The 111,474-nt window shown below is 62.5% G+C and carries 114 protein-coding genes and 4 tRNA genes (2 of these 118 running past the window's edge); 61 read left to right on the plus strand and 57 right to left on the minus strand.

Translation table 11 applies throughout. The features are described 5' to 3' along the window. The 6 genes in view from KTJ77_RS08860 to KTJ77_RS08885 are tightly spaced (each overlapping or abutting the next) and all read left to right on the plus strand, a layout consistent with a single transcriptional unit that may run on beyond the window. On the plus strand, positions 1-97 hold the 3' portion of the coding sequence (locus KTJ77_RS08860) for a polyprenyl synthetase family protein (protein WP_217338029.1). The gene continues 1,019 nt to the left of window position 1, outside the view; the window shows 97 of its 1,116 coding nt (coding positions 1,020-1,116); its start codon lies off the left edge, out of view; it ends in the stop codon at positions 95-97. Continuing rightward, positions 94-1,065, plus strand: a complete 972-nt coding sequence (locus KTJ77_RS08865) for a squalene/phytoene synthase family protein (protein ID WP_217338030.1) — start codon at positions 94-96, stop codon at positions 1,063-1,065. Before KTJ77_RS08860 ends, KTJ77_RS08865 begins: the two co-directional genes overlap by 4 nt. Further along, the gene (crtI, locus tag KTJ77_RS08870) at positions 1,062-2,675 is read left to right on the plus strand and encodes a phytoene desaturase family protein (protein ID WP_217338031.1); all 1,614 of its coding nucleotides are present in this window, start codon (positions 1,062-1,064) and stop codon (positions 2,673-2,675) included. Before KTJ77_RS08865 ends, crtI begins: the two co-directional genes overlap by 4 nt. Further along, positions 2,662-3,030 (plus strand): lycopene cyclase domain-containing protein, encoded by a 369-nt coding sequence (locus KTJ77_RS08875; protein WP_217338032.1) that lies wholly within the window; start codon positions 2,662-2,664, stop codon positions 3,028-3,030. Before crtI ends, KTJ77_RS08875 begins: the two co-directional genes overlap by 14 nt. After that, complete coding sequence (locus tag KTJ77_RS08880; RefSeq protein WP_217338033.1) at positions 3,027-3,365, plus strand: lycopene cyclase domain-containing protein; 339 nt, start codon at positions 3,027-3,029, stop codon at positions 3,363-3,365. The genes KTJ77_RS08875 and KTJ77_RS08880 overlap by 4 nt, the downstream gene beginning before the upstream one ends. Next, a complete protein-coding gene (locus KTJ77_RS08885) occupies positions 3,358-4,932 on the plus strand; it encodes an FAD-dependent oxidoreductase (protein WP_217338034.1) in 1,575 nt (524 codons plus the stop codon). The genes KTJ77_RS08880 and KTJ77_RS08885 overlap by 8 nt, the downstream gene beginning before the upstream one ends. On the opposite strand, the gene KTJ77_RS08890 is transcribed toward KTJ77_RS08885, so the two are convergent. Together KTJ77_RS08890 and KTJ77_RS08895 are read right to left on the minus strand one after the other, a co-directional pair. Then, on the minus strand, positions 4,898-5,989 hold the full coding sequence (locus tag KTJ77_RS08890) for a cytochrome P450 (RefSeq protein WP_217338035.1): 1,092 nt from the start codon (positions 5,987-5,989) through the stop codon (positions 4,898-4,900). The two genes, KTJ77_RS08885 and KTJ77_RS08890, sit on opposite strands and share 35 nt — an antisense overlap. 63 nt (positions 5,990-6,052) lie before the next feature. After that, positions 6,053-6,493, minus strand: a complete 441-nt coding sequence (locus KTJ77_RS08895) for a BLUF domain-containing protein (RefSeq protein ID WP_217338036.1) — start codon at positions 6,491-6,493, stop codon at positions 6,053-6,055. 372 nt (positions 6,494-6,865) lie between these two features. On the opposite strand from KTJ77_RS08895, the gene KTJ77_RS08900 reads away from it, so the two are divergent. Together KTJ77_RS08900 and KTJ77_RS08905 are read left to right on the plus strand one after the other, a co-directional pair. Then, entirely contained in the window at positions 6,866-7,102 is a 237-nt protein-coding gene (locus KTJ77_RS08900; RefSeq protein ID WP_217338037.1) for a hypothetical protein, read from the plus strand. 292 nt (positions 7,103-7,394) lie between these two features. Next, entirely contained in the window at positions 7,395-7,979 is a 585-nt protein-coding gene (locus KTJ77_RS08905; RefSeq protein WP_217338038.1) for a hypothetical protein, read from the plus strand. Positions 7,980-7,982: 3 nt separating this feature from the next. Here KTJ77_RS08905 and nrdF read toward each other — a convergent pair whose 3' ends face one another. The 5 genes from nrdF to nrdH form a co-directional block, all read right to left on the minus strand. Further along, the gene (gene nrdF / locus KTJ77_RS08910) at positions 7,983-8,960 is read right to left on the minus strand and encodes a class 1b ribonucleoside-diphosphate reductase subunit beta (RefSeq protein WP_217338039.1); all 978 of its coding nucleotides are present in this window, start codon (positions 8,958-8,960) and stop codon (positions 7,983-7,985) included. A 141-nt stretch (positions 8,961-9,101) separates the two neighbouring features. Then, positions 9,102-9,623 (minus strand): hypothetical protein, encoded by a 522-nt coding sequence (locus tag KTJ77_RS08915; protein ID WP_217338040.1) that lies wholly within the window; start codon positions 9,621-9,623, stop codon positions 9,102-9,104. 226 nt (positions 9,624-9,849) lie between these two features. After that, positions 9,850-12,009 (minus strand): class 1b ribonucleoside-diphosphate reductase subunit alpha, encoded by a 2,160-nt coding sequence (gene nrdE / locus KTJ77_RS08920; RefSeq protein ID WP_217338041.1) that lies wholly within the window; start codon positions 12,007-12,009, stop codon positions 9,850-9,852. Next, complete coding sequence (nrdI, locus tag KTJ77_RS08925; RefSeq protein ID WP_217338042.1) at positions 11,991-12,401, minus strand: class Ib ribonucleoside-diphosphate reductase assembly flavoprotein NrdI; 411 nt, start codon at positions 12,399-12,401, stop codon at positions 11,991-11,993. The genes nrdE and nrdI overlap by 19 nt, the downstream gene beginning before the upstream one ends. A gap of 48 nt (positions 12,402-12,449) precedes the next feature. Beyond that, positions 12,450-12,683, minus strand: a complete 234-nt coding sequence (gene nrdH, locus KTJ77_RS08930) for a glutaredoxin-like protein NrdH (RefSeq protein WP_217338043.1) — start codon at positions 12,681-12,683, stop codon at positions 12,450-12,452. A gap of 442 nt (positions 12,684-13,125) precedes the next feature. On the opposite strand from nrdH, the gene KTJ77_RS08935 reads away from it, so the two are divergent. From KTJ77_RS08935 to KTJ77_RS08945, 3 genes are read left to right on the plus strand one after another with little or no spacing between them, the layout of a single operon-like run. Next, positions 13,126-14,376 (plus strand): MFS transporter, encoded by a 1,251-nt coding sequence (locus tag KTJ77_RS08935; protein ID WP_367948876.1) that lies wholly within the window; start codon positions 13,126-13,128, stop codon positions 14,374-14,376. A gap of 56 nt (positions 14,377-14,432) precedes the next feature. After that, on the plus strand, positions 14,433-15,188 hold the full coding sequence (locus KTJ77_RS08940) for an alpha/beta fold hydrolase (RefSeq protein ID WP_217338045.1): 756 nt from the start codon (positions 14,433-14,435) through the stop codon (positions 15,186-15,188). Positions 15,189-15,228: 40 nt separating this feature from the next. Beyond that, entirely contained in the window at positions 15,229-16,383 is a 1,155-nt protein-coding gene (locus tag KTJ77_RS08945; protein ID WP_217338046.1) for an acyl-CoA dehydrogenase family protein, read from the plus strand. Positions 16,384-16,428: 45 nt separating this feature from the next. On the opposite strand, the gene KTJ77_RS08950 is transcribed toward KTJ77_RS08945, so the two are convergent. Further along, a complete protein-coding gene (locus KTJ77_RS08950) occupies positions 16,429-16,701 on the minus strand; it encodes a metal-sensitive transcriptional regulator (protein ID WP_217338047.1) in 273 nt (90 codons plus the stop codon). A gap of 34 nt (positions 16,702-16,735) precedes the next feature. Between KTJ77_RS08950 and KTJ77_RS08955 the strand changes: the two genes are divergently transcribed. The 3 genes from KTJ77_RS08955 to KTJ77_RS08965 are packed head-to-tail and all read left to right on the plus strand — an operon-like array spanning position 16,736 to position 19,489. Then, entirely contained in the window at positions 16,736-18,010 is a 1,275-nt protein-coding gene (locus tag KTJ77_RS08955) for a DUF445 domain-containing protein (protein ID WP_217338048.1), read from the plus strand. Between the two features lie 56 nt (positions 18,011-18,066). Then, positions 18,067-19,152, plus strand: a complete 1,086-nt coding sequence (locus tag KTJ77_RS08960; RefSeq protein ID WP_217338049.1) for a M4 family metallopeptidase — start codon at positions 18,067-18,069, stop codon at positions 19,150-19,152. After that, complete coding sequence (locus KTJ77_RS08965) at positions 19,130-19,489, plus strand: protealysin inhibitor emfourin (protein WP_217338050.1); 360 nt, start codon at positions 19,130-19,132, stop codon at positions 19,487-19,489. Before KTJ77_RS08960 ends, KTJ77_RS08965 begins: the two co-directional genes overlap by 23 nt. On the opposite strand, the gene KTJ77_RS08970 is transcribed toward KTJ77_RS08965, so the two are convergent. From KTJ77_RS08970 to KTJ77_RS08980, 3 genes are all read right to left on the minus strand, one after another. Next, entirely contained in the window at positions 19,486-20,040 is a 555-nt protein-coding gene (locus tag KTJ77_RS08970; protein ID WP_217338051.1) for a dihydrofolate reductase, read from the minus strand. The genes KTJ77_RS08965 and KTJ77_RS08970 overlap by 4 nt on opposite strands. Before the next feature lie 2 nt (positions 20,041-20,042). Continuing rightward, complete coding sequence (locus tag KTJ77_RS08975; RefSeq protein ID WP_217338052.1) at positions 20,043-20,849, minus strand: thymidylate synthase; 807 nt, start codon at positions 20,847-20,849, stop codon at positions 20,043-20,045. A gap of 222 nt (positions 20,850-21,071) precedes the next feature. Then, positions 21,072-22,520, minus strand: coding sequence for an HNH endonuclease signature motif containing protein (locus KTJ77_RS08980; RefSeq protein WP_217338053.1), 1,449 nt, complete (start codon positions 22,518-22,520; stop codon positions 21,072-21,074). Between the two features lie 293 nt (positions 22,521-22,813). Here KTJ77_RS08980 and KTJ77_RS08985 point away from each other — a divergent pair, with 293 nt between their 5' ends. Together KTJ77_RS08985 and KTJ77_RS08990 are read left to right on the plus strand one after the other, a co-directional pair. Beyond that, positions 22,814-23,692 carry an agmatinase family protein gene (locus KTJ77_RS08985; protein ID WP_217338054.1) on the plus strand — a complete coding sequence of 293 codons (879 nt, stop codon included), beginning with the start codon at positions 22,814-22,816 and terminating at the stop codon, positions 23,690-23,692. Further along, positions 23,692-24,162: a histidine phosphatase family protein gene (locus KTJ77_RS08990; protein WP_254367722.1), complete on the plus strand. Its 471-nt coding sequence runs from the start codon at positions 23,692-23,694 to the stop codon at positions 24,160-24,162. Before KTJ77_RS08985 ends, KTJ77_RS08990 begins: the two co-directional genes overlap by 1 nt. On the opposite strand, the gene hutI is transcribed toward KTJ77_RS08990, so the two are convergent. The 3 genes from hutI to hutH are packed head-to-tail and all read right to left on the minus strand — an operon-like array spanning position 24,159 to position 28,532. Next, positions 24,159-25,307: an imidazolonepropionase gene (hutI, locus tag KTJ77_RS08995; protein WP_217338056.1), complete on the minus strand. Its 1,149-nt coding sequence runs from the start codon at positions 25,305-25,307 to the stop codon at positions 24,159-24,161. The two genes, KTJ77_RS08990 and hutI, sit on opposite strands and share 4 nt — an antisense overlap. After that, on the minus strand, positions 25,307-26,965 hold the full coding sequence (hutU, locus tag KTJ77_RS09000; RefSeq protein WP_217338057.1) for a urocanate hydratase: 1,659 nt from the start codon (positions 26,963-26,965) through the stop codon (positions 25,307-25,309). Before hutU ends, hutI begins: the two co-directional genes overlap by 1 nt. A gap of 31 nt (positions 26,966-26,996) precedes the next feature. After that, positions 26,997-28,532 carry a histidine ammonia-lyase gene (gene hutH, locus KTJ77_RS09005; RefSeq protein WP_217338058.1) on the minus strand — a complete coding sequence of 512 codons (1,536 nt, stop codon included), beginning with the start codon at positions 28,530-28,532 and terminating at the stop codon, positions 26,997-26,999. 61 nt (positions 28,533-28,593) lie between these two features. On the opposite strand from hutH, the gene KTJ77_RS09010 reads away from it, so the two are divergent. After that, positions 28,594-29,355, plus strand: coding sequence for an IclR family transcriptional regulator (locus tag KTJ77_RS09010; protein ID WP_217338059.1), 762 nt, complete (start codon positions 28,594-28,596; stop codon positions 29,353-29,355). Between the two features lie 149 nt (positions 29,356-29,504). Here KTJ77_RS09010 and KTJ77_RS09015 read toward each other — a convergent pair whose 3' ends face one another. The 3 genes from KTJ77_RS09015 to KTJ77_RS09025 form a co-directional block, all read right to left on the minus strand. Further along, positions 29,505-29,978 carry a YbaK/EbsC family protein gene (locus KTJ77_RS09015; RefSeq protein ID WP_217338060.1) on the minus strand — a complete coding sequence of 158 codons (474 nt, stop codon included), beginning with the start codon at positions 29,976-29,978 and terminating at the stop codon, positions 29,505-29,507. Between the two features lie 101 nt (positions 29,979-30,079). Continuing rightward, positions 30,080-30,706 carry a CueP family metal-binding protein gene (locus KTJ77_RS09020; RefSeq protein WP_217338061.1) on the minus strand — a complete coding sequence of 209 codons (627 nt, stop codon included), beginning with the start codon at positions 30,704-30,706 and terminating at the stop codon, positions 30,080-30,082. 48 nt (positions 30,707-30,754) lie between these two features. Beyond that, positions 30,755-31,741: an LLM class F420-dependent oxidoreductase gene (locus tag KTJ77_RS09025; protein WP_217338062.1), complete on the minus strand. Its 987-nt coding sequence runs from the start codon at positions 31,739-31,741 to the stop codon at positions 30,755-30,757. Positions 31,742-31,967: 226 nt separating this feature from the next. Here KTJ77_RS09025 and KTJ77_RS09030 point away from each other — a divergent pair, with 226 nt between their 5' ends. The 3 genes from KTJ77_RS09030 (at position 31,968) to KTJ77_RS09040 (ending at position 33,376) form a co-directional block, all read left to right on the plus strand. Beyond that, on the plus strand, positions 31,968-32,600 hold the full coding sequence (locus KTJ77_RS09030; RefSeq protein ID WP_217338063.1) for a hypothetical protein: 633 nt from the start codon (positions 31,968-31,970) through the stop codon (positions 32,598-32,600). 77 nt (positions 32,601-32,677) lie between these two features. Next, the gene (locus KTJ77_RS09035) at positions 32,678-32,971 is read left to right on the plus strand and encodes a DUF4287 domain-containing protein (RefSeq protein WP_217338064.1); all 294 of its coding nucleotides are present in this window, start codon (positions 32,678-32,680) and stop codon (positions 32,969-32,971) included. A 12-nt stretch (positions 32,972-32,983) separates the two neighbouring features. Next, positions 32,984-33,376: a DUF1304 domain-containing protein gene (locus KTJ77_RS09040; RefSeq protein ID WP_217338065.1), complete on the plus strand. Its 393-nt coding sequence runs from the start codon at positions 32,984-32,986 to the stop codon at positions 33,374-33,376. Between the two features lie 36 nt (positions 33,377-33,412). Here KTJ77_RS09040 and KTJ77_RS09045 read toward each other — a convergent pair. The 4 genes from KTJ77_RS09045 to galU all read right to left on the minus strand — a co-directional run bounded on the left by KTJ77_RS09045 (position 33,413) and on the right by galU (position 36,279). Then, positions 33,413-33,485 (minus strand) — tRNA-Ala (locus KTJ77_RS09045). 96 nt (positions 33,486-33,581) lie between these two features. Then, positions 33,582-34,601, minus strand: coding sequence for a large exoprotein (locus KTJ77_RS09050; RefSeq protein ID WP_217338066.1), 1,020 nt, complete (start codon positions 34,599-34,601; stop codon positions 33,582-33,584). 171 nt (positions 34,602-34,772) lie between these two features. Further along, positions 34,773-35,384 (minus strand): GNAT family N-acetyltransferase, encoded by a 612-nt coding sequence (locus KTJ77_RS09055; RefSeq protein ID WP_367948877.1) that lies wholly within the window; start codon positions 35,382-35,384, stop codon positions 34,773-34,775. Positions 35,385-35,391: 7 nt separating this feature from the next. Continuing rightward, entirely contained in the window at positions 35,392-36,279 is an 888-nt protein-coding gene (gene galU, locus KTJ77_RS09060) for a UTP--glucose-1-phosphate uridylyltransferase GalU (protein WP_217338068.1), read from the minus strand. A gap of 49 nt (positions 36,280-36,328) precedes the next feature. Here galU and KTJ77_RS09065 point away from each other — a divergent pair, with 49 nt between their 5' ends. Genes KTJ77_RS09065 through mscL form a run of 3 tightly spaced genes read left to right on the plus strand, consistent with a single transcriptional unit; the run spans position 36,329 to position 37,644 of the window. After that, positions 36,329-36,925 carry a 5-formyltetrahydrofolate cyclo-ligase gene (locus KTJ77_RS09065; RefSeq protein WP_217338069.1) on the plus strand — a complete coding sequence of 199 codons (597 nt, stop codon included), beginning with the start codon at positions 36,329-36,331 and terminating at the stop codon, positions 36,923-36,925. An 18-nt stretch (positions 36,926-36,943) separates the two neighbouring features. Then, positions 36,944-37,228 carry an FmdB family zinc ribbon protein gene (locus KTJ77_RS09070; protein WP_217338070.1) on the plus strand — a complete coding sequence of 95 codons (285 nt, stop codon included), beginning with the start codon at positions 36,944-36,946 and terminating at the stop codon, positions 37,226-37,228. A 23-nt stretch (positions 37,229-37,251) separates the two neighbouring features. Next, positions 37,252-37,644, plus strand: coding sequence for a large conductance mechanosensitive channel protein MscL (mscL, locus tag KTJ77_RS09075; protein WP_217338071.1), 393 nt, complete (start codon positions 37,252-37,254; stop codon positions 37,642-37,644). Between the two features lie 102 nt (positions 37,645-37,746). Here mscL and KTJ77_RS09080 read toward each other — a convergent pair whose 3' ends face one another. Together KTJ77_RS09080 and KTJ77_RS09085 are read right to left on the minus strand one after the other, a co-directional pair. After that, positions 37,747-37,932 (minus strand): hypothetical protein, encoded by a 186-nt coding sequence (locus KTJ77_RS09080; protein ID WP_217338072.1) that lies wholly within the window; start codon positions 37,930-37,932, stop codon positions 37,747-37,749. After that, positions 37,929-41,600 carry an AAA family ATPase gene (locus KTJ77_RS09085; protein ID WP_254367404.1) on the minus strand — a complete coding sequence of 1,224 codons (3,672 nt, stop codon included), beginning with the start codon at positions 41,598-41,600 and terminating at the stop codon, positions 37,929-37,931. Before KTJ77_RS09085 ends, KTJ77_RS09080 begins: the two co-directional genes overlap by 4 nt. A 192-nt stretch (positions 41,601-41,792) precedes the next feature. On the opposite strand from KTJ77_RS09085, the gene KTJ77_RS09090 reads away from it, so the two are divergent. Together KTJ77_RS09090 and KTJ77_RS09095 are read left to right on the plus strand one after the other, a co-directional pair. Beyond that, positions 41,793-42,314 (plus strand): methylated-DNA--[protein]-cysteine S-methyltransferase, encoded by a 522-nt coding sequence (locus KTJ77_RS09090; RefSeq protein WP_217338073.1) that lies wholly within the window; start codon positions 41,793-41,795, stop codon positions 42,312-42,314. Positions 42,315-42,360: 46 nt separating this feature from the next. Beyond that, positions 42,361-42,433: transfer RNA gene (locus tag KTJ77_RS09095), tRNA-Arg, on the plus strand. A 114-nt stretch (positions 42,434-42,547) separates the two neighbouring features. Here KTJ77_RS09095 and KTJ77_RS09100 read toward each other — a convergent pair. The 3 genes from KTJ77_RS09100 to KTJ77_RS09110 are packed head-to-tail and all read right to left on the minus strand — an operon-like array spanning position 42,548 to position 46,640. Then, positions 42,548-44,254 carry a SulP family inorganic anion transporter gene (locus tag KTJ77_RS09100; RefSeq protein WP_254367405.1) on the minus strand — a complete coding sequence of 569 codons (1,707 nt, stop codon included), beginning with the start codon at positions 44,252-44,254 and terminating at the stop codon, positions 42,548-42,550. Further along, positions 44,251-44,970 (minus strand): GAP family protein, encoded by a 720-nt coding sequence (locus KTJ77_RS09105; protein ID WP_217338074.1) that lies wholly within the window; start codon positions 44,968-44,970, stop codon positions 44,251-44,253. Before KTJ77_RS09105 ends, KTJ77_RS09100 begins: the two co-directional genes overlap by 4 nt. Then, on the minus strand, positions 44,967-46,640 hold the full coding sequence (locus KTJ77_RS09110; protein ID WP_217338075.1) for a SulP family inorganic anion transporter: 1,674 nt from the start codon (positions 46,638-46,640) through the stop codon (positions 44,967-44,969). The genes KTJ77_RS09105 and KTJ77_RS09110 overlap by 4 nt, the downstream gene beginning before the upstream one ends. Before the next feature lie 199 nt (positions 46,641-46,839). On the opposite strand from KTJ77_RS09110, the gene KTJ77_RS09115 reads away from it, so the two are divergent. Further along, positions 46,840-49,449: a LuxR C-terminal-related transcriptional regulator gene (locus KTJ77_RS09115; RefSeq protein WP_217338076.1), complete on the plus strand. Its 2,610-nt coding sequence runs from the start codon at positions 46,840-46,842 to the stop codon at positions 49,447-49,449. Positions 49,450-49,467: 18 nt separating this feature from the next. On the opposite strand, the gene KTJ77_RS09120 is transcribed toward KTJ77_RS09115, so the two are convergent. Both KTJ77_RS09120 and KTJ77_RS09125 read right to left on the minus strand, forming a co-directional pair. Continuing rightward, complete coding sequence (locus KTJ77_RS09120) at positions 49,468-50,553, minus strand: ATP-binding protein (protein WP_217338077.1); 1,086 nt, start codon at positions 50,551-50,553, stop codon at positions 49,468-49,470. Continuing rightward, entirely contained in the window at positions 50,547-51,893 is a 1,347-nt protein-coding gene (locus KTJ77_RS09125; protein WP_217338078.1) for a DUF1254 domain-containing protein, read from the minus strand. Before KTJ77_RS09125 ends, KTJ77_RS09120 begins: the two co-directional genes overlap by 7 nt. A gap of 180 nt (positions 51,894-52,073) precedes the next feature. Here KTJ77_RS09125 and KTJ77_RS09130 point away from each other — a divergent pair, with 180 nt between their 5' ends. From KTJ77_RS09130 to KTJ77_RS09150, 5 genes are read left to right on the plus strand one after another with little or no spacing between them, the layout of a single operon-like run. After that, on the plus strand, positions 52,074-53,027 hold the full coding sequence (locus tag KTJ77_RS09130; protein ID WP_254367406.1) for a DUF1214 domain-containing protein: 954 nt from the start codon (positions 52,074-52,076) through the stop codon (positions 53,025-53,027). Beyond that, a complete protein-coding gene (locus KTJ77_RS09135) occupies positions 53,024-53,446 on the plus strand; it encodes a DUF6325 family protein (RefSeq protein ID WP_217338079.1) in 423 nt (140 codons plus the stop codon). Before KTJ77_RS09130 ends, KTJ77_RS09135 begins: the two co-directional genes overlap by 4 nt. Positions 53,447-53,468: 22 nt before the next feature. Then, the gene (locus KTJ77_RS09140) at positions 53,469-53,825 is read left to right on the plus strand and encodes an SHOCT domain-containing protein (protein ID WP_217338080.1); all 357 of its coding nucleotides are present in this window, start codon (positions 53,469-53,471) and stop codon (positions 53,823-53,825) included. 18 nt (positions 53,826-53,843) lie between these two features. After that, positions 53,844-54,515 carry a GAP family protein gene (locus tag KTJ77_RS09145; protein WP_217338081.1) on the plus strand — a complete coding sequence of 224 codons (672 nt, stop codon included), beginning with the start codon at positions 53,844-53,846 and terminating at the stop codon, positions 54,513-54,515. A 38-nt stretch (positions 54,516-54,553) separates the two neighbouring features. Beyond that, on the plus strand, positions 54,554-54,946 hold the full coding sequence (locus KTJ77_RS09150; protein ID WP_217338082.1) for a phage holin family protein: 393 nt from the start codon (positions 54,554-54,556) through the stop codon (positions 54,944-54,946). Positions 54,947-54,965: 19 nt separating this feature from the next. On the opposite strand, the gene KTJ77_RS09155 is transcribed toward KTJ77_RS09150, so the two are convergent. The 3 genes from KTJ77_RS09155 to KTJ77_RS09165 all read right to left on the minus strand — a co-directional run bounded on the left by KTJ77_RS09155 (position 54,966) and on the right by KTJ77_RS09165 (position 57,686). Next, the gene (locus KTJ77_RS09155; RefSeq protein WP_217338083.1) at positions 54,966-55,463 is read right to left on the minus strand and encodes an HNH endonuclease; all 498 of its coding nucleotides are present in this window, start codon (positions 55,461-55,463) and stop codon (positions 54,966-54,968) included. A gap of 309 nt (positions 55,464-55,772) precedes the next feature. Further along, positions 55,773-56,663: a M23 family metallopeptidase gene (locus KTJ77_RS09160; RefSeq protein WP_254367407.1), complete on the minus strand. Its 891-nt coding sequence runs from the start codon at positions 56,661-56,663 to the stop codon at positions 55,773-55,775. Between the two features lie 321 nt (positions 56,664-56,984). Beyond that, a complete protein-coding gene (locus KTJ77_RS09165) occupies positions 56,985-57,686 on the minus strand; it encodes a metal-dependent transcriptional regulator (protein WP_217338084.1) in 702 nt (233 codons plus the stop codon). A gap of 96 nt (positions 57,687-57,782) precedes the next feature. Between KTJ77_RS09165 and serC the strand changes: the two genes are divergently transcribed. Continuing rightward, positions 57,783-58,895, plus strand: a complete 1,113-nt coding sequence (gene serC / locus KTJ77_RS09170) for a phosphoserine transaminase (protein ID WP_217338085.1) — start codon at positions 57,783-57,785, stop codon at positions 58,893-58,895. A 64-nt stretch (positions 58,896-58,959) separates the two neighbouring features. On the opposite strand, the gene KTJ77_RS09175 is transcribed toward serC, so the two are convergent. Beyond that, on the minus strand, positions 58,960-59,829 hold the full coding sequence (locus tag KTJ77_RS09175) for a DUF3027 domain-containing protein (RefSeq protein ID WP_254367408.1): 870 nt from the start codon (positions 59,827-59,829) through the stop codon (positions 58,960-58,962). After that, complete coding sequence (locus tag KTJ77_RS09180; RefSeq protein ID WP_217338086.1) at positions 59,819-60,202, minus strand: cold-shock protein; 384 nt, start codon at positions 60,200-60,202, stop codon at positions 59,819-59,821. Before KTJ77_RS09180 ends, KTJ77_RS09175 begins: the two co-directional genes overlap by 11 nt. Before the next feature lie 101 nt (positions 60,203-60,303). Between KTJ77_RS09180 and KTJ77_RS09185 the strand changes: the two genes are divergently transcribed. From KTJ77_RS09185 to KTJ77_RS09210, 6 genes are all read left to right on the plus strand, one after another. Beyond that, complete coding sequence (locus KTJ77_RS09185) at positions 60,304-60,588, plus strand: multidrug ABC transporter ATPase (RefSeq protein WP_217338087.1); 285 nt, start codon at positions 60,304-60,306, stop codon at positions 60,586-60,588. A gap of 9 nt (positions 60,589-60,597) precedes the next feature. Next, entirely contained in the window at positions 60,598-62,301 is a 1,704-nt protein-coding gene (locus KTJ77_RS09190; protein WP_217338088.1) for a helicase-associated domain-containing protein, read from the plus strand. Positions 62,302-62,348: 47 nt separating this feature from the next. Beyond that, positions 62,349-63,992: a DNA repair helicase XPB gene (locus tag KTJ77_RS09195; RefSeq protein ID WP_217338089.1), complete on the plus strand. Its 1,644-nt coding sequence runs from the start codon at positions 62,349-62,351 to the stop codon at positions 63,990-63,992. Between the two features lie 55 nt (positions 63,993-64,047). Then, positions 64,048-64,734 carry a response regulator transcription factor gene (locus KTJ77_RS09200; protein ID WP_147825590.1) on the plus strand — a complete coding sequence of 229 codons (687 nt, stop codon included), beginning with the start codon at positions 64,048-64,050 and terminating at the stop codon, positions 64,732-64,734. A 62-nt stretch (positions 64,735-64,796) separates the two neighbouring features. After that, the gene (locus KTJ77_RS09205; RefSeq protein ID WP_367948878.1) at positions 64,797-66,530 is read left to right on the plus strand and encodes a sensor histidine kinase; all 1,734 of its coding nucleotides are present in this window, start codon (positions 64,797-64,799) and stop codon (positions 66,528-66,530) included. A gap of 113 nt (positions 66,531-66,643) precedes the next feature. After that, positions 66,644-66,934 carry a WXG100 family type VII secretion target gene (locus tag KTJ77_RS09210; protein WP_217338090.1) on the plus strand — a complete coding sequence of 97 codons (291 nt, stop codon included), beginning with the start codon at positions 66,644-66,646 and terminating at the stop codon, positions 66,932-66,934. A 56-nt stretch (positions 66,935-66,990) separates the two neighbouring features. Here KTJ77_RS09210 and KTJ77_RS09215 read toward each other — a convergent pair whose 3' ends face one another. The 5 genes from KTJ77_RS09215 to KTJ77_RS09235 form a co-directional block, all read right to left on the minus strand. Further along, a complete protein-coding gene (locus tag KTJ77_RS09215; RefSeq protein ID WP_217338091.1) occupies positions 66,991-67,959 on the minus strand; it encodes a squalene cyclase in 969 nt (322 codons plus the stop codon). 126 nt (positions 67,960-68,085) lie between these two features. Then, entirely contained in the window at positions 68,086-69,702 is a 1,617-nt protein-coding gene (gene groL, locus KTJ77_RS09220; RefSeq protein WP_217338092.1) for a chaperonin GroEL, read from the minus strand. A gap of 142 nt (positions 69,703-69,844) precedes the next feature. Further along, a complete protein-coding gene (locus KTJ77_RS09225; protein WP_217338093.1) occupies positions 69,845-70,396 on the minus strand; it encodes a LytR C-terminal domain-containing protein in 552 nt (183 codons plus the stop codon). Next, positions 70,374-70,670, minus strand: coding sequence for a DUF3263 domain-containing protein (locus tag KTJ77_RS09230; RefSeq protein WP_217338094.1), 297 nt, complete (start codon positions 70,668-70,670; stop codon positions 70,374-70,376). Before KTJ77_RS09230 ends, KTJ77_RS09225 begins: the two co-directional genes overlap by 23 nt. A gap of 20 nt (positions 70,671-70,690) precedes the next feature. Continuing rightward, positions 70,691-71,689 carry a DUF2332 domain-containing protein gene (locus KTJ77_RS09235; RefSeq protein WP_217338095.1) on the minus strand — a complete coding sequence of 333 codons (999 nt, stop codon included), beginning with the start codon at positions 71,687-71,689 and terminating at the stop codon, positions 70,691-70,693. 71 nt (positions 71,690-71,760) lie between these two features. Here KTJ77_RS09235 and msrB point away from each other — a divergent pair, with 71 nt between their 5' ends. Then, positions 71,761-72,165 carry a peptide-methionine (R)-S-oxide reductase MsrB gene (gene msrB / locus KTJ77_RS09240; protein WP_217338096.1) on the plus strand — a complete coding sequence of 135 codons (405 nt, stop codon included), beginning with the start codon at positions 71,761-71,763 and terminating at the stop codon, positions 72,163-72,165. Beyond that, positions 72,162-72,692, plus strand: a complete 531-nt coding sequence (locus KTJ77_RS09245) for a nitroreductase family protein (protein ID WP_217338097.1) — start codon at positions 72,162-72,164, stop codon at positions 72,690-72,692. The genes msrB and KTJ77_RS09245 overlap by 4 nt, the downstream gene beginning before the upstream one ends. Before the next feature lie 80 nt (positions 72,693-72,772). Here KTJ77_RS09245 and KTJ77_RS09250 read toward each other — a convergent pair whose 3' ends face one another. From KTJ77_RS09250 to KTJ77_RS09260, 3 genes are all read right to left on the minus strand, one after another. Further along, complete coding sequence (locus KTJ77_RS09250) at positions 72,773-73,723, minus strand: DMT family transporter (RefSeq protein ID WP_367948879.1); 951 nt, start codon at positions 73,721-73,723, stop codon at positions 72,773-72,775. A 296-nt stretch (positions 73,724-74,019) separates the two neighbouring features. Further along, positions 74,020-74,092: transfer RNA gene (locus KTJ77_RS09255), tRNA-Thr, on the minus strand. Between the two features lie 32 nt (positions 74,093-74,124). After that, positions 74,125-75,216, minus strand: coding sequence for a protein-disulfide isomerase (locus KTJ77_RS09260; RefSeq protein ID WP_217338098.1), 1,092 nt, complete (start codon positions 75,214-75,216; stop codon positions 74,125-74,127). Between the two features lie 274 nt (positions 75,217-75,490). Here KTJ77_RS09260 and KTJ77_RS09265 point away from each other — a divergent pair, with 274 nt between their 5' ends. The 6 genes from KTJ77_RS09265 to KTJ77_RS09290 all read left to right on the plus strand — a co-directional run bounded on the left by KTJ77_RS09265 (position 75,491) and on the right by KTJ77_RS09290 (position 81,495). Then, positions 75,491-76,597 carry an ABC transporter ATP-binding protein gene (locus tag KTJ77_RS09265; RefSeq protein ID WP_217338099.1) on the plus strand — a complete coding sequence of 369 codons (1,107 nt, stop codon included), beginning with the start codon at positions 75,491-75,493 and terminating at the stop codon, positions 76,595-76,597. 65 nt (positions 76,598-76,662) lie between these two features. Continuing rightward, on the plus strand, positions 76,663-77,973 hold the full coding sequence (locus KTJ77_RS09270; protein ID WP_217338100.1) for a DUF4032 domain-containing protein: 1,311 nt from the start codon (positions 76,663-76,665) through the stop codon (positions 77,971-77,973). Between the two features lie 86 nt (positions 77,974-78,059). Beyond that, positions 78,060-79,019 carry an ABC transporter ATP-binding protein gene (locus KTJ77_RS09275; RefSeq protein ID WP_217338101.1) on the plus strand — a complete coding sequence of 320 codons (960 nt, stop codon included), beginning with the start codon at positions 78,060-78,062 and terminating at the stop codon, positions 79,017-79,019. Further along, positions 79,019-79,777, plus strand: a complete 759-nt coding sequence (locus tag KTJ77_RS09280; protein WP_217338102.1) for an ABC transporter permease — start codon at positions 79,019-79,021, stop codon at positions 79,775-79,777. The genes KTJ77_RS09275 and KTJ77_RS09280 overlap by 1 nt, the downstream gene beginning before the upstream one ends. An 18-nt stretch (positions 79,778-79,795) precedes the next feature. Further along, positions 79,796-80,890 carry a sensor histidine kinase gene (locus tag KTJ77_RS09285; protein WP_217338103.1) on the plus strand — a complete coding sequence of 365 codons (1,095 nt, stop codon included), beginning with the start codon at positions 79,796-79,798 and terminating at the stop codon, positions 80,888-80,890. Further along, entirely contained in the window at positions 80,887-81,495 is a 609-nt protein-coding gene (locus tag KTJ77_RS09290; protein WP_217338104.1) for a response regulator transcription factor, read from the plus strand. Before KTJ77_RS09285 ends, KTJ77_RS09290 begins: the two co-directional genes overlap by 4 nt. Before the next feature lies 1 nt (position 81,496). On the opposite strand, the gene KTJ77_RS09295 is transcribed toward KTJ77_RS09290, so the two are convergent. The 5 genes from KTJ77_RS09295 to KTJ77_RS09315 all read right to left on the minus strand — a co-directional run bounded on the left by KTJ77_RS09295 (position 81,497) and on the right by KTJ77_RS09315 (position 86,421). Next, positions 81,497-82,135, minus strand: a complete 639-nt coding sequence (locus tag KTJ77_RS09295; protein WP_217338105.1) for an NAD(P)-dependent oxidoreductase — start codon at positions 82,133-82,135, stop codon at positions 81,497-81,499. A gap of 87 nt (positions 82,136-82,222) precedes the next feature. After that, positions 82,223-83,224 carry a 23S rRNA (guanosine(2251)-2'-O)-methyltransferase RlmB gene (rlmB, locus tag KTJ77_RS09300; RefSeq protein ID WP_217338106.1) on the minus strand — a complete coding sequence of 334 codons (1,002 nt, stop codon included), beginning with the start codon at positions 83,222-83,224 and terminating at the stop codon, positions 82,223-82,225. After that, positions 83,217-84,599 (minus strand): cysteine--tRNA ligase, encoded by a 1,383-nt coding sequence (gene cysS / locus KTJ77_RS09305; protein WP_217338107.1) that lies wholly within the window; start codon positions 84,597-84,599, stop codon positions 83,217-83,219. Before cysS ends, rlmB begins: the two co-directional genes overlap by 8 nt. 101 nt (positions 84,600-84,700) lie before the next feature. Then, complete coding sequence (ispD, locus tag KTJ77_RS09310) at positions 84,701-85,864, minus strand: 2-C-methyl-D-erythritol 4-phosphate cytidylyltransferase (protein WP_217338108.1); 1,164 nt, start codon at positions 85,862-85,864, stop codon at positions 84,701-84,703. A gap of 74 nt (positions 85,865-85,938) precedes the next feature. Further along, positions 85,939-86,421, minus strand: coding sequence for a CarD family transcriptional regulator (locus KTJ77_RS09315; protein WP_217338109.1), 483 nt, complete (start codon positions 86,419-86,421; stop codon positions 85,939-85,941). Positions 86,422-86,569: 148 nt separating this feature from the next. Here KTJ77_RS09315 and KTJ77_RS09320 point away from each other — a divergent pair, with 148 nt between their 5' ends. Then, positions 86,570-87,058 carry a DNA modification methylase gene (locus tag KTJ77_RS09320; RefSeq protein ID WP_217338110.1) on the plus strand — a complete coding sequence of 163 codons (489 nt, stop codon included), beginning with the start codon at positions 86,570-86,572 and terminating at the stop codon, positions 87,056-87,058. Between the two features lie 60 nt (positions 87,059-87,118). Here KTJ77_RS09320 and KTJ77_RS09325 read toward each other — a convergent pair whose 3' ends face one another. Both KTJ77_RS09325 and KTJ77_RS09330 read right to left on the minus strand, forming a co-directional pair. Continuing rightward, entirely contained in the window at positions 87,119-87,805 is a 687-nt protein-coding gene (locus tag KTJ77_RS09325; protein ID WP_217338111.1) for a response regulator transcription factor, read from the minus strand. Next, positions 87,802-89,184, minus strand: a complete 1,383-nt coding sequence (locus KTJ77_RS09330) for a cell wall metabolism sensor histidine kinase WalK (RefSeq protein ID WP_217338112.1) — start codon at positions 89,182-89,184, stop codon at positions 87,802-87,804. Before KTJ77_RS09330 ends, KTJ77_RS09325 begins: the two co-directional genes overlap by 4 nt. A gap of 177 nt (positions 89,185-89,361) precedes the next feature. Here KTJ77_RS09330 and phoU point away from each other — a divergent pair, with 177 nt between their 5' ends. Beyond that, positions 89,362-90,033 carry a phosphate signaling complex protein PhoU gene (gene phoU, locus KTJ77_RS09335; protein WP_217338113.1) on the plus strand — a complete coding sequence of 224 codons (672 nt, stop codon included), beginning with the start codon at positions 89,362-89,364 and terminating at the stop codon, positions 90,031-90,033. A 78-nt stretch (positions 90,034-90,111) separates the two neighbouring features. On the opposite strand, the gene KTJ77_RS09340 is transcribed toward phoU, so the two are convergent. Next, entirely contained in the window at positions 90,112-90,864 is a 753-nt protein-coding gene (locus KTJ77_RS09340; RefSeq protein WP_217338114.1) for a phosphoglyceromutase, read from the minus strand. A gap of 75 nt (positions 90,865-90,939) precedes the next feature. Here KTJ77_RS09340 and KTJ77_RS09345 point away from each other — a divergent pair, with 75 nt between their 5' ends. Beyond that, positions 90,940-91,758 carry a class I SAM-dependent methyltransferase gene (locus tag KTJ77_RS09345; RefSeq protein ID WP_217338115.1) on the plus strand — a complete coding sequence of 273 codons (819 nt, stop codon included), beginning with the start codon at positions 90,940-90,942 and terminating at the stop codon, positions 91,756-91,758. After that, complete coding sequence (locus KTJ77_RS09350) at positions 91,755-93,164, plus strand: NAD(P)/FAD-dependent oxidoreductase (RefSeq protein WP_217338116.1); 1,410 nt, start codon at positions 91,755-91,757, stop codon at positions 93,162-93,164. Before KTJ77_RS09345 ends, KTJ77_RS09350 begins: the two co-directional genes overlap by 4 nt. A 101-nt stretch (positions 93,165-93,265) precedes the next feature. Here the strand turns inward: KTJ77_RS09350 and KTJ77_RS09355 are convergent, their stop codons facing one another. The 4 genes from KTJ77_RS09355 to KTJ77_RS09370 form a co-directional block, all read right to left on the minus strand. After that, positions 93,266-94,675, minus strand: a complete 1,410-nt coding sequence (locus KTJ77_RS09355; RefSeq protein WP_217338117.1) for an HNH endonuclease signature motif containing protein — start codon at positions 94,673-94,675, stop codon at positions 93,266-93,268. A 343-nt stretch (positions 94,676-95,018) separates the two neighbouring features. Beyond that, the gene (locus tag KTJ77_RS09360; RefSeq protein WP_217338118.1) at positions 95,019-96,119 is read right to left on the minus strand and encodes a folate-binding protein YgfZ; all 1,101 of its coding nucleotides are present in this window, start codon (positions 96,117-96,119) and stop codon (positions 95,019-95,021) included. Next, complete coding sequence (locus KTJ77_RS09365; RefSeq protein ID WP_217338119.1) at positions 96,119-96,712, minus strand: FABP family protein; 594 nt, start codon at positions 96,710-96,712, stop codon at positions 96,119-96,121. The genes KTJ77_RS09360 and KTJ77_RS09365 overlap by 1 nt, the downstream gene beginning before the upstream one ends. Positions 96,713-96,867: 155 nt before the next feature. Then, positions 96,868-97,161 carry a hypothetical protein gene (locus KTJ77_RS09370; RefSeq protein WP_217338120.1) on the minus strand — a complete coding sequence of 98 codons (294 nt, stop codon included), beginning with the start codon at positions 97,159-97,161 and terminating at the stop codon, positions 96,868-96,870. A gap of 106 nt (positions 97,162-97,267) precedes the next feature. Between KTJ77_RS09370 and KTJ77_RS09375 the strand changes: the two genes are divergently transcribed. The 7 genes from KTJ77_RS09375 (at position 97,268) to pstB (ending at position 105,308) form a co-directional block, all read left to right on the plus strand. Next, positions 97,268-97,954, plus strand: a complete 687-nt coding sequence (locus KTJ77_RS09375) for a winged helix-turn-helix domain-containing protein (RefSeq protein ID WP_217338121.1) — start codon at positions 97,268-97,270, stop codon at positions 97,952-97,954. A 42-nt stretch (positions 97,955-97,996) separates the two neighbouring features. Beyond that, positions 97,997-100,162: an RNA degradosome polyphosphate kinase gene (locus tag KTJ77_RS09380; RefSeq protein ID WP_217338122.1), complete on the plus strand. Its 2,166-nt coding sequence runs from the start codon at positions 97,997-97,999 to the stop codon at positions 100,160-100,162. Continuing rightward, entirely contained in the window at positions 100,159-101,097 is a 939-nt protein-coding gene (locus tag KTJ77_RS09385; protein ID WP_217338123.1) for an NUDIX domain-containing protein, read from the plus strand. Before KTJ77_RS09380 ends, KTJ77_RS09385 begins: the two co-directional genes overlap by 4 nt. A 119-nt stretch (positions 101,098-101,216) precedes the next feature. Further along, the gene (gene pstS / locus KTJ77_RS09390; RefSeq protein ID WP_217338124.1) at positions 101,217-102,347 is read left to right on the plus strand and encodes a phosphate ABC transporter substrate-binding protein PstS; all 1,131 of its coding nucleotides are present in this window, start codon (positions 101,217-101,219) and stop codon (positions 102,345-102,347) included. Between the two features lie 66 nt (positions 102,348-102,413). Further along, positions 102,414-103,367, plus strand: coding sequence for a phosphate ABC transporter permease subunit PstC (pstC, locus tag KTJ77_RS09395; protein WP_217338125.1), 954 nt, complete (start codon positions 102,414-102,416; stop codon positions 103,365-103,367). Beyond that, a complete protein-coding gene (gene pstA / locus KTJ77_RS09400; protein WP_217338126.1) occupies positions 103,367-104,491 on the plus strand; it encodes a phosphate ABC transporter permease PstA in 1,125 nt (374 codons plus the stop codon). The genes pstC and pstA overlap by 1 nt, the downstream gene beginning before the upstream one ends. A gap of 37 nt (positions 104,492-104,528) precedes the next feature. Next, positions 104,529-105,308, plus strand: a complete 780-nt coding sequence (gene pstB / locus KTJ77_RS09405; protein WP_217338127.1) for a phosphate ABC transporter ATP-binding protein PstB — start codon at positions 104,529-104,531, stop codon at positions 105,306-105,308. 450 nt (positions 105,309-105,758) lie between these two features. On the opposite strand, the gene KTJ77_RS09410 is transcribed toward pstB, so the two are convergent. Together KTJ77_RS09410 and KTJ77_RS09415 are read right to left on the minus strand one after the other, a co-directional pair. Beyond that, a complete protein-coding gene (locus KTJ77_RS09410) occupies positions 105,759-106,643 on the minus strand; it encodes an aminotransferase class IV (RefSeq protein ID WP_217338128.1) in 885 nt (294 codons plus the stop codon). A 125-nt stretch (positions 106,644-106,768) separates the two neighbouring features. Beyond that, positions 106,769-107,443: a fasciclin domain-containing protein gene (locus KTJ77_RS09415; protein WP_217338129.1), complete on the minus strand. Its 675-nt coding sequence runs from the start codon at positions 107,441-107,443 to the stop codon at positions 106,769-106,771. A 176-nt stretch (positions 107,444-107,619) separates the two neighbouring features. Here KTJ77_RS09415 and KTJ77_RS09420 point away from each other — a divergent pair, with 176 nt between their 5' ends. The 3 genes from KTJ77_RS09420 to KTJ77_RS09430 are packed head-to-tail and all read left to right on the plus strand — an operon-like array spanning position 107,620 to position 110,719. Then, positions 107,620-109,338: a cytochrome c biogenesis protein DipZ gene (locus KTJ77_RS09420; protein WP_217338130.1), complete on the plus strand. Its 1,719-nt coding sequence runs from the start codon at positions 107,620-107,622 to the stop codon at positions 109,336-109,338. 32 nt (positions 109,339-109,370) lie between these two features. After that, the gene (gene sigK, locus KTJ77_RS09425; protein WP_217338427.1) at positions 109,371-109,970 is read left to right on the plus strand and encodes an ECF RNA polymerase sigma factor SigK; all 600 of its coding nucleotides are present in this window, start codon (positions 109,371-109,373) and stop codon (positions 109,968-109,970) included. Continuing rightward, positions 109,967-110,719, plus strand: coding sequence for an anti-sigma factor (locus KTJ77_RS09430; RefSeq protein ID WP_217338131.1), 753 nt, complete (start codon positions 109,967-109,969; stop codon positions 110,717-110,719). The genes sigK and KTJ77_RS09430 overlap by 4 nt, the downstream gene beginning before the upstream one ends. Before the next feature lie 58 nt (positions 110,720-110,777). Here the strand turns inward: KTJ77_RS09430 and KTJ77_RS09435 are convergent. Then, positions 110,778-110,850: transfer RNA gene (locus KTJ77_RS09435), tRNA-Lys, on the minus strand. Next, complete coding sequence (locus KTJ77_RS09440) at positions 110,841-111,002, minus strand: hypothetical protein (protein ID WP_217338132.1); 162 nt, start codon at positions 111,000-111,002, stop codon at positions 110,841-110,843. Before KTJ77_RS09440 ends, KTJ77_RS09435 begins: the two co-directional genes overlap by 10 nt. A gap of 171 nt (positions 111,003-111,173) precedes the next feature. On the opposite strand from KTJ77_RS09440, the gene KTJ77_RS09445 reads away from it, so the two are divergent. After that, positions 111,174-111,474 carry the 5' portion of a DNA-directed RNA polymerase subunit beta gene (locus tag KTJ77_RS09445; RefSeq protein ID WP_217338133.1) on the plus strand. Its footprint extends 329 nt past the window's final position, so 301 of the gene's 630 nt are visible here — the first part of the coding sequence; the start codon lies at positions 111,174-111,176; the stop codon falls past the right edge of the window.

Genomic DNA, 111,474 nt, shown 5'->3' on the forward strand with positions numbered 1-111,474 from the left:
CGAAAATATCCTGACCCGCGATGATCATGTCATAGCGCCAGAGGTGTGCCAGTTTCTGCTCGCGCTCATGGCTCGAATGGTGGGGCGTCAATCATGAGCCGCGACCTCGATGGACTGGCCCCCCTGGAACGATATTCGGCAGCTTCAGAACGTGCTGCTGATCAAGTGATCCGCGCATACTCGACCTCTTTTGGCGCAGCGACCCGTCTGCTGGGCCGGCGGCATCGGCGGCATGTGCGCAATATTTACGCTCTCGTGCGCGTCGCCGACGAACTCGTCGATGGTGTCGCCGCTGAAGCCCACTTGGCACCCATCGAGCAGTTGGCCCGTTTGAATGCGTTCGAAGCCGAAACCAATAGCGCGATGCACACTGGGTACAGCAGCAACCCCATCGTGCACGCGTTTGCGTGCACGGCTCGGGCGTCGGGGATCGACTCGACACTTACCGCTCCATTCTTCGCCTCCATGCGCACCGACCTCGAGCCGTTCTCGATCACGGGAAATGGGCCGGAACCAGCACTCACATCAGCAGGCGTGGCCCCGGTGAGCCGCCGTGCCGGTGTCGCCGTCGCCGCCGGCCATCGTTTCGACGACGAGGCGCATGCGAGCTACGTATATGGCTCTGCTGAGGTGGTCGGGCTCATGTGCCTACGGGTTTTTCTGCGTGCGGAGCAGGTGACCGAGCAACAGCGTGCGCAACTCGAACAGGGCGCGCGGAGCCTCGGCGCTGCCTTCCAAAATGTCAACTTTCTGCGCGATCTGGCGGATGATACCGAGAGACTTGATCGCAGCTACCTGAGCGTGGAAGACACAATTACCGATGAGTGCAAGGCCCAGTGGGTTGCCACAATACGCTCTCAGCTCGCCGATGCCCGACGCGTAATGCCGCTCCTGCCTCGTGATGCTCGCATCGCCGTCGATGCCGCCCGCAGGCTATTTTCGAAACTCACGGATAACATCGACCGACGCACCGTCTCACAACTTATGGGCCAGCGCGTGCGGATTCCGCTCCCGGTAAAACTAACGCTGATCGCGAAGTCAATAAGCTCCAGAGGCGTCGCATGACTCGCACTATTATCATCGGAGCCGGAATCGCCGGTTTGGCAACGGCAGCGCTCCTCGCGCAGGAGGGGCACGATGTCACCGTATTGGAGCGCGGCGATCGCGTGGGAGGTCGCTCGGGAACAATAGAGCGTGACGGATTTTGCTTTGATACCGGCCCGTCCTGGTACCTCATGCCGCGGGTATTTGACCATTTCTTTGAGTTGATGGGCACCTCGGCGGCTGAACAACTCGATCTGCACACACTCGACCCGGGCTATCGCCTGATTACTGAGCCTCTCGAGGGTGAGGCTTCGACTAACCTCACGATCCCTTACGGCACGAATGCCATTGTCCAGGTGTTCGAAAGCTTGGAACCGTCAAGTGGGCACCGACTTCGCCGCTATCTGAAATCTGCACGACGCGCTTCAGACCTGGCGGAACGGTTCTTCCTTTACAACCCGTTCACCTCCGCCCGTTCGCTCATGCACCGCGATATTCTTGTCGCGCTGCCCCAACTCACCACGCTCCTCCTTACGCGGCTACAGGACTTCGTTAAGCGACGCTTTAAGCACCCGGCGCTGCGTCAGGTACTCGGGTATCCTGCGGTTTTTCTGGGAACGGATCCCCGCCGTGCACCCGCGATTTACCACCTCATGAGCGCGCTCGATCTGGATGACGGCGTGCACTACCCGATCGGCGGGTTCTCCGCTGTCGTGCAGGCCATCGCCGCACTGGCTCGCGAGGCCGGGGTAACGATTATCACGGGCGCGGAGGCGACCGAAATTATGACCGAACAATACGGTCGTCATCGCCGCCGCGCCGTGGGTGTGCGTTGGCACGATTCGTCGAGCATCGAGCACACCGAGCAAGCCGACATCGTGGTGTCTGCCGCCGACCTGCACCACACGGAGACCACACTTCTACCGTCTGATGCTCGCAGCTACCCGGAATCCTGGTGGCAGAAACGCGAAAGCGGCCCCGGCGGCATTCTCATCATGCTCGGCGTCGCGGGGAGCCTGCCGCAACTGGAACACCATTCGTTGCTTTTCACCGCCGACTGGGACGCGAATTTCGACGCAATCTTCGGTTCTTCACCACGCGTTCCGGATCCGGCCTCCGTCTACGTGTGCAAACCGAGCGCGACCGACCCCGGCGTCGCGCCACGCGGACACGAGAATCTCTTCGTTCTGATTCCGGTCCCTGCCGACGTCAACCTCGGATCAGGAGGTGCCGATGGTGCCGGCGATCCGCTGATCGAAGCAGTAGCGGATCGCGTTATCGCACAGATCTCGCAGTGGGCGGGAATCCCTGATCTACAAGAACGCATTGTCACGCGGCACACGATCGGCCCAGCAGACTTTGCTCGCGACTACAACTCATGGCGAGGAGGCATGCTGGGGCCGTCACACATCCTGCGTCAGAGTGCGATGTTCCGCCCTCAAAACGCCTCGAAGCGCGTCGACGGGTTGTATTACGCCGGTGCCACGACTGCACCCGGCGTCGGGGTACCCATGTGCCTGATCAGCGCTGAACTTGTGCTTAAGCGCATTCGCAATGACAATTCTGCCGGGCCGACAACGCCCACCCGCGCCGCGGTTCAAACGGAGGGTCGACTTCATGACACTGCCTGACTCCCTGCAATACATCGCGCTCATGGCCGGTTGTTTGTTGATCACTTTGCCCCTGGAATTTGTTTTTGGCGCGCGCGTGTACCGGCGACCGTTGCGTCTTGCCCAGGCTGTACTTGTGACCCTTTTGGTGTTTTCCGTTTGGGATGCCATCGCGATTGCCGCAGGATTGTGGACTTACAGCCCGCGGTTCACGAGCGGCATCATTGTCGCGTTCGGCCTGCCGCTGGAGGAAATCATCTTCTTCATCGTCATTCCGATCTGCGGAATCCTCACGTACGAGGCTGTCGGACGCGTATTCCACCTGGTTCGAACGTGGGCACGTCGCCATCAGCGGACTCAGGGAGAGGCGCGATGAACGCATTTGGGGCGTACCCGGTAGCGACCATTGTCACGATTATCGCGGTGGTGTTGATTGAATTGTTGTGGCTGCGCACCGGCGTATTCCGCTCAGTCCAGTATTGGGTGGCGATGACGATCATGCTGTCATTCCAGGTGGCGGTTGACGGCTGGCTTACGAAGCTCTCCGACCCCATCGTGATCTATAACCCGAATACATCGTTGGGGCTGCGCTTTCCGTGGGATATTCCGGTTGAAGACTTCGGGTTTGGGTTTGCAATGCTAACTATCACGATCGTCGTGTGGAAGGCCCTGGGACGCCGAGCGGAACCACAAGAGGCGAACGATGACTAGGGCGCCATTTGGGGGACGCGATCGCCGCGCAGTGGCCTTTCCGGGCCCTCCCGGCGTGGAACGGGTAAAACAGCCGCGCACCGTGGCCGTTGTCGGCGGAGGAATTGCCGGGATGGCGGCCGCGTGCGGACTCGCTGAACGGGGTGTCGATGTCGAATTGATAGAACCACACGCCGAGCTGGGGGGTCGGGTGCGAGCCTGGCAGACAAATTCGCCTGCCGGCGCGGTGACGATGAGCCGCGGCTTCCATGCATTTTTTCGGCAGTACTACAACCTGCGCGCGCTACTCTCGCGGGCAGGTGATCTCAGTGAAATGCTGCAACCTGTCGCTGACTACCCCGTTGTGAGCGCTCACGGCGACCGTGATTCCTTCACCAAGATTCCACGGACGCCGCCGTGGAACTTCATGACGTTCGTTGCTCAGAGTCCAACCTTTTCCCTGCGGGACTTGACACGCGTCGATCTGGATACCGCCCTGGCGCTCCTCGACGTCTCATTCCCAGAGTCCTACCGCGATCTGCAAGGCCTCAGCGCAGCTCAGTTCCTAGATAAGTTGCGGTTTCCGGAGCGTGCACGTCACCTCGCGCTTGAGGTGTTTGCACGAAGCTTCTTCGCCGACCCGGAGGACTTTTCGGCTGGCGAATTAGTCGCGATGTTTCACTCGTACTTTCTCGGCTCGGCCGAGGGCCTGTTATTCGATGTCGCGCGGGATGATTTTGATACGGCGTTATGGCAACCGCTCGGCTCGGCATTGGAGCGCGCTGGGGTGCGTCGCAGTGTTGCACGGGTCAGCGAAGTCAGGCGCAGCAGTGACGGCGCTCGCTGGCAGGTCATTCGTGAGGATGGCGAGCGCTCCACGGTCGACGGTGTGGTTCTTGCCGCTGGTCCCGGCGCGACGCGAGACATCGTCGCGGCATCATCGACGGTCGGCACGGCGCAGTGGCGCAAGCGCGTCGCCGACGTCCGCCTCGCTCCAGCCTTCGCCGTGCTCCGACTGTGGCTGGACGGAAAGGTCAGCGATGATCGTCCGGCTTTTCTTGGCACAGCCGCCTACGGTCCGCTCGACAACATCAGCGTCATGGAGCGGTTTGAACGCGGCGCCGCAGAGTGGTCAGCAGCGAATAATGGAAGCGTCGTTGAGCTCCACGCATACGCCATACACGATGATGATGCCGCTGATCCGGTTCGCCGGAAGCAACTGGGCGACAGACTCCGCGCGGAGCTCGCTCGGGTGTATCCCGAGACGGCATCGCTCAGCATCATCGCGCAGGAGTTTCTCATCGAGCAAGACTGCGCACTCCTTGGCACAGGTCGGTGGGAAGAACGTCCCGAGGTGCGTACACCCGCATCGGGGATCGTCCTCGCTGGCGACTGGGTGCGCACCGATTTACCCATTGCCCTCATGGAACGTGCCGCCACGACGGGGTGGATGGCCGCAAATGAACTGCTACGCGACTGGGGTGTCGCCGGTCATACCCTGTGGAGCGTGCCCATATCGAGTCGTCAGCGATGGCCCGGCATCTCCCGTGCGCTTATGGAGCGTCTGCCGGGGCGAAGGAGAGCGTGAAGTCGCGCAGCTGATATCCCTGCACAAGCGTGTCGAAATCGCGGCGGGGGCGTACGGTGATTGTTGCGCCAGCCCGAAGGAGCGCGGTGATAAGCACGTCAGTTTCCATCAGCGCGAGGGAGGATCCGGGGCAACGGTGTGCACCATCTCCAAAACTTAAGCCGGTGCGCTCTGCTGCCTTCAGGTCACGCTCAGGGCACATTTTGCTTGGGCTAGGTGTAAAGACCCGAGGGTCTTGATTGCTGGCTCGCACGTCAATGTCGATCAAGGTGCCCGGCGGGTAAGGACAGCCGGGCGCTTCGGTTTGAGCACGACGGTAAAGGTGCGCAACGGGCGGCTCGAGCCGGATGATCTCACTGAGAATAGCCGTGCGCTCGGCGACCGGGGCGGTGCGGTAGCGAGCAAGAATCTCCGGTGTTTCGTGCAACCGAAGCATCACCATGCTGATGAACTCACGGGTGGTGACCATGCCCGCGGTGCCATAGGTGAGACACTCCATCAAAATTTCTCGCGGGCGGTATCCCCTCTCCAGCAAGAAGGAGATAATGTCATCTGCTGGCCGGGAACGACGAGCGCGGATGGCAGGTCGCACGTCGTTCCAGTAAAACTCGGCGAGCGGAACCAGTGCGTCGCGTGCTGCACGCGCCCAGTCTTTGTTCGTGCGACCGTAGTCATCGCGGGTGTGGTCTACGGGAGGTTGCTGGAAAAACGCTTCGAGTCGGCGTGCGAGCGCCGCAGTGTCGGTGCCACCCAACCCCACAATCTCGGCGGCTACCCGCACAGAAAAGAGCAGCGCCAAGTCGTCCAGCTGCGCCGTGCCGGCGTGGCGTGCCGGGTCGATGAGGTCAGCCGCCGCACGTTCCATGAAGACGCGATGTGCTTCGAGCGCGCGGGGGCTAAAGAATCGAACGAGTTGGCGGCGATGCTCTTGGTGGTCGGCCCCGTCATCCATCAGGATCGGTCGTCGCGCGAATAGCCGGGCGGGAATCCGTTCCGCGGTGAAGCCCGCTTGGGTCGTCGCAAGTTTGGCCCTTAGCAGCGCTTGGCTTTCGGCCATTCCGGTGAGTGTCACGACGGAGTGCGGTGAGCGATGAACTCGCCTCGCCATTGTTCGGCTTTCCTAGGCCCGCGCTGCGCGCACGCGGAACCACAGGGTTAATTCACCCAACGCCTGCAGAACGCGCGCGGGGTCGTCGGAACGCTCGATTTCTGCGAAGGTATTACGGAACCCCGTCGGCACCGCGAATGACGATTCTCGGAAGGGCTCGTAGCCCATCTTCCATGACGGGAAGCGACGCGACGCGACCTGCTCTCGCAACAGCACCCTCACGTTCGCGTGGCGTGAATCTGCTGCGATATTTTCGTACACCGCGAGCACGTCTTCCTGGGCACCCTCCAGATATTGCACGAAGCGGCCCTGCCGATAGAGGAGAAGGCCCGTTATGCCAAGGCGCTCGTTGCGGCCACGCGCCTGTTCGAGAATGGCTTGCAGTCCGGCTTCGGTCACCGAGCCGACGGCATCGCTGGAATAGACAAGGCAATACAGCGGAGTTTCAAGCATCGTTTAGCGCCCCCTCTTGGCGCGTGGCAGTATGAACAGCCGCCAAGCAGTTTATCGCCGACGTTAAGTCGCGAAAAAAAGCCAATTGTTGCGACGTCGCAGTGCACACTTGAAACGAATCATCGTTTAAGCGGTCGATGTAGCCCACGAACCCGTTCTGGTTACTCGCAACGTAAAACCCGTCTTCCACGCACGCCCACGTTAAACCTGCCGTGGCGTTGGGGACTGGAGGGGAATCCGTCACGAAGGACCTCGTTTGTTGGGTTGAACTCTCTTGCAAGTATCGGCGACGGCCCGCCTCTTCCACAACGACGACACGGCAAACTGGTAGATTGATCTGTGCACAAATTAATTGCGGAAGAGGAGTGCGCTATGGCTAAGCCAGAAACCCCACGTCAGTCCCGTGAGCAGCTCGCGGTCGGCGGTGACGGCCTGACGATTGTCGCCTTCCTGCTTTCCTTCGGTCTGTTCATCGGCGGCATTTTCCTGCTCGGCCGTTCGTTCAGCGTGACCGGCGCAGAGTTCGCCGTCTTTGCTGGCGGACTACTCATGTGCACCCTCGGATGCATGGTTCCGATGCACTTCATGCGCCTGTTCGACGGCGCATAGCGAGCCTACTGCCGTCAGGCACTTTCACCTCAAGACCGCGGAATGTCGCGCGTCTCCTGGCACCTTTTACCAAGCTGCCGAGAGAACCGCGCACTTCCGTGGTCTTTTGGTATGCGGTGACATGACGGGCAGAATCTGCGTGAGGCCCGATCACGCAGCCCCCTGTCGATTACACGCAATAGACGGATGTGTTCTCGATTGATGGCGCGGAAAACCTCGAAGCCTGCTTTCTCGCGCACTACCGAGAGGATCTGCATCCACCGGAGGCTCGGCGAGGAACAACGAGTTCGCGGTGCTTGGCATTGCCGCCCGCGTAGTGCTCCGCCGCAACTGGCTTCGGATGGCGATCTGGGTTGTCGCTCTCGCGGTACTCATCGTGGCCGTCGTGTTGGAAACCAACCGTGATTTGGGGGCAGGCATCATCGCATTGCGGCCTGGCCCGGTATCTGCCAGCGCGCTCACCCGAACCGTTGTCGGACTGCCGCTGCGTCTGCAACGCACGTCGCTCATCTCCTGGACCATCGGCTGCGCGTTCGCTGGCATCTTCTTCGTCGGCATCGCCACCGTCGTCGCGTTTCTGGCGGCTTTTCTCCCCCGCGCGGCCACGGCCATCGCCTGGAGCCTGTACGGCGTCATCGTGCTCTTGGCCGGCCTGGGCGACGTTCTCGGGCTTCCCTACAACGTTGTCGCTGTGACTCCATTCTGGGTGGTTCCGCAGCCCGGCCGCGCCGATAGCTCGTGGCCACCGGTTTGGCTGATGGGCGCGACTGCCGTGGTTGTCATCGCTGCCGCCGTCTGGCGATACCGAACGCGTGATGAAGTCCCGGCACAGAAATGGGGGTACGGAACCATGGTTCCGTACCCCCATTTCTGCTGAAGCTTAGAAGTCCCAGTCTTCGTCTTCGGTGGCGACAGCCTTACCGATGACGTAGGACGAGCCGGAGCCCGAGAAGAAGTCGTGGTTCTCGTCGGCGTTCGGCGACAGCGCCGAAAGGATCGCCGGGTTCACGTTGGTCACGGTCGACGGGAACATCGCCTCGTAGCCCAGGTTCATCAGGGCCTTGTTGGCGTTGTAGTGCAAGAACTTCTTGACGTCTTCGGTCAGTCCCACCGGGTCGTACAGGTCTTGCGTGTACTGCACCTCGTTTTCGTACAGCTCGAAGAGAAGGTTGAAAGTGTAGTCCTTCAGCTCCTGCTTGCGCTCTTCGGTCTCATTCTCGAGACCCTTCTGGAACTTGTAACCGATGTAGTATCCGTGCACGGCCTCGTCGCGAATGATGAGGCGGATGAGGTCGGCCGTGTTGGTGAGCTTGGCGCGCGACGCCCAGTGCATCGGCAGGTAAAAGCCCGAGTAGAACAGGAACGATTCCAGCAGGGTCGACGCGACCTTGCGCTTGAGCGGGTCATCACCGTGGTAGTAGTCGACGATGATCTGCGCCTTGCGCTGCAGGTTCTCGTTCTCGGTTGACCAGCGGAACGCCTCATCAATTTCCTTCGTCGACGCGAGGGTCGAGAAGATCGAGGAGTAGCTCTTCGCGTGCACCGACTCCATGAAGGCGATGTTCGTGTAGACGGCTTCTTCGTGCGGCGTGATCGCGTCGGGAATGAGCGACACAGCACCCACCGTGCCCTGCACGGTGTCGAGCAGCGTCAGGCCCGTGAAAACGCGCATCGTGAGCGTCTGCTCTGCCGGCGTCAGCGTGTTCCACGACTGAATGTCGTTCGACAGCGGCACCTTCTCTGGCAACCAGAAGTTGTTGACGAGACGGTTCCAGACCTCGAGGTCTTTTTCGTCTTCAATACGGTTCCAGTTGATGGCCTGAACCTTGTTCACGAGCTTCAGCTTGTCCGGAGTCACGCGCTTCCTTCCGACGAAAATGAGAGGGTTTCTGACCAGGAAGATGCTCCCCCGAGGCCTTCATTAATACTACATCTTGGTACCGACACCGAGGCTGGGCGCTAGATGGTGTGTTGGTGCTGTTTCACGTGGATTGACGCTTCATGGGCAAGCGTCGACCGCAACTAAAACGGCGGGCTTACCGTCTGATCGGGAGCGGCTCCCGGATTTCGGCTGCAGCCCGGCAAGCCCGAGCCTCGTCTCAACGGCTCGCGGTAGCGGTGGAAGGACCGCTGCAACGCCTTTCGGAACCTTCGCGAGGCCCGCCACAATCTCGAATCGTTCGCCGGATACGGTCTTTACTTTGAGGCGCGAGTATTCGCCGCGACCGCCCCACGTTAGTTCGTTGATATCGGCAAATCTGAACGACCGGGATTGGCCACCCCACGACACATTGACCCGATCCTGACTAAACACGACCACGTAGTCAGTCTGCCTCCGCCGCAACACGGCCATGAGCACGAGGTAGGCCGGGATGCCGAAGAACACCCCGAGGAAGATCAGCATGAATCGCGGGCTGGCCAGAATAATTGATTCTCCGGTCGCGATGAGAATCGCGACAATGGTGAGGCCGCCGGCGAGCACAGTAGCAACGATCCACCCGGTGAGCGAACGGAGGGTCATTTCGATCGCTGGAACGTGAGCGTTACCCGGCGGGGTTCATGGGCCCACTCTGGTTCGATGAGGGTAACCGGTTTGCCGCTGGCACTCATCGACAGTCGGCCAACCAGGGCGATGCTGATCCACGCCGTCGTTCCCCACGCCATCAGCCGATAAGTGCGATCCGTCGTTCCACGCAAACGACAGCGGGGGCGCACCGTGATGGTGCACCCCCGCTGTCAGGTAAGCGTTACAGCATGCAGCTGACGCAACCTTCGATCTCGGTTCCTTCCAGCGCCATCTGGCGGAGGCGGATGTAGTAGATCGTCTTGATGCCCTTGCGCCATGCGTAGATCTGCGCACGGTTGATGTCGCGCGTCGTTGCGGTGTCCTTGAAGAACAGCGTCAGCGACAGACCCTGGTCAACGTGCTGCGTGGCAGCCGCGTAAACGTCGATGACCTTCTCGTAGCCAACCTCGTACGCGTCCTGGTAGTACTCCAGGTTCTCGTTCGTCATGAACGGCGCCGGGTAGTAGACGCGGCCGATCTTGCCTTCCTTGCGGATCTCAATCTTCGACGCGATCGGGTGGATCGATGACGTCGAATTGTTGATGTACGAGATCGAGCCGGTCGGCGGAACCGCCTGCAGGTTCTGGTTGTAGATACCGTGCTCTTGCACCGATGCCTTGAGTGCTGCCCAGTCTTCGCGGGTCGGCAGGGTGTGACCAGCGAACAGTTCCTTCGCCTTCTCGGTCACTGGCAGGAAGTCGTTCTCCAGGTACTTGTCGAAGAACTCACCAGACGCGTACTTCGAGTCAGCGAAACCATCGAAGGTTTCGCCACGCTCGATCGCGAGCTTGTTCGACGACGTCAAAGCGTGGAACAGCACGGTTGCGAAGTACACGTTGGTGAAGTCGATCGACTCTTCCGAGCCGTAGTAGACGTGCTCACGAGCAAGGAAGCCGTGCAGGTTCATCTGGCCGAGGCCGATAGCGTGCGAACGGTCGTTGCCATCTTCGATGGAGCGCACCGACTCGATGTGGCTCTGGTTCGAGACGGCAGTCAGCGCACGAATCGCGGTGTCGACGGTTCCGGCGAGGTCGCCGCCATCCATCGACAGCGCAATGTTCATGGAGCCGAGGTTGCACGAAATGTCTTTACCGATGACGTCGTACGACAGGTCAGCGTTGTACGTCGTCGGCGTGTTGACCTGCAAAATCTCCGAGCAGAGGTTCGACATGTTGATGCGACCCTTGATCGGGTTCGCCGCGTTTACCGTGTCTTCAAACATGATGTACGGGTAGCCCGACTCAAACTGAATCTCGGCAAGCGTCTGGAAGAACTCACGCGCGTCGATCTTCGTCTTCTTGATGCGCGAGTCATCGACCATCTCGTGGTACTTCTCGGTCACCGAAATGTCGCCGAACGGCACGCCGTAGACCTTCTCGACGTCGTAAGGCGAGAACAAATACATGGCCTCACCCTTCTTGGCGAGTTCGAACGTGATGTCCGGAACCACAACACCGAGCGAGAGGGTCTTGATGCGAATCTTCTCGTCAGCGTTTTCACGCTTGGTGTCAAGGAACTTCATGATGTCGGGGTGGTGCGCGTTGAGGTACACCGCGCCCGCACCCTGACGTGCACCGAGCTGGTTCGCGTAGCTGAAAGAGTCTTCCAGTAGCTTCATCACGGGGATGATGCCCGAGGACTGGTTCTCGATCTGCTTGATCGGTGCGCCAGACTCACGGATGTTCGAGAGGAGCAGAGCCACGCCGCCGCCACGCTTGGAGAGCTGCAGTGCCGAGTTGATGCCGCGGGCAATCGACTCCATGTTGTCTTCAATGCGAAGCAGGAAGCAGCTGACGAGCTCACCGCGCTGTGCCTTACCTGCGTTCAGGAAGGTCGGTGTTGCCGGCTGGAAGCGGCCAGACGTGATCTCATCAACGATCTGCTCGGCAACCTTCTGGTCACCGTCAGCCAGCGCGAGAGCGGTCATCACGACGCGGTCTTCGAAGCGCTCGAGGTAGCGCTTGCCGTCGAACGTCTTCAGCGTGTAGCTCGTGTAGTACTTAAACGCGCCGAGGAAGGTTTCGAAGCGGAACTTCGCATCGTACGCGCGGTCGTTCAGCGACTGAATGAACTCGATCGGGTAATTGTTGATGACCTCGGGTTCGTAGTATTCCTTCTCCACCAGGTAGTCCAGGCGCTCCTGCAGGGAGTGGAAGAACACCGTGTTCTGGTTGACATGCTGGAGGAAGAACTCACGAGCTGCGCGGCGGTCAGCGTCAAACTGAATGTTGCCGTCAGCATCGTAGAGGTTCAGCATCGCGTTCAGCGAGTGATAGTCCATGCCATCAAAGGCAGGGTTGTTCTTGAAGGTCTTGTCATCCTTCACTGCAGCTTCCACCATCGTTCCAATCCGTCGCTCACGCGATCGACATCTTCGCTCGTGCCAAATACCTCTACTCGATACAAGTGCGGCACGTGGCACTTGCGGCTGATGATGTCTCCGGCGAGGCAATATGCTTCGCCGAAGTTTGAGTTTCCGGCGGCGATGACGCCGCGAATAAGACTTCGGTTGTGCTCGTCATTGAGAAACCGAATGACTTGCTTGGGGACCGCTCCGTGCCCGTCTCCCCCACCGTAGGTGGGAGTGACAAGCACGTACGGTTCATTGACAATCAATGGCTCATCAGTGCGATACAACGGAATGCGCTGTGCACGTGCACCTAATTTGTCAATAAAACGTGCGGTGTTACCTGAAACGCTCGAAAAGTAGACGAGGAGTGGAACGTCGGTCATTGGCCGACGTTCTTCCGCGACCGCCGCAACCGACATGATGTTCCTCGGTTATGCCAGACGCGACGCGAGCTCGTCGATCTTGTCGGGACGGAAGCCTGACCAGTGGTCTTCGTCGGTGATGACGACCGGCGCCTGCATGTAGCCGAGTGCCTTGACCTGCTCGAGTGCCGTCTCGTCTTGCGAGACGTCGAGGATTTCGTATTCGATGCCCTTAGCGTCGAGTGCGCGGTAGGTCGCGTTGCACTGTACGCAGGAGGGCTTGGTGTAGACCGTGACCGACATTATTTGACCGTCTTTCCCCTCGGATAATGATGATTGCCCGGCAAACCCCCGCCGGTCACTCAATACTACATATAGGTACCGACATTGGGGCCGACCACAAGAACTAGTAGTTACATTCTTGTAGTTATCCACCGCTTTCCTCCGGTTAGTCACAATCTGTCCACCGTTTCATCCACAGCTAGCGCCCCTCATTACGACGTCAAAAGCCGCGTGTTCTCGCGCCTTAATCGGGCGCTACCACGATCCATCCACAGGCGCGCACGAATCTGGTTCCGTCGGCATCCGAATTGCTGTGGAGAACACCGCTCGGCGTGTCGCACGAGGCCCGAATCGGCTCCTTTTTGCAGAGCATATTTGTCACCTTTTCGCAAGCAGAATCATGCCCCTCGCGGTCAGCTTTTATTCACCAAACTGCACCAACGAGACGATACTCTTGTACCTCGTGGCATCAGCGGGATACAAGGATCTACTCAGCACTCCTGGCGTCGGGCGAATCATCGCGGCGCAACTCATTGCACGATTCCCCAACGGCATGGTGTCGCTGGCGATTCTCATGCATGTGGAGCAAGCGACCGGCTCATACGGAAACGCCGGCATCGTGCTGGCTGTCACCTCGATCGGTCAGGCTATTTCCGGCCCCGTCATCAGCCGCTGGATGGGCAAGTGGGGCATGCGCCCCGTGCTCCTGACCGCCATGATCATCTGCGCGCTTGCGATCGCGGCGATTGCTCTGGTTCCGGTCAGCATGGCGCTGTACATCACGCTCGGCTTCATCGCCGGCATCTCTACCCCGCCGATTCAGTCGGCGGTGCGCACTATCTACCCCAAGATGGTCACCGCAAAACAACTCAACCCGCTGTTCGCGCTCGACGCGTCGCTGCAGGAAATCATCTGGATCATCGCGCCGGTACTCATCACCTTCATCGTGATGCAAATCTCGACCACGATTGGTCTCTGGGTCATCGTGACGATTCTGGTGCTCGGTGGGCTCTGGTTTATCTACTCCCCCGAAGTCGGGCGAGTGCGTATTCCGCAGAGCCGCCGCAAGCTCGGCAAGGTTCTGACTAAGATTCCCGTCTTGCTCGCCACGATCATGGGCTTCCTCCTGATCGGAGCCTGTGCCGCTGTTGAGGCTGGCGTGGTGGCTACCTTCGGTCACGCGGAAGACGGCGGCCACGGCGGAGGTTTGGAAGCCGGCTTCGTTCTCGCCGTGTTCTCCGTTGGATCGCTCATCGGCGGCCTCTTCTCCGGGCGTCTCGCAATTTCGCAGTGGTCCATGGCGCGGCGCCTTCTAATTGTCACCGTCGGTCTCGCCGTCATTCCGTTCTTCGTCCACCCAGACTGGGCGGGCCAGCCCTTCGCCATCGGCGCCGCACTCACCCTCGCTGGCCTCGGAGTCGCGCCGGTGCTCACCGTCATTTTCGCGATGACCACGGCAAGTGTGAAGTTCTCTGACACCGCCGAAGCGTTCGGCTGGGTTGCCACCGGTCAGCTCATCGGCGCCGCCGCCGGCTCCGCGGTTGCTGGCTTCCTGATTGACGGCATCGGCCCGGCAGGCGCCTATATCGCCGCAGCCGGATTCGCGTGCGTCGGCCTCGTCATCGCGATCCTTGCAGTGCGTGGATTCCCCGACCTGCGTTTCCGTGACGCATCACCGCTTCCCGACACCGCGCCGATCAGCACGATCGCATAACTCGCCGCCGCGCGGTTGTGGAACCACATGGCGCGTCGAAAAAGTAGGCTGTGGGCATGACGTCTCCCGTGATTCTGCCGTTCACATCCTGGGGTTCTCCGACCGCGCCGCTGCGCGCGCTGCTCGTGCATGGGCTCGGGTCAAACGGCGCACTGATGTGGCGCACGGGAACCACGCTCGGCGATGCGGGTTGGCGCGCAGATGCCGTCGACTTGCGCGGGCATGGCATCGCACCGCGCGCGCTCGACTACACCATCGCTGCGTACGGCACCGATCTGCAATACACGCGCAATGGTGATCGGCCGTGGGATGTCGTGGTGGCGCATTCGCTCGGTGGCGCGGCGGCGACCTGGGCGGCGGCAGCCGACGCGACATGGACCAAGCGCCTCATTCTTGTCGATCCTGCTATTCACCTCGCCGGTCGCGATCATCGCCTGATTCGCGCGAGCCAACAGCGCTCTTTTGTTGATGGTTCCGTCGAGGCGTCATGGGATCAGCACCCGCATTGGCATCCGCAAGACCACGAACTGAAGGCGCTTTCGGTTGCACAGTCGAGCCACTGGGCAATCGAGCAGACACTGGATCAGAACGAGACGACATGGGATGTGCGGGCCGAAGCCGCGCGCATAACGACGCCGACGCACGTCATTGGCGCCGACCCGAAGGTGTACTCCATCTTTACCGGCGACCTGGCGGCTGAAGTGCTCACCAACCCGACCTTCTCGATGTCGGTCGTCGCAGGTGCTGGACACTCGCCGCATCGCGATAAGCCGACCGAATACATCGAGCACGTGCGCGCGGCGCTCTCGTGATCGCGATGCCACCAGCCCGCGGTCGGGAGAGAATGTCAGTATGACGTTCGATGCCGAAGCTTTCCTCCCCGACGATCTGATCGCTCGTATTCGTGAGCGCGCACCCCGCATTGACGCGGAGAACCGCTTCCCCGACGAAGATCTCGCGGAGCTGGCGGCAGCCGGGTACCTGAAGATTCTGGTTCCTACCGATCGGGGCGGTGCCGGGCTCACGCTGGAGCAGGCCGCGGTGCTGCAACAGCGCCTCGCGACGGCCGCGCCGGCAACGGCGCTCGCGATCAATATGCACCTGGTGTGGACAGGGGTCGCGAAGATTATGCGCGATCGCGGCTTCGATGAGCTCGCGTTTGTACAGGAGGGTGCCGCACGCGGTGAGGTGTTCGCCTTCGGCATTTCCGAAGCGGGCAATGACCTCGTGCTCGGCGGTTCTGACACCGTCGCCACCCCGACGGCTGATGGCGGTTACGCCTTCACCGGAACCAAGATCTTCACATCCCTCGCCCCGGTGTGGACACAGCTCGGCCTGCACGGCCTCGACAGCACCGATCCGGACAACCCCCGCCTGGTCTACGCGTTCATAGATCGCACCGACGCGGTCGTCACGCGCGATGACTGGGACACGATGGGCATGCGCGGAACCCAGAGCCGCACGACAGAACTCCACGGCGCGGTAGCCTCCCCCGCACACGTCGCGCGCGTGGTTCCGCTCGGCGAGCCCGACCCGATCATGTTTGGCATCTTTGCGGCGTTCGAGATTCTGCTGGCGTCGGTGTACACCGGCATCGCTCGGCGCGCGATCGACGTCGCCGTCGAGACTGTTGGCAAGCGCCGTTCAAAAAAGACCGGCAAAACGTACGCACACGACGCTGACATTCGCTGGCGTATCGCCGACATGGGGCTCGCGTACGACGCGCTCCTCCCCCAAATCGCGATGATCGCCCGCGACGTTGACGACCGGGTCGACCACGGCAGCCTGTGGTTCGCGAAGCTGTCTGGCGTGAAGCACCGTGCGGTTGTGATGGCCAAGCAGGTTGTCGACGAAGCGATGCTGACCGGCGGCGGGTCAAGCTACTTTGCCCGCAGCGAGCTGCAGCGTCTTTACCGTGATGTGCTTGCTGGCATGTTCCATCCGTCAGACCCGGAGTCGGCACACGCCACGATGGCGGCCGCTTGGCTAGGAGCGCTGGAAGACTAGCGGAACCTGTTTGCGGCTTCACGACGCACCCCTGGTTCCGGCACCCTACTTGCCTGACACCTCAAAAGCCTTCAGCATTTCGGCGATGGCCTGCTCGCGCTGTTCTCCGCCGTGCTCCATCATGTGGCTGACGTGCTGGCGCAAGTGGTTCTCCAGGAGAAGCTTGTTCAAAGACTCCAGCGAGCGCTGGATGGCGCGGGACTGCGTGATGATATCCATGCAGTAGTCCTCGTTGTCGATCATCTTCGCGAGGCCGCGCATTTGCCCTTCCAGGATGCTGGTTCGGTGCAACGCACGCTTTTTGATGTCTTCGATCACGCTCGAAGCCTACTCCTGGTGAAAGGATGGCGGCATGGTTCGCACACCGACGGCTCTGCTTTCTCCCGCCGATCAGGAGCGCCGACGCGCCCTGCGCACGATGAAGGGTGTCGCCCTCGGCGCGCTCATCGGAATGGCGGTGCTGTTTTGCGTCGCGTTCGTGCTGCAGCGCGACGTCGAGGCGTGGGGGTATGTGCGTGCCGCTGCCGAGGGTGGCATGGTGGGTGCGCTCGCCGATTGGTTTGCCGTTACGGCGCTTTTTCGGCATCCGCTCGGGATTCCGATTCCGCACACGGCGATCATTCCCAAGCGCAAGGATGAAATCGGGCGTTCGCTCGGCGAGTTTGTCGAGACGAACTTCCTCTCCGGCGAGGTCGTCGAGAAAAAACTCGGCTCGACGGCGATTTCGAAGAACCTCGGAACCTGGCTGAGCTCCCCTGAGCACGCGCGGCGCGTGGGCACGGAATCGGCGACCCTCGCGGCCAACGTCTTGCGCGCGCTCAGTGACGACGATGTGCAAGATCTCATTGGTGATCTTGCGCGTGACCATCTGCTCAATCCGCAGTGGGGACCGCCTGCAGGCACCTGGCTGGGCAAGGTTGTTGAGTCAAACGCCCATCATGGTGCGGTGGATCTCGCCGTCGACAGCATCGCCACCTGGTTGCACAATAACCAGAGCTACTTTTCCGGGCTCCTGTCCAAGCGCCTGCCGTCGTGGGTGCCGTCGCTCGCGCACCGCTTCGTGGATGACACCGCGTATAAGGAGGCGGTCAAGTTTGTGGGTGCGGTGCAGGCTGACAAGGAACATCAGGCGCGACATGCGATCGACGCGTATCTCGCGAAGCTCGCCGACAATTTGCAGCACGATCCGGTGACGATGGCGAAGCTGGAGGACGCGAAGTCGGCTGTTTTTGACAGCCCGCGCGTTCGAGAACTGGCTGGCGAGGCGTGGAACACGGTCAAGGTGGGGTTGCTGGAGTCGCTGGAGAACCCGACCAGCACGTTGCGCGCCCGCATCGATGCGGCCATCTTTGATTTCGGCCAGCGGCTCACGCGTGATGATGCGCTCCAGGCGCGCCTCGACGCCTGGATTACCCAGGCGGCAGTCTTCGTCGTGGAGCGGTACAAGCACGACATCGCCAGCATCATCACCGACACTGTCGAGCGATGGGATCCCAGCGAGACGACGGAGAAGATTGAGCTCATGGTCGGCAAAGACCTGCAGTTCATTCGCCTCAACGGAACCATTGTCGGCTCGCTGGCTGGTGTGCTCATCTACACGATTGCACACGCCGTCTTGGGGGCGTAGGCCCGTCGTTTTCGTGATCGCGCGACAGTGTCGGTGATCAGGCGTAGCCTCCCCTCATGGCGACATTCCAGGCAATCATTCCGCCGTATCTGCTGAATCGGCTGGCGCAGACGGGCGATGAGCAGTATCCGACGGCTGCCGCGGCCGCGCGTCGCACGATCGCGGCGGGGCGTCCGCCGTTTCGGCATCGCGCACAACTTGATCTCTCTGTTGATGGTTCCGGTTCACTCATTGTCGAGCTGACCGATGCCCCGAATCGTACGATCGCGGATGCTGAGAACACGCAGGTGCTTCCCGGAACCATTGTGCGAGAAGAAGGTGCAGAGCCGGTGGCAGATGCCACGGTGAATGCGGCTTACGACGGTTTGGGTGCCACGTTTGATCTGTTGCTCCGTGCGTTTCAGCGCAATTCCCTCGATGGGGCTGGCGCTGCGCTCAACGCGACCGTGCACTACGGCGAAGACTACGACAATGCCTTTTGGGACGGCGAGCGGATGGTCTTCGGCGACGGTGATGGTGAGGTGTTTGTGGGGTTCGCTAACTCCCTGTCTGTGATCGGTCACGAGCTCTCGCACGGTGTGATCCAACACACGGCGAACCTCGCGTATCGCAATCAATCGGGTGCCCTCAATGAATCGATTGCTGATGTATTTGGCGCCCTCACCGAGCAGTATTTTGGCCAGCAGACGGCTGATGAGGCGAGCTGGCTGATTGGTTCCGAAATCTTCACCGCGGCCGTGCAGGGGGTGGCGCTGCGCAATATGCTGGAGCCCGGCACCGCTTATGACGATGACGTTCTCGGCCGTGATCCGCAGCCTGGGCACATGCGCGATTACGTCACGATGATTGAAGATAACGGTGGGGTGCACGTGAACTCGGGCATTCCGAACCGTGCGTTTGCCCTGTTGGCTCGCGATCTGGGTGGGTTTGCGTGGGATCGTGCTGGCCTGATTTGGTATCGGGCGCTGACGGGCACCCTGTCGACGACGGCAACCTTCATCGAGTTTGCTGACGCCACTGTTTCTGCGGCGCAGGCGGAGTACGGTAAAGCCTCAGAGGAGGTGCGTGCCGTTAAGCGAGCCTGGCGCGCGGTTGGTGTTTATGACGAATCGCGAGGTAATGCCTCCCAGCAGCGACGATGAGGCGCGGGTTGGGGCCGAGTCGGGGGCAGAGGAGGCGAAAGACGAGCCGCATATTGCGGTGCGGGTGACGCGTAGCGGCGGAGTTGCGGGCATCACCCGTCGTTGGCAAGCGGAAGCTCCGGCGGGTGACGAGTCGCACTGGGTTGCCGTCATCGAGGAGTGTCCGTGGAATGCGACGCCACCGACAGATCTGCGTGCGGACGGCTTCATGTGGCGCATCGTTGCCGTGATTCGGCACGATGAGCGCTCGGTCGTGCTCCCCGAATCGGCGGTGGTCGGGCCCTGGGCAACGCTCATCAGGGTCGTGCGTGACGCAAGTGTTGAGCCGGGCGTCTAGAGTTCTTCGTCTAACGCCCAGGTTTCGAAGCGGTATGCCGGGCCGCGGTCGGAGGGCGTGAAGCCGTCTTCGGGAGTCGACGTCACGTTCACAAAACCGGGAGGTAGCGCGGGAGCGAAGGTGTCTCCGTCTGGCACTTCGAGGTCAAGTACCGTCACGACCGCGATATCGGCGCGGTCTGCGGTGCTTTCGTAGAGCGCACCGCCGCCGACAACCCATACGAGTTCGCCGCCGGGAGCGTCGGCAGCGGCGGCAAGCGCGTCATCCAGGTTGGTGAAAACGCGAGCGCCAGCGGCTTCCGCTTCGGCGGTCACATGGGGGTCGCTCGTGAGCACGAAGTTGGTGCGTCCGTCAAACGGTCGAAAGCGCGGTGGGATGGACTCCCATGTGCGCCGTCCCATCACGACCGGGTGACCCATCGTCGTCTCTTTGAAGTGCGCCATGTCTTCCGGCGCCTTCCACGGCATGTCTCCTGCGCGTCCGATGACACCGTCACGGGTCTGCGCCCAGATGAGGCCGATGGCCTGGGGCGGAAGTTCAGGAAGCTGCATGGCTAGACCGCAACCGGTGCCGAGATCTGCGCGTGGTGCTGGTAGTTATGCACCGCGAAGTCATCGAACGAGTAGTCAAAGATCGACTCGGGCGTACGCGTGAAGGTGAGCGTGGGCGACGGGAACGGTTCGCGCTCCAATTGCGTCTTGACCTGTTCGAGGTGGTTGTCGTAAATGTGTACGTCTCCACCTGTCCAGACGAATTCGCCGACATCGAGACCGACCTGCTGGGCGATCATGCGGGTCAGCAACGCGTACGAGGCGATGTTGAAAGGCACGCCGAGAAACATGTCGGCGGAGCGCTGGTACAGCTGGCAGGAGAGTTTGCCGTCAGCGACGTAGAACTGGAAGAACGCGTGGCACGGCGGCAACGCCATGTTCTTGATCTCGGCCACGTTCCAGGCGGAGACGATGATCCGGCGGGAGTCTGGGTTGGTCTTTAACTGCTCAATGACCTGAGCGATCTGGTCGATGTGCTCGCCATCGGGTGTCGGCCATGAGCGCCACTGCACGCCGTACACCGGTCCGAGTTCGCCGTTTTCGTCGGCCCACTCGTTCCAAATGCGCACGCCGTTCTCTTGTAGCCAGGAGACGTTTGATTCGCCACGCAAGAACCACAGCAGTTCAAGCGCGACCGACTTAAAGTGCACGCGCTTGGTGGTGATCAGCGGGAAGGAATCATTCGCCAGGTCAAACCGCAGCTGCCTGCCAAACACGCTTGTGGTTCCGGTGCCCGTGCGATCCGTCTTGTGGGTGCCGTTGGCCAGCACATCTCGCAGCAGATCCTCATACGGCGTCGCGATCGTCATGGCTCCCATCGTATGTGGCTCAGGGCTCCCCGGCTCCATTCGGTGGGTCATGTCGCGTAGCGGCGCGGTCTCAAACACGACGCCTGTCTGACATAGGGGCGGGGTGTACGCCGGCCCGCTCAGCCCAGCTTTGGGCGAGCTAGGCGGCGATGCCGTAACAAACAAAGCCGGGCCGGGTGGGGTGGGGTGGGGCAGATCGTCGCTCAGTTAGGCCGTCGGCCGTTAGGCGGCGATGTCGTATCGAGCGCGGCCGCCGAGGCGTGGGGTTTGTGTCGGGTCGACGGTGGCGGGTGGGATGATCCACACTTTCGACGTACGTTTGGTGCCGTCGACGTGGATGGTCCAGCCATTGTCGTGAATACGGTGATGGCAGCTCGTGCAGAGCAGGACGCCGTTGTTGAGGTCGGTTGGGCCGGTGTCTCGCTGCCACCATCGGATGTGATGCGCTTTCGTCATTTGGGGTGGCAACCCGCACATGACGCATCCGCCGTCTCGTTCGACGAGCGCGAGGCGTTGCGCCTTCGTGAAGAGTCGCTTTTCACGACCCCAATCGAGAATCTCACCATCCGACCCGAGGACAGCGGGGATAACACCACCACTCGCGGCCATTTGCCTGCAGGTGCTGATGCTGATCGGCTGGTCGGTGCCGTCGATCGTCGCGACACCAGTGCCGGCGGTGAGGTCATCAAGGCTCACGCGGACAATGACGGTCGCGCCGGTGAGGGGGAGTTCGTTGTTGTCGCATCCGGTGATGTGCTCGCAGATCGCGGTGAGCGCGTCGGCTTGCAGTTGCGCGACGGTGCGACGATCGTCACCCGGCATCGCCCATCCCTCGGGAGCGTCCCCGGCCGCGGCAGTTCCCACATCATTCGGGACGCCAGAGCCCGTGGCGGTGCCTTCGCATGTGTCACTGTGACCGGCGTTGGCGTTGGGGTTGGTGTTGCGGGCTTGGAAGGTGGCGGTGACCCAGGCTTGGATCGCGTTCTTGATCGGGGCACCTGACGCGACGTCGGTGCGGAAGTTCACGAACAGGGACCCGTCACGTTCAAACATCGTCAGTGACCGGCTGGCACGGGCCTCATCTTCGCGAGGTTCAACACCGTCGGGGTTCAACCATGCTTCGGCGCGGGTGACGAGTTTGCGGACGTCATCACACGAGAGCCCCGCAGCACCCTCCACCAGAAGAGCCTCAGCCTCAACGATCTGCTCGATACTCGCGTTCAGGCGCGCACGGTCCAGCATCGCGACGATCAGCGACCCGGCGGCCGCGGCAATCGTGCCCCGCTGTAACGCGTCTTGTACCGCCGGATACTTCGGAGGCAACTTCTCACCGAGCAGGTTCGACCGCGGCGCGGTCGCTTTACCCAGTTTTGTGAGCTTTGACGCATCGCCGGTCGTACCACCGGTTGTTGCCGCGATCAGCGTCGCCGAGTTGCGAAAACCCTGCTGCTTCGCGAGACCATCCGGCCCCAACTCAGGCCGTGACTCATGCTCAATGCCCGCGGCGACTTCTGCGCGGAGTCCGTCAAACCTTCGTTGCAATGTTCCCATCGCGGCATTCACTGCCAGTAACTGCGTGCGGTCTAAATCGGTGCCACATTCCGCATCGCACCACGCCGACTCGAGCGCCGCAACGGCTTCGAGAAGAGGGGTGAGATGTGGATTGCTCATACCCCCATTTTAGAACAGAGCTTCGAATAGTTCAAGGATTTTCAAGAATAGGAATGAAAAACTTGTGCGCGATATGCCTCCCTTTCTCATCGTGGCCGCGACTCACACCCGCTCAGCGACCACCATTCCCCATCGCGGATCAACAAAAGGAACACCCGAGACGACACCGTCCGCCGCGCATACTCACGACCCGCCCCTGCTAGTTCCGCCTGAGCCCACTCCACCCCTAGCCCCGCAGCATCCGCCACTGAATCCTCGACGTCACTGCGCAGCGGCGATAGTGTGAACGAACCATGGCTCTTTCGTTTGATCCTCTGTGGCCGCGTGCTGGCGGCTGGCCCGCTTTTGATGGTTCCGCCGATGTCGCCGTTCTCGGCGTTCCTGCGCACCTGACCTCCCTCTCCCCAACGGGAGCGCACGAGACCCCTGCGGCGATTCGCGAGGCAATTCAACGCTTCTCCCCCGCGCTAGTGACGGGCGAGCACATCGTTGATCTCAGCGAACTGATCGTTCGCGACGCGGGCGACGTGCGCGACCCTGACAGCCCCGAGGGCGAAGAGCGCACCACGGCGCACGTCTCCGAACTCGCCCGCACGTCGCGCCTGGTCGTCGCGCTCGGTGGCGACAACAGCGTCACGTACGCGGCGGCGCGTGGCGCGCACGCCACCGGACTCATCACGCTTGACGCGCACTACGACGTGCGTGATGGCGTCTCTAACGGTTCGCCCGTACGGAGGCTCGTCGAATCGGGCCTTGATCCGCACCGCATCGTGCAAATTGGTATCGCCGATTTCGCGAACTCGGTCGCGTACGCAAAGCGCGTGCGTGACCTCGGCATCACGGTGATCGGCATCGATGACGTGCGTCGCCGCGGCATCGACGATGTCGTCGCCGAGGCACTGGAAATTGCCGGCACCGGCCCCGTGCACTTCGATATTGATGTCGACGTTGCCGACCGTTCGGTCGCCCCCGGATGCCCGGCAAGTGTTCCCGGTGGCCTCGCCGCATGGGAGTTGCGCGCCCTGGTGCGCGGCATCGGACGCAGCACTACGGTGGCATCAGCCGACATCACCGAGGTCGATGCCACCGCCGATGCCGAAGATGGCCGCACCGTCCGCCTCGCGGCCCTCTGCCTACTCGAACTCATCGCCGCCGTCTCGGAGCGTGCGTGATGCAACTGACCCTGATTCGGCACGCGAAGAGCTCGTGGGACGACCCCGACCTCAGCGACTTTGACCGCCCGCTTGACCGTCGCGGTCTGCGCGACGCTCCCGTGATGGCACACCTGGTGGCCGCCCGCAAACAGCAGATCGACGTGATCCTGTCATCGACCGCCGTGCGCGCGGCAAGCACCGCCCAGTACTTTGCCGATGCGCTGGGCGCCGAGATTGAGTTCTTCGACCAGCTTTACAACGCCGACCCGCGACGCATCGCCGATCTGGTCGCCGAACGTGAAGAAGAAAACGTCGCTGTGGTGGCGCACGACCCCACACTCAGCATTCTGGCGCGGCACTTCGGTCCGCAGATTCCGCACATGCCGACATGCGCCGTCGCGTGGTTCACGTGGGGCGCAGACACATGGCGCGAGGCATTCCGCACGCCGCCGACGCGCGTGCAGTACGACATCCCGCGAGAAAACTAGCCGGTAATTACCCGCTCCACCATCGGCACTCCCGGCCGGTATGCCAGGTGGATGCGCGAGGGTGCCCGCAACACTGCGAGGTGAGCGGCGGAACCAACGGCCAGGTTGCCGACGTCGGTGCGGCCGAGCGCCGCAGCACCTCCGGCTGTTGCCGCCCACACGGCCTCGGCAGGAGACATCCCCATCTCGCGCACCGCGAGGGCGATCATCAGCGGCATCGAGGTCGTGAAGCTGGTGCCCGGGTTGCAATCGCTCGCCAACGCCACGGTCACCCCCGCATCGAGCAAGCGCCGCGCGTTCGGATACGGATGCTTCGTCGAGAACTCCACCCCAGGCAGCAGCGTCGCCACAGTGTCTGAGCCGGCGAGCAACGCCACATCGTGATCACTGAGGTAGGTGCAGTGATCAACGCTTGCCGCCCCCATCTCGACGGCCAACGCCACGCCACCGCCCTCGCCGAGCTGATTGCCATGCACGCGCGGCTTCAGCCCCGCTTCAATTCCTGCCTGCAAAACACGGCGAGACTCGTCCACGTCAAACGCACCGCGTTCGCAGAACACGTCGATCCAGGTGGCGTACGGCGCAACCGCCGACAGCATGTCACCGCACACCAGATCCACATACGCATCACGGTTGTCGGCATACTCGACCGGAACCACGTGGGCACCGAGGAAGGTGACCTCGTCAGTGACTTCTCGCGCGAGGCGCGCGAGCTTAGCCTCCGACTCAACGTCGAGGCCGTAGCCCGTCTTGATTTCCAGGGTCGTGGTTCCCTGGCTCAGACACTCGGCGACAAACCCGTGCAGTCGCGTGCGCAGTGCTTGATCCGACGCGTCGCGTGTCGCCGCGACAGTCGTGCGGATCCCGCCAGCCGCATACGGGGTTCCGGTCATTCTGGCGGCAAACTCCTCGGCCCGATCCCCACCGAAAACAAGGTGCGTGTGACTGTCAACGAACCCGGGGATGACGGCCGCACCCTCCACGTCGATCACGCGCTCCGCTGGTTCCGCGCGCCGGGCGTCACCGACCCAGGCGACGCGCCCGTTCTCGATGCGCACGGCGGCGCCATGTAGCGTGCCGCACGCGTCGCTATCGGTGGCGACGTTCGTCGTGAGCTCACCAATGCCGGTGACGAGGGTTGCCATTAGGCGTCCATCATCGGAATTGTGAGGCCCCGCTCTCGCGCGATATCGGCGGCGTGCTCATAGCCAGCATCGACGTGACGCATAACCCCGGTACCCGGGTCGTTCGTCAATACCCGCTCAATCTTCTCGGCGGCAAGCGCCGTACCGTCGGCGACGGTCACCTGGCCAGCGTGGATCGATCGGCCAATACCGACGCCACCGCCGTGGTGAATCGAGACCCACGAGGCACCGGACGCGGTGTTGAGCAGGGCGTTCAGCAGCGGCCAGTCGGCGATCGCGTCGGAACCATCCTTCATGGATTCGGTTTCGCGGTAGGGGCTGGCGACGGAACCAGAATCCAGGTGATCACGGCCAATCACGATGGGCGCGGAGAGTTCTCCTGATGCCACCATCTCGTTGAACTTAAGACCAGCCAGGTGGCGCTCCTTGTAGCCCAACCAGCAGATGCGGGCGGGCAGACCCTCAAAGTGCACCTTCTCGCCCGCCTGCTCGAGCCAACGGTGCAGCGCGGCATCGTGCGGGAAGAGCTCGGCAATGGCGCGGTCGGTCTTGCGAATGTCTTCCGGGTCGCCGGAGAGCGCCACCCAGCGGAACGGGCCACGTCCCTCTTCAAACTGGGGGCGAATGTACGCGGGCACGAAGCCGGGGAACTCGAAGGCGCGGTCGTATCCACCCAGTTGCGCTTCTGCACGGATCGAGTTGCCATAGTCGAAGACAGCGGCACCCGCGTCTTGAAACTCGACCATCGCGCGCACGTGAGCCGCCATCGCCGCGCGAGACTTTTCGGTGAACCCTTCCGGATCCCGTGTCGCTTCCGCCTTCCACTCATCGACGCTGACGCCGATCGGGAGGTAAGCGAGCGGATCGTGTGCGCTGGTCTGGTCGGTGACAATATCGATGGGGGTGCCACGGCGCAGAAGTTCGGGGAACACCTCGGCGGCGTTGCCAACGACGCCGACCGAGAGGGCCTCCCCCGCGTTCTTCGCGGCAACGACGCGTTCAACGGCAGCGTCAAGATCGGTGGTGTACTCGTCGAGGTAACCGTGGTCGACGCGGCGAGCCAAGCGGCTTTCGTCGACGTCAACGATCAGCACGGCTCCGCCGTTGAAGGTGACGGCGAGCGGCTGCGCGCCGCCCATGCCGCCAGCGCCGCCGGTCAGCGTGAGCGTACCCGCAAGGCTTTCACGCCCGAGTGAACGTGCAACAGCAGCGAAGGTTTCGTATGTGCCCTGCAGGATTCCCTGCGTGCCAATGTAGATCCATGATCCGGCGGTCATCTGGCCGTACATCGTGAGGCCGAGGTCTTCGAGACGACGGAACTCCGGCCACGTCGCCCAGTCGCCGACGAGGTTGGAGTTGGCGATGAGCACCCGAGGCGCCCAGTCGTGTGTGCGAAAGACACCCACCGGCTTGCCCGACTGCACGAGCAGCGTCTCATCGGGCGCCATCTCATCAAGCGTGCGAATGATCGCGTCATATGCCGCCCACGATCGCGCGGCCCGTCCGGTTCCGCCGTAAACGACAAGGTCTTCTGGGTGTTCGGCAACCTCGGGGTCGAGGTTGTTCATCAGCATGCGCTTGGCGGCTTCCGCTCCCCAGCTCTGTGCTGTGCGTTCGTTGCCGCGGGTCGCGCGAATGGTGCGTGGCGTCGTTGTCATGCTCACTCCTTGTTCGATGTGCGTCGTGCGCTTAGTTGTTGACACCGCGGGCAGCGGCGAGAACCTGACCCGAGAGCACCATCTCGGTGATGGCCTCCATGTCTGGCGAAAGGAAACGGTCGGGGCCGGGGCCCGCAACCTCGGTACGGATGAGCTCGCGGACGGCTCCCGTCGCGGGGCCAGGCTGCAGCGGCGCACGCAGGTCTAGTGCGCGAGAACCGGTCAGCAGCTCAATAGCCAGCACTCGGGCCAGGCCATCAATACCGCGGCGGAGCTTGCGGGCAGCGGCCCACCCCATCGACACGTGGTCTTCCTGCATCGCAGACGACGGAATCGAGTCGACGGATGCCGGAACCGCGAGACGCTTCAGCTCAGACACAATGCCTGCCGCCGCGTACTGCGCGATCATCAGGCCGGAATCCACGCCCACTTCATGAGCGAGAAACGGCGGAAGCCCGTGGCTGCGGGACTTGTCGAGCGCACGGTCGGTACGGCGCTCAGAAATCGAGGCGACATCGGCAATCGCGATCGCAAGGAAGTCGAGCACGTAAGCAACCGGGGCCCCGTGGAAGTTTCCGTTCGATTCCACCCGACCATCGAGAGTGACGACCGGGTTATCGACGACGGACGCCAGCTCGCGGTCCGCGATGAGGGCGGCGTGTGCGGCGGTGTCGCGGGCGGCGCCGTGCACCTGCGGCGAGCAACGCAGCGAGTACGCGTCCTGCACGCGGGTGTCTTCCGGGCCCTTGTGGCTCTGCACCATGGGAGAAGGATTGAGGTACGCGCGCAGGTTCGCGGCGGATTGGCCCTGACCAAGCTGCGGGCGCAGGTCCATGAGGTCTTGCGCGAACACCGCGTCGGTGCCGAGCTGCGATTCGATCGACATGGCTGCAGACAGATCAGCAACTTCGAGGAGGTTCTCCAGGTCGTGCAGCGCGAGCACGAGCATGCCCAGCATGCCGTCCGTGCCGTTGATGAGGGCGAGCCCCTCTTTCTCCCGCAGCTCAAGCGGCGCAATGCCCGCGGCATTCAGGGCTTCGGCAGCCGGAACCTGCACGCCGGCAACACGTACGTCACCTTCGCCCATCGCGGCGAGCGCGATGTGCGAGAGCGGGGCGAGGTCTCCAGAGCACCCGAGTGAACCGTACTCCCGCACGATCGGGGTGATGCCAGCGTTCAGCATGGCCGCGTACGTCTCAACGACGATGGGGCGCACACCCGTGCGGCCAGATACCAGGGTGCGCAGTCGCAACAGGTGCAGCGCCCGCACCACTTCCGTCTCGACTTCAGCCCCGGTTCCGGCGGCGTGCGAGCGGATCAGGCTGGCCTGCAACTGGGCGCGGCGGTCGGGAGAAATGAAGGTCGTGGCAAGCGCACCGAACCCGGTCGAGACACCGTAGTGCGGCACCGCATCGTCGGCGAGGGCCTCGATGCGAGCGCGCGACTCGGCGACGCCGGCGAGGGCGTCAGGGTCGATCGTGACCGGTGCGCCGTGGCGCGCGACGGCGACGACCTCCGCAGGGGTGAGAGGAAGACGGCCGACGGTCACGGTCTGGAGAGCACTCATAGTCTGATTTCACACCGAAGCTGCGCCCGGAAACAGGGGTTCATGCCACAATGTGTCTGATATGTCAGACACTCCAGCGCGCATTGTTCCGGCCGCAGATCAGACGCTGCGGATCCTCACGCTGATGTCGCGCGCCCGTGGGCCGCTGGCGGCGAGCGTGATTGCGAAGACCCTGACGATCCCCCGTTCGACCGTTTATCAGCTGCTTGACACCCTGCAGCTCAACGGATTCGTCGTACATGTGCCCGAATCACGCACGTGGGGGCTCGGAACCGCGGCGTTTGAACTCGCAGGCGGTTTCGCCAGGCAAGAGCCGTTGGCACGCCTCGGGAGGCCGCTCCTCGCGACCCTCACCGACCGCATCGGCGAGTCCACTCACGTTGCCGTGATGAGTGGCCGCGATGTCGTTTACATCGTCGAAGAGCGTGCCGCGCGCCGCCCCGCTCTCGTCACGGATGTGGGCGTGCGCTTGCCCGCGCACCTCACTGCGACTGGCCGCGCGATGCTGGCTGCGCTGCCCGCCGAGCAGGTGCGCGCGCTGTATCCGGATGCATCGGCCTTCGCCGACCGCACCGGCCGCGGGCCACGCTCACTCTCCGAGCTTCGTGCCCTGCTACGCGAAACGCGCGCCGCCGGCATCGCCACGGAAGACGGCGAAGTCACCTCTGGCATGCGCTCGGTTGCGGTGGCGGTGCGCGATCACACCGGCTGGCCGGTCGCCGCGGTCGCCGCCACATGGAGTGATCACACGTCGGCCGACGACGTCGCCATCATCGCCGCCGTCACCGACGCAGCCGCCACCCTCGCAACCCGACTGCGGTAGCTGGTTCCGCGCCTCCAGCGCCCCGGGTTGCGCGTCGCGACAGAAGGAAAAAGACGCGGGAGAAGGAAAAACTCGGCCTCGTTTCCTTCTGCCGCAAACATTTCCTTCTGCCAGAACACCGAAGGTGCGGCAAACCCAGCGCAGTGCCGTCAGTTCACGGCGAGAACGGAACCACGGGTGAGGCGCACGAGGTCATCAAACGTGAGCGGAAAAACCGTATGCGCGGTGCCGCCTGCCGCCCACAGCTCAGCGAACTGCGCGAGGGTCTCATCGATGACCGTTTCAATCGGCGCGGGGTGACCCACCGGCGCCACTCCCCCGATCACCTGACCGGTCGCCGCGACGACCTGATCTGGCTTGGCGCGCACAATGCGTTCTTTGCCCAGCCGCTCCGCAAGAAGCGCGGTGTCGACGCGGTGCGCGCCACTCGTCATGACGAGCAGCGGCTCATCGTCGGCCATGAACACCAGACTGTTCGCGATGGCGCCCACCTCGGTGCCGAGCGCCGCCGCCGCGAGCGCTGCCGTCGCAGCCGAATCAGGCAAGGTGATGATCGTTCCTGGTACACCAGCATTACGAAGGGCATCCGCAACGCGATGGCTGCGCGCGGTGAGGTCGGTCATGTCAGCCCTTCAGAAGTAATCGGCGGTGAAGTCTCGGGCCGCCAAGGCGCGGAGTTGGTGACACCACTGTAAGACATGACCGACCGGCCCTCACCCCTGGTCTAGACGATCTGTAGCGTCGTCACGCACGTTGGGTCATCGGCACCCGTCGCAATCGGCGCGGTCACCGTCTGCTCCCCCGCAACGATGGTGATGGTTCCGCTGATATCGCGCGGCAACCAGAGCCCGACAAAACCGTTGTCGTTCGTCGTGTAGGTGCCCGCGGCAATCTCCGCGCCGTCATCACCGACGATGGTGATCTCCAGGTCTTCGTTGGCGAGTTCGCCGAGGCAGGTCGTGAGGCTGTGGAAGAAGCAGTCGTGTGTCTGGGCCGCATAAGGCGCGATTGAGACGTAGAACATGTCATCAGGCAGAGACAGCGTGGTCTGGTTGTTCTCGTCGTCCATGAGCACCAGCTCATCGGGGCGCACCGATGCCATCAGGTTGGTCGGGCGCTCGGCCACCGGCATCGCTTCGAGGGTGTCGATGACCGCGGTGGCATCGAGACCGGCGAGGCCGTGTCGCTCGAGGAACACGTCGGCAGCCTCCGTCACGGGTGTCTCCTGCACGTGCGGGGCGGAACCGGTGGTTTCGTCCGGCACGTCGTTTGCGGGGGCACACGCCGCCAGCGTTGTCGCCGTCACAAACGCGACAGTAGCGGTCAGCAGAAGACGAGAGACACGACGCATGTTCTCATCCTAGAGATACCTCCCCCGGGTATTACCTGGGAGGCGGGGTTAGCTCAGTTCTCGCATCACGGTTCGCTCGAACAGCTCAACGCCGGAGCGGTCGTACGCCATTTCGGGGAAGTAGTGGATCGCGTAACCCAGGCCGTGCTGTTGGCGCTCCGCGAGGCGCTCGGCGACCTGCTCCGGGGTTCCGTAGCCCAGCGATGATTCGTAATCAGAGCGGATCTTGGCGGCACGGGCATCGCCAACGTGCGGCGTGAGCCGCGCGATCACGGCGTCGAGACGGTCGGCGACTTCGGCTTCGGTCTCACCGATGATCGTGTTGAAGTTTGACGAGCGGGTGATCTGCTCGAACGGTCGCCCCGCGTTGATGCAGTGCTGGCGAAGCACTTCACTCTTGTGGTCGAACTCTTCCAGGGCGCCGGCGAAGTTGGTGTACTGCGCCGCCTTCGCTGCGATCTTCAGGGTGACCTTTTCACCACCGCCGGCAATCCACAGCGGAATGCCGCCCGGCTGCAGCGGACGCGGTTCCACAATCGCACCGTCGACCTGGAAGTACTTACCGTTCAGTGTCGCCACACCCCGGCTCCATGCCTGGCGCATGATCTCGACGCCCTCGCGCAGCATGCCGAGGCGTTGCGGAATCTCCGGGAATCCATAGCCGTACGCGCGCCATTCGTGCTCGTACCAGCCACCACCGATTCCCATTTCGGTGCGTCCGCCCGAAATGATGTCGACGGTCGACGCGACCTTTGCGAGATACGCGGGGTTGCGGTACCCCATGCACGTGCACATTTGCCCGAGGCGGATGCGGCTCGTTGAGGCGGCAAATGCGCTCATCAGCGTCCATGCCTCGTGCGTCGCCTCGTGGCTGTGCACGGGTGTGGTGTGGAAGTGGTCGTACACCCAGAGTGACTCCCATGCGCCGCTGTCGAGGTGTGCGGCAATGTCACTCATCGCCCGCCACTGCTCGGCGGGCTCGATGCCCACCAGATCGAATCGCCAACCCTGGGGAACAAACGCACCAAATCGCATGCCGCCTACGCTACCGCTCTCCTGCACTCTGAGGAAGGAACGCCGCCGCAGAGCGCAGGGACGCGGCGGCCCATCACGCGCGTTCACTGACGAACGCCGAACCTCGCGCTGATCCCCCAGGGGCTAGCCTTCGCTACGCTCCCTGTGGGAGGCTACCGTCAACGCTGGGGTGGCGACTGCGCCGCCAGATATGTCTCAGGGGGTCATTATGCAACGACGCCAACCAATGGATTCTCGCGGTCGTTGGGTGCTCGGAGGGATTCTTCTTGCCGTCGCCGCTATGGTGTCGGCTTCCGCGCCGTACGTGCAACAGTTCTCTTCGGTTCCGTTCTACGATTTCATCGGGAACGTCCTGCTGCTTGCCGCACTATTCCTGTTCGTGGTTGATGCGGGCTCGGTTGGCGCCATGCTTTCTGACCGCCGGACAGCCTGGACAGGCACAATAATCGTCGCCGTTGCGATGATTGGGTCAGAAGTGCTTCGGCTCTTCCCCGTTGCTCCCGGAGATTTCCTCATTCCATCGGCGTTAACGGTGCTGCGTGGGGCCGCACTCGTGGGCCTCGGCGCACTCGCGTGGGCGGTTGCCCGCTCGCCGCGCATATCTCGTCGGTTCCGCTCCGTCATCGTCGTTGCGGCGATCGCGATAATCGGGAGCAACGTCATCCAGTCCGTGACGCTGGCGTCTCCGGGTATTCCTCCCGAGCTCATCCACCCCATTATCTGGAGCCTCACCCTCACCGTGTGGATGACGCACGTGTTTGGCATGCTCGCGATCAGCCTCGCGGCGATTCTCGCCGCGCATCACCCCGTTGCCGAAGCGCATGACGCTTCGAGCGAGTCGGCCTCGCTCACGGGATAGGGGTATTGCCCGCATGCGAGACGTGGTAAGAATTCGTCAGCGGAACCACGTGGTTCCGTTTGCGCGAAGGAGCACACATGTCGTTTCAGGCTTACCTCGACGCCGTCGAGACCAAGACGGGGCTCACGCCACGACAGCTCATTGCCCTCGCCACTGAGCGCGGCTTCGGCCCCGGCGCCAAGGCGGCACCCATCCTGGCGTGGCTCGCAGAAGACTATGGCATCGGTCGCGGTCACGGTATGGCGATCGTGCACGTGATCACGAAGGGTCCGCAGATCAGCGCCAAACACGTTGCCAGCGGCGGCACGCACTCCGACGCGTCCGACACCCTGTGGTTGGACGGCCAAGCAACCGATCCGACCCGCGTCTGAGGGGTCGTCACCATGTGGCTGATCGTCGGTCTTGTCCTTGCCGGGCTCGCTGCCCTGTTGCACGTCTACATCTTCTATCTGGAGTCGATCGCGTGGACGGGGAAGGCGGCGCGCGCGACATTCGGAACCACGCAAGAGCAAGCAGAGACGATGAAGCCAATGGCCTTTAACCAGGGCTTCTACAATCTGTTTCTGTCAATCGCGGTGTTGGCAGGCATCGCTTTCTTCGCGACCGGGCACACCACCATTGGCGCAACGCTGGTGTTGACGGGCGCCGGCTCCATGGCGGCCGCAGCGCTTGTGCTGTTTGCGTCAAGCCCCCGCAACCGCGGCGCCGCGCTCAAGCAGGGCGTGGTTCCGTTGCTCAGCGTTGTGGCGATGGCCATCGGCCTCGCGGTGCATTAGGGGTCACGCGCCCGGAGTAAGACTCATCACATTGGGTGGACCTGAGGGGAATCGAACCCCTGACCTCCTCGATGCGAACGAGGCGCGCTACCAACTGCGCTACAGGCCCAGAATGCAACCACCATACACCCGCGTGTGACCCCTAGCGCCACCAGCTGATCAACGACACAAGCACCACAGCCAGGGGTGCGGGGCGTGAGTTCGGTTAGCTGGCGGCGCGGCTAGCGAGAAGCTGACGCACGTGCGCTTCGATCGCCGCGTCATCCATGGCGGGCTTCGCCGCCGCAGGACGGGCCGTCTCGATACGAACCGGTGCGTGCTCCGCCGCCTTCTGACGGGCGGCTTCTTCGATTGCCGCGCGGCGCAGTGCTTCGCGCGCATCCTTCGCGTCGAGAGCGATGGCCGCGCGCGATCCGGCAACGGTCGTCAACGGCTGCGGTAGCGAACGCGGCGTCCACTTGGGTGCCGGCTCGTCATGCAGAATCGACACGCGCTTGCGTGGTGCTTCGACCACGAGCGGAACCACGACGGCGGGTGTAGCGCGGCGTGCAACACGCGACATGCGCTGCAGTACGGCAACCCCGAGCACTCCGGCAAGAATGCCAACGACGGCAAGAAGCACCTGTGTCGACACCACACCCCAGATCGCTCCGGCAAGTCCGAGCACCGTGATGCCGAGTGCGATCAATCGCACCGTTCGGCGTGCGTGTGCGTGACGGGCGGCCACGGCGGCTGGCGCATTGCGGGCAGCGTGCAATTCGGCACGAAGACGCTGATGCTCAGCCGCAGCGGCAGCAGAGGCACGAGCGCGTTCAGCTTGAACCCGAACTTTCGCGAGTTCGCGGTACGCGACCTCATCGGCACGGCGCTGATCGCGAGCCGCGAGGGCATCATTACGCAGACGTTCTTTTTCAAATTCTGCTTCTTCGCGAACCCGTTCGGCCTCAGCGCGAGCGGCGGCTTCTTCCAGCTCACGACGCTGCTGTTCGGCCTGTCGCGCCAGCTTCGTCTGGCGCCTGGCGGCACGCGTCTGCAGATCGACGCGAAGTTCTTCTGGCTGGTCACTTGTCTCAGCGAGAATTCGGAGCGCCTGACTCATCCGCACAGCGTTACGCTCCGTCGCGTTGTACTGATGGCGTGAGTACCAGGTGGGCAGGAGGTACACCAGCCACAGCCCCGCCGCAATCAAAACGACGACGCCTCCCCCGAGAACTTGACCCTCCATGCGCACAACGGTATGCGAAACCGCACCATATTCCCGAATGAAACACGCCAAAACCTAAAGGTTCAAGCTCAGATTCAACCTCATCCGCGCACAAACCCGCTTTTTCCGCCAATTTGGGCACCGATCTCGAGGTTCCGACCCCTGGTTCCGACCCCCAGGTTCCGCCTCCGGCTACGGAACCACGGCTGCGGCTGACTCGGGCGCACGGCCAGCAAGCCAACGGTGCAAGATGCCCTCGGGCACTTCACCAGCGGTGAGGGCGAAGGCGTAGTGGTCACGCCAGCCGCCGTCGATGTGGATGTAGTTCTTGCGGGTGCCTTCGTACCGAAAGCCCAGCTTTTGCACAACGCGCAGGCTCGGCTTGTTCTCCGGGCGGATACAGATTTCCATCCGGTGCAGGCGTAGCTGCTGGAAGGCAATATCGGTCGCCATCGCGACGCAGGTTGGTGTCACACCTTTACCAGCGAAACGCTGTGACACCCAGTAGCCGATCGTGGCTGAAGATAGCGAGCCACGGGCGACACCCCAAATGTTGAGCTGTCCGGCGATTTCGCCGTTGTATTCCATCACGAAGGGTACGCCGTTGCCCTCGCGATACTGCTGCAGCAGACGCCGAACGCCCGAACGCATGTCAATCGATGCTTCCATGCCGGGGATCGTGGCTTCCCAGGGGGAAAGCCACGCCCTATTGGTCATGAGCTCGTGTTGTAGCGCTCGGGCGTCCTTGGGTTTGACAAGGCGGAGCGTGATCGGCCCATAGTGGCTCGTGATCTGGGGCTCCACCGTTGGCCTACAGGTCTGCCGCGAATTCCTTGAGCCACGGACGCAGCTCAGGACCAAGGTCAGCACGCTCAGCAGCCAGCTGAACGATGGCCTTGATGTAGTCGACGCGGTCTCCGGTGTCATAGCGACGACCGCGAAGGATCACACCGTAAACGCCGGGACCGTCGGGGTCAGCCGCGAGCACCTGGAGCGCATCGGTGAGCTGGATCTCGTTGCCCTTGCCCGGCTTCGTCACTTCGAGAACATCGAAGATCTCGGGCGTGAGCACGTAGCGACCGATGACAGCGAGGTTGGACGGGGCGTCTTCCTTGGCCGGCTTCTCCACGAGACCGGTGACCTTCACCACGTCAGGGTTATCCGTTGCTTCGACAGCAGCGGCACCGTACATGTGGATGTGGTCGGGATCGACCTCCATCAGCGCGATAACCGATGCGCCACGACGCTCGTGCTCGGCGATCATAGAAGGTAGTAACGGGTTGCGCTCGTCGATGAGGTCGTCACCAAGGAGAACAGCGAACGCCGAGTTGCCGACGTGCGCGCGAGCACGCAACACAGCGTGGCCCAGACCCTTCGGCTCCCCCTGACGAACAAAGTGAATGTCGGCGAGTTCGGACGAATGCTGCACGCGCTGCAGACGCGCATCATCACCCTTGTCGATCAGCTTGGTTTCCAACTCCGGCATGGCGTCGAAGTGGTCGCTAATCGAGTTCTTGTTTCGGCCGATGATGACGAGAACGTCTTCGATCCCAGCCTGCACCGCCTCTTCGACAACGTACTGAATTGCGGGCTTATCTACGACCGGCAACATTTCCTTGGGCATCGCTTTCGTCGCGGGGAGAAAGCGTGTGCCGAGGCCGGCAGCAGGAATGACGGCCTTCATGCGTGTTTCTGGCATTCTCCCAGCCTAGTCGGCCTCTTTGTGATTCCCTGCATAGAATCGAGTCATGCCCGGAGATATCGAGCACGCCAAGCAAGCAATGCGCGCAGACCTACGTCAGCGCCGCCAATTGCTCTCCCCCATCCAGCGCGAAAGCGCCGAGGAATCACTGACAGCGCAACTGTGGCAACTCGTCGACTCCACGGGCGCGACGTCGGTGTCGTGCTATCTCTCCACGACCCTCGAACCCGGAACACGCACGTTTGTGAACCAGGCCATCGAACGCGGTCTCCGGGTTCTGCTGCCCAGCACACGTGCCGATGGACTCTTGGACTGGGTGGTTGCCACCGTCGATGGTGAAGAGGCGACAGGGCCGCACGGAGTACCGGAACCCGTCGGCGAGTTGCTGGGGCCGATTGCGGTTGACGAAGTGGATGTCCTGCTGATTCCCGCGGCCGCCGTCGACATGTCAGGAATGCGACTCGGTTGGGGCCGCGGATACTACGACAAGACCATCGGCTCGATGCAGAAATGCCCGCCGGTGTATGCGGTGATCTTTGACGCTGAGTTGCTGGATGAGGTTCCGACGGAACCTCATGACCAGCCCGTCAGCGGTGTCGTCACGCCCACGCGTGTCATTACTTTTGCAGCGCAGCAGCGCTGATTGGTCAGAAAGAGAAATATGCCTACCTACGCTTATGCCTGCACGCAGTGCAATCACGCTTTTGATGCCGTTCAATCTTTCAGCGAAGCCTCCCTCACGGTGTGCCCCGAATGCGGCGGCGGCCTGCGCAAGCAGTACGGTTCGATCGGTGTGACCTTCAACGGTGGCGGCTTTTACCGCACCGATTCTCGTGCGGCATCAGGTAAAGGTTCGGCAGAGTCCAGCGCGTCTCCCGCCGCGACCAGCGCTTCTGCGTCATCATCGTCTTCTGGAGGAACGACCTCCGCCGCCACCTCGTCGTAGCGGAGACAGAAAAGGGGAACGCCATGCTTAAGGGGTTCAGAGATTTCATTCTGCGCGGCAACGTCATTGACCTCGCCGTCGCTGTCGTCATCGGTGCGGCTTTCACCGCCGTTGTCACCGCCATTGTCGATGGCTTCATCACGCCGCTGATCGCAGCCACGACGCCGACTGGTCAGATCGAGACGGCCGTGTTCTCCATCGGCAACTGGGACATCGCGTGGGGGTTGATCCTCGCCGCAATCATTAAGTTCATCTCGGTGGCAGCGGTCGTCTACTTCGTGATGATTGTTCCGATGAACAAGTTCAAGGAGCTCCAGGCCAAGCGCGCTGGCATTACCGAAGAGGAAGAAGCTCTCTCGGAGACGGACCTCCTGGTTCAGATCCGCGATCTGCTCGCCGAGCAGAAGAAGGCATAGCTCTCGCTCGCCGAAAGCGCCGTCCGATTCATCGGGCGGCGCTTTTCCGTTGCGTAGTGACATCACCAGCGAAGTCCCCGCCGCGGTGATCCCCGTAGCTCATCAGTAGTGGGGTGGAACCTCACGGCGCATGCGGTCGTCATTGGGGCCAGCCCCGGCGGGCTGCGCCACGATATTGGCGACGATCGGGTCATCCGCTTCCGGCTCAGCCGTGGTTCCGGGAGCCGCTGTCAGGCGCGCGCGACGTGACCCTGCGACGCGAACGACGTGCTGTCGCTCGTCACTCATGATGTGGTTTCTGCCGCCTCAGCATCGGCGAACCCAATCGCCCCGAGGAGCGACGCAATTCGTGAGGCGACGCGGGCCGGGTCGCTGTAGAGATCAAACGAGTGCACGCGAACATAGTGCCACCCGAGCTTGCGCAATGCCTGAGGACGCAACCGCAGCGACTCGCGAAGCGAATCACCATAAATGTCCGGGTCACTCTCCACAACCACGGCGCGGCCATTGTGCTGCGCAACAAGCGGCAGCACGCCGCGGTAGTTGACGTTCAGCGTCACACCCAGGGCACGCAGTTCACGTGCGAGCTGCAACATGAGCGGATCGGCGAGGTCTTCGAGGTAGGTTTCGCGCGAGCGTTCGGCAACGCCGGAGAGAATCGACATGAGCGTCGCCGCACCGTGCTCAAGCCGGTCATCGGTGAAGGCGGTGGGACGAATCGACGACACAATCGTCATCGAGCGACGCGCACGAGTCATTCCGACAGTGAGCAGTCGTTCGCCATCGGGAGTCGACAGATCACCAAAGTCACTCAGCACGCGCCCATGGCGGGTGAGGCCGAACCCGAGCGAGAAGATGACGCGGTCGCGACTCTCCGCGACCGACTCCTCCAATGTCAGCACCGCAAACGGCTCGCCGTTGTCGCGCGAAACAAAGTCGGCAACATCGGCGCGGCCGGCGAAGGCGTGGGTGACGGCGGTGCGAACCCGCTCCGCGTGCTTGCGGCTCGCGGTCACCACCATGAGGGATTCCTTCGGGCGGTTCACCGCATGCTCCATCACGACCGTGACCACGCGCTGCACTTCGGCTTCCGGGCTTTCCACGGCGCCTGACACCGGATCAGGCGTTCCGATGCCACCTTCGACGTAGTCGACGGTGAGGCTGCCGCGTCCGAGATAGGAACCAGCCCACGGCATCGAGGCGATCTCGCCACCGTAGAAAGCATCGTTGACGAGTTCAGCGAGGTCTTCGCCGCCTGCACGATAGCTTCGGGTGAGCGTCTCCACCGGAACCAATTCAGCGATGCGTTCGAACACACTCATCGTGTCGAAGGGGTGCTCAGCTTCCCACTCCCCTGACGTCGCTGTCGCGATGTCAAATGGCGTGGGTGCCTGCGTTACCGGGTCGCCAAACAGCACGACCTGGCGGGCACGGCGAATCGCTGGCGCCGCTTCCGTCGTGTTGATAGCACCGGCATCGGCGATGAGGACGACGTCAAAGTCGGTGTCCGGGATGAGCGGAACCTCGTAGGGGGATGCGACCCAGACCGGAACCAACACGCGTGTCAGCGTGGGAGCCACCGCCCGCAGGGTCGCAGGGGTGGGTGCGCCACGTGTAATCGCGGTCTTCAGCGCCTGCGCCTCGGCTGGCTGGTCAATCAGAGAAATTCGCCAGTCCGTTGCCAGACGCCAAGCGAGCAGCGGGCCCGAGTTTGCGTTGTGCGCTTCGTCAACGAGGCGGAAGTCGCGTTCGAGGCGATCCACGACTGCCGTCTGAGCGCCGAGGAGAGCCTCGTCTGTCTGCAACAGGTGTTCGATAGCCGAGAGCCACCACGCGCTCTCGAGCTCTGCCGCAACGCGGTGTTCCGGAACGTGACGTTCCGAAAGATCCGACAGCAATGGTTCCAACCCCATCCGCGCCAACTCGACACGAAGTTTGCTGCGCTCGATGAGGTTCTCGAAGAACGTTGATTCAGCCGCCAATCCGGCCAGTGTGCGCACGAGTTGCGCGACCGGAAGTGCAGAAAGCTTGGCCGTTCCTGCGCGACCAAGCGGCTTGTCGAGCGCGCTCAGGTCGGCGTGCACGCGTTGCCACGCGACGGCGACATCCTGCAGACCCGCAGGAATTTCCGGAACCACGCCTTGATCGACGTAGCGCTGCCACGCGGTGCGCTGCTTCTGAATGCGCACGAGCGAGTCATGCATGTCTTGCACATGCACACCGGGGCGCACGTACTCGCGCGCGACGGTTTTGAGTCGACGGCGCTGCGCGCTGGACATCTGCACGGCGTCGCGGCGGGTGGCGTGCGCGGCGATGAGGTCAGTGAGCGGACGTTCGAAAACAGTGGGGCTGAACTTGTCGAGCGACTCCAGAATGCCCTGGAGCAGTCTGAGGTACTCGCCGAGTTCATCGACAGTGAGGAAGGGCCGCATGCGTGTCTGCGCGATGAGCGCGTAACCACGCTCGAGGAGACTCGGAACGTCGGTCTTGTGCAATTTTCCGGCGAGATCGTGGGCAGCCTGCGCGGCAGCCGTTGACTCAAAAGCCGCCCCGTACCACGGCGAATCGTCTGGACCGAACTCAAATTCACCAAGCTTCGCAGCGAGCGTCAGCTTCGACGCCGCTTCTGTACGATCCTTCGCAAGCGCGGCAAGCGCACGCGCATCAAGGCGAGCCTGCGTGTTGGGCGGCTCAGGGTGTTGCGCGATCTTGGCAAGCTCGCGAGTCGCGTCAAGGGCGCTGACGTGAAAAGCCGGGTGCTTCTGCGTGAGCGCGGTGCGGTAGTCACGCAGCACGGCGCGGAGGCTGACAAGGGCCTCATCGACTTCGGCGGCTGCGGGCTGTGCGGCCTTTTCGTTGCGGCCGATGGCACGAATGAGGTCTTTTTGCAGGCTGGTGGGGCTGACGGCAAGGCCATCAAGGCCGATACCGACCAGGCGGTGACGGAATCCGTCAAGCGTCGAGCGGCGCGCGCTGACAACGAGTACCCGCTTACCGGCCTGCACGAGTGCACCCACCGCGTTGATGATCGTCTGCGTGCCTCCGGTACCTGGCAGCGTGGCGACCGCGAGCGACTGCCCCGCAATGATGCGCGAAAGCACGCGCTCCTGCTCGGCGTCGGCGTCAAGCAGAAGTGTGTCTGCCGCAGGGGATCGGTCATCGGGGCCGGCCCATGCGGCGATTGGCCGCTGTTGCTTGAAGAACTCGCGGTCATCGGCGTGCCCTGCGAGCGCGTTCAAAATCGGGTGATCAAGCCCACCGTCACCGGCCATCTGGGCCGCGATGTCGGCAAATGCCGAGACAATCAAACGCGGGTGCACCGCAAAGGTGTCGATGCGCGCGGTGAGGCGGCGCAACTCATCGATGACGCGTTGCGGTTTGAAAATACCGCCCTCGTGCGCCAGCGCTGCGAGCCTGGCACCGTCAATCGTGATGCCGTAGTGATCCCGCATGGCACGCACGAGCTCGGGGTTCACGAACATCGCACCGTGTAGCTTGAGCTCGAAGTCGGTGAAGTGACGGCGGATCGCGAGCGGTCGCAGCAAGACTGGCGCGGTGTATTCGACACCGCCGATACGCCACGAGGCAAGACCTGTTGCCAAGTGCACGGCGTCAATGCCGCGCACCGCACGAAGCTCAACGTTTTTTGCTGTGATCCGTTCTGCGGCGATGCGCGCGGTGCGCAGGGCCACTTCGTCGCGAAACAGCCCAGACAGGAGCGTCGAACGCCCCGTAATGAATTGCGGCAGGCTCCCGGGGTGGGCCTTGGTGATTTCAATGCCCGCTTCCGGAACATCGTGGTAGCGCAGCAGCGGCGACGGGCCGCCGAGCTCGACGCTTTCAGCAACAATACGATCACGAGCGGGTTGCGCGATGTGCGCGGCCACAACACCCGGACCAAGGTCGCCGACCACTCCAGGCTGCACCGCCTGCGCGAATTCGCGATCTTCGTTCATGAAGAGACGCCCTCCTGTTGCCGACACTTACCACAGTAAGCGGCTCGGTGCGGGTTTCACGTATCCCTCGCGCAGTTTGGCTGAGAAATGCGGGGCGACGCCTCGCTCCTCCACAATTGTGATTTGCCGCACGTTTTCCCCCGGGCGTTGGCGTGCGATATTGGAACCATGCGAGGCACGCAGGATGAGCACATGACATTTACCTGGGACGCCGTGCCCTCACCCATCGGCCTCGTTGTTGCTGTGTTTTCAGACTCCGCCCTCGTGAGCGTTCACGTCACGGAGACAGACCCGCTGTGGGAGGTGGAGCGTGTGTCGCGACTCCTCTTCGAAACCCCCACCCATCAACCCGGAGCGGCGCACGAACTCGCGCGGCAGCTTGCCGAATACTTTGCGGGCGAGCGCCGAGAATTCACCCTCCGTCTGGACTGGCGGCTCGCTGGCGACGGTTTCACCGCGGACGCGCTTCGCGCTATCGCTGACATCCCGTATGGCGAAACGATCAGTTACGGCGACGTGGCCGTTTTGGCTGGCCGCCCCCGCGCGGCACGCGCGGTCGGATCCGCGTGCCGCACCACACCGTTCTCGCTCGTCGTTCCTGTCCACCGCGTCGTACGCTCTGATGGTTCCGTTGGGGAGTACGGCTCATCTCCTGAGACGAAGAAGTTCCTGATCGAACTCGAACGACAAACCCTCGCCAGCGCCGCCGCGTAGCTCCCTGTCATCCACACGGGCGAGCGCCGATTAGGCTAGAGGGTACGCCCCCGTAGCTCAGTGGATAGAGCGTCGGTTTCCTAAACCGTGCGTCGCTGGTTCGAGTCCAGTCGGGGGCACCCGCTGTAGATGCTCTTCGCCTGCGTGCCGTGATGCAAAAGCCTGCGGTTGTGCGCCACTGCACTGTCCTTGCCGCAAGCCCACTCCGCCGTTCCCCTCCCCAAATGAGGGAGCTACTCCGACTCCGCCACCCACCGCTCGGCTTTCTGAATGGCTGACGTCAGCGCCCGCCCGACACGTGGTTCCTCGACGAACACGTTCTCTGGGCCGATGGTGGCCAGCACCCCCGTGACCGTGAGCTGCTCATAAACCTTCTTGTTCACGCCGGCAAGCATGAGCGAGCCGCCTGCACCGCGCAGTCGGCTCGCGTACTGCGCAAGCACCCGAATGAAGGTGCTGCCCAGTTCATCCTTCCCGCGTAGCCGGACGATCACGACAGCACGCTTCGCCACCACCGGAACAGTGGGAAGCTGCGCCTCGAATACCGGAGCTGCCGCGAAGAAGAGGCTCCCGTACGGAACCAGCACGACGATGTCTCCGGGGGCAACGGCTGCGGGCGGTGCCGTTTCGCTCGGCAGCGCGTTGCCAGGCTCGAATACCCACTGCTTCACCGTGACCCGATTGGACTGACGGGCGATGTGCAAAATGATCGCCAACCCGACTCCGGTCAGCACCGCGTACTGCAGCGGAATCAGCAGCGTCAACACGAAAGTGACGGTGAGCACGGCGATCTGAATCGGGCCGGTGCGCCACACCATCAACACGTCGTGGAGCTTGAAGGTGCGTACGCCGACCAGGATAAGCAACCCAGCGAGCGCAGGCATCGCAATGTATCCGATCACGGATCCCAGCAAGACAATCGTGAGCGCCATGATGGCCGCTGCCACCAGGTTGGCGAGCGCGCTTTTCGCACCGGCAGCGCGCACCAAGGCTGTCGCCGACATCGACCCACCTACCGGCATGCCCTGGAACATTCCTGCCGCGATATTTGCGACCCCCTGTCCGCGGAAATCTGCCGAGGGATCCGGGAAGCGCCCGCTGGGGTTCGCGATCGATCCGCTGATGGCGGCACCCTGCACCAGCCCGACGAGAGCCAAAGACAGCGCAGGCAGGATGAGCGGGAGAATGAGCGACGCATCGGGCAAAGACACCCCTGGCAGTGCGTTCGGAACCTCGGCAATGCCAGACAGGAGGGCGACGGGCTGGTGTGCAACCAGAGCGTTCAGGAGCGCAGCGAGCGCCGAGGTTGCCACAATCGCCACGACCATCGCGAGGGCACCGAGTGCGGTGCGCTCCAGTGCGAGAATCAGCACGATCGTGATGATGCCGACCAGCAACGAAGGCCAACTGAACTCGAACAGGTGAAACAGGGTGTCGATCGCTCGGATAATCCGGTTGGCACCCTCGCTGTCGTAGCCGGTGAAGTTATCGAGTTGACCAAGCACAATACTGATCGCGACGGCGTTGATGAACCCGACCAGCACGGCGGTCGGGATGAACCGCACGAGTGACCCCAGTTTCAGGATGCCCAGCACCAGCATCACGATCCCCGTCATAATCGCGAGGGTGGCCAGTGCTGCCCCGACGAGGGGCCCGGTCTGGATGAGCGGTACGTCGGCGATCACGACAGCCATCGCGCCGGTAACCTGCACCGTCATGAAAACGGAGCCGGTGGCAAGCGCCCCGCCGAGGGTTCCCATCAGGTACCCATACAGACCGAAGAGCGGGTTAACGCCGGCAAGCAGGCCCGCAGCTAGCCCGTCTGGCACGCTCTCCACGCCGAGCACGAGCCCCGCTTTAAGGTCAGACGCGACGGTTTTCTTCGACCCGAACCGGCGCACGTATCGCCGCAACAGCACCCGCGCAGAAAGTGGCATCATGACAGCACCACGAGCGCTTTCTGAATCTGCATAAATGCGATGACGGCGAGGAAGATGGCGCTCATGACGCCATTGTTCTTCACGATCCACGCGCGTAGCGCCTCAAGCGCTGGGGCCGCTTTCTCTCGCTGGATAACCAGAATCACCACCGGAATGGCCATCGGAACAATGCTGACCAGGATGAACACCGTCAGAAAGATGGTGGGTACTGGCGCGTCAAGCTCGGCCAGGCGCACATCGAGTGCGGCGATGAACGCGCACGACACGTTGACCGGGTTCAGCAGGAAAATCCCGAGTCCGAGCGCGAGCGACCGTTGCGGTGAAAACGTGTCAATGCTTCGCATCCACCCGGGGAGTTGTGGTGCGGCCGCGGCGACGTCGTCAGGTGTGCGGGCAGCCGCCATCTTGACGAGCGCGGCCCGCGAACGCCGGTATGTCCATACCGCGAAGCCCGCGAGCGCGATCCCTATAAGCAGCCGGATAACAGCGACGCCTGCGGGCGGGGTGCGCTGGGCATCCTGAACTTGAACAGCGGCGAGCAGCAACGCAAACCCGACAACGGCGACGATGACGGCGAGCGCCCACCCGAGCAGAAACAGCACACCGTTGACACGAGCATGCCGCGAAAGCAGAACCGCAACGAGCGCCATGATGGCGAGCGGACTAGCGATGACCCCGAAGGCAACAGGAACAAGGTCCCAAGCAAGGTTGATCACAGCGTCTCCTCCACGTCATCGCCCGTGTTCGCTGGCGAGACTTGCAGGGCTGCCACGGCGGCACGGTTGGTCGCGTACTCCTGCGCCGGATCCATGAGCCCAAAGTGCACCAAGCGCTGGCGCAGTTCCGGGCGCACGCGTGAGTACGCGAGGGTGATGCCACGCGCGGCCAGCCATGCCTTCGCGCCGCCAAGCGCTTCGGCGCCAGTGACATCAATGTCGGTGATCGCCTCAGCGTCAAGCACAAGCGCACGGACTTCTCCTGCGGCGTCGTGAACGGAACCGGTTATGCGGTCGGCCAGGATAGTTCCGTTGGCGAAAAACACGGGAGCCGCAAACCGCAGAACCAGCACTCCCGGTGCCGTCAACGTGGTCGGTTGCGCACTGTCAAGGAGCGATGCTTGCGGATCATCGGAACCCTGCAAGACATCGGTCGCCGGGTTCGCTGCCCGGCGTGCGAGATTAATCAGCGAGAGCACAAACGCCAGGAAGAGGCCGCCGAGCGGGCCAAAGGCCAGGACGCCGACAAAGCACACCACACCGATGGCGAACTCGAATCGGGATTGGCGCCAGAGGTCACCGAACTCCATCAACCCGAGCAACTTGAACACCGCGACAGCCACAACCGCACCGATCGCCGGCGACGGGATCTGTGCAAGCAACGCGGTTCCGAACAGCAGGAGCAAGAGCGTGCCAGCGGCCAGAACGAGGCTCGGCACCTGCGTGCGAGAGCCCGCCTGATCCATGGCAGCGGAACGTGATGTGGAAGATCCCACGGCGAACGACGACGACAAACCGGCAGCGACGTTCGCCGCACCAAAAGCGAGGAGATCCTGGTCAGGGTTGACCGGGTAGCCGTGCTTCTCACCATAGGCGCGAGACACCAAGAGCCCCTCTGCCACGGTCACCAGCGTGAGCGCCAGCGCAGACGGAATGAGCGCAACCCACACGCTCCAATCGAGCATCGGCAGCGCGAACTGCGGTGGGCCGGCTGGCACCTCCCCCAAAACAGCGACGCCCTTCGACTCCAGTCCCCACAGCACCGTTGCCGCCGTCGCCGCAACAAGCACGACGAGAGCCCACGGGATGAGGGGCGCAAGGCGTCGTCCGATTAGAAGGACCCCGATGGAGGCCGCGCTGATCACGAGCGAGAAGACATTCAGCGAGCCAAGAGCACCGAACAGCTCAGCAACCTTTTCGAAGAACTCGGCGGCGGCGTCAAGTCGAATCCCCAGCATTTTGGCGAGCTGGCTCACCAAGATCTCAAGCGCCAACCCACCAACGAACCCGATCAGGATCGGCTTCGACAGGAAGTTGGCGAGAAATCCGAGCTTCAAGAACGAGAACGCCGCTAGCATCAGCCCGCTTAAGATCGCCTGCGCGGCAGCCATCGCGGCAAAGTTCTCCCCGGCAGCACCCAACCCCACGAGCGAGGAAAAGACAAGGGCAGCGGCCGCAGCGTCTGGAGATGCCACCACCTGGCGTGACGACACCATGAGGGCGTACACGATCGTTGGCACGATGAGCGCGTAGAGGCCAGCCGTCGCAGGCAACCCTGCAATTTGCGCGTAACCGATGTTGAGCGGCACCGAAATCGCCAGCAACGTGATACCGGCGACAACTTCGCGCATAATGTTCTTGCGCGTCAATCCTTGAAGCGGTCGCTGCATACCCTCGCACCTTCTTCGACGTTGCCCACCCGTGTTCATAGCGTGGCTGAACTCGCCCCAGGAACATAGCGGACGACAACGAATTCACCAATGACGGATGACTGTGGCCCGCGCGGCGCATCAGCATAGGGCGCCGCACGGCATGGTGTCTGTCCGCTGCGCACCCTTCTGATGGGCGTGGGCACTATGCTGAGGAGCCATGGATCGCCATGTTGCCGCGCAGTGGAGTCCTTCTGCATGGTTCCTGGTCACGCCCCCGCAGCCCAAGGCGACAGCGCTTGTCAGACCGCGCCTTTGTGAACTGTTCGAGAACGCGGCGGCCACCGGAACCACCCCCGTTGTGGTTGCCCCGCCCGGCTATGGCAAGACGACAGCGCTCGCGGCATGGGCCGCCCGTACTGATCACCCGGTCGCCTGGCTCACAGTCACTCACGATGACCACACCACAATGCAACTGGTCGCTGGCATTTTGACGGCCTTGCACACAATCGCGCGTGCGACGCCGAACCTGTCTCTCCTGCTTGATGTCGTGCCTGACGGCGAAAACGCCGAGCGTACGCTGGACCGCATCTGCGCGGCGCTGCGGACCGTCGGGCAGCGCGTCACCATCGTCATCGACGACGCACACCGCGCCAACCGCACCGTGGTCGACGACGTGATCACGTTCTTGGCAGAACGCTCCGACGGCTACGCGCACATTGCCGTCTCAGGAACGCGACACCTTGCGGAGTGGTTTAGCCGCCCCCTTGCCATGGGTGATGCGATTCTCGTCGGACCGGAAACGCTCGCGCTGACCGCAGCAGAGCTCAACACGCTCGCCATCATGACGACACGCCAAGAGCTCTCACCTGCCGACGCCGAGCGCATCATGGCCGCAACGGAAGGCTGGCCGATCGCCGCCCGGATCAGTCTCACTGACCCGACGTCATCTGCCTCACATCATTCTCGAGTGACGGGCGACGATGGCCTGCTGACAGAGTTCATCGCACAGTCTGTGCTTGGTTCCCTTTCGGATGAGCTGTTCGATTTTGTCTTGGCCACCACCTCATGCACCCGCCTTGATGCGCGCCTCGCTCAAGAACTTTCCGGCCGTGAGGACGCTGCGGTCCTGCTTAATGAGTGCGTACAACTCGGGCTCTTCCTTGACCGCTACGTGCGTGAAGATGCATCGCCTGTCTATCGTTGGCACGACGTTTTCGCCCGCCACTGCCGCATTCTGTTGCGCCGCGAACAGGATGAACGCGCGCGCAAGCTCAACGTGATTGCGGCGCAATGGCTTTCACAAGACTTTCCCGCTGAGGCGACGCTGCATGCCCTCAGCGCGGGCAACGCCGACCTCGCCGCGCACATCATTCGGGAAAACTGGCTGCGCATGGTCATCGACACCAATGGCGCAACCTTAAATGCCCGCTGCCTCGCCCTGCCTGCCGAGCTTGCACAGGCACCTGACATCCTCCTCATCCGAGCGTGTTGCCTCGATATCGACGGGGATGCCGCAGGAGCGAGCCGCCTTCGCGCCCAGGCGCGATCCATTTTCGATGATGACCCCGCCCTCGGCGACGAAATGTCATTCGTCGGAGCGCTCGCTGATCTCTTCTTGGCTCACGACCGACTCACCCTCACCCGCGCCGCTGACGATGTCCGCGCCGCTCTGAGCACGGCAGCCACCGCAAACCGCATCCACGTGTACGCGGTCTTCCTGCTTGGGTGGGTCGAACTGCGGCTACGCCGCGACCCCGCTGAGGCCATTCGTCTTCTCACCACCGCCCACCGAGACGCCAGTACTGCAGGTCTCACGGCGCTCGCACGGCGCGCAGCCACCAACCTCGGATTCGCCTACTCCTACGGCGGGCACTTCGTGACATCGCGCGAGTTCTTGGACGCAGCATCCAGCTCTGAGAATGAACCAGATTGGGATCACTACGACGGCGGCATTGAGCTTGTCACACGCGGACATAGCGATATGTGGCAGTACAAACTCACGTCCGCCCGCGAGCACTTCACTGCGCTAATCAAGCGCGGAGGTCACAACACCTCCTATGCGGCGTTAGCGCGCCTGTTTCTGTGCCTGACGACCGCCGCGACCGGTAACGCGCAACTGATCGCTGATGCCGCCGTTCATGTGCGCGGCATCAGCAATGAAGAAGTGCACGGGGTTCCGTGGCCCGCTTATCGACGCATCGCGGCTGCGGCACTCGCCGCCGCGTCCCGCGACTACCAGCGCGCCGTGAACATCATGGTTCCGCTTCAAGAGGTAGAGGCCGTTCCGGTCGTGAATATCTTCGCAGCCGAGATTTATCGACGTGCCGGGCACCCCGATGTCGCGCTCGCGTCATTGGCGCGCATCGCGCACCCGGAACGGATATCGTACGTTGCGGTCTCGGCCCTCGTCACAACAGCAGCGATTATGCGACAAACCGGTGATCAGCACCGTGCCCACGTGTCGCTGGAGCGGGCGCTCGACATTGCCGTGCCAGAGCACATCATCCTGCCGTTTGTCGCGACAGAAGGCGATGACACGCTTCGGGATTTGATCACGGAACATGCGGCGTGGGGAACGGCGCACGAGCACTTTATTGCCTCGAATATCGTCAGCGCCACAGGTGGATCGGCACGTGACCAGGTGTTGGGCGCAGCGCTCTCCCGCCGCGAGCGCGAGATCTTCAGCTACCTGTGCACGACGATGACGGCGGAAGAAATCGCCGCCACCCTGCACGTTTCTGTCAACACTGTGCGCACGCACCAGCGCGCGATCTACCGCAAACTCGGCGTCAGTACCCGACGAGAAGCCGTCAAACTCCGAATCTAGCCGGCCTGATGGTTCGGGCTACACCTTTAGCGGCACGGGCACGTCACTGCCGCCCTCTTCAGTGATGCGAGCACCCATCTGAGTCAGCGTTGGCTGCGCGACGAAGCCACCGGCAAACAGCGCCTGCCCCTGCGCGAACGCTGGCGATTGGGAGAGCAGCTCCGCCGGCACAAAACCGAATACTTGCGCCACTTCAGCGAGGTCGCGGGGAGCGTTCATCCGCATGAGCGCCAGGTTGTCACACTGCGAAAGCACATTCGGGTGAATTTTCGTTGGCCGCTGCGTCGACAGCAAAAGCCACAGTCCGAATTTTCGCCCCTCGGCGGCAATCTGGATGATCTGTTCCGTGAGCGCCCGCTCCACCAGAGTGGTGGATTCAGGAGGACAAATGTTGTGTGCTTCATCGATCACGATGAGGACGGGACGACGTTCGTCACGGCGAGCCCACAGGTGTTCCAGCACGCTCAATGCGGCGACCTTGGGGGCAGCGGGGTTCGCGAAACCGCCCAGGTCCATGACGGTTGCCCGCGGGCGCTGATCCGCGATCTGGGTCGCCGTTTCAGCGCCACGTGCCCACAGCGGCCATTCCAACGTTTGCAGGTTCTCGATGCGCAATGCCAGGCGACGCGCACCCGGGTCGTCTGACTGCCGCAGCCTGGTCAAGAACTCTGCATCGTTGAAGGCGGAGACGTCGCCCTCGAGGTGCAGCAGCACGTTGTACTCTTCGGCGTCCGCAATGGGATCGAGCTGGAGAACTGCGGCCTTGGACGCGGGCGACAGATTGACGAAGCTGGCGTGTAGGCGCTCGCCACCGGCATGCGTGGAGTGCAGCACACGAATATCGGACTGGCTGATCGCCGTGGCCGACTCGGTAGCCGCCCCCGCACGGGTTTCATGCAGGCGCACGAAGTCCGCGTTCGGATCCAGGATGAGTAGCGGCAATTCGGTCTTGAGCAGGAGCTGCTCCAACACCACGCCGAGCGCGTAGGTCTTGCCTGAACCACTTTGGCCACACCAAAAGGTGTGACGGTTGAACTTGCTTGCGAGGAGTTCAACCGTCTCGTCGGCGTTGTCGAGACGAGTTCCGATGGGCAGCGTTACCATGAGCTGCCCTCCGCGACGCGCTCGATCGCGGGCAACTCGAAGCGCCCGTCCACGACCGACGAGTCGGGTTCGTACATGCGCAGCAGCGGACGGAACTCCCCTGCAGGCGCCGGTAGCCAGTTGGCGCGACGCTGCGGATCAGACGGTTCGGTGGCGCTGATCGCAATCGTCAGCGACCCATCGCCGTTGTACACGAGTCCAGGGGTTTCGCTGCCAACCGAATAACGGTCAGCGACATTGGCGACAAGGAAGAAGTCAGGCACGGCGTACATCGTAATCGACCAGAACGCACCGACGGGCGGTGTCGGGTTGAAGGTCAACGTGTACTTCTGCGCGCCGGTGAGTTGCGCGCCCGTCGCGTCGACGTAGACCGCGGCATAGGCCGCCTCATACGCGTGGTTTCCCCAGAGACCGCCCAAGGCTGCCCCGGCACGCAACACATACCGTGCGGGGCCATCGGGTGCCACAAACTCCGGAGCATTTATGGTGCCAACTTCGAAGTGCTCGATGTTGTAGTCAAACGCGTGATAGGTGAGCATCCATCCGTTGACGATGGGCACGTCCCCCGTCTTGAGGTACTCGATGAGCGCACTATTTCCGGCGACGAGCCCCGTGGCCAACGTTGCGACCTCGTCCGCCGCAAGCGCCAGGTAGGGGCTCTCCTGCGCCGTCAGGCCGAGATCGGCGAACTTCGCCAGCACGGTCTGCTCCGCTTCTGACGGCGGGAAAGCCTGCGACCACACCCGCGCCTTTTCCAGAAAAGCAATCTCAGACGGCACATCGGCGCTGATCGTTGGAATTCCGGCCGGTGTCGCCTCTGCATCGATGGGGGTCAGAGTCGTTGCGTCTTGCAGGGCGTGCACGGCTGCCACGTCTTCCGCATCGCCACAAGCCCACCGTCCCACGATCGAGAACACGGTCGTCGGGGCATGAATCACGGTGGCGTTGGACGGTTGCTGACCTTCCCACCCTGGCGGAACCAGCAGGAACCGCCCTGCCGCGGTTCCGGTTGCCCGACGCCCCACGTACGCAAAATTGTTCGTCCACGCGTCAACGAACTGCAACACGTAGTAGCGCTCGCCGGTCTCGGGTACCTCGAGCCACACCGGCCCGACGCTCAGGTCGATCTGGGCCATGGAATACAGCGTGTCGTTGTTGATCGAGACGAAGGTATCCTCGGGCCCGGCGAGGGAACGCGCATGACTGAACGTGTTGAACGCCGCCGCTGGGTTCGCCCCGACGCCCGTCTCAACGTACCGCTTGACCTGGTCGAGGTTGAAAACGAGCGGAAAAGTGACGATGTACGCCTCGTTGAGCAGGGCGCTATTGACGACAACCATGATTCCGCCTTTCTCACGCGGGGTGTTCCCCGCTCGTTCCTCGAGCGTGCCACACCGCGGCGCACGCGCCCAGTCTTTGCCTGACACCCCCTGGTTTCACCGCGGGAAATCACCAATCGTGGATGATGTGGCCCGCTCAGGACACGACACGATAGATAAACAACCAGAGTGGGGAGTTCTATGAGTGCGCAACAGGTCACCGTCAACAACTTTGTCAGGGCCGAGAGCGACCGCATGTTCGCGGCAATCTTCGCACAGGCCGGAGGCACCGGCCTGTGGTCACACGGTTTCACGCCGACGCCCGTGACGCAGCAACCCATTATTCGAATGAACCGCGACACGCTGTATTCTGCCGCTGTCGTCGACATCTCTCAGGGTGCGACAATCACCATCCCCGACGGTGGTGACCGCTACATTTCGGTCATGGTCGTTAACCAAGACCACTTCATCAACAACATTTTTCATGACGCTGGCACGTACGAGCTGACAACCGACGAGTTCGACACTGACTTCGTCATGTTGGCCGCGCGCATTCTGGTTGACCCGGAGAACTCAGACGACGTCGCAATCGTCAACGATCTGCAGCGTCAGCTTTCGATCACGGCGAACTCGAGCCGCCCGTTCGTGGCGCCCGAATCGGACGAGGCTTCGCTGACCGCAACCCGAAACGCGTTACTGGAGCTCGGCAAGGGTCTCGGTGGTTTGGAACGCTGTTTCGGAACCAAGGAAGCAGTTGATCCCATCCGTCACCTCATCGGGACGGCACTGGGGTGGGGAGGGCTGCCCGAGCAGGAAGCCTCCTACATCATGGTGAGCCCGGAACTCCCCGTCGGTCACTACGCCCTCACCGTCGGCGAGGTTCCGGTCGACGGCTTCTGGTCGATCTCGCTATACAACGCGGACGGATACTTCGTAGAAAACGCCCTCAACGCGTACAGCGTCAACAACATCATCGGCACGTCTAACCCTGACGGCACCGTCACGGTGAACTTCGGCGGCGGAGCGGACGACGTCAACGCGCTGCCCGTCATGGAGGGCTGGAACTACCTGGTTCGCCTCTACCGCCCGCGCGCAGAGTTTTTGAACGGGTCGTGGAGCTTCCCGACCCTCGCTGAAGCGAACGGAGCATCATGACGACCCTTAACTACGGCCCTGTCGACATCTATGTCGTCGAGTTTCCCGGGACCGAACCCAACCCTCAGGTGCTGTCTGCGGTCCTTGACCTCACGAAAACCGGAACCGTCCGTCTGCTCGACATTGTGATCGCGAGCCGCCACGACGACGGCAGCGTGACCCTCGTTGAAGTCACAGAAGAAGACTCGCAGTACGTGCTCGGCGATATGACGCTTGAAGTACAGGGTCTCGTCGGCGAAGACGACATCGCCGAGGCGATCGCCCCGATCGCGCCTGGCTCGAGTGTCGCGATCGTCGCGCTGGAAATGACCTGGGCGCTTCAGCTGGCCCAAACACTCGCAAACGCCCACGGCACCGTCGTGCGTAGCGAGCGGATTCCTGCACCCGTTATCAACCAAATCATCGCCGACGCGTCCTAGCCGGCCCGTACTAGGGAGAGACATGCCTTTCATTCGACGCGCCGGACGCCCCGGCCTTCTCGGAACCGTAGCCCGTACCGCCGTGGTTGCTGGCACAGCCACCGCCGTGAGCGGTGCCGTTGCAAGCCGCCAGCACCAGCACGCTGTGGCGCAGCAGGAAGCCGCCGCCTTCGAGCAGCAGCAAGCCGCTGCCGCCGCGCAGGAACGAGCGGCATTCGCCGCGATGCCTGCAACTCCCCCAGCCCCCGCACCCCCAGCAGCGGCGGGAGATGGTTCCGATCTGTTGGCAAAGCTGGCGCAGTTGGGTCAGCTCCATCAGCAGGGCGTCCTCAGCGACGCTGAGTTCGCTCAGGCAAAGGCGCTGATCCTCGGCAGCTAGCCGGGCGAGATCGATCCCATGAACCACATTATTGGTGACGTTCTTCCGTACGCCGTGACGATCGCGATCAGCCCGGTCCCGATTATCGCTGTCATCCTGATGCTCATGTCGCCACGGCCTCGACCGCTGGCGCTGTCGTTCCTCACCGGGTGGATTGCCGGTGTCACGATCGCCGTGGTGGGCTTCACCCTGCTTGCCGGTCTCCTTCCGCAAGAATCCGACGACGGGCCACGCCCCATCGTCGGCGTCATTCAGCTGGTTCTTGGCGCACTCCTGCTGCTGCTTGCGATCAAGCAGTGGCGCGCACGACCGGCACCAGGCGAGATGCCTGCGCTTCCGAAGTGGATGAGTGCCATCGACTCGATGAAGCCTGGCGGTGCTCTCGTGCTCGCGTTCGTCCTCGCGGCCGTGAACCCGAAGAACCTGATGATGTCGATCGCCGCGGCCACTGCCATCGGTCACGTGGCAGAAACCGCCGGTGCCATCACTGTCGCGATCGTCGTGTTTGTTGTGATCGCCGCAGCGACGGTCGCCCTGCCTGTGGTGATGTACCTGGTGACGCCGCAGAAAGCCACCACTATGCTCGATTCGATGCGCACATGGCTCACCGTGAACAACGGCACCATCATGGCGGTGTTGTTCGTGATTCTTGGCGTGCAATTGCTTGGCAAGGGCATCGGTTCGTTCTAACCTCGCGGGCACAATGTGCTCCACAGAAAGGTGTTGCGATGATTCGGTTATTGATTCGCGTGGCCATTAACCTCGCGACCGCAGCTCTCGGTCTTCTCGTTGCGTCCTGGGTGATCCCGGGCGTCACGTTGAGCGCGAGCGGCTTCACTGTGGCTGTCGTCGTGTTTGCCATCGCGCAGACATTGCTCGGCCCGTTCGTGTTCAACATCGCACGCAAGTATGCGGACGCGATTCTGGGCGGTATCGGCCTGGTGACCACGTTTCTTGCACTGTTTGTCGCGACGCTGTTTCCCGGCGGCCTCCGCATTGAGGGCGTAACGGCATGGCTACTGGCCCCACTGGTGGTGTGGGTGATCACCGCCCTCGGTGGCTGGATCCTGGCCGCCATTTTCCTCAAGAAGACGGTACAGAAGGCAAAGGGCGCTCAGTAAGCCCTCTCGGCGTCGTGGGTTAAGCCGCTATCCCGAGGTACGGCTCCCACGACGCTTCTGCACGCTCGACGCCCCGCACCACCCAGGTTCCGCCTCGCGGGGCCCGCGGCTTAATCCGTAGCTCCCACCCCATCTCCTGTGGCGTGCGATTGCTCTTGACGTTATTGCACCGCAGGCAGCATGCCACCAGGTTCTCCCACGACCCGTCGCCACCGCGTGAGCGCGGCTGCACGTGGTCGATTGTTGAGGCCGTGCCGCCACAGTAGGCGCACCGGAAAGCGTCACGTCGAAGCACCCCGCGACGGGTCGCAGGCATGCGCCTGGTCTTGGGGAGGCGAATGTACTGCGTGAGCACGATCACCGCAGGACGGTCATATACCGCCGTTGTCGTCCACACCGGATCGTCGACGACTGATTCCAGAACCGTCGCTCTCTCATTCATGACCAGCAGAAGCGCTCGCTTAAATGACACAACCGCGAGTGGCTCATATCCAGCATTTAGTACCAACGTGCGCATCCGTCGTCCTCTCGATGGGGCCCGGCAGGCTGCCAGGCGCGTCGATGCATGGCGGCGTGGTGGCGGCAAGAGAGCGCCCAGAAACGACAAAAGGCGCTGTCTTGTCAGACAGCACCTTGGTGGGGCGCACAGCATGGCTGTGCATGTCGTGTCGCAGGCATTGCAACAGAACGTCTCGGCCTCCTGCACCCATGGTTTGGGTGCGTGGTCGTCGGTTCATATGCTCACTCTCCGCTTCTCCGCGTCGGGTAAAGAGTAAACCCGCCAGCGACCTTTTCAGGCCACTGGCGGGTTAATTCTTTGTATTTGTTAGCCCGCGTTGGCGTTCAGCCATGCCATCGGGTCAACCAGCGAGCCGTTAACCTCAACCTCGAAGTGGAGGTGGTTGGCCGTCGAACGTCCGGTCGTACCGACCGCGCCGATCGGCTGACCGACCGAAACGGTGTCACCGACGCTGACGAGTCGCGTGCCATAAGTCATGTGTCCGTAGAGCGTGGAAACGCGCTGACCACCGATGACGTGGTCAAGCACAACGCCGACGCCGTAGCCCCAGTAGCTTTCGCTGGAAACGGTGACAACACCGTCAGCTGCCGCGTAGATCGGGGTCATGGCCGGAGCGAGGATGTCGACGCCATCGTGCGAACCACCGCGCGACCGGAAGCCATCACCGATGTAGTCGTAGCTCTGCAGGGGGAAGATCACGGTGCCGGAACCAGCCGGAACCATGGAGAGGTCGACGTTGGACCACGCACTTGCCGCCTGGGAGTTGGATGCGGCCGCAGCAGCAGCCTGTGCAGCCAGTTCCTTGGCGCGCTGGGCGGCGGCCTCTTCTGCCTTCTTCTGCTCGATCTCACCAATGGTGGTCGCAGCGTACGTGGTTGCCTGCAGGTTTGTGGTGTCTGCGTCCGATGCGACGACAAGAGTCTGTGCGCCATCTTCTGCGACCTGCTGGAGCGTCACGGACTCGTCGACAGCTGGCTTGAAGGCGGCGTATGCGGGCAATGCGACGGTAGCAACAAGACCAGCAACAGCACCGAAGATCGCGAGTGCCCTGATGGGGCGAATCTTCGTGTGAGCCTGGGCGGGGGCCACGGGCTTCTTGGTGTTCTGTTCGGCGCTACGACGGGTAATTCGAGGGGTTGAAGAGGCAACGACCGATGAGTCGGTCTCGTTCTTCAACGATTCGTTCTGTGACGACAAGCTGATCCTCCGGGCGCCTCTCCACTATGCGTGGCGGCTCGTCGGCACTCTGTTACTCAGGGCACTTTGTGCATCGGGACCCGCGGAAATGACGAGCCAGCGAGGCATTTTCCACGGTGTCCTCTGGCCAGCTTCTCGCCTTCGGACTTCAGCAAGGCTACCCGAATGTAACGATATTGTCTCGCTGAGACCCAACTTTTCCGAGAATTCTCATGTTGGAGCGATTCCACAACCCCGCGTTCGCCGGGTTGTACCCCTTCTCACACCGGGCTGTCTTCCGCGTAATTTCGGGGAAGACGGGGCAGATTCCCGGTCGCAGCGTCACGAACGATCGCTGAGCAGAAAAATGTGCGCGGCAACCTCAACTGGCAGTTCCAGACCGGCTTCGTTACCGTCCATCTCCACCAGGACGTAACCCTCGTTGAAACGGAACTGGCCGTGAGCTCCTGGCAAGACGCCAGCGTCACGGAACTGCTCAAGCAGTTCCGGATCAACCTGTGCGGGCTCGGCGAGGCGGCGCACGGTGCCCTCGATCGGCCGGCCGGCGTCGGTGAGGCGCTGGACTAGGCCGACGACGCCCTCCTCGAACGTCGCGTTCGTCTCGCCGCCCACCTGATCCAGCCCCGGAATCGGGTTGCCGTAAGGCGATTCGGTGGGGTGACCGAGCAACTCAACGAGGCGGCGCTCCACCTGCTCGCTCATCACGTGTTCCCAGCGGCACGCTTCTTCGTGCACGTACGCCCAGTCCAATCCGATGACGTCGGAAAGCAAACGCTCAGCCAGACGGTGCTTGCGCATCACGTCGACAGCCTTCTGGCGACCCTCGTCAGTGAGCTCCAGCGTGCGCGTCTCCGACACGACGACGAGGCCATCACGTTCCATGCGCCCGACCGTCTGAGAAACCGTCGGGCCCGAGTGGCCAAGGCGCTCAGAGATGCGCGCACGCAACGGCGTAATGTTCTCCTCTTCCAGCTCCAAGATGGTGCGGAGGTACATTTCGGTGGTGTCGATCAGGTCAGTCATGGCGCCTCACTGCTCCGGTAAAGATTGGTCTCTAGCCTACCGACTTTCGTTGTCACACTCTCCAGGCACCTCCCGGGAAAGAACTACACTGAACCCATGGCGACAGTTGAGATTCCCCGAGACCTCCTACCCGCTGACGGCCGCTTCGGCTGCGGTCCTTCCAAGGTGCGCGAAGAGCAAATTACTTCGCTCGCCGCGGCCGGCCTGTCACTGCTAGGTACGTCCCACCGCCAAGCCCCGGTGAAGAACCTCGTTGGTTCCGTCCGTGACCTCATGAGTACGCTGTTCCGTCTGCCCGATGGCTACGAAGTCATCCTTGGCAACGGCGGTTCGACCGCGTTCTGGGATGCCGCGGCATTCGGCCTCATTGAGAACCGTGCTCAGAACCTCGTGTTCGGTGAGTTCGGCGGCAAGTTTGCGAAGGCGGCCGCGGCTCCGTGGCTCCAGGCTCCGGATGTACGCAAGGCAGAACCCGGAACCATTGCCGAGGCTGAAGCAGTAGCAGGCATCGACGTGTACGCATACCCGCACAACGAGACCTCGACCGGAGCCGCCGCTCCCATCCGCCGCGCGCACGGCGACGATGGTGCCCTGACGGTCGTCGACGCGACGAGCGCAGCCGGTGGCATTGACTTCGACGCGGCAGAAACCGACGTCTACTACTTCGCTCCGCAGAAGAACCTTGGTTCTGACGGCGGCCTGTGGTTCGCACTGGTCTCTCCCGCCGCTATCGAGCGCATCGAGCGGATCGCCGCTTCGGGTCGCTACATCCCCGACTTCCTCAGCCTTAAGCAGGCCCTCGACAACTCACGTCTCAACCAGACGCTGAACACCCCGGCCCTCACGACGCTGCACCTCCTGAACAGCCAGCTCGATTGGATCGTCGGCAACGGTGGCCTCGCTTGGGCAGATGCTCGCACGCGCGAAAGCTCAGGTGCGCTGTATGAATGGGCTGCGGCCTCAGCGGTGGCAACGCCGTTCGTCGCGAACCCGGAGCACCGCTCCCCCGTCGTCGCCACGATTGACTTTGACGAGTCTGTCGATGCGGCCGCGATCGCAAAGACACTGCGCGCCAACGGCATCGTTGACACGGAGCCGTACCGCAAGCTCGGCCGCAACCAGTTGCGTGTCGCCACGTTCGTCTCGATTGAGCCCGACGATGTGCGCCAGCTGATCCGCAGCATTGACTACGTTTTGGCTCACAGCTAAGACCAACGCACAAGGGGCGGTCCTCTATCATGAGGACCGCCCCTTGTGCGTTGTTGAGATCTGACTAGCGACGCAGTCGACGCCAGTTCAACCGGCGACGCTTCTTCTCCGGCGCGGCAGCCGCGACCGTCGCGACTTCCTCGTCGTCATCATCGTCATCTGACTCGTCGTCGTCATCATCGTCATCGTCATCGTCGTCATCGTCAGACTCATCATCGTCGTCGTCATCGTCGTCGTCATCCGACTCGTCGTCATCGTCGTCGTCTGACTCGTCATCGTCGTCATCGTCGTCATTCGCGTTGATGTCGGCTTCGCCGAGCGCATCGATATCGATGCCGTTGAGATCCTCGCCGCCCTCGCTACGCATGTCGTCCGGGTCAAAGTCGAGTTCGTCGTCGTCTTCGTCGTCGTCGTCAGCATCATCGTGGTCGGCGTGATCGGCTGCCGGTTCATTAGCGGCGATCTGCGCTGCCTGATATTCCGCGAGGCGGACATCCCACGGTACCCAGTCAGGTGCAACAAGGGCTTTTTCGCCGGGGAGAAGTTCGGCTTCAAGAACGGTCGGTTCTTCGCCAGGCACACGGGCGAGCGACACCGTCCAGAACCAGCCGGGGTATCCGAGCAGCGTGGTTTCAAACATCAGAGACACGACGCCATCGGGCTCAACGATGTGGCCTGCGGGCTTGCCGATCGATGCGGCCGGCGTAATCTCCAGCAGCGCCGCATAGGCAAGATCGTGTGCGGCAAGGAGCGTTTCGTCGGGTTCGGTGGCCACGACCGGTGCGCCGCCATCGGGTTGCGCTTCGGTACTCGACGAAGTCTCCTCCGCCGCAGCCACAGGGTCCGCTTCGGCTTCCGCCACGACCTCAGCGGCGACGGCCGATGTCTCGTCGGGCTCCCCGGGCGTCACGATGTCATCTGATTCAAACGTCAAGCTCGTCCGCCACCTTGCGCAGTACTGTTGCGACCTTACGTGTCTGGCTCGACGACGGGTACCGACCGTGGCGCAGGTCGCCACCGAGGTTGTCGAGGAGCTTAACGAGGTCTTCGATAATGATCGCCATGTCATCGACAGGCTTTCTGTTCTTTTTTGCGAGGCTCACGGGAGCCTCGAGGATGCGTACCGCCAGGGCTTGCGGGCCCCGCTTACCTTCAGCGACGCCAAACTCGACACGCGTGCCTGGCTTGGGCGCAGGCGATCCTGCCGGCAGATTGGTCGCGTGCAAGAACACGTCTTGACCATCCTCAGCCGAAATGAAGCCGAAACCCTTTTCTTCGTCGTAGAAACGGACTTTGCCCGCTGGCATAGCACCCTCACTGAACTCGTGCGCCTATTTGGCGCGCTAAAGCAGGGTCAAATGACCCGTCCACCAGCCTACCTGGGTCTAGGCGAATACACTGGAGAGTGATGAGTAACGAAAATCCTGACACTGAGGTTCCTGTCACGCGTCTTGACCGCATTTTGGCGGTGTCGTCGCTGACGCTCATTGTCGCGGCCGTCATCTGTTTCGTGGCCGTCATCATTGGCTCCATGATCACGGTCGACTTCAGCACGCCGCTGTGGACGATTCTGAGCGGCATCATGTACTACGGGCTCCCTCTCGGCGTTGTGCTCTTCTTTACGTTGCTTATTTCGAACACCGTGCGTCGGGCGAAGCTTGCCAAAGCAGCCCGCGGCAACCAACAGCGGTAGCGGCGTTTTATGACGACCGACGCGCGCGGGCTCGCCGTTGCCCTGGCTACCCAGAGTGACGAGGCTCTCGAGCGGCTGTTCACGGCGCGCGATGTGTCACCGCGCGTCGTCTGGCGCGATTTCTTTGACACCGCAGAAGCATTTCTCGAACCGGCCTCTATTCAGGCTGGCCTTCGCGCAGTCACCGCCGCACAGGCGGCCGCGCTGCGCCAGTTGGCGGCGGGAGAGGCACTCCCCTCCGTTGATCAGGCCCTGGTTGCTGCTGGCTTTATGACTGCAGACGGAACCATGTATGCACCGGTGGCGAGCGTGGTGCGTCAACTGCCAACCGCCTCCAACACACCCGCGGATGATTCCAGCGCAGAACCCGCCGCTCGGGCAGCCGAACGCGCCTTTACGACAATCGGCAACATTGCCGATCTCCTCACGGTGCTGTTGACCAGCCCTCTCGCACAGATCGGAAGCGGAGCCGTGAGCGCCGCCGAACGTCGGCGTCTCGCCGAAGCCAACGTTGTCGACGACCCGGACGACGTCGACACCCTCCTGCGCATCGGACTCATTTCGGGGCTGACCGCCACGCTCGAACGCACCTGGATGGCAACGCCTACCGGCGCAAACTGGCTTCGCGAATCCAACCGTGAGCGCTGGGATCGCATTGCCCGCGCCATCGTCGCGTACCTGCCTGCAGGCATGCGTGCTGACGACGGTTCCGTGGTGCCGGCGCACCTGTGGCCAGGCGCCTACCCGTGGGATCCGGAATGGCCCGCGCGCGCGAGCCGCATTCGCACCGCGCTTTTCCTGTTGGGCCTGCTCACCGCCGATGGCACAGCGACACCGTGGGCTGCTCCCCTGCTTGCCGGTGGTGAGCCTGACCGCGCCGCGCTCAGCGAGCTCTTGCCGCATGAGGTCGACCAGATCTACCTGCAACATGACCTCACAGCGATTAGCCCTGGCCCGCTCGAGGCCGCGCTCGATATTCGGCTGCGCTCGATGGCGGTGCGTGAATCCCACGCGCAGGCATCGACGTATCGGTTCACCCCATCGTCGCTGATGGATGCGGTCACCGGCGGCGAAACCGAAGAGACGATCACCGAATTTCTGACGAAGATCTCGTTGACGGGTATTCCGCAGCCCCTCGCCTATCTTGTCGGCGAAACAGCCAGAAGGCACGGTTCCATTCGTGTCGGCAAGCACGGCGATGAGACGCTCGTGACTGCTGAGACAAACGCACTCATCGATACGCTCGCGGTTGATCAGGTGCTGCGCCCGCTGGGCCTGACCCGCTCCTCCCTCGGACTCGTGTCTCGAGTCGGACGCGATACCGTCGCTGTCGCCCTCGCCGACGCGCACTATCCGGTGATTTTGGTGGCGGCAGACGGAACCCCTGAGCGGCTGCAAAGGCACCGGCTGGCAGAACATTCGGCTGCGCACGAAGCGCACGCCTACGCCGATCTCATCGAGCGGCTCCGCGAATCGGCGCGCGATAACTCTGAAACCGCGTGGCTTGAGCGAGAGCTGGAGCTGGCGGTACGAAATCGCAGCACGGTGACGGTCACGGTGGCGATCCCCGGAGCCGATCAGCGCACATTCACGCTGGAGGCGTCTGGTTTTGGTGGCGGTCGCCTCCGCGGCCGTGACAAGGCAGCGGATGTGGAGCGCACCCTTCCGATCTCCCACATCACCCAGATTGAGACGATCAGTTCGGTAACGTAGCGGGCTTGCGGCGCAAGGCTCAGGAAGCGCTACTAGACTTGCACGTTATGGCTAATGGCCCCCTGATCGTACAAAGTGACCGAACCGTTCTGCTCGAGGTTGCACACCCAGACGCGGAAGCGGCACGTCACGAGTTGGCTGTGTTCGCTGAGCTTGAGCGCGCACCAGAACACATTCACACCTACCGCGTCACCCGCCTCGGACTGTGGAACGCGCGCGCCGCCGGCCACGATGCCGAGAACATGCTTGACACGTTGAACCGGTGGTCGAAGTTTCCGGTGCCGCCGTCTGTCGCACTCGACATCACCGAGACGGTTGGCCGCTATGGGCGCCTGTCGATCGAACGGGACGAAGAGGGCACACTGATTCTGCGGAGTGCCGACCGCGCGGTGTTGACGGAGGTCGCCCGCAACAAGCGAATCTCGCCGCTTCTGGTTGGCCACCCCAGCGAAGACACCTACGTCATTGATGCGTGGGCGCGCGGCCAGATCAAGCAAGAGCTGCTCAAAATCGGCTGGCCGGCAGAAGACTTCGCCGGATACACGCCCGGAACCCCGCACGAAATCGCGATGGATGAGACGAGCGATTTCTCGCTGCGCCCCTACCAGCACGATGCCATCGATACCTTCGTTGCCGGTGGTTCCGGCGTCGTCGTTCTGCCCTGTGGCGCAGGAAAAACCCTCGTCGGGGCAGGCGCCATGGCCGAGACGAAAACCACCACGCTCATTCTGGTGACGAACACGGTAAGCGCGCGGCAGTGGCGAGATGAGCTGCTCAAGCGCACGACACTGACGCCAGAGGAAATTGGCGAGTACTCCGGCCAGAGCAAAGAGATCAAGCCGGTCACGATTGCGACCTACCAAATCTTGACGGCAAAGCGGAAGGGACAGTATGCCCACCTCGCGTTGCTTGATGCGCTGGACTGGGGCCTCATCGTGTACGACGAGGTGCACCTGTTGCCAGCGCCGGTGTTCAAGCTGACCGCCGACCTGCAGGCACGCCGACGCCTCGGCCTCACCGCGACACTGGTACGCGAAGACGGCCGTGAGGGCGACGTGTTTAGCCTGATCGGACCGAAGCGTTTTGATGCGCCGTGGAAGGAGATTGAGGCTCAGGGCTTCATCTCTCCCGCCGTTTGCTACGAAGTGCGCATCGACCTGCCCGAAATCGAGCGTCTGGAATATGCGGCATCTGCCGATGATGAGCGTTACCGGTTGGCTTCAACGGCACCCGCGAAGATTCAGACTGTGCGTGACCTGGTGGCCAAGCATAAGGGCGAACAGATTCTGATCATCGGTCAGTATCTCGACCAGATCGACGCGGTATCCGATGCGCTTGGCGCGCCCAAAATCACCGGTGCCACGCCCGTCGACGAGCGTGAAGTGCTGTTCCAAGCGTTCCGCACCGGGGAGATTTCGGTACTCGTCGTGTCGAAAGTTGCAAACTTTTCTATCGATCTGCCTGAAGCGTCCGTCGCGATCCAGATTTCTGGTTCCTATGGATCCCGTCAAGAGGAGGCGCAACGCCTCGGACGACTGCTGCGCCCCAAGAAATCGGGGCACACGGCCAGTTTTTACACGTTGATCGCCCGCGACACCGTGGACCAGGATTACGCGCAAAACCGGCAGCGGTTCCTCGCCGAACAGGGTTACAGTTACACAATTTTGGACGCTGATTCGCTGGCGGCGTAGCGACATTCGTGCAAATCGTAGGCAATACATAGCATCGGGTGGCAATAATGGGGGCATGACTGCACCGCGCATCCTCATCGTTGACGACGAGCCCAACATTCGTGACCTGCTGAGCACAGGCCTACGATTCGCCGGATTCCAGACCCGGGCCGTGATTAACGGCGCCCAAACCATCTCCGCCGTGCTCGAAGAAGAGCCCGACCTGATCGTGCTTGACGTGATGTTGCCAGACATGAACGGCTTCAGCGTCACGAAGCGTCTGCGCGAGGCGGGTTACACCGCTCCGATCCTTTTTCTGACTGCCAAAGACGACACCGAAGACAAGGTCGCCGGCCTGAACGCCGGTGGTGACGACTACGTCACAAAGCCGTTTGCTCTCGATGAGATCGTCGCACGCATCCAGGCCATTCTGCGACGCACGATGCAGGCAGACGAAGAGTCAATCATTCGTGCAGGCGAGCTCACGATGGATCAAGACACGCACGATGTCTACATCGGTGACACCGCGATCGATCTCAGCCCGACCGAGTTCAAGCTGCTGCGCTACCTCATGCTCAACCCCAACCGCGTGCTCAGCAAGTCGCAGATTCTCGACCACGTGTGGGAGTACGACTTCAACGGCGACGCAGGCATCGTGGAAAGCTACATTTCCTACCTCCGCCGCAAGATTGATCCGCACGCGACCGAGTCGCTGATTCAGACAAAGCGCGGCTTCGGTTACATGCTGAAGACCTCCAAGTAAAAGACAAGGGGGCGTTCGCTCTGGACGACTCACCCGACACACTGACCCGCTGGTGGCGAGGCGTGAGCTTGCGCGCCAAGGTCACGGGTGTCACCGTTGCGGTGCTGGCGATCGGCCTCTTCTCGGCCGGCGTCGGCGCCGTACCTTTTCTGCATTCCGCCTTCATTCAGCAGATCGATGATTCGCTGAAACAGCAAGCTTCCACCACGACCCCGCAACAGGTCTTCACGATCTCCGAGGTCGATGGCCAGCTGATTTTCACACCGCGCTCAACCATTCCGGGGACGATGCCGTTTACGGCGATCTACGTCAGCGACCAGCTCGTGGCTATGGCGGGTGGCTACGGCCACGAAGAGCCTCAGATTCCGTCGACCCTGCGCCTCGATATTGGTCCGCAGCGCGACAGCGCCTCCGACCTTTCCTCGGTGGAAGGCCGCGAGGGTGCGTTCCGTGCCCGCGTCGAACTCACGACCGTCTCCACGTCGCAGGGCGACGTTCTCGTCAGCCAACTGGTCGCCATTCCTACCGCAGACGTCGATCGTTCCATCGCGACGTACCTGGGCATCTTTGGAATCCTCGCGACCGTGACGATCATCGCGGTCGGAATGCTGACACGGTGGCTCGTGACACTGACTTTTCGCAGTCTCGGGCAAGTGGAAGCAACAGCGATGGCGATCGCCTCCGGAAACTTCAGCCAGCGTATGGCAGGAGCGGAACCTCGCACCGAGGTGGGCAGACTGAAGACCGCCATCAATACGATGCTGGGGCGGATGGATGCGGCACTGGCACAGCGTGACGCGAGCGTTCGTCAAATGCGCCGCTTCGTTGGCGACGCAAGCCACGAACTTCGTACCCCCCTCGTGACAGTGCGCGGCTATGCCGAGCTCTATCGGATGGGTGCGATCCGGGGCGAAGAAGACACCGCACAGGCCATGGACCGGATCGAAAAAGAAGCGATCAGGATGGCGGCGCTTGTGGAGGATCTGCTCGCGCTCGCCCGTCTCGACGAGAAGCGGCCACTGACGTTTGCCGCTATCGACCTGCGGCCTATCGCCCGCGATGCTGCGATGGACCTCCGTGCGCAGGCCCCCGACCGCCCGGTCACCGTCTTTACCGAACGACAGACGCCGACCACTCCCATTCCGGTGCAGTCAGACGCCGCAACCGGAACCACGACGCACGCCCGCAAAGGACGTGCGCAGGCGACTGCGGCGTTGTCACTCGCCGAGGCGACGCTGCAGCGCCTTCGTCGCAAGCCTCGGCCTGTCACGGGCCCCGGCCAGGTGCAACCCCTCATCGAAGAAGCGATCCTGCCGCCGCCTGCGCGAGATCCCATCGTGTTGGGCGCGGAAGACAAGATTCGCCAGGTCGTTGCCAACATTGTCGGCAATGCACGCCGGTACACCCCGGAGGGGTCCCCCATCGACTTCGCCGTCGGCGTTGATGACACCGAGACCATGGGGTGGATCGCCATCATCGACCATGGTGAGGGAATCCCCGACCAGATGAAGTCACAGATCTTCCAGCGCTTCTGGCGTGCTGACACGTCGCGCACCCGCGAAACCGGTGGATCTGGGCTCGGGCTGGCCATCGTCGCCTCGATCGTTGAGGCCCACCACGGCAACATCACCGTGGAGGACACCCCTGGAGGCGGTGCGACATTCCGTATTTCTTTCCCCCTGGCGTCACGGCCTGAGGCCGCTGAACACCTCCACATTGAGACTCAGCCGCTCCAGCGTCTGACCGAAGCGGACATCGCCGAAATGTCTGCCGAGGCGAAAAAAGACAGCGAATAGCGCGTTCCTCCCCATCGGGAGAAATCCCACGATTCTCCACCGCTTGCCTGGTTCCGCCGTGGTGGTGCTGTCCCGCTTTTAGCCTGGTGTCACTCAATAAGAAGGGACACCTCATGGCAGTATTTTCGGTAGATTCCGATGCCGTCGTTTCAGCAACTGCGACTGCGCGGGCGACCGCGGAGCGCGTGCGCACCGACGTGGCATCACTCATTGCGAACCTGCAGGCCTTGCAAGGTTCATGGTCGGGCTCAGCCTCGATCGCATTCCAGGAGATTCTGGAAATGTGGCGCGGCACACAGCGCGAAGTTGATGCAGCACTGGACCGTGTGAATCTTGCACTGGACAGCGCGGCACGGCAGTACAGCGACGCAGAACAGGCGAACCTCAGCCTCTTTCGTGTGTAGTTCGGCGGCTGACTCGGTTCATTCCCCTCGAACCGGGTCAGCCTCCGTGCGGCTGATTATGGGTGATCGACGGCGTCGTCATCGATCCAGCGCAACACGCGCAGCGCCTGGAGCGTGACGTTGCGCGAGGGCTGCCCGACGGGCTCGTCGATGTCGAACCAGACGCGGCCGGGGAGGTGATGATCGTTGAGCCATCGGCCGTCCGGCTGTTGCTTCTCTCGAACGAGCTCGACAGCACCAGCGAGACGCGCGTCAGGTGCGGTGCCGTCGTAGCGTGCGGCCAGGCGAAAATAGTCGAGCGCACGGAGGGCAGAGTAGGCATAACGTGGGATCGCCAGAAACTTCTCGGCCCAGACACCGACGCGCTCCCCCGTGCTGAGCGAATACATCAACCGGCGTTCCAAGAGGTACTCTTCGGCGCGATGGCGCACCGCGGTGATCTCCTCGGTGCCAAAGCCCGCCTGTTCGTAGGCCAGGAGAGCGAAGAGCGCGTTAATCGTGGAATGAAAACTCGACCGGACCGAACCGTTTTCCCATTCACAGTTGAAGCCGCCGTCGGGCATCGTGTGTTCCACAAACCAGTGCGCGAGCGGAGACATATCGACGCCGAGCCACAGGCCGTTTTCGACCGTGAATGCGTTGATGCAGACGTCAACCTCACCACCCCAGTACGGCAAGTCGTCGTATTCCCAACGGCTATTGGCTGCGAGCCGGTCGGCGGTGTCCCCGAGCGCCGCGGCGTCAACTCCCCATAACCGCAACATGTTGAGAGACCAGGTTGTTGCCGTCCACGGTTGGCCTGGCTCGCCCTGCCAGTCGTCTGCGAGCGGAAAGTAGGCACCGCCAGCCCACTGGCCGTCGGCGTCCTGTTTGGCAAGCAACTGGGCACCGTAGCCCTCGGTCGCTGTCCGCGCGCGCGTGCGACTCCACGCTGACAGCGGCGCATCCAAGAGGTCGCGTTGCACGTGAAATTGCAGCGAAGGGTCGCTGTCCAACAGCCATGTCATCACGTTGTCGTGTGCCATGGCAAAAATGGTACGCGCGAGATGCCTTATGCACACTGCCCCTCTGTGCAGACCATGCACGAAGGGGCAGTGTGACGGAAAAGAGCTGGGGCCCCGACTTTCGTCGAGGCGCCAGCTCTGATCTACTTAGAAGTCCATGCCACCGGTCGGGTCACCAGCAGGTGCGCCAGCCTTCTCCGGCTTGTCAGCCACGACGACCTCGGTCGTCAGGAACAGACCTGCGATCGATGCAGCGTTCTGCAGTGCCGAACGCGTCACCTTGGCGGGGTCGATGATGCCCTGTGCGAACATGTCACCGTACTCGCCGGTTGCAGCGTTCAGGCCCTGGCCGCTCGGCAGCTCAGCAACCTTGTGCGCAACAACGCCGGGCTCCAGACCCGCGTTGAGTGCGATCTGCTTGAGCGGAGCTTCAATTGCCACGCGAACGATAGCAACACCCGTTGCTTCGTCACCGGTCAGTTCAAGCGAGTCAAGAGCCGACGCTGCCTGCAGCAGAGCCACGCCACCACCGGGGACGATGCCCTCTTCGACAGCAGCCTTTGCGTTACGCACGGCGTCTTCGATGCGGTGCTTGCGCTCCTTGAGCTCAACCTCGGTTGCAGCTCCGGCCTTGATGACTGCAACGCCACCGGCAAGCTTTGCCAGGCGCTCCTGCAGCTTCTCGCGGTCGTAGTCGCTGTCGGTGTTGTCGATCTCGCGGCGGATCTGGGTAACGCGACCCTCGATCAGCTCTGCCTCGCCAGCGCCCTCAACGATGGTCGTCTCATCCTTGGTGATGATGACCTTGCGAGCACGACCCAGAAGGTCAAGCGTTGCGTTCTCGAGCTTAAGGCCGACCTCTTCGGTGATGACCTGGCCGCCGGTCAGGATCGCGATGTCCTGCAGCTGAGCCTTGCGGCGGTCACCGAAGCCGGGAGCCTTAACAGCTGCCGACTTGAAGATGCCACGGATCTTGTTGAGAACGAGCGTTGCGAGTGCTTCGCCCTCGACGTCCTCAGCGATGATAACGAGTTCCTTGCCGTCCTGGATGACCTTGTCAACGATGGGCAGCAGGTCCTTGATGTTACCGATCTTCTGGTTAGCGATCAGGATGTACGGGTCTTCGAAGACCGCTTCCTGACGCTCAGGGTCGGTGACGAAGTAGGGGTTCAGGTAGCCCTTGTCGAAGCGCATACCTTCGGTGAGCTCCAGCTCGGTGCCGAACGTGTTCGACTCCTCGACGGTGACAACACCTTCCTTGCCCACCTTGTCGATGGCCTCGGCGATGAGTGCACCGATGGCCGGGTCTGCGGCCGAGATCGATGCGGTAGCCGCGATCTCTTCCTTCGACTCGATTTCCTTAGCGTTCTCGAGGAGCTGAGCGGTGATGGCCTGAACAGCCTTCTCGATACCGCGCTTCAGCGAGATGGGGTCAGCGCCGGCTGCGACGTTGCGCAGACCTTCGCGCACGAGTGCCTGAGCCAGAACCGTAGCGGTCGTGGTTCCGTCACCAGCGACGTCATCCGTCTTCTTGGCAACTTCCTTAACGAGCTCTGCACCGATCTTCTCGTACGGGTCGTCGAGCTCGATTTCCTTGGCGATCGAGACACCGTCGTTCGTGATCGTGGGAGCGCCCCACTTCTTCTCGAGCACAACGTTGCGACCGCGCGGGCCAAGGGTTACCTTGACGGCGTCAGCCAGGATGTTGAGTCCGCGCTCGAGGCCACGACGTGCCTCCTCATCGAAAGCGATGATTTTAGCCATGAGTCTTTCGTCCTTCCTGGACGTCGGCGAATCAAATTTTTAGCACTCAGTGATGCCGAGTGCTAAACCCATTCTGGCACTCACCCCATGCGAGTGCAAGCCAGAAAGATCAGCCTTGGGCGGACAAAAGAACGGAACCGTCTCAGCCTGCAGGGGTGAAATCGGCACCGATCACGATGGTTAGCTGCGCAGCGTCAGCCGCGTCTCCCACCTGGTAGACATCGCTTTGTTCGACGAGGGCATCGCCGACGAGGCCGGCAACACCAAGAGCCGGGCTCTGATCTCCAGGGAGTGGGTAGTAAACCGTAGTGCGAGCGAAGTCTTTATCGTCCGAGTCGATCGAGAAGATCTGCTCCTGCGTCCAGCCATTCGCCACCAGAATCGCGGTGACTTCAGCGGTCTTCGCGGCGTCCGGTGTCGCGTTCAAAATCAGGATCGAGTAGCTCGTATCAATGCGGGCCTCGATCGGGGCCTGCGTGATGCCCGTTTGCGGCGTCTCGTCGCCAAACGAAATCTTGCCCATCACGACAAGCGCTCCGAAAACACCGCCGACGAAGAGGACGACGGCCGCGACGGATGCCCAGAGAAATGTGGCCCAGCCGCGCCCGCGCGGTAACTCAGCGCGGTGTGCTCCGACGCGGCCCTTGTCGCGGGCTACATCATCGAAGCGATCACGCGGGAAGTTCGAAGGCACCCGATGATGCTATCGAACCCAACCCGGAATCCTTGGCAGATTCTCCCAGCAACGGCGCTCGGCCTGCCCGCTGCCGCCGGATGCGGGCAGCCAGGAAAGGGTCGGTCGCCACCGCCGCCTGCGACAGGCTTACGCGCGCCAGCACCTGGTAATACCGCACCGCTGTGAGGCCCCAGCGCTCGGCAATCGCCTGCTCTTTCGCAGCGGAGTGTTGCGGCCAAGCGGCCTCGAACCGCAGCATGTCGTGCTCGGACTCAGCCAGAGAAGTGCTCATGGCTCGAGCGTAGGCCGAGGCTACGACATTGCCCCCGCAGCACTCTCGTCGTCGAACCAGTCGATCCAGCGGCCAAGCGGATCGGCCGCAGCGAGCACCACACCGTTGCGAGCCAGCGCGAAACCATCAGCGGGCACCCGCACCGTCGACGTCGTCCATGCTGAGTGCACGCGTGGCGCATCCAGCGTGATCCAGTCATCCGCCAGTTCGCGTACGACTGCGATCAGGCGTTCCCGCTCAGCCCATGCAATGTGCGGCAGCACCCCAGGCGTGGTGATCACGATGCGCGCCCCAGCGGGAGCCTGAGCGACGACAGCGGGCAGCACGTCAGCCGCGTTTCCCGCCACCATGAGCGGCGGTTGGGCAGCCACAATATCGAGCGCGGCCGCGATCCGCTCTTCGCGGCCGGTCTCCCCCGGCCATACCAGTGCTCGCAACCATGCTCGGTCGGCGTCATCGCGTGCATCCAGCGGATTCAGGTCGACGCCTGCGCGCCACACAATGGTCGGGCTTCGAAGCGGTGGAACCACGTGGCCACGAAGTGCGCATTGCAGCGTGACAGCACCGGCTGGTTCCGGAGCCCACCGCGCCACCTCGCCCGCCGCGGTGACATAGGAGTAGGTGTAGCGATCGGGGTAGAGGCAGAGCCCGGCCGAAGCACCGATCTCGATCAGCGCGATGGGCCCATCGATGGCGGCAAGCGCAGGCATCAGTGCGGCACAGCGAAGCGGCTCGTTGGTTTGCACCGACCGCCCTTCGCCTGCCGCACGAATCTCCGCTGCGTGCGCAAGAACCCAGTCGCGCCACCTGGTTCCGCTCTCCTGGGGAGCACCGGCGAGACGCATGACGGCGAAGATCAGCGGCGGCTGTCTGCGCTGCGGCGCAAAACTGGCCACGACCGCGGCGACCGCAGAGTCCGACGCAACAATGTGCGCCCACGCCTCGTATAGCGAGCTTCTACCTGGCGCTTCGTCTGTCGCGAATCGCGCATAACGCTCTTGAACCTCAGCAATGCTCACTCCCCCATTGTGACCGCTCTCGCGCCAGAGCCTGCGCCAGGGGTGAGAATAGAAGAGACAAAAGGAGCGACATGTCGTACAGCGTGAATAAGTCAGATGCCGAATGGCGCGAGAAGCTCGATGCCAACCAGTTTGCGGTGCTCCGCGAAGCGGCAACCGAGCGTGCTTGGACGGGTGAGCTCCTCGATGAGCACCGTGCGGGCCTCTACACCTGCGCGGGATGCGGTGCCGAGCTTTTCCAGAGCGGAACCAAGTTTGATTCCGGTTGCGGTTGGCCCAGCTTTTACGAGTCGGTACGGCCTGAGGCCGTCGAACTCATCGAAGACAATTCGCACGGCATGGTGCGCACCGAGGTGCGCTGTGCTGGGTGCGGTGGCCACCTCGGTCACGTCTTCCCCGATGGTTTCGGAACGCCGACTGGTGACCGTTACTGCATGAACTCGCTCGCGCTGTCGTTTACGCCCGAGAGCGAATGAGTGTGCGCGATGCGGTGCTGATGCGCCGCTCCTGGTCCAAGGTCACGGATGATGCTCCGACGCACGACGACATCCTTGCGCTTGTTGAAGCTGCCAGCCGTGTCGCCGATCACTCGTCGCTGAGCCCCTGGCGCGTGATCGAGCTGCGCGGTGATGCCCGCGAAAGGCTGGGCCGCGCGATAAACAAGGCCAATGGTGACAAGGGATCTTCATCGAAGCCGTTACGCGCACCGCTGCTGCTGGCGATCGTCTTTTCCCCGCAGAAGAGCGGCAAGGTTCCGTCATGGGAGCAGGAGGCCGTTGCGTCAGGTGTCGCGCACACACTCAGCCTGATGCTCGACGATGAGGGCTGGGGTGTGATTTGGCGCACCGGCGGCTATACCCGCTCGAAGGCGGTCGCGAAGATGCACAAGCTCGGCAAGCGCGAGCAGCTCATGGGCTGGCTTTATGTGGGTGGCAAGCCCGAAGGTAAGCGCGAAGGGCGTCGCAAGACGACCAACCCGCGCAAGAAGGTCACGGCGCTGTAGCGCGGAACCACGGGCTGGGTTGCAGAGGCCGCCAGCGTCGTGGGTGCACCTCTGCGATGCATTGGCGACCTGGTGTCGCCCTAACGACGTCGGCGTCGCTTCAGGCGGTTCCATGGCACCGTCGCGGTGATCACTGCGGCGAGGGCCAGCACGACCATGATCGTTGACTGCCACCATGCCGGCGGGTTGGATGCCGGGAAGAAGGCGTCAACGATGACCGATGTCGTGAGTTGCCCGACGACACTGGCAAGGCCAAGCAGGAGCACGCCGATGCGGTGTACGACCGCGGCTGACACGAAAATGTACAGCACACCGATGACACCGCCGACGTAGAGCCAGGGTTCGGTGGGCCAGGGGTTCGTCGGACCCATCAGGGTGACCGATATGACGGCGGCAATCGTCAGCACCGTCGTGCCCGCGATGAAGTTCATCAGCGTCGCGGTCATCGGGTTGCCAACGAGCAAGCCGAGTCGCCCGTTCGTTGCCTGCTGATAGGCGATGCCGACGCCAACACCGAATGGCATGAACAGGATCCACCACGGTGTCCGCTCGAGCAGGTCGCCGGTGAGGGCAACGACGACGGAGGCCAGCGCGAGTGCTGCACCGGCAGCGCGGCCGACGGTGACGGCAACCGCGCCTGCGGGCCCATAGCCGATGCGGTCGATGATGAGGCCGGTGACGGCTTGCCCAGCAACAATGCCGACGGTGAAAAGCGCGACACCAATAATGCCGACTGTGAGCCCCTGTGTTGCGACCGAGAACGCGCCAGCGAGGCCACCGGTGAGCAGGTACCAGGGAATCCGGCGATCGCGCACGCCGGTAACCAAGCGCTGCGCGCCGGCTCGGCCCGACTTCGTGAGCACCGTGATGACGATCAGCGCGGCAAGGCCAGATGCAAACGAAATGAATCCGGCAACAAAACCGTTCTCGAGGCGGGTGCCGAGGTTGCCGTTGATACGCGCCTGGATGGCGGTGAGCGCACCGACCATGATCGCGGCGAGAATTCCCATCCAGAAGGTTCTGCGACTCACGACCGAACTCATTGCACGCTCATGTTTCGCAGACACCACACGCTTTCAACCGTAGCGCTTCGCATCAGCCCACTTTGCCGCCCGCCGTGGTTCCGCCCCCGGTACCGCTCGCGTCGTTCAACTCCGCCGATGTTCCGCTCGGGTCGTTCCGCCCCCGATTTCTCCGGCAACATTCTCCGGTTCTCGCGATAGACGCCGGAACCTCGGAACCATTGGGGTCAGAGCACGAGGGATGTCGCAGAAAAATCGAAGGCCCCGCCTCTCAGAAACCTAAGATGACGGGGCCTTTTATCGAGAGCCGACTACGGGACTCGAACCCGTAACCCCCATATTACAAGTATGGTGCGCTACCAATTGCGCCAAGTCGGCAGAGCAACCAGCATACCGGTTACTCCGGGCGGTTACGTACCAGGTGCGGGCGTGACCGATTCTGTCGGTGCGGGTGTCGTCGCTTCCGGCGCGGGCGTTTCGGTTGCGACCTCGCTCGGTGTTGGCGTCGGCGTGGGTGCGTAGAACGCGTCAGATGACGCCTTCAGAACCGCCTGCGCAAACTCGGCAGCATTGCCGGGGTTACCGACGTACTTCACACCGTCGATAAGCACGAGGAACGAGCCGTCAAGCTTGACCTTCGAGTCAGCGACCTTCTTGCCTGCAACTTCGTCTGTCTGCTTCTTGGCCCAAACCGTGAACGTCTCGTCTTCAATACAAGCGCGCACCTTTTTCGGCTGGTCGGCGCCGATGGCGATGGCGAGGTCAGCGAGCTCCGCGTTGGAGTAGCCCTCGGTTTCGACGGCCGGCTGCGTTGCCAAGAGCTCATGGTGGTAGGCAAACAGGCTGACGGGCGAATACGTTGCCACGCACCCGACGGAAGCCATCGCGCGAACCGAGTACTTGGTTCCGTTCGACTGGCCGGTGACGGTGGCAATCGGGTAGTACGTCAGAGTAATAGCGCCTTCACGCACCCACTTTGCGAGCTGAACAGCGTTCGCGATCTGGAATGCGGAGGCATCAGCGTCGTGGTAGTCGGTATAGATGTTGACGTTCAACGGTGCAGCCGTGGGCGTCGCGTCAGGGGTTTCCTCGACCGGAACCTCTTCCGTTGCTTCCGGGGTCGCCGTCGGCTCGGTGATGGTTCCGTTGCCAGCTGACGTTGACGCGGACACCAGGTCAACGTCAACAACAAAGCCACCGTTAACGAGGTTCTTCGGCTCGGAGAGCGGCTTGCCCGCTTCGCCTGCGACAACGTTCGTGACGACGATAGCTGCGGCGGCGATCACGGCGACCGCCACAAAACCAATCACGCTGCGCCAAATCAGGCGGGAGCGCTTTTGCTGTGCGGAGACCAACTGGGCCTTCTCACGCACGGCATCACGCCGCGACTCCTGAGCAACCGGGGTGGTACCCGTGGTCGTCGGAACGATGCCGGTTTCTGGCTTCGCCTCGGGGAGATTCTGCTCCTCCGCAGGCGTTCCTTCTGCTTCTTCGTTTGACATGACACCTCATATTCGACCTGACGGGTTCAGGCCTTAGCCGCGCAAGGCAACCTCTCAATGTTAGTCCGACGCGCTGGGAAATACCCAGATGATCGGTCAACAGACGCTGGCATGGCGTCCATAATCCGCAGAAGAACGGGGCAAAATCTCTGCGCACACGGCACCGAGATCTGACATACTGGTCGAGGCCCAACGACGGGCCACGGCGGGGTTGCCCCCACCGCGCTTCACAACGGATCGTCCGGCACGTACCTGCCGGTGAAGGAGAAAAACAATGGCATCTGTAACTTTTGACGCCGCTACCCGCGTCTACCCGGGAGCAACGCGCGCCTCGGTTGACAAGATCAGCCTCGAGATCGAAGACGGCGAGTTCCTCGTTCTTGTCGGTCCTTCCGGTTGCGGTAAGTCGACCACCCTGCGCATGCTCGCTGGCCTCGAAGAGGTCAACTCGGGTCGCATCCTCATCGGCGACCGCGACGTCACCGACGTTCCGCCCAAGGACCGCGACATCGCGATGGTGTTCCAGAACTACGCGCTGTACCCGCACATGACGGTGGCTGAGAACATGGGCTTCGCGCTCAAGATCGCCGGCGTCAGCAAGCAGGAGCGCGCCCAGCGCGTTGAAGAGGCAGCCAAGCTCCTCGACCTCACCGACTACCTCAACCGCAAGCCGAAGGCTCTCTCGGGTGGTCAGCGTCAGCGTGTTGCTATGGGTCGCGCCATTGTGCGTGAGCCCCAGGTCTTCCTCATGGATGAGCCGCTGTCGAACCTTGACGCGAAGCTCCGTGTGCAGACGCGTACGCAGATCGCATCGCTGCAGCGTCGCCTTGGTGTCACCACGGTCTACGTCACGCACGACCAGACCGAGGCTCTCACCATGGGTGACCGCATCGCCGTTCTGAAGGACGGCCTGCTGCAGCAGGTTGGTACCCCGCGCGAGCTGTACGAACGCCCCGCAAACGAGTTCGTTGCTGGCTTCATCGGCTCCCCCGCCATGAACCTGTTCGAGGCAAAGATCGCAGACGGCGGCGTCGTCTGGGGCAACGAGATTGTCGCTGTTGAGCGCGACGTGCTCGCCAAGGCAACCGGCGAGACGGTCACGATTGGTATTCGCCCGGAAGACCTCGTTCTCGGTGGCGCAACCGACGGCGGCCTGCCCGTCACGATCGACCTGGTCGAAGAGCTCGGTGCTGACGGCTACCTCTATGGTCGCGCCGGTGCGGGCACGGACGCCGAGCACGAGATCGTGGCTCGCGTTGATGGCCGCAACCACCCGAACGCTGGCGAGACGGTTTCGCTCAAGCCTGTTGCCGGTCACCTGCACGTCTTCGACGCGACGACCGGTGAGCGTCTCACCGACAAGGCCATCGCTTCGGCGTAACAAACGCATAAGCAACGCGGTGCAGGGGTTTCCTTGCACCGCGTTGCTCATTATCCGGAGGAATCGTGTCGGAATCACTGACCATCACCGCCAGCGCAATCGACCCTGGCCTGCTTGACCTGCCCTGGTCTACGCCTCTTGGTCAGTGGCCGAGCAACACCATCGTTTCGCTGCCTAAGGGCTTGTCTCGACACCTTGTGCGCTTTGCCAGCCTGTCTGGCCGCGTCATTGCGGTGAAAGAGACCACCGAAGCGATGGCAACGCGCGAATACGAAATGCTCGGCAACCTGCAACGCCTCGATGTGCCATGCGTCGAACGCGTCGCCGTCATCGCTGGGCGCTCTGGGAAAGACGGAACCTCATTGCCCGCGGCTCTCGTGACCGCCCACTTGCGCTTCTCGATGCCGTACCGAGCCCTGTTCACCGGTGTTCTGAAGCCCGAAACCGCGAACCGTCTGGTCGATGCGCTTGCGGTCCTGATGGTGCGTCTGCACAACGTCGGCTTCTACTGGGGCGACGTTTCTCTTTCCAACACCCTGTTCCGCCGCGATGCGGGCGCCTTTGCCGCCTACCTCGTCGACGCGGAGACCGGCGAACTCCACGAGGCCGGCCTGACCGATGGCCAGCGCCTGTACGACCTCGACCTCGCCCGCACCAACATCGCAGGCGAAATCTTTGATCTCGCAGCTGGCGGGCGCCTGGAGGAGTCCGTCGACGCGATCGCCATTGCCGACCGCCTGGTCAGCTCCTACCACTCGCTGTGGCATGAGCTCACCGACCGTGAGACGTTCCCGCTCACCGAATCGTGGCGCATCACGGAGCGCGTCGCGCGCCTGAATGCGCTGGGATTCGACATTGATGAGATGTCTATCCAAACCACGAACGACGGAACCACGGTGGTGATCCAGCCGAAGGTTGTGGATGCGGGGCACCACGCTCGTCGTCTGCTTCGTCTGACCGGACTCGATGTCGAAGAGAACCAGGCCCAGCGTCTCCTCAACGATCTCGATGAGTTCCGCGCACGCTCGGCCCGTGTCTCCTCCGACGAAGAGATGGCAGCACACGAATGGCTGACGCGCGTTTTTGAACCGGTCGTGAAGGCGATTCCGTTTGAACTCCGCGCCAAGCTGGAACCGGCCGAAGTGTTCCACCAGGTGCTCGAGCACCGCTGGTATATGTCACAGGCCCGCGGTTCTTCTGTGCCGCTTGCCGAAGCGCTCTCCAGCTACATCTCCACCGTGCTGCGGCATCGCCGCGACGAGGCCACGATCATGGGGCCGCCAACGGAGACGACAACGTTGCCGCTGATCGATACCGACGGGCCGGCGGAACCAGATGACGATGAGGATACGGGCGACTGGCGCGACCGCATCTGAGCATGGGGTGACCCATGACACTTGTCACGATGTGGTCGTGACACTGCCCTCTCGTCGGGGTGCGGCGAAGCCGACAGGCTTGAGCTATGCACACATCAGCACCGCATTCCACGCGCAGTCGCGAGAAGCCCACTGCCGCTGACACCGCCATCGACCTGCGTGACCTCCGCAAGGGCTTCGGCACGGGCGATCGCCGTGTTGTCGCTGTTGACGGGGTCAGTATCGCCGTCAGGCGCGGTGAAATCGTCGCCCTCCTGGGGCCCAACGGCGCAGGCAAAACAACCACGATCGACATGCTGCTCGGCCTCACACAGCCGGATGGCGGCAGCGTCAGCATCCTGGGTGGGTCACCCTCTGCGGCGACGTCAACAGGTTCCATCGCCGCGGTCCTCCAAACCGGAGGCCTTCTGAGCGACCTCAGCGTCGGTGAAACAGTGCAGCTCATTGCCTCGCTTTACGGTCGTGGCGCCCTGAGTCGTGTGCCAGAAGTCCTGAAAAATACCGACCTCGAAGAGCTGAAACGCCGCCGCGTATCGAAGTGCTCGGGTGGTGAGCAGCAACGCATCAAGTTCGCGCTCGCCCTGATCGCGTCCCCCGATGTGCTCGTTCTTGATGAGCCGACCGCAGGCATGGATGTGAACGCCCGCCGCCGTTTTTGGACCGTCATGCGCGAACAGGCCGAGACGGGCCGCACCATCATCTTCGCGACGCACTACCTCGAAGAAGCAGAACAGTTTGCACACCGCACGATCGTGATGAATCACGGCAAAGTGGTGGCAGACGCGCCCACAGCCGAGCTCCGCTCCAGCCTCGGTGCGCGACTCATCTCCGCGACACTACCAAGCGCAGGACGCGATGACCTGCTCTCATCCTTGGCTGTTGCTGCGGGCATCAGCGATGTTCGCGTCGACGCTGACCGACTGTTCTTGCGCGCTGCAGATTCCGACACCGTCGCCGTGCAGTTGATCACGGCAGGTGCGCACGATCTGGAAGTCATCGCCCCCACACTCGAAACGGCCTTCGCGGCTCTGACGGAGAACTCATAATGACTGCTCTTTCCTTCACCATGCTGCGCCTGGAAGGCGTGCGCCAGCTCCGCAATCCGTACACGCTGGCGTTCACGCTCACGATGCCGGTCGTCATGTACCTGCTATTCGGCGCCAACGCGGGCTACGCTGACCTGTCAGCTGGCCATGGCAATGTCGCCTTTTACGTCATGATTTCGATGGCCGCTTACGGTACAGCCGTCGCCATGAGCTCCATGACATCCCTCGCCGCGAGCGAAGCTCAGCAGGGCTGGGGCCGTCAGCTCGCGATGACTCCGCTCAGTACGGCAGGGTACGCGCTCACCAAGCTCACCGCCGCCCTGTTTTTTGCCGCTCTGGCGCTCGTGCTGGTCTTTGTGGTCGGGTATCTGACGGGTGCCGCTGCCAGCGAGCCGTGGCGTTGGCTCGCTGCCGCCGCGATTATTTTGGGTCTAAGCCTGATGTTCGGACTCTACGGTTTAGGTGTCGGGCTCGTCTTCAATCCCGACTCCGCCGCGGCACTCGCGTCAATTTCGATGACGTTCTTTGCGTTCTTCGGCAACGTGTTCATGCCCCTTGACGGCATCATGCTCGACATTGCCCGCTTCACGCCGCTCTACGGATTCGTCGCGCTCAGCCGATGGCCCCTCACCGACGGCGCGCTCACCACGGGGCAGGTCGACCCGCTGTGGGTGCCGCTAGTGAACATTGCCCTCTGGATCATTTTGTTCGCGATTCTCGTAACCGCCGGCGTGCGGCGCTCGCGTAGCCGTCGCTAGTCTCACTAGGTTGGAACCATGGCGAAAGTGACGCTCGACGTCGAGAAGAATCCGTGGGAGCGCTACGGGTGGCTGATGGCCGTCGTATGGATGGTGTTCCTTGCATACCCGGTGATCGCCCTCGTCACATCGGCTGCGGAGGTCGAGTGGATCATCACGGGGTGGATTGCGCTCGTGGTGTTCGCCGTGGTGTACGTTTACGGCTTCATGCGCGGGTTCCGCTCGGGACGCGTGCCAGGCGATACGCCGCCGCCCTCACAATATGGGGTGCTCGGCGTGCTGTGCCTGTGCGCCCTCGTGTCGATTCCGGCCGAGGGTGCGTCGGCGTTGAGTTTCTTGCCGTTCATTATGTCGTTCACGTCGTACGGACTGTCACGAACCGCACACTGGATCGTCTCGATTAGTGCGACCGTGCTCACCGCGGCTTGCGTCATCTGGGCTCCAGACGGTATCAAAAACTTGGGTCTACTGGTGATCGTGACCCTGCTGTTTGCCGTGAACTCAATCTCCACCTGGCTCATCAGACGGGCTGCCGATGCTGACGTGCTCGGTCGTGAGCTGGCGACAAGCGAGGGCCGCGAAGCTGTCGCGCGCGATGTGCATGACCTCATCGGACACTCCCTCACGGTAATCAATCTGAAGGCGCAACTGGCCGAACGCCTCATTGACACCAACCCCGCTCAAGCCAAGATCGAGCTGGCTCATATTTCAGAGCTCGCCACCGAGGCCATCGCGGGCGTGCGTCAAACCGTGGCAGGGGCGCGCGCGTCATCGTTGCCTGAGCAACTTCTCGCGAGCGTCAACGCCCTCGAATCAGCCGGCATCACCGTTCAGGTCACGGGCGATGCTGCGGTTTTGTCAGCGGCGCAGGGGCTCACGGCCAGTTGGATTCTTCGCGAAGCAACCACCAACATTTTGCGGCATGCGCAGGCGCGCACCGTGTCGATAGCGTTGGAACCCGGAACCATCAGTGTTCGTGATGATGGACGCGGAATTTCTGAGAACGAAGGTAACGGTATTCGTGGCATGCGAGAGCGGGCGGCGACAGCAGGCGCGAGGCTCGTTATGAGCACACCGCATACCGGTGGTGCGCAGTTGGCGGTCATCTGGTGAGCATCAGGATTGTCATCGCCGACGATCAGGCGCTCGTGCGCGGTGCGCTTGCGGCGCTGTTAGCGCTGGAGGAAGACATCGAGGTTGTCGCGGTCGCTGGTGACGGTCGTGAAGCTCTGCGTATTGTCGGAGAGCATACGCCTGATGTCTGTTTGCTCGACATTCAGATGCCGCACATGGACGGCATTGAAACGACGCAGCGGTTGCGGGAAGAATATCCCGACGTTCGCGTGCTCATTGTCACGACGTTTGCGCGGCCAGGCTATCTCCGCTCAGCACTTGAGGCCGGAGCAAGCGGGTTCATCGCCAAAGACACTCCGGCGCACGAACTCGCAGATGCGGTGCGCACGATCCACTCCGGGTTGCGCGTACTCGATCCGAAGCTGACCCAAGATGCTCTCGTCGATGGTGCGAGCCCACTCAGCCCGCGAGAGCGGGAGATTCTGTTGCTCGCCGCCGATGGCCGCAGTGCCGCTCAGATCGCCGCTGACGTGTTCTTGTCGGCAGGTACAGTGCGCAACAATCTGTCAGCGGCGATCGGAAAAACAGGAGCGTCAAGTCGCGCCCAGGCTGTGCGAATTGCGCAGGACAAGGGCTGGATTTAGCTCAGTAACCGACGGTGAACCGCTCGCCGATGTGGCGCCGGTTTTCAATCTCATCGAGCACATCGATACCGAAATCGGCGCCAGAAATGTTGGATTCTCCCGCCTCATCAACCACCAGCACGTCGCCACCGTCACGGTAGGTTCCGGTGCGGGGCCCATCGTTCCACGGTCCAAATCCGCCAGCAGGGTGGATGAAAAACCAGTCGTGAGCGGCGTCAGTCTGCTGCAGATCATCGAGCACGTCGATCATTTCGAGGGCTTCTGCCTTAAACTCTTCGGGAAATCCGGAATCGACCAAGCGTACGCCGCCCTCCGCAATCAGCGAGCCACCGGCGCCGCCGACAACACCCACGCGAACGTCAGCCGGAAGCACATCGATGACATTTGCCACGGCAGTTCGGGTAGCGCCAGCCATGTCACCGCGCGGCGACGTCGCGAAAACGACGACGTCAGCACCGTCCGCCGCGGCCACAATACTCTGCGGGTCAAGAATGTTGCCCTCGGCGTAGAGCACACCGTCCTGTCGTTCAGTCGGCACCGAGCGCGCGATCGACACCGCCTGGTGTCCGCGGGCGACAGCCTCAGCCACGATGTTTTTTCCGGCGTAACCGGTTCCGCCAATGACAGCAATGCGAGCCATGAGAGTCCCTTCGTTTGCTTGCACTCAACCAAACGCAGATGTGCCCCGGATCATTCCGATCCGGGGCACATTTAAAAAACTGTTCTGCTACTTTTTTGCTCCGCGCACGGTGGCCACCTGGTACAGCGCGACCGCTGCCGCGATGCCGGCGTTGAGCGACTCGGTTGCTGCCGAAATCGGGATCGACACGATCTGGTCGCAGTTCTCGGCGACCAAGCGCGACAGGCCCTTACCTTCGGAACCAACCACGATCACGACGGGGCGATCTGCGAGTTCCAGTGCGGGCAGCTGCACGTCGCCATCGCCGTCAAGACCCAGGACGAACACACCCTGCTTCTTGAATTCCTTGAGCGTCGTGGTGAGGTTCGGAGCAACAGCCACCGGGATACGGGCTGCAGCGCCAGCAGACGTCTTCCACGCGGCAGAGTTGACGTGCGCCGAGCGGCGCTGCGGAAGAATCACGCCCTGACCGCCGAAGGCAGCGGTTGAGCGAATGATCGCGCCGAGGTTGCGCGGGTCGGTGATGCCGTCGAGTGCGACAAACAGCGGAACCTGGTCACGGCTGATGACCTTTTCCAGCAGATCCTGCGGGTGCGCGTACTGGTAGGGCGGAACCTTCAGTGCGACACCCTGGTGCACACCGTCGAAGCCGGCCATGCGGTCAAGCTCGGGGCGGGTGACTTCCAGCACCGGAATGTTGCGGTTTGATGCGAGCGACAGCATCTCTTTGACGCGGTCGTCCATCTCCACACGCTGAGCGATGTAGAACGCGGTCGCCGGAATCTTGGTGCGCAGCGCTTCCAGAACCGAGTTACGACCGGTAACGGTCTCGGTGTCATCGGTCGCCTTGGCGCGAGCAGAACGGTTCATGTCTGTTGACCGCTTTGCGCCGACCTTGCCCTGTCCACCAGCAGCGGCGTAGCGCTCCTGAGCGGCCTTACGCTTGCCTGCCGGGTGCCATGCGCGGTCTTCGGCCTTCGGGGTCGGGCCCTTGCCTTCAAGCGCCTTGCGGCCAAGGCCGCCTGTGCCCTTCGTTGCGCCCTTCTTCGAGCTCGACTTGCGTGCTCCCGGGCGTCCTGGCTTAGTCATTGATACTCCAGTGAGTTCCGTCGGCGGTGTCTTCGAGCACGATGCCCGCCGCCGCAATTGCTTCTCGGATGCGGTCTGCCGCACCCCAGTCTTTTTCAGCGCGAGCCTGGGCTCGCTGCGAAATCATGGTTTGCACGAGAGCGTCCAATGCGCTCTCGGCACGAGACGAGGTTGCGCTCGTCGCGGTCAGGTCGAACCCGAGCACAAGCATGGCTGCGTGCACAGCGCGCGCGAGATCGATCGCCACATCGACGTCGCCATCGTCAAGCGCCGTGTTGCCACGGCGCACCGCATCGTGCACGACGGCGAGCGCCTGCGGCACCCCGAGATCGTCGTTCATCGCCTCAACAAACTCGGCGGCAATGGTTCCACCTTCGAGCGAATCTGTGGAGCGAAGCGCGCGTTCGATGAAGGAGCGGATGCGCCCGAGGGCGGCCTCCGCTTCGTCGTAGGTGGACGGTGTGATGTCGAGTGTCGAACGGTAGTGCGCGGTAAGAAGCGCATAGCGCACGACGGTCGCATCACGCTCGGTGAGCACATCGGCGGCGAGTGTGAAGTTGCCAAGCGACTTTGACATCTTCTGGCCGCCAACGGTTACGAGCCCATTGTGCACCCAGTAGGTCGCGAAGTCATCGCCAGCGGCCGTCGACTGGGCCAGCTCATTTTCGTGGTGCGGAAAGCGCAGGTCGAGCCCACCACCGTGGATGTCAAAGGCGTCACCGAGGTATCGACGCGCCATCGCTGAGCATTCGATGTGCCAGCCGGGGCGGCCTGCGCCCCACGGCGACTCCCATACCGCGGAGGCCGGTTCGTCAGCCTTTGCGCCCTTCCACAGCGCGAAGTCGCGCGGGTCGCGCTTGCCGCGGGGGTCGGCGTCAGCGGCTGGTTCCATCGCATCAAGCGACTGATGCGTGAGCGCGCCGTACGCGCCCCACGAGCGCACATCAAAGTACACATCGCCTGCCGCCGCGTACGCGTGGCCGTTGTCGATCAACTGCTGGATGAGCTCCTGCATTTGCGGGACGGACCCAGTCGCGCGCGGCTCATAGGTCGGCACCTGAATACCGACGGCCGCATACGCCTCGGCAAACTCTTGTTCCATGCGGTAGGCCAATGCCCACCATTCCTCCTGGCTGGAGGCGTTCGCGAGAACCTTGTCGTCGATGTCGGTGACATTGCGCACGAACGTGACCCGGCCGTAGGTGTGCTCGAGCCAACGGCGCAACACATCAAAGCTCAACGCCGCCCGCACGTGGCCAATATGAGGGCCAGACTGCACGGTGGGTCCACAAACGTACATCGTCACGTTCGAGGCGTCGAGCGGAACGAACTCGCGCAGTTCTTGCGCTTTCGTGTCGTGGAGGCGAATAGTCACCGCTCTAGCCTACCGGCGGATACCCAGGCGAACCTGTACGCAACATCGCTTCGGCGTCGTGGGTTTCAGCGCGGCGGGAGCGTGGCCGGGCGCCGTGGATTTCAGCGTGGCAGGAGCGCGGCGATCGCGAAGACTTGAACGCCTGCCCCCTCGCCGACGAAACCGAGCCCATCGGTTGTGGTGGCTGCGACCGAGACCGGGGCGCCGAGAATCTGGGACAACACGCGCTGAGCTTCTTCACGCCGTGGCGAAAACTTGGGCCGTGCCGCTTGAATCTGCACGGACACGTTGCCAATTCGATAGCCGGCCTGCTCAACGAGTCGGCGCGTTTCGGCAAGAAAAACGTCAGCGTGAGCGCCCGCAAACTCCGGGCGTGCGGTACCAAAGTGGGTGCCGATGTCACCGAGACCCGCAGCCGAAAGCAGCGCATCAACGATGGCGTGTGACGCAGCATCGCCATCGGAGTGCCCGCTGAGCGCCTGCTCCCCCGGCCACTCCAACCCGGCGAGCCACAAGGTTCCGTCGCCCCCAAAAGCGTGCACGTCGGTGCCGACACCAATGCGCGGCGTGACAGGAGCCAACGCCGCCTTCGCCCGCTCCAGGTCTGCTGGGGTCGTGATCTTGAAACCCATGGCGTCTCCCTCAACGGTCAGCACGGTGTGGCCCGCAGCCTGCATAAGCGCGGCATCGTCGGTGAAGTCATCACCCACGGCCTGATAGGCGGTGAGCAATACATCACGGCGAAAACCTTGGGGCGTCTGCGCGGCGGCAAGTTCAGAGCGATCGACGGCGGCGGTGATCACCGTGCCATCGACACGCTTAATCGTGTCGACAACGGGCATCACCGGAATGATCGCGTGGCCGGTGGCGCGCACGGCATCGATCACCCGATCAATCATCGCTGCCGGAACCAGGGCGCGAGCCGCATCATGCACGAGCACAGTGTCGACGTCACCCCACAACGCGCCCAGGCCGCGCGAAACCGATTCTTGACGGGTGGCCCCACCCGTCACGACGCGGGCAAGCTCGCGGCGATCACCGGCGACGCTGGCAATATCGGCTTCCGCTTCGCCTTCCAACCCAGCGGGAGCCACCACGATCACCTGGCATGGTTCCTTCGTCTGAAACACACGTTCAAGCGCGTGCGACAAAATCGTGCGCCCGGCAAGACCAACAAAGGCCTTCGGGGCACCGGCGCCGAGGCGGGTGCCGGAACCTGCGGCAACGACAATGATGGCAACGCGTGGAACCGGAATGATGCTCACCTACTCACGGTACCGCTCGCGCCAGAAAACACGAATGCCGCCCGAATCATCGAGCGGCATTCGAAAACAATGAACTACGAAGCAAGAACCTCGTCGAGCAGGGTGCCGGCCTTCTCTTCGTCTGTCTTCTCGGCCAGAGCGAGCTCCGACACCAGAATCTGACGAGCCTTGACGAGCATCCGCTTTTCACCTGCGGAGAGTCCGCGGTCTTGGTCGCGACGCCACAGGTCGCGAACAACTTCGCTGACCTTGATCACGTCGCCGGATGCGAGCTTCTCAAGGTTCGCCTTGTACCGGCGGGACCAGTTCGTGGGTTCTTCAGTAAAGGGCGCACGGAGAACGTCGAAAACGCGCTCCAGGCCTTCTTTACCAATGACATCACGGACCCCAACGAGATCGACATTATCTGCCGGTACCTCGATGGTGAGATCCCCCTGTGCAACACGGAGCTTGAGATAGATCTTCTCTTCACCCTTGATGATGCGAGTCTTTACTTCGGAGATCGTGGCCGCACCGTGGTGCGGGTAAACGACCGTCTCGCCGACTTCAAAAAGCATGCAGTTATGTCCCTTCGGCAAACTCCAGGATACCACACGCCCTCTTACGCTAAGGTGTGCGGTTACGCCGCGCCGACACACCGCGTTGGGCAGACTCAATAGTGCCACTAGACTATCCCTGACCCCTTCATCGTCTTTGGGAGGACCTGTGACCTCGCGCGCACTCGCGTCTATCGCTCTCGGAGCTGCCGTTATTCTCGGCGCTACCGGCTGCAACATGATCTCGCCCCAGGCGACAACCATTCCGTATTCGGCTGCGGAGGGCATCAACATTGATGACGCCTCGGGCCCCGTCAAGGTTCGCAACCTCTTCATCGTTGCTGACGAGTCGGGCGAGAATGGCAACCTGATCGGCAGTTTTATAAACAACACCGATGAGGACCACACGGTCAGCATTCAGATCGGTGAAGGCTCCGACGCGATTTCTGTTGAGGTTGAGGTTGCCGCTAAGTCGACCGTAGCCCTCGGCGGCTCAGGCGACACCGGCGCTGACCCCCTTCCGCTTGAGGGCCTGAACGCTGATGTCGGCGCAACGGTTGTCTCCAACATCACGTCGGGTGGCGACACCGTCATGACGCACCTCACGGTGCTCGACGGCAAGATGAGCTACCTGAAGGATCTTGCTCCGAAGAGCTAAGACTTCATAAAAAGACTGGGGCCGCACGTTTCACGGGCGGCCCCAGTCTTTTTTGCGCTGTTAGCTGGCTTCGAAGCGATACCCGAGACCGCGCACAGTCACGAGCAATACGGGCTGCGCTGGATTTTCTTCAATGCGGGAGCGGATGCGCTTGATGTGAACGTCGAGCGTTTTGGTGTCGCCAAAGTAGTCACTGCCCCACACGCGGTCAATCAGCTGACCGCGCGTCAGCACGCGGCCGGCATTGCGCATCAGCACCTCGAGCAGTTCAAATTCTTTCAGCGGCATGCTGATCTCGTTGCCGTCAACCGAAACGGCGTGGCGATCGAGGTCAACCGTGACGCGTTCGCTCTCCAGCACTCGTTCATCGAGCTCCGCTTCGACCGAGTCGTAGCGACGCAGCACGGCACGCATCCGGGCGAGAAGCTCGCGCGAGGAATAGGGCTTCGTAATGTAGTCATCCGCACCAAGCTCAAGGCCAACGACGATATCGACCTCGGAGTCTTTCGCCGTGACCATGATGATCGGTGTCTGCGCGCCCACGCGGATCTGGCGCGCAACTTCGGTGCCAGGCATCCCGGGAAGCATCAGGTCAAGCAGGATGATGTCAGCGCCTCGATCACGGTAGGCAGCAATTGCCGCCGGACCGTCTTCGGCGATCTCGACCTCGTACCCTTCTCGCTTCAGCAGGTACGCGAGCGGGTCAGCGAGATCGGGTTCGTCTTCGACGAGGAGCACACGGGTCATTCCTGATCTTCTCTCTGCGGGGCGGCCGTCACGGCCTTGTTCTGGGGAGGCTTGTTCTGGGGAGACTTGTTTTGGGAAGTTTTCTTGGCGGGAGACTTCTTCGCGCGAGCGGGGCTGTCACCGAGAGCTCGCTTGTCAGCAGATGCGGTCGCCGCCGATTTTTGCTTAGCAGGGCGCGCCGCTACGGCACCGTCAGCCGCTTTCAATTTCTTGTGCTTGGTTCCGCCCCGCTTCTTCGCATGCCCATCAGCGTCAGGCGAAGGCGTGAGCGGCAGGGTGACAGTGAAAGTGGAACCACGCCCAGGACGTGACCACAGGCGTACGTCTCCGCCGTGGCGCTGCACCGCATGCTTCACGATAGACAGGCCAAGGCCCGTGCCACCCGTGCGACGTGAACGCGCCTGGTCTGCGCGGTAGAAGCGCTCAAAGATGCGGTTCTGCTCAGATTCTTCAATACCAATGCCCTGGTCTGCCACGGAGATTTCAACGGCATCTGCCATCTTCTTCACTCCCACACCGACACGGGAACCGGTCGGCGAGTAGGCGATCGCGTTGGCGATCAGGTTGCCGATGGCATCGCTGAGTACCTGCACGTCGCCGCGCACGAAGAGGTTGCGGTCGCCGCCGCGCACAACCTCGACGCCGCGAGATTCTGCGGTCACCGTGTGCATGTCCATGGCGATAGCGACGACCTCATCGATGGACACCGCGCGCGTCTCGGCGAGGCTGTCGGTGGACTGCAACCGCGACAGGTTCATGATGCGCGTCGTGAGGTTACCCAGGCGAAGGGCCTCGGCCTGAATGCGGGCAGCAAAGTGGCGCACTTGTTCCGGGTCATCAGCCGCTGACTCAATGGCTTCGGCCAGGAGCGTCACGGCGCCCACCGGCGTCTTAAGTTCGTGGCTGGTATTCGAGACAAAGTCATGGCGCATGCGCTCCACACGCTCCGCCTCACTAATGTCTCGAACAGTGAGGAGAGTGAGCCTGCCGCCCAGAGCAATGGCGCGTGCTGACACGAGGCGCGTCTCGGTCGAAACATCACCAATACGTAGCCGCATGGAGTGGGTCTCCGGAACGCCCGATGCCCGCGCTTCTTTCACGAGCGCACGCAAGTCTTGATCTTGCAGGGTCGCGCCAGCACGGAACCCGAGCCAGCCTGCCGCCTTTGAGGTCGCGAGAATGAGGTTGGACGTATCGATCACGGCGGCGGCATCAGCCATACCCTCCATGACGAGCGCGAGGCCATCAGGCAGTTCTGTGCTGGATTCTTGCAGGTGCTTGTCACGCGTGCGGTATGCGACGACGATCAATAGGGCGACGCCGCCCCCGAGGATGAGCCCCAGGCATAGCGACAGCAGCGAGAGCTCCAGCGAGTTCATAACTCCAGCGTAGATTGTTCACCTTGGCCTCTGCGGCCAGTTTCCGCGATTTGCGGGGCCTCGCCGTCTACTATTCACGCAGAGGGCACCAATCGTTAACCTTTGGTCACCAGAATCGGATGCGACCTGCCGTGCCCATTTTGCACACCCGATTCAGTCATAACGAAAGGCGTTTTGATGCGCGAAGTATTCCACCAGTCTTTGGACGAGGTGCAGTCGCGTCTCGTCGAGATTTCTGACCTTGTCGCCGATGCCATTGATAAGGCGACGCAGGCTTTTGCTGGCAGCGATGTCACCCTGGCAGACGAGGTCATCACCAACGACCGCCGCATCGACGAGCTTGCCGTCGAACTCGACGAACTTGCCATCGAGATCCTCGCTCGCCAGCAGCCGGTTGCACGCGATCTGCGTACCGTGGTGACGGCGTTGCGCGTGAGCGCATCGCTTGAGCGTATGGGCGATATGGCTGAGCACATTGCTCAGCTGGCCCGCTACCGCTTCCCGGAGCGCGCCATTCCGAAGGGATTGAAGTCGACGTTCACCAAGATGGGTGAGCTCGACGTCGATATCGCTCGCAAGCTGACGGAACTTCTGCGCACGCAGGATCTGCGTCTGGCCGATGTCATTCGTAACGACGATGACGCGGTGGACGAGCTGCACGCCACCGTTTTTGAGAAGGTGCTCTCCGAAAACTGGAAGGGCGAAGCTGGCGCTACGGTCGATGCGACCCTGGCGAGCCGCTACCACGAGCGCTTCGCAGACCACGCCGTCTCGGTCGCGAAGAAGGTTGTCTACCTGGCAACGGGTGACTGGGCAGCCGACACCGACGCGGTTCCGGTTCAGGACTAACGCGGTTCCTCTCCAGGACGAAAACGAACAAGGGCGGCTCGGTGACTGATCACCGAGCCGCCGTTGGCGTTTCAAGACTTAGTGCTTGGCGCCCTGGTTTGCCACGGCGGCTGCGCCGGCAGCTGCGGCCTCCGGGTCCAGGTACTCACCAGCACCGAGCGGCTTCAGGTCAGCGTCGAGACGGTACACGAGCGGAATACCGGTTGGAATGTTGAGGGCAGCGATGTCTTCGTCGCTGATGCCTTCGAGGTGCTTCACGAGCCCACGCAGCGAGTTGCCGTGCGCGGTAACGAGAACGGTTTTGCCCGCCTGCAGGTCGGGAACGATGGCGTTCTCCCAGTACGGAAGGAGGCGGTTGATGACGAGGCTCAGCGACTCAGTGCGCGGCAGTTCACCGTCGATGTCGGCGTAGCGCACATCGTTAACCTGGCTGAATTCGCTCGCGTCGTCGAGTGCGGGCGGCGGCACGTCGAACGAACGTCGCCACAGCTGGAACTGCTCGGGGCCGAACTCCTCGAGCGTCTGCGCCTTGTCTTTGCCCTGCAAAGCGCCGTAGTGGCGCTCGTTGAGGCGCCATGAACGCGAGACCGGGATCCACAGGCGGTCGGCAGCGTCCAGCGCAATGTTTGCGGTCTGGATTGCGCGGCTCAACAGCGACGTGTGCAGCACGTCAGGCAGGAGGCCATTTTCGGCCAGCAGCTCGCCACCGCGACGCGCTTCGTTCTTGCCCTGCTCCGTGAGTCGAACATCGACCCAACCGGTGAACAGGTTCAGCTGGTTCCATTCGCTCTGTCCGTGGCGAAGGAGGATGAGAGTGTAGGGCTCCGTCATGCTCACAGCCTACCGGCGCGCGAAGCCTCGCCGCGTCGCGGGATGTCATACACCGACGCCTGGCAAGATTGAGTCATGGCACGGCGCACGGCTCCCACGGGGCACGCAACTCGCGGAACCACCGGAACCAATCGGTTGCGCCGCGTGGACCGCTGGATTGCCGCGCGTCGCGAGTTCACCTCCGCAGCTTCTCCCCTGGTGGTTGATCTCGGCTTTGGCGCCTCAGGCGTGACGGCATTCGAACTGTATGCGCGTCTGGTGAAGGCGCATCCGACCGTCGAGGTGCTCGGCATCGAGATTGACCCTGAACGGGTCGCCCGAGCAAACGAACAGCTGGCGGAGGTGCGCAGCGGAACCACGGCTTTTCCTGCTGATGCGCGCGTCAGTTTCCTGAAGGGCGGGTTTGAGACGCCCACCGACCGTGCCCCGCAGATTATTCGCGCCTTCAATGTGTTGCGGCAGTACGACGAGGCAGACGTGCTGGCGGCGTGGGCTCTCATGGCTGGGCGTTTGAATCCCGGTGGCCTTCTCGTTGAAGGCACGTGTGATGAGATCGGACGCGTCTCGAGTTGGATCGATATTGACCACACGGCGACTCCTCTTCGTTTGACGGTGTCACTTCGCCTCGCCGGGCTGGTGGCGCCGAGCATCGTGGCGGAGCGCCTGCCCAAGGCGTTGATTCATCACAACGTTGCGGGCGAGCGGGTTCATGCGTACATCTCGGCTCTTGATGATGCGTGGGAACGTAACGCGCCGCTCGGTACCTTCGGCCCCGTGCAACGGTGGCTCGCGACCGTGCGAGCGGTCAAGGATGCGGGGTGGCCGGTCCAGGGTACGCCGTCGCGGTGGCGTCTGGGCGAAGTGACGGTTGATTGGGCGGCGGTAGCACCATGACGGCAGCAGCGATTGTCGGTTCCGGACCGAACGGGCTGGCGGCGGCTATTCGGCTCGCGCAGGCGGGCATCACGGTCACGGTCTACGAGGCCAACGACCGTATCGGCGGTGGCGCTCTTACGTCAGAACTCACGGTTCCGTGGCTCTTGCATGATGACTGTTCCACCGCTCTGCCCGCGGCTCTCGCTTCACCGTTTTTCCAGTCGCTGAATCTCGAGCGGCACGGGTTGCGCTGGCGGCATGCGCCGATTGAGTTGGCGCATCCGTTGCTCGGGCAACGCACGGCGACGCTGTACCGCGATATCGATGAGACGGCGATGGCACTCGGCTCCGATGGTGAGCGGTGGCGGCGGTTGTTCGGACCGCTTGCTGCTCGACCGGAGGCCCTGGCTGAAACCTCGTTTGCGCCGCTGGTGAGTTGGCCGCGGCATCCGATCATGCTGGCGCGGTTGGGGATGCGTGCGTTGCCCCCTGCGACGATGACGGCCAGGTATTTCCGTACGCCGCAGGCGGCTGCCCTGTTTGGCGGTATTGCCGCACACGCGTTTATGCCGTTGACGTCGCTGGTGTCATCGTCGGTTGGCATCATGTTGGGTGCGCTGGCGCACGCGCATGGCTGGCCGATGGCGCAGGGTGGGGCTGGTGCGCTGACGGAGGCTTTGGCTGCAGAGCTGTTGAGTTTGGGCGGGCGTATTGAGACTGGCGTTCGGGTCACTCGCACTGAGGATCTGGGTGCAGACATTGTGATTCTTACGGTGCCGCCCGCTGTTGCTCTCCCCATGATCGGCGATGTGCCCCGTGGTGTGGGTCGTTCGTGGCGACGTTTTCGGCAGGGTCCGTCTGCCTACAAGATCGACCTTGCTGTTGAGGGTGAGGTGCCGTGGCGGGATGAGGAGTCGCGGCGCGCTGGTGTCGTTCATGTCGGCGGAACCATGGCGGAGATGCGTGCGGCTGAGTCGGCGATGAGTCGGGGGCGGATGCCAGAGCGTCCATTCATCCTCACCGCGCAGCCGCACACCACTGATCCTTCGCGGCGGGTCGGCAATGTGGTTCCGTTTTGGCTTTATGCGCACGTTCCGCATGCGTGGGGCGGAGACGAAACTGATCGCATTCTGTCGCGGGTGGAAGAGTTTGCGCCGGGGTTGCGTGAGCGGATCGTGGGCATCAATGTGCGTGGCCCCGCGGCATTGGAAGCGCACAATGCGGCATACGTTGGTGGTGACATTGCGGGTGGTGCGACGTCGTTGCGTCAGTTGGTGATGCGGCCGCGTCTCGGGTCGCTTGGATATCGAACCGGGGTCCCTGGTGTCTATCTGGGCGGCGCATCGACGTCTCCTGCTGCGGGCGTGCATGGGATGAGTGGAATGCAGGCCGCGGAGTGTGCGCTGAGAGATCTAACCCGGTAGGGCGCGAATCGGTGGGTCACGCCCCGGCGGAGCGGAGTCAGGCCATCGTGTCGTCAGGCCATCGCGTCGTCAGGCCATCGCGTCGTTAGGTGGTCGTGTCGTTAGGCGGCGATGTCGTAGCGGGCGCGGCCGCCAAGGCGTGGGGTTTGTGTCGGGTCGACGGTGGCGGGTGGGATGATCCACACTTTCGACGTACGTTTCGTGCCGTCGACGCGGATGTTCCAGCCATTGTCATGAATGCGATGGTGACAGCTCGTACAGAGCAGGACCCCGTTGCTGAGGTCGGTTGGTCCGGTGTCTCGTTGCCACCATCTAATGTGATGGGCTTTTGTCATTTGGGGTGGGAGTCCGCACATGACGCATCCGCCGTCTCGTTCGACGAGGGCGAGGCGTTGAGCCCGGGTGAAGAGTCGCTTTTCGCGGCCCCAGTCGAGAATCTCACCGTCACTGCCGAGGACGGCGGGAATGACACCGCCGCTCGCGGCCATCTGCCTGCAAGTGCTGATGCTGATCGGCTGATCCGTGCCGTCGATCGTCGCGACACCGGTGCCGGTGGTGAGATCATCAAGGCTCACGCGGACAATGACAGTCGCGCCGGTGAGCGGGAGTTCGTTGTTGTCGCATCCGGTCATGTGCTCGCAGATCGCGGTGAGCGCATCTGCTTGCAGTTGCGCAACCGTGCGGCGATCATCACCCGGCATGGTCCACCCCTCGGGAGCGTCCCCGGTGGCGGTGCCTTCGCACGTTTCACTGTGACCGGCGGCGGCGTTGGCGTTGGTGTTGCGGGCTTGGAAGGTCGCAGTGACCCAGGCTTGGATCGCATTCTTAATCGGGGCGCCCGACGCGACGTCGGTGCGGAAGTTGACGAACAGGGACCCGTCGCGCTCAAACATGGTCAGTGACCGGCTGGCGCGGGCCTCATCTTCGCGGGGTTCGACACCGTCGGGGTTCAGCCAGGCCTCGGCCCGGGTGACAAGTTTGCGGACGTCATCACACGAGAGCCCCGCAGCACCCTCCACCAGAAGAGCTTCGGCTTCACCGACCTGTTCGATGCTGGCGTGCAGGCGGGCACGGTCAAGCATCCCAACGATGAGCGATCCGGCTGCTGCGGCAATCGTGCCCCGCTGCAGCGCGTCTTGCACTGCCGGATATTTCGGGGGCAACTTTTCGCCGAGCAGGTTCGACCGCGGCGCGGTCGCTTTACCTAGTTTTGTGAGTTTTGACGCATCGCCGGTCGTGCCACCGGTGGTTGCCGCGATCAGCGTCGCCGAGTTGCGAAAACCCTGCTGTTTCGCGAGCCCATCCGGCCCCAACTCAGGCCGTGACTCATGCTCGATTCCTGCGGCGACTTCCGCGCGGAGTCCGTCGAAGCGTCGTTGCAATGTTCCCATCGCGGCATTCACCGCCAGCAGCTGCGTGCGGTCTAAATCGGTGCCACATTCCGCATCGCACCACGCCGACTCGAGCGCCGCAACGGCTTCGAGAAGAGGGGTGAGATGTGGATTGGTCATACCCCCATTTTAGAATACATATTCGAAGGATGCAAGCATTTTCTCAAGAATTCTCCCGATTCTTTCGAACGCACATATGGGATCACATTTGCTAGAAGAACGCGTCCTCGGCGCTGGGAGACGCGCCACTCAGACCTGGAGAGCGACGAGAGCAACCCTCACCAACCGCGTGCGGAGAACGTCGCGCGGTAAGACGCTCGACCTGGCACGATTATGCCGCGAGCCTCCGACACACGCCCCACCCACCCCGCAGCGCAAGCACCCGCCCCGCACAACACGCACCGCACGCGTGCGACAGCATGCCAAAGGCACTCCCCCGCCCGCGTCAAGACGCGGAACGGCCTTAGTCCTGCTTAAGCGGACGCCGCGACAATCGAGTCAACCGTGGCACGTTGGCAGTGGCGCCAGCGTCGGCCGGAACAATGACCTCCTGGGCCGCCGAAATGACAGCCTCATCGAGGTGAACGCTCAAGACCGCGTCCGCAGGCACGCGACGACTGACGATGGCCAGAGCAATGGGTCCGAGTTCATGGTGCATCGCCGCCGACGTCACCGTGCCGACCTCGTCTTCGCCATTGAATACCGTCGTTCCGGGCGCCGGAATCACGCTGTCACTGCCATCGAGATGAAGCATGACAAGGCGACGCGGAGGGTGGCCCAGGTTGTGCACCTTGGCAACCGTTTCTTGCCCGCGATAGCACCCCTTGTTGAGGTGCACCGCGGAGCGCAACCAGTCGACTTCGTGCGGAATCACGCGGTCATCGCGTTCGTTTGCCCACCGCGGACGCCATGCCGCAATGCGCAGAGCGTCGACAGAGAGAAGTCCGGCGGTGGTGACGGAACCACGCTGTGCGATAAGAGCATCCCGTTGCGCGGGCGTCACAATGGCTTCGCGCCAAGCACGCTCGGCACCAGGGTGTTCAGCAACGTGCGAATACTGCCAACCACCAGGTGCAACAGCGCTCCACGGATCGACCCAAATGCGAGCGTCATCACCGAGAACGCTCTTCACAAGTTCTTCCGCGCGACCACCAGCGTTGTAGCCGACGAGAACCCAGTCGGTCGTCGCAGCAATCTCCACCTGCGCCCGGAACCGCATGCGCATCAACCACGTAGCCAATGGTTCCGCATCGTCGATGTCGACGAGCAGATATGAGGTTTCACCGTCATCGAAGACGCCAGCGGCGTGTTCCACACGGCCCTGCACGTCGAGCACCAGAAGTTCAGTCGAGTCACCAGCAGCGAGTCGGTCGACGGCCTGCGAAGTGATGGAGTTCAGCCAGGTCAGGCGGTCTGGTCCGGTCAGGGTGACGACAGCGCGATCCGCGAGTTCAGCCAGGGCTGCGCCGCGGTCCAACGCACGCTGCTCACGCAACGGCTCCCCATAGTGGGCGATACCGTGATCGCCGGCGACAGCGCCGGGCAAAGACGCAAAACGGCTCATCAGGAAACCTTTGCTAGGCGTGCGGAAGCGTGCGATCCGAGCGGCGCACCGAGCGCTGCGATATCCCACGCCCACAACAGGTGTGATTCAACGAGTCCGTACATTCGCGAGGCCGCCGTGTATGGCTGAGCCGATGCGCTCCGCACGACAGCGTCGGTTGCGATGTCGATACGCGGGCCGTTGACCTGACCGAGGTAAAGCTCACTCATGCCATCGGAGTGCACGACATTGACCTCAATGTCGAAGCCCCCACTCGGTTGGCGAAGCGCCTCGACGTCGTGCACGGTGCGCACGACAGGCGCGGCGGTCGCAGGCAACAGCCCGGGGCCAGCATCGGCCTTGGTTTGCGGGCGCACCAGGCGCCAGAAACCGGCCTCACTGACCAGCGCACGCTGCGAGTCCACCATGACCGCTGTCGCCGAATAGTTGAGGAAGCTACTACCATCGTGGCTAAAGCTCACTCGGTGAGTGAACTCACCGGAATAGTGCTCGTCACCGACGTGGTAGTCGATGACACCAACGCCCTCCCAGACTCCAAGAAGCCACGAGAGCGGAACGAGATCCGCCGGAAGATCGCTCGGCAGCTCGATCATTCGCTTAGCGCTGGCCGCGGAACAGGTTCCAAAGGACGGCGCCCGACACGAAAGCAATAGCCGCCCCGGCGAGTCCCAGGAGACCTACGAAGAAGAGTTCAAGCGCAAGATAGTCCATGTCTTTACTCTAGCGCGCTCTCGCACCTCTTCGACACCTAAGCGCCAGCCATCACCGCAGCGAGGCCAAACCCGACCGAAACAACACCCATCACGATGAGCGCACCGAGCATGCTCACGCCGACACGTCGGATGAAATCGTTCGGCCGACCGTATGCAACCTGAATGCCAAACGCGAGAATGAGACACCCTCCGAGCGCAACAGTCAGCCACTGCGGGCGGGCTTCAGCCGGAACAAAGATTCCGATTGCCGAGGCCGCAAGCAATCCGGCGACCCACACGGCGATGACGCCAGGAAACGACGATCGCGGAGCCAGTTCAGGTGTTGACACCTCGCCATTGTTACATGACGACACCGAGTGGACATGAGAAACAGCGGTATTGAAGCGTCTGGTTATTATGGAATCGAGGCGGCCAAGCCGCCAAAGAGGAGCGGGCATGGCACAGATCCTGGTACTGAGCTCAGCCGCGGATACCTCTGGCCCTCTGCCGGCGCTCGAGCTCCTTGCCCATACTGTGCGCGTCATCCCTGCCTCTCCTGCGCATCTCGTCTCCGCGCCTGATGCCGATCTCATTGTGATCGACGCGCGCGGTGACCTGCTCGCTGCGAAGTCGTTGTGCAAGATTCTCCGCACCACCGGCCTCTCCAGCCCCCTCATCGCCGCCGTCAACGAAGGCGGACTCACCGCCGTCTCCCCCGACTGGGGCATCGATGATGTCATCTTGACGACCGCCGGCCCCGCAGAAATTGACGCTCGGATTCGCCTCACCCTCGGCCGCATCGCCCCGACCACCGCCACAACACGCGTGCAGACCAGTGGCATATCCATCGACGAGGCGAGCTATTCAGCCAAGGTCAATGGCCGCCCGCTCGACCTCACGTACAAAGAGTTTCAGCTGCTCCACTTCCTCGCCACACACCCCACGCGCGTCTTCACTCGAGAACAACTCCTCAGCGAAGTGTGGGGATACGACTACTTCGGCGGAACCAGAACTGTCGACGTGCATGTGCGTCGCCTCCGCGCGAAGCTGGGCGACTTGGAACAATTGATTGGCACCGTGCGAAACGTCGGCTATCGCTTCAATAACGCAGACGACGAAGCGCTGAATTCTTCCCACGCCTAATCGGTTTACCTCCAAGACATTGATGACTGAGATGATGTTGACATGATCGAGCAGACGATCCCCTTTGCGGGCTTCAGCGATGACGACGATGATTTCGATGCCATGACGCCCGATACCGACGATCGTTTTCCTGACGACCGCTATCTTGACCGCGAGCTGAGCTGGCTCGCGTTCAACCAGCGCGTGCTCGAACTCGCTGAGGATCCGACGACGCCGTTGCTTGAGCGCGCCAACTTCCTGGCGATCTTCGCGAGCAACCTCGACGAGTTCTTCATGGTTCGTGTCGCCGGACTCAAACGCCGCATTCTTACCGGCCTTGCCGTTCCGACCAATGTGGGCCGTGCGCCACTCGACGTGTTGGCAGACATTTCTGATGAGGCACACCGCCTGCAGTTACGTCACGCCGCCGCATGGAAGAAGCTCGTCCAGCCGTCTCTCGCCGAAGCGGGCATTGAGGTTGTTGATTGGGAAGACCTCACTGCTGACGAGCAGGCGAAGCTGACGGAATACTTCCAGGGTCAAGTCTTCCCGGTACTGATGCCGCTCGCGGTCGATCCGGCACACCCTTTCCCGTACATCTCCGGCCTGTCGTTGAACCTCGCGATCCGTGTGCGCAACGCTCGCACCGGGCGCCAAGACTTTGCCCGTCTCAAAGTGCCGCAAATGATGCCCCGCCTTGTCGAGGTTCCGACCGAGGGTACTGCCCTGCGCTTTATCTCCCTCGAGGAGCTCATCGCCAACCACCTGGGCGATCTCTTCCCGGGCATGGAGGTCATCGATCACCACCTCTTCCGCCTCACCCGCAACGAAGACATGGTCATCGAAGAGGACGAAAGCGAGAGCCTCATTCAGGCGCTCGAGGCCGAGCTCATGCGTCGCCGTTTCGGTCCGCCCATTCGTTTGGAAATCACAGACGATATGGATGACCTCACACTCGATCTGTTGCTGAAAGAACTCGGCATCACCGATCAAGAGGTCTATCGCCTGCCTGGCGCGCTGGATCTGCGTTCGCTGTTCAGCCTGTCGCGCATCGAGCGCCCCGACCTGCATTACCCGCCGCACCTGCCCCGCACGGCGCTGGCTTTCCAGCCCATCGAACAGAACGGTCGCGCGGACATTTTCGCCGCGATCCGTCGCGGCGACGTGCTGGTGCACCACCCCTACGAATCGTTCGCGACGAGCGTGCAGGCGTATTTGGAGCAGGCCGCTCGCGACCCGCACGTGCTCGCGATCAAGCAAACGCTGTACCGCACGTCAGGTGATAGCCCCATCGTGCAGGCGCTGATTGATGCCGCCGAAGCTGGCAAGCAGGTACTGGCCCTCGTTGAGGTCAAGGCACGATTCGATGAAGCCGCCAACATCGTGTGGGCGCGCAAGCTGGAAAAAGCCGGCGTGCACGTCGTGTACGGCCTTGTTGGCCTGAAGACCCACTCGAAGCTGTGCCTCGTCATTCGTGAAGAAGAGGGCACGCTGCGCCACTACAGTCACGTCGGAACCGGAAACTACAACCCGAAGACATCGCGCCTTTACGAAGACTTCGGTCTGTTCACAACGGACGATCAGGTCGGCAAAGACCTCACCCGCCTCTTCAACGAGCTCAGCGGGTACGCGATCGAGAAGAAGTTCAAGCGTCTGCTGGTCGCTCCCCTGCACCTGCGCAAGGGACTCATCCGTCTCATCGAGAAAGAACGTCGCAATGCGCTCGCGGGTAAGCCCGCACGCATTCGCATCAAGGTGAACTCGATGGTCGACGAGCAGATCATCGACGCGCTTTATCGTGCGTCGATGGCAGGCGTTCCGGTCGAGGTGTGGGTGCGCGGCATCTGTTCGCTGCGGCCGGGAGTGCCTGGACTGAGTGAAAACATTACGGTCCGGTCGATTCTCGGTCGATACCTTGAGCACTCGCGTCTGTTCCTTTTCGAAAACGACGGCGACCCGCAGATCTACATCGGTAGCGCCGACATGATGCACCGCAACCTTGATCGCCGCGTCGAAGCCCTCGTGCGTGTCACAGCCCCGGAACACCTCACCGAGTTGGCGACACTTTTTGATCTCGCTATGAGCGACGCGACCAGTTCGTGGCACCTCGACGCAGAAGGTGCGTGGACGCGACACTCCGTTGACAGCGATGGGCAGCCCCTGATCGATGTGCAGGACGCAACGATGGCCGCCGTCGCCCGCCGCCGCCGATCTCGCGCGGTGCGATGAGCGATAAGGCTGTTTACGCGGCTGGTGCCCTCGTCTGGAGAATTGTCGAAGGCAAACTCCGCATTCTCGTGATTCATCGCACGAAGTACGCTGACGTGACCCTACCCAAGGGCAAAGTCGACCCCGGCGAGACCCTGCCGGAGACGGCAGTGCGTGAAATCTTCGAAGAAACCGGAATCCGCGTGAGCCTTGGCGCACCGGTGGGTGTCTCGCACTACCGCCTCCCCAGCCGTCGCCAAAAGATCGTGCACTATTGGGCGGCGCACGCGTCAGACCAAGCGATCAGGCGCTCCGCATTCGTGCCGAACAAAGAGGTGGCTGGCCTGGAGTGGGTCTCCCCGAAGCGCGCCCTCACCTACCTCAGCTACCCGGTAGACGTCGAAATCGTCGAGAACTTCCTTCGGCTCGAGGGTGACGGCGTGCGCGAAACCTTCCCCCTGATCGTGCTGCGACACGCAAAAGCGCTTTCCCGCTCGGAATGGTCAGATGCCGACGCCGCCCGCCCGCTGACGGCCCGCGGAACCAGGCAAGCGCAAGCGATCAGCGGAACTCTCGCGAGCTTCGGCGTGCGTCGTCTCGTTTCGTCCTCCGCTATTCGATGCGTCACCACTGTGGTTCCGCTCGCCACGGCTCTCGGCCGCGACATCATCCGCACCGACGACCTGTCTCAGGATTCCTTCGAAGCCGGAACCGCAGACATCCGCGGGGTGGTTGGCAAGCGCGTGCGCTCACGTAAAGCTGCCGTCTTGTGTAGTCACCGTCCGGTTATCCCCACAATTATGCGGGAATTGGCACTGGCGACCGGAACCATTGAGGGCCAGTATCTGTCGGATGCGGCAACACTCGAGCCCTCGGCTTTCAGTGTTGTTCACCTGTCGGCAACCCATCCGGGAGCCGGAATCGTCACAATCGAAACGTACGACGCCCGCGATTAGAGTGTTCCGGCCGTTCACCTTCCGTTTACCTGAGTTCCCACACTAGTTAAGAAGCACCTCTTAACGTCTGTGATGTCCCTGCACCGGGACGATCTCCGACACAGTGAAGGATTCACCCCGTGAAGCTCACCCGTATTGCCCAGATCGGCGCGATCAGCGCTATCGCTGCTCTCTCGCTGACGGCTTGCGCAGCGAACGAAGGCGCCCCCGCCGACTCCGCAGCGCCCACCGGCTCGAGCGCTCCTGACGCTCCCGCTCTCTCGGGCGAAATCGCAGGTTCCGGCGCTTCGTCACAGGAAGTTGCTGTTCAGACCTGGACCGCCGGCTTCCAGACCGCAAACGCTGACGTCACCGTCACCTACGACCCGGCAGGTTCCGGAGCTGGTCGCGAGTCGTTCGCCGCTGGCGCTGTCGCCTTCGCTGGCTCCGACCGCGCGTTCAAGACGGAAGAGCTGGAAGGCACGTTCGCTGCCTGCGCTGACGGTTCGAACATCATCGAACTGCCCACCTACATCTCGCCGATCGCCATCATCTTCAACCTCGAGGGTGTCGACAAGCTGAACCTTGACGCTGCCACCACGGCGAAGCTGTTCACCGGTGAAATCAAGAACTGGAACGACCCGGCCATCGCCGCGCTCAACCCGGACGCAAAGCTTCCCGACCTCGCCGTAAACCCCGTTCACCGTGCTGACAAGTCGGGTACCACGGGCAACTTCACCGACTACCTGGCAGCAGCTGCTCCCGAGGCATGGACCTACGACTCCGTCGAAGAGTGGCCCGTGCAGTCCGGTGAGGCCGCTCAGGGCACCTCGGGTGTTGTGAACTCGGTGAAGCAGGGCGTCGGATCGATCGGTTACGCCGACGCATCGCGCGCTGCAGAAGAGGGTCTGTCGACGGTTGCGATCAAGGTCGGCGACGAGTTCGTCGAGTACTCGCCGGAGGCAGCAGCTGCCGTCGTCGAGAAGTCGCCGTTCGCCGAAGGCCGCACCGAGGGCGACCTTGCGATCGAGCTCGACCGCACGTCGTCGGAAGCAGGCGTCTACCCGATCGTTCTGGTCAGCTACCTCATCGCGTGCCAGGAGTACGGCGCAGACTTCGCTGAGCAGGCTCCGATCGTGAAGTCGTACCTCCAGTACATCGCCAGCGAAGAAGGCCAGAACGCAGCCGCCGCTGCCGCCGGAAACGCTCCGATCACCGCCGACCTGCGCACGAAGATCAACGCAGCGATCGACCTGATCGTCACCAAGTAATACTGCTGCCCGGCTCGGTCCACACCGAGCCGGGCACACTGCCGTATCAGCCGAGAACAGGACACCATGACCTCTTCCACCCAGACAGCACCGCGAGCGCGCCAGACCAAGCCGCCCGTACGTGTTGGCGACCGCGTGTTCTCCGGAACCGCCCTGTTCGCAGGCTCCATGATTCTGGTGACGCTCGCCGCCGTCACCATCTTCCTCGTCGTACAGTCCCTGCCAGGCATCGCGGCAAGCAACGAAGAAGCGTCGCTGCTGAAGACGAACTTCTGGGACTACGTGTGGCCGCTCACCTTCGGAACCGTGTGGGCGTCATTCCTCGCGATCATCATCGCGGTTCCGCTCTCCGTCTCAGTGGCGCTGTTCATCTCCCACTACGCACCGCGCAAGCTCGCGCAGGCTCTCGGCTACGTCGTTGACCTGCTCGCCGCGGTGCCATCTGTCGTCTTTGGTCTCTGGGGCATCATGGTTCTTGCCCCGTCAGCCCAACCGATCTACAGCTGGCTCATGACGAACATGGGCTGGTTTCCGCTTTTCGCCGGTGAAGCCGCCGTTGGCCGCTCCATCTTCACCGCAGCGATCGTGCTCGCCGTCATGATTGTTCCGATCATCACGGCGATTTGCCGCGAAATCTTCCTGCAGACCCCGCGCCTGCACGAAGAGGCAGCCCTTGCCCTCGGTGCCACCCGCTGGGAAATGGTCAAGATGGCGGTCTTCCCGTTTGGCCGCTCCGGCATCGTTTCGGCGTCCATGCTCGGCCTCGGCCGCGCGCTTGGTGAGACCATGGCCGTCGCCATGGTGCTGTCGGCGACCGGTGTGATCAGCTTCAAGCTCTTCACCAGCCAGAACCCCTCAACGATTCCGGCCAACATCGCCCTCACCTTCCCCGAGGCCTACGGCACAAACGTCAACGTTTTGATCGCCACCGGCCTCATCCTCTTCATCGTCACCTTCGCGGTCAACGCGCTCGCGCGCTGGGTTGTTAGCCGCCGCAAGGAATTCTCGGGAGCCAACTGATGTCGATCACCGTTTCTCCCTCTCCCGCCTCTGAGACGCCCGAAGGCGCGCACCAGCCGGTGTCTGCCTCTCCTGTGCGTCTCACGAGCGGCCAGCTGCCCCGCTGGACGCCGTGGGGCCTGCTCGGCGGCACGGCCGTCGCGATGGCGCTGGTGTTTCTCCTGCTCGCGCAGAGCGTGCAAGACGAATTCAACATCGCCGGCTGGGCCATCGTCACCGCGCTGGTGTACCTGACGCTCATCACGGTCATCTCCGCGACCGTCGAAGGCCGCCGTAAGGCGACCGACCGCCTGGTGACCGGTGTCGTCAGCAGCGCGTTCGTGCTCGCCATGGTTCCGCTCGTCTCGGTCGGCATCACCGTCGTCAGCAATGGCGTCGCTGGTATCTCCGCCGAGTTCTTCTCCAACTCGATGCGCAACGTCGTCGGCGAAGGCGGCGGTGCGTTGCACGCCATCATGGGAACGCTGTTGATCACGCTCGCCGCGTCGATCATCTCGATCCCGATCGGCATCTTCACCGCGATTTACCTGATCGAATACGGCAACAACAACCGCCTCGCCCGCGGCATTACGTTCTTGGTTGACGTGATGACGGGTATTCCGTCGATCGTTGCCGGTCTGTTCGCATTCGCCCTATTCGCGCTGTTCTTCGGCCCGGGCGTGCGCATGGGCATCATGGGCTCGATCGCCCTCGCCGTGCTGATGATCCCGGTGGTCGTGCGCTCCACAGAAGAAATGCTCCGCCTGGTTCCGAACGAACTGCGCGAAGCCTCCTACGCGCTCGGCGTGCCGAAGTGGCGCACGATCGCGAAGGTGGTGCTGCCGACGTCGATCGCCGGAATCACGACGGGCGTCATGCTCTCCATCTCTCGTGTTATCGGTGAGACCGCGCCGCTGCTGATCACTGCTGGCGTTGCCACGAGCATGAACTACGACCTGTTCGACGGCCGCATGATGTCGCTTCCGGTGTTCGTGTACAACCAGTACATGAACCAGGGCATCCCTGCCTCCGCGTTCGTTGACCGCGCCTGGGCAGGCGCCCTGACGCTCATCGTCATCGTGATGGTGCTGAACCTCCTCGCACGCCTGATTGCCAAGATCTTCGCCCCCAAGATGGGCCGCTGACGCGGCGTACCTCAGTAGATAAGAAATCGAGAATCCCGTGTCTAAGAGCATCGAAGTAAACGACCTGAACGTCTACTACAGCGACTTCCTCGCTGTCGAGGGCGTCTCCATGACGATCGAGCCGCGCAGCGTGACGGCATTCATCGGCCCGTCGGGCTGTGGCAAGTCCACGTTCCTGCGCACGCTCAACCGCATGCACGAAGTCATCCCCGGCGCGCGCGTCGAGGGTGAGGTGCTGCTCGACGGCGAAGACCTCTACGGTGCCGCCGTTGACCCGGTGCTCGTGCGCCGCCAGGTGGGCATGGTGTTCCAGCGCCCGAACCCGTTCCCCACGATGTCGATCCGTGAGAACGTGCTCGCCGGCGTGAAGCTCAACAACCGCCGCATGGCCAAGAGCGACCAGGACGCCCTCGTCGAAAAGTCGCTGCAGGGCGCCAACCTCTGGAACGAGGTCAAGGATCGCCTCGACAAGCCGGGCTCGGGCCTTTCGGGTGGCCAGCAGCAGCGTCTGTGCATCGCTCGCGCGATCGCCGTCTCCCCCGATGTGATCCTGATGGACGAGCCGTGCTCGGCCCTTGACCCGATCTCCACTTTCGCAATCGAAGAGCTCATCAACGAGCTGAAGAACGAGTACACGGTCGTGATCGTGACGCACAACATGCAGCAGGCATCGCGCGTCAGCGACAAGACCGCGTTCTTCAACATCGCAGGCACCGGCAAGCCAGGCAAGCTCATTGAATTCGATGACACCACAACGATCTTCACGACGCCATCTGTGCAGGCAACTGAAGACTACGTGTCGGGCCGATTCGGGTAGCCCACACGTTCTGCGAGGCAGGGACCCTCGCCCAAAACCGCCGCAGGCTTCAGCCGCGGCGGTTTTGCGTTGTGTGCGTGGTTCCGGGTCCTGCGGCGGGGAACCTGGTTCCGGCGCCCCTCATATGAGGAACCGTCGGACGAATCAGCCGACACGCCGACAGAACCCACCGCACAGCCCCTCCGGCACGGATTCGTCCGACGGTTGCACACACGGCGGCCCCAGGTTCCGGAACCACGCGCCCCGGCCGGCGAGACGGTTTCGACCTCGGAAATTCGGGCATGTCCTTGCACCCCGACTTATCAAATGTCGAACACGGTCACCCAACACGCCGACAAACCCCCCTCTACAAGGCCCCAGTCCGACGCGCGTTCGACATTTGGTGACTGAGGTGGAACCACAGGGCAAGCGGAACCACGTGGTTTACGCAACGAGAGGAACGTCTCGGGGTTAGTCGCGGGGTGAGAGGAGGTACGCGTTGAGCTGAGCGGTGAGTGCGGCGTCAACGTCGAGCGTCGTGCCGTCGACAGACCGAATCGGGGCGGCCAGGCGTACCGACGACACCAGCCAGGCCGCGTTAACGCGCGGGAGGGACGAGGCCGGGAGCGTTTCGTAGGCAACCTCGTAGCCCTTGTCCTGCAAGAACGTGAAGACGCTGATCTGCGTGGTTCCGTGCAGAATGCCCGCACCCGGCTTGGGCGTCACGAATCGGTCGCCCACGCGCATCACGAGCGACGCTGTCGGTGCTTCAAGCAGAACGCCGTCAGACGACACAAATACTGCATCGTCGGCGCCGCGGCGCTTGGCCTCGCGGATCGCCGCCATGTTTACGGCATACGACAGCGTCTTCGCACCAAGCAACAGCCACGGTGCGCGGTCGGGGGCGCCGCTGTCGAATCCGCGGTCGAGTATGACGACGGAAACACCGTCGCTGCGCACCTTCGCGAAGTCTCCGGCGGGGGCAGCGGTCACCCACGCGGTGGGTGTGGGGCCGTGCTCGATGCCACGGCTCAGGATGAGTTTGATGACCCACTCCCCCTCACCGCACGCGTCAGCCGCCACGGCGATCGCCTCGCGCCACTGTGCCGTATTCGGTGCGGGCAAATCGCACAGCCGCGCCGAATGCGCGAGGCGTTCCAGGTGTGGCATGACCTCCTGCGGGTGCTTCGCAGAAACACCAATCGACTCGAAAATGCCGTCGCCGCGCTGCGTTGACAGCTCTCCCACGCTGAGCGCGGGAGCCGACGCATCAATCACGCTGAACGTGTCAGCGTAGCTGTCACGAATATCGAAGTCGGCAACGGGTGTGATGAGAAGCGCGAAAGTGCTGGCCATGCACTGAGCCTAGAGCCTGCGCCCACCGCATCGCCGATTTTCTGTGTGCCCCCGCCCTCTGGTTCCAACGCCAAGGGCGGGAGAGGAATAGTCCCCTCCCGCCCTTATCGGTACGAATGACCGCGTTACTCGGTCGGCGGCATCAGTACTGAGTCGATGAGATAGACGGTGGCATTTGCCGTCTGCACGCCGCCGCAGATCACCATCGCGTCATTGACCATCCAGCTATCGCCCGATCCGGTGACTTCAAGATCAGCGCCCTGCACGGTGGTGTGCATGCCCGCAATGTCGGCCGGCTCGATCTGCCCCGGAACCACGTGGTACGTGAGGATCGAAGTCAGCAGATCAGAATCGGTCTTGAGTGCGTCAATCGTTGCCGCGTCGATCTTTGCGAATGCTTCGTCGACGGGGGCAAAGACCGTGAACTCAGACGAGTTCAATGTGTCGACCAGATTGACATCGGGGTTGAGCTGCCCACTGACAGCCGCGACGAGCGTCGTCAGGAGCGGGTTATTGGATGCCGCGACGGCAACCGGGTCTTGCGACATTCCCTGAATAGATCCGGCTCCGGACGGAACCGTCTCAGCGTACGACGCGCAACCGGGCCCCACCAGGTTCGCCGCCGGATCCATCGCTGCGTCACCGGTCTCCATCGGCGTCGATGCCATGGATTCCGTTGGTTCCGGTGCTGATGACTCCATTGCGTTGTCAGACGCGCCCATGGTGCATCCGGCGAGTGCAAAAGCCCCCGCAACCGTCAAAACGAAAGCTGCGGTGGTCTTCTTTGTGATGCTGAACATCTCTACCTCCGAGGTATAGCCGCGTGTTGAACGCGGCGGTTGTTCCGCGATTTCTCCGCGGTGTTGAACGATGTTCGGAGACATCCACATACTGGATGGGAAGAAAACGAAAAAAGATTTGTGCCATCCAATTGGGCAGGCACGACGAATCCTCGGTGACAGAAACGAGGATCGTGATGGATCAAATCATTATTGGGTTCTTGGGCGGGCTCATCACCGGAATCTCGCCGTGCATCCTTCCCGTACTACCGGTCATCTTCCTCACCGCCGGGGCCCAATCAGCGAAATTCGAGGGCCAGGATGACGCGATCCCGGCCGGTCGAAGCCGCCCCTACTTCGTGATCCTCGGCCTCATGCTCAGCTTCACTCTCGTGACACTTGTCGGGTCGCTCCTCCTCGGAGCGCTCGGCCTGCCCGCAGACATCATCCGGTGGGCAGGAATTATCGTGCTGATTCTGATCGGCGTCGGACTATTGGTTCCGCAGGTGGAGCGGTTGCTGGAGAAACCGTTCGGCTGGATCCCCTCCAAAAACGTGAAAAACCGCGGCAACGGCTTCGGAGTGGGGCTTGCCCTTGGTGCCGTCTTCGTGCCGTGCGCTGGCCCCGTATTGGCCGCCATTATCGTTGCCGGCTCGACCGGACAAATTGGCGTGGGAACCATCATGCTGACAACAGCATTTGCTGCCGGAGTTGCGGTACCGCTTTTGATCTTTGCGCTCGCAGGACGCGGCGTGGTGGAGCGAATCCGCGCTTTCCGCACCCACGAACGCGGCCTCCGCATTGCGGCTGGTGTTGCCATGTTGGGATTGGCTGTCGGCCTCATCTTCAATGTGCCCCAGGCCCTGCAGCAGCTTGTTCCTGACTACACCGCTGGCCTCCAAAAAGACCTTTCGGAGTCGGACGCCGGAGAGTCCGCGCTCGGGCTTGGTGGGCTCGTCACCGATGAGAATCGTCAGCTCGACAACTGTGAGAGCGGCGCAGATGAACTCGCTGAGTGCGGCACCGCACCCGCGATCCGAGGCATTGAACAGTGGCTCAACACGCCCAATGGTGAACCAATCGACATCGCCGACCTCAAAGGCAACGTCGTCCTGATCGATTTCTGGGCATACTCCTGTATCAATTGCCAGCGCGCCATCCCTCACGTCAACGCGTGGTACGAGGCTTATGCCGACAGCGGGCTCCAGATCATTGGCGTCCATTCCCCGGAGTACGCGTTTGAAAAGAACCCCGACAATGTCGCGGCCGGTGCGAAAGATTTCGGAATTGCCTACCCCATCGCGCTCGACAACTCACTCTCCACCTGGACCGCATATCGCAACCGCTATTGGCCAGCTCACTACCTCATCGACGCGAGTGGCGTGGTGCGAGCCATCTCCTTCGGAGAGGGCAACTATGCCACCACCGAAATGCTGATTCGCGAACTGCTCGAAGACGCCAACCCCGGCGTTGCGTTACCGCCAGCAACGGAAACGGCCGATGAAACTCCCGAGATTGGCGCAACCACACCCGAGACGTTTCTCGGCTCAAGCAAAGATGTCAACTACGGCGCAGCGGAACCATATCGCTCGGGAGAAGGATCGTTCGCCTTTCCGCAGGAGCAGCCTGCCGACTCATTCGCCCTGGCAGGAGATTGGACGATCGAGACGCAATTCGCGACTCCGACCACCCAGTCCGCGAGTATTCGGCTGAACTTCCGTGCCGCAGAGGTGAGGATGGTGCTGGCGGGAAGCGGAACCATCATCGTGCGTGATGAGGATGGCAAGGAACGCACCATCACCGTCAATGGCACCCCGCGGTCCTACGCGCTTGTGGATGGTTCCGCGCTGTCCTCCGGCCAACTCACGGTCGAGGTCTCCCCCGGCGTCGAAGCGTATTCGTTCACTTTTGGGTGATTCTTATGACTGGGAACGCCACGGCATGGTGCATGCTGGAGTCAATGGTCATCGACGGCGCGGAGATTGACGAAGAAGGCCCGGCGAGGGATCTCGTCGGGGAACTTCTCGTGCGCGTCGCGGCCGGGGATCAAGGCGCGTTCGCCGAGCTCTACGACATGCTGTCTGCCCGCGTATTCGCTCTCGTCTTGAAGGTTGTCATCAATCGAGCACAGAGCGAAGAGGTGCTGCAGGAGGTCTTTTTGACCGTGTGGCAATCCGCTGCGCGGTTTGCTCCGAACAAAGGGCAAGGACGCACCTGGATCTTCACCATCGCCCACAGGCGAGCAGTTGACCGGGTGCGATCATCGCAGTCCAGTAGCGACCGCGATATCGCTGCTGGCTTGCGTGACCTGGGTGTCGATCACGACAGCGTCGCCGAGCAGGTTGAGCTCAGCATCGAAGGTCAGAAAGTCGTTCGCGCACTATCGACCCTGCCCGATGCGCAACGCGAAGCAATCGTTTTGGCATATTACGGCGGCTATTCTCAGAGCGAGATCGCGGCGTTGCTACGAACACCACTGGGAACGATAAAGACCCGTATGCGCGACGGCCTCGCCAAACTTCGAACCACCTTGGGGGTGATGTTATGACAGAGAACGAGTTCGCCGAGCTCGCCGCCGGTCATGCCCTCCACTCGCTCTCTCATGAGGACGAAGTTCGGTACCGCGCAGCGCTCATCGAGCATCCGGAGTGGGAACGGATCGCGATTGACGCCGAGGAGACGAGTGCGGCACTCGCGGATGGCATCGTCGATGTACCGCCGCCGCCCGCGCTGCGAAGTGAGCTTCTCACCCGGATCGCGGCCACGCCGCAACACGGTGCTCCTACCCACAACGCGCCAGAAGTGCCGCTGAGCGCGCCAGAACCGGCGCAGCCACGAGCATGGCGCCGCCGCCTCTTCGCACTCGCCGCAAGCGTGGTGCTCTTGGTCGGCATCGGAGTGGCCACGACGACCATCATGACCAGCTTGAATAGGCCAGCTGCGGTGATCGCGCTGGAAGAAGTGCGTGCCGCAGACGATGCCGCGCACGCTACGGCTGAGCTTCCGTCAGGAGCGCAGGCGACCGCCTACTGGTCTGCCTCACTCGCTAAAGCAGTACTCGTCACCGAGGGCTTGGCGGAGTTGGAACCAGGGCAAGCGTACGAACTTTGGCTGGTTCGCGGCGAGAGACCGATTTCTGGCGGTGTTTTCACGACGAGCGGTGGCGGCGAAGCAACTGCCGTGGTTGACGAGCCCATGCACGACGGCGACGTCATCGCGGTCACGATTGAAGACGCCGGCGGCTCCCCCACCGGCCTGCCAACGACAGATCCCATCATTGTGATCGCAACAACCTAGCCGCGAGATTATCGCGTGAAAACGATGAAGGGCGCACCAAGAGGTGCGCCCTTCATCGTGGGCCCCATGGGGCTCGAACCCATGACCCGCGGATTAAAAGTCCGATGCTCTGCCAACTGAGCTAGAGGCCCGTAGGTTCTAGCTTAGCGGGGCTCAAGACCTCTTCGTGACGCGTGTCGACGGCGTCGCCACGAAATGCCGCAGCACTTCGTCTCTCTATCGCGACGACGAACGCACAGAGCGCACCAATCCCCAGAATCCCGGCAATCACAATCTCAGCCATGACGTCCCCCTCAAGCGTCTGCGCCGTGTCCCCGCGGCGCGTGATCAGTATTGCGTATCGTGGCGCACCTCGCGCGCACTATGTGTTTCTCCTCATAAGTGTTCATCAAGCGGCATTCGTCTCAGGACACACCGTCATCGGCTTTCCACCGATCGCGCGTACGCTGGAATGGTGTCCGATGCATTTCACAAGCCCATCAAACGCCCAAGTTCCATGTTTGACGTCGCCTTCGGAAGCATCGACCCTGCCGAACACGCTCGTGTCGCCCACGCCACAGCCAGCGCCCTGCTGAGCCGTGTTCGCACGGAGGCTGACCCCGAGACCGTCACCAAACTCGTCGAGTTCACCGCTGTGCACGGCATTGAGACCATCGCCGAACTCTGGTCGCAATCACCCGCTCGATCATTGCCAGGCGCACTGTGGCGCATCTACCTCCTCCAGCTCATGGTCCACAACGACGCCACTATGTCTG

The organism is Microbacterium sp. NC79 (assembly GCF_019061125.1).
Lineage (GTDB): Bacteria > Actinomycetota > Actinomycetes > Actinomycetales > Microbacteriaceae > Microbacterium.

Bases quoted from the DNA above. Each gene is read 5' to 3' on its own strand.
- KTJ77_RS09125 (WP_217338078.1), bottom strand. From the start codon at position 51,893: ATGGTTGTCGTCAATAGCGCCCTGCTCAACGAGGCGTACATCGTCACT.
- KTJ77_RS09345 (WP_217338115.1), top strand. From the start codon at position 90,940: ATGGCACGGCGCACGGCTCCCACGGGGCACGCAACTCGCGGAACCACC.
- KTJ77_RS08865 (WP_217338030.1), top strand. From the start codon at position 94: ATGAGCCGCGACCTCGATGGACTGGCCCCCCTGGAACGATATTCGGCA.
- KTJ77_RS09145 (WP_217338081.1), top strand. From the start codon at position 53,844: ATGAACCACATTATTGGTGACGTTCTTCCGTACGCCGTGACGATCGCG.
- groL (WP_217338092.1), bottom strand. From the start codon at position 69,702: ATGGCTAAAATCATCGCTTTCGATGAGGAGGCACGTCGTGGCCTCGAG.
- KTJ77_RS08915 (WP_217338040.1), bottom strand. From the start codon at position 9,623: ATGACCCTCCGTTCGCTCACCGGGTGGATCGTTGCTACTGTGCTCGCC.
- KTJ77_RS08975 (WP_217338052.1), bottom strand. From the start codon at position 20,849: ATGACGATCGCGACGCCGTATGAGGATCTGCTGCGAGATGTGCTGGCC.
- KTJ77_RS09260 (WP_217338098.1), bottom strand. From the start codon at position 75,216: ATGTCAAACGAAGAAGCAGAAGGAACGCCTGCGGAGGAGCAGAATCTC.
- KTJ77_RS08940 (WP_217338045.1), top strand. From the start codon at position 14,433: ATGACGTCTCCCGTGATTCTGCCGTTCACATCCTGGGGTTCTCCGACC.
- galU (WP_217338068.1), bottom strand. From the start codon at position 36,279: ATGCCAGAAACACGCATGAAGGCCGTCATTCCTGCTGCCGGCCTCGGC.
- KTJ77_RS09010 (WP_217338059.1), top strand. From the start codon at position 28,594: ATGTCAGACACTCCAGCGCGCATTGTTCCGGCCGCAGATCAGACGCTG.
- KTJ77_RS09155 (WP_217338083.1), bottom strand. From the start codon at position 55,463: ATGCGCACGTTGGTACTAAATGCTGGATATGAGCCACTCGCGGTTGTG.
- KTJ77_RS09355 (WP_217338117.1), bottom strand. From the start codon at position 94,675: ATGACCAATCCACATCTCACCCCTCTTCTCGAAGCCGTTGCGGCGCTC.
- KTJ77_RS09315 (WP_217338109.1), bottom strand. From the start codon at position 86,421: ATGCTTTTTGAAGTCGGCGAGACGGTCGTTTACCCGCACCACGGTGCG.
- KTJ77_RS09070 (WP_217338070.1), top strand. From the start codon at position 36,944: ATGCCTACCTACGCTTATGCCTGCACGCAGTGCAATCACGCTTTTGAT.
- KTJ77_RS09190 (WP_217338088.1), top strand. From the start codon at position 60,598: ATGACGACCGACGCGCGCGGGCTCGCCGTTGCCCTGGCTACCCAGAGT.
- KTJ77_RS08980 (WP_217338053.1), bottom strand. From the start codon at position 22,520: ATGAGCAATCCACATCTCACCCCTCTTCTCGAAGCCGTTGCGGCGCTC.
- mscL (WP_217338071.1), top strand. From the start codon at position 37,252: ATGCTTAAGGGGTTCAGAGATTTCATTCTGCGCGGCAACGTCATTGAC.
- KTJ77_RS09385 (WP_217338123.1), top strand. From the start codon at position 100,159: ATGAGCGATAAGGCTGTTTACGCGGCTGGTGCCCTCGTCTGGAGAATT.
- msrB (WP_217338096.1), top strand. From the start codon at position 71,761: ATGTCGTACAGCGTGAATAAGTCAGATGCCGAATGGCGCGAGAAGCTC.
- KTJ77_RS09040 (WP_217338065.1), top strand. From the start codon at position 32,984: ATGTGGCTGATCGTCGGTCTTGTCCTTGCCGGGCTCGCTGCCCTGTTG.
- KTJ77_RS08890 (WP_217338035.1), bottom strand. From the start codon at position 5,989: ATGGCCGAAAGCCAAGCGCTGCTAAGGGCCAAACTTGCGACGACCCAA.
- KTJ77_RS09210 (WP_217338090.1), top strand. From the start codon at position 66,644: ATGGCAGTATTTTCGGTAGATTCCGATGCCGTCGTTTCAGCAACTGCG.
- rlmB (WP_217338106.1), bottom strand. From the start codon at position 83,224: ATGACTAAGCCAGGACGCCCGGGAGCACGCAAGTCGAGCTCGAAGAAG.
- KTJ77_RS08885 (WP_217338034.1), top strand. From the start codon at position 3,358: ATGACTAGGGCGCCATTTGGGGGACGCGATCGCCGCGCAGTGGCCTTT.
- KTJ77_RS09265 (WP_217338099.1), top strand. From the start codon at position 75,491: ATGGCATCTGTAACTTTTGACGCCGCTACCCGCGTCTACCCGGGAGCA.
- KTJ77_RS08970 (WP_217338051.1), bottom strand. From the start codon at position 20,040: ATGCAGCTTCCTGAACTTCCGCCCCAGGCCATCGGCCTCATCTGGGCG.
- KTJ77_RS09410 (WP_217338128.1), bottom strand. From the start codon at position 106,643: ATGGCCAGCACTTTCGCGCTTCTCATCACACCCGTTGCCGACTTCGAT.
- pstA (WP_217338126.1), top strand. From the start codon at position 103,367: ATGTCGATCACCGTTTCTCCCTCTCCCGCCTCTGAGACGCCCGAAGGC.
- KTJ77_RS09020 (WP_217338061.1), bottom strand. From the start codon at position 30,706: ATGCGTCGTGTCTCTCGTCTTCTGCTGACCGCTACTGTCGCGTTTGTG.
- KTJ77_RS09215 (WP_217338091.1), bottom strand. From the start codon at position 67,959: ATGGCACACGACAACGTGATGACATGGCTGTTGGACAGCGACCCTTCG.
- KTJ77_RS09110 (WP_217338075.1), bottom strand. From the start codon at position 46,640: ATGCAGCGACCGCTTCAAGGATTGACGCGCAAGAACATTATGCGCGAA.
- KTJ77_RS08900 (WP_217338037.1), top strand. From the start codon at position 6,866: ATGGCTAAGCCAGAAACCCCACGTCAGTCCCGTGAGCAGCTCGCGGTC.
- KTJ77_RS09295 (WP_217338105.1), bottom strand. From the start codon at position 82,135: ATGGCTCGCATTGCTGTCATTGGCGGAACCGGTTACGCCGGAAAAAAC.
- KTJ77_RS09285 (WP_217338103.1), top strand. From the start codon at position 79,796: ATGGCGAAAGTGACGCTCGACGTCGAGAAGAATCCGTGGGAGCGCTAC.
- KTJ77_RS09420 (WP_217338130.1), top strand. From the start codon at position 107,620: ATGGATCAAATCATTATTGGGTTCTTGGGCGGGCTCATCACCGGAATC.
- KTJ77_RS08960 (WP_217338049.1), top strand. From the start codon at position 18,067: ATGGCGACATTCCAGGCAATCATTCCGCCGTATCTGCTGAATCGGCTG.
- nrdH (WP_217338043.1), bottom strand. From the start codon at position 12,683: ATGTCGGTCACGGTCTACACCAAGCCCTCCTGCGTACAGTGCAACGCG.
- KTJ77_RS09085 (WP_254367404.1), bottom strand. From the start codon at position 41,600: ATGAACGAAGATCGCGAATTCGCGCAGGCGGTGCAGCCTGGAGTGGTC.
- pstC (WP_217338125.1), top strand. From the start codon at position 102,414: ATGACCTCTTCCACCCAGACAGCACCGCGAGCGCGCCAGACCAAGCCG.
- KTJ77_RS09430 (WP_217338131.1), top strand. From the start codon at position 109,967: ATGACAGAGAACGAGTTCGCCGAGCTCGCCGCCGGTCATGCCCTCCAC.
- KTJ77_RS08880 (WP_217338033.1), top strand. From the start codon at position 3,027: ATGAACGCATTTGGGGCGTACCCGGTAGCGACCATTGTCACGATTATC.
- KTJ77_RS09365 (WP_217338119.1), bottom strand. From the start codon at position 96,712: ATGATCGAGCTGCCGAGCGATCTTCCGGCGGATCTCGTTCCGCTCTCG.
- KTJ77_RS09245 (WP_217338097.1), top strand. From the start codon at position 72,162: ATGAGTGTGCGCGATGCGGTGCTGATGCGCCGCTCCTGGTCCAAGGTC.
- KTJ77_RS09165 (WP_217338084.1), bottom strand. From the start codon at position 57,686: ATGACTGACCTGATCGACACCACCGAAATGTACCTCCGCACCATCTTG.
- KTJ77_RS09230 (WP_217338094.1), bottom strand. From the start codon at position 70,670: ATGAGCACTTCTCTGGCTGAGTCCGAGCACGACATGCTGCGGTTCGAG.
- KTJ77_RS09330 (WP_217338112.1), bottom strand. From the start codon at position 89,184: ATGAACTCGCTGGAGCTCTCGCTGCTGTCGCTATGCCTGGGGCTCATC.
- KTJ77_RS09415 (WP_217338129.1), bottom strand. From the start codon at position 107,443: ATGTTCAGCATCACAAAGAAGACCACCGCAGCTTTCGTTTTGACGGTT.
- serC (WP_217338085.1), top strand. From the start codon at position 57,783: ATGGCGACAGTTGAGATTCCCCGAGACCTCCTACCCGCTGACGGCCGC.
- hutU (WP_217338057.1), bottom strand. From the start codon at position 26,965: ATGACAACGACGCCACGCACCATTCGCGCGACCCGCGGCAACGAACGC.
- KTJ77_RS09380 (WP_217338122.1), top strand. From the start codon at position 97,997: ATGATCGAGCAGACGATCCCCTTTGCGGGCTTCAGCGATGACGACGAT.
- phoU (WP_217338113.1), top strand. From the start codon at position 89,362: ATGCGCGAAGTATTCCACCAGTCTTTGGACGAGGTGCAGTCGCGTCTC.
- crtI (WP_217338031.1), top strand. From the start codon at position 1,062: ATGACTCGCACTATTATCATCGGAGCCGGAATCGCCGGTTTGGCAACG.
- KTJ77_RS09130 (WP_254367406.1), top strand. From the start codon at position 52,074: ATGAGTGCGCAACAGGTCACCGTCAACAACTTTGTCAGGGCCGAGAGC.
- KTJ77_RS09100 (WP_254367405.1), bottom strand. From the start codon at position 44,254: ATGATGCCACTTTCTGCGCGGGTGCTGTTGCGGCGATACGTGCGCCGG.
- KTJ77_RS09185 (WP_217338087.1), top strand. From the start codon at position 60,304: ATGAGTAACGAAAATCCTGACACTGAGGTTCCTGTCACGCGTCTTGAC.
- KTJ77_RS09035 (WP_217338064.1), top strand. From the start codon at position 32,678: ATGTCGTTTCAGGCTTACCTCGACGCCGTCGAGACCAAGACGGGGCTC.
- KTJ77_RS09080 (WP_217338072.1), bottom strand. From the start codon at position 37,932: ATGAGTGACGAGCGACAGCACGTCGTTCGCGTCGCAGGGTCACGTCGC.
- KTJ77_RS08965 (WP_217338050.1), top strand. From the start codon at position 19,130: ATGCCTCCCAGCAGCGACGATGAGGCGCGGGTTGGGGCCGAGTCGGGG.
- KTJ77_RS09195 (WP_217338089.1), top strand. From the start codon at position 62,349: ATGGCTAATGGCCCCCTGATCGTACAAAGTGACCGAACCGTTCTGCTC.
- KTJ77_RS09135 (WP_217338079.1), top strand. From the start codon at position 53,024: ATGACGACCCTTAACTACGGCCCTGTCGACATCTATGTCGTCGAGTTT.
- KTJ77_RS09280 (WP_217338102.1), top strand. From the start codon at position 79,019: ATGACTGCTCTTTCCTTCACCATGCTGCGCCTGGAAGGCGTGCGCCAG.
- KTJ77_RS09200 (WP_147825590.1), top strand. From the start codon at position 64,048: ATGACTGCACCGCGCATCCTCATCGTTGACGACGAGCCCAACATTCGT.
- KTJ77_RS09440 (WP_217338132.1), bottom strand. From the start codon at position 111,002: ATGGCTGAGATTGTGATTGCCGGGATTCTGGGGATTGGTGCGCTCTGT.
- nrdI (WP_217338042.1), bottom strand. From the start codon at position 12,401: ATGACCGACGTTCCACTCCTCGTCTACTTTTCGAGCGTTTCAGGTAAC.
- sigK (WP_217338427.1), top strand. From the start codon at position 109,371: ATGCTGGAGTCAATGGTCATCGACGGCGCGGAGATTGACGAAGAAGGC.
- KTJ77_RS09325 (WP_217338111.1), bottom strand. From the start codon at position 87,805: ATGACCCGTGTGCTCCTCGTCGAAGACGAACCCGATCTCGCTGACCCG.
- KTJ77_RS09090 (WP_217338073.1), top strand. From the start codon at position 41,793: ATGACATTTACCTGGGACGCCGTGCCCTCACCCATCGGCCTCGTTGTT.
- KTJ77_RS09360 (WP_217338118.1), bottom strand. From the start codon at position 96,119: ATGAGCCGTTTTGCGTCTTTGCCCGGCGCTGTCGCCGGCGATCACGGT.
- KTJ77_RS09350 (WP_217338116.1), top strand. From the start codon at position 91,755: ATGACGGCAGCAGCGATTGTCGGTTCCGGACCGAACGGGCTGGCGGCG.
- KTJ77_RS09375 (WP_217338121.1), top strand. From the start codon at position 97,268: ATGGCACAGATCCTGGTACTGAGCTCAGCCGCGGATACCTCTGGCCCT.
- KTJ77_RS09150 (WP_217338082.1), top strand. From the start codon at position 54,554: ATGATTCGGTTATTGATTCGCGTGGCCATTAACCTCGCGACCGCAGCT.
- KTJ77_RS08985 (WP_217338054.1), top strand. From the start codon at position 22,814: ATGGCTCTTTCGTTTGATCCTCTGTGGCCGCGTGCTGGCGGCTGGCCC.
- hutH (WP_217338058.1), bottom strand. From the start codon at position 28,532: ATGAGTGCTCTCCAGACCGTGACCGTCGGCCGTCTTCCTCTCACCCCT.
- KTJ77_RS09340 (WP_217338114.1), bottom strand. From the start codon at position 90,864: ATGACGGAGCCCTACACTCTCATCCTCCTTCGCCACGGACAGAGCGAA.
- hutI (WP_217338056.1), bottom strand. From the start codon at position 25,307: ATGGCAACCCTCGTCACCGGCATTGGTGAGCTCACGACGAACGTCGCC.
- KTJ77_RS09015 (WP_217338060.1), bottom strand. From the start codon at position 29,978: ATGACCGACCTCACCGCGCGCAGCCATCGCGTTGCGGATGCCCTTCGT.
- nrdE (WP_217338041.1), bottom strand. From the start codon at position 12,009: ATGGTGGAAGCTGCAGTGAAGGATGACAAGACCTTCAAGAACAACCCT.
- KTJ77_RS09030 (WP_217338063.1), top strand. From the start codon at position 31,968: ATGGATTCTCGCGGTCGTTGGGTGCTCGGAGGGATTCTTCTTGCCGTC.
- KTJ77_RS09065 (WP_217338069.1), top strand. From the start codon at position 36,329: ATGCCCGGAGATATCGAGCACGCCAAGCAAGCAATGCGCGCAGACCTA.
- KTJ77_RS08895 (WP_217338036.1), bottom strand. From the start codon at position 6,493: ATGCTTGAAACTCCGCTGTATTGCCTTGTCTATTCCAGCGATGCCGTC.
- KTJ77_RS09025 (WP_217338062.1), bottom strand. From the start codon at position 31,741: ATGCGATTTGGTGCGTTTGTTCCCCAGGGTTGGCGATTCGATCTGGTG.
- KTJ77_RS09275 (WP_217338101.1), top strand. From the start codon at position 78,060: ATGCACACATCAGCACCGCATTCCACGCGCAGTCGCGAGAAGCCCACT.
- KTJ77_RS08945 (WP_217338046.1), top strand. From the start codon at position 15,229: ATGACGTTCGATGCCGAAGCTTTCCTCCCCGACGATCTGATCGCTCGT.
- KTJ77_RS09180 (WP_217338086.1), bottom strand. From the start codon at position 60,202: ATGCCAGCGGGCAAAGTCCGTTTCTACGACGAAGAAAAGGGTTTCGGC.
- KTJ77_RS09050 (WP_217338066.1), bottom strand. From the start codon at position 34,601: ATGGAGGGTCAAGTTCTCGGGGGAGGCGTCGTCGTTTTGATTGCGGCG.
- KTJ77_RS08875 (WP_217338032.1), top strand. From the start codon at position 2,662: ATGACACTGCCTGACTCCCTGCAATACATCGCGCTCATGGCCGGTTGT.
- KTJ77_RS09115 (WP_217338076.1), top strand. From the start codon at position 46,840: ATGGATCGCCATGTTGCCGCGCAGTGGAGTCCTTCTGCATGGTTCCTG.
- KTJ77_RS08990 (WP_254367722.1), top strand. From the start codon at position 23,692: ATGCAACTGACCCTGATTCGGCACGCGAAGAGCTCGTGGGACGACCCC.
- KTJ77_RS09120 (WP_217338077.1), bottom strand. From the start codon at position 50,553: ATGGTAACGCTGCCCATCGGAACTCGTCTCGACAACGCCGACGAGACG.
- KTJ77_RS08955 (WP_217338048.1), top strand. From the start codon at position 16,736: ATGGTTCGCACACCGACGGCTCTGCTTTCTCCCGCCGATCAGGAGCGC.
- KTJ77_RS09140 (WP_217338080.1), top strand. From the start codon at position 53,469: ATGCCTTTCATTCGACGCGCCGGACGCCCCGGCCTTCTCGGAACCGTA.